Genomic DNA, 102374 nt, shown 5'->3' on the forward strand with positions numbered 1-102374 from the left:
CGAACCTACGCCAAGTTTTTGACCGCGACCAAACGTTTGGGCAAGAAAGCGGGAACGACGTTGTATCAGCCTTCTGCCTCTACCTCTGCTTCAGTGTCTGCTGTGGCGGCGGCCCGTCGAACTTCGTTTGGTTCTGAGGCGCCGGAAGAGGAGGAGGGAGCGAAGGATGCGCCACCTAACAATGACCAGGCGACTGGCGATTCTGCGGATGGCGTCAGACCAGGGGTTCGTGCACTTCGGACGGAGCGAAACGGATTGTGGGGGGAGCAGAATTGGAATTTGTCGGGAGAACATGATTCGTCGAAAGAACGGGATTTGCTAGAAGATCAGAATTCGTCGGAAAACTTGGACCCGGCGGGAGAACAGAATTTGTCGAGAAAACAGGCCCCGGCGAAGAAGCAAGAGTCGATGTCGTCGTCGGAGCCCGGCGCTGCTGGCACTCGGGCTGCGGGGCAGCGATCTGCGGAAAAGAAAACAATGAGACGAATCAATGTTCGGTTGGGAACGGGAAGTTGGACGTTGCTTGGGGCTTTGGCGCAGGCGCACGGGGTTTCTCGTTGTTATTTGTTTAATTATCTGTTGTATTTGGAAGAGGTCGGGGTCGGAGATTCTATCGAAGATACGATGAACGCGGGAGTTCCCACCTTTCACAAGCACTACAGCTATATCCTCCACCTCGATCTCACCTTCAACAGAGCCACAAGGCGACTACAATGTTTCCCCGAGTCCTCCTTTTACGCCTTTGAATACCGAGAATGGCACAAAGAGCCGGATGAATCGGATAATAAGACAAAAGCGTTTTGATCCGCTATTGCCATTTGTTCCATTGCTGATCTTTCATGCCGAAGATCTTTTTTTCGAAATTGGCTCTCTCTCATATACACAAAAGCCGAAAAACGCAAAAGGCCACGATTTTACGCGAAACATTCACGCATCATTTTCAAATAGAACTCAAATTTTTATAATACAAAAAAGAAAAGATCGTCCACGAGATCTCATACACAAAAAGCAAACCAACGACAAAGGAAAAAGAAGCCAAGGATACGGGCTTACGATTTTGAAAAAATAAGAGGAGCTTGTTTTCCACTTTTAGATCAATGAATGAACTAAACCCACACGAGCGAACCCGGCCGCGCCGAAAAACACAAGATTTGCAACCCCATTCCTTCCGAAAGACGAAGCCCTTTTCCCAGCCGACGATTGACGCTATTTAAAAGGAAATCAACTTAGGGAAACGTTCACGTCCAACTTTCCGAATCTGGAGAATAGGCCGATTCCTAACGCAGGTTTTCTCGGAATCTTAAGGGTTTCATTTTTTGAATCGATTATATTTGGAGCAGTAATTTCAATCGATTGACCGGAAGTGGCGAAGATGTTCATCGCGTTTCCGGTCGTCATATTCGCGATTTCCCCCAGGATATCTTTGTATTCGTTCTTGATATCCTGGTCGCTCATGCCAGGCATCAATACTCCGGCGATCTTGTAAGCCGTATCATAATTCAGACCATAAACGACTTCGCCGTTAAAGGTTCCGATTACACCGATGACGATAGAAAGCTCAAGATTTGTTTCGGGACTGTCTTTGATACCGATCTTACCTCGAATCAGTTCGGTCTTCAGCACGTCCCTGAATACGATGGTCGCCGCCTCCAAAAAAGGATTCACCAACTCAGCCCGAATTTGCATTATTCTTCTACCCTTTGGCCGATCCTTCGTTCAATCGGATATTTTTCCTGAAGCGACTGACTGATTTCCATTACGAATCCGTTGATCAGATTCGGATTGTCCCTCAATTCCGGTCCCTGCGAGGTTTTCATTTTAGACGAATTGATTTCCAAGGAAGCAAATTCCACAAAAACATTTTTTTCAGAGTCCTTGTAAGGTCCGCCGACTTTTTTATCGCCGAAACTCACGCCGGTTAGATCCTTTAGAAACTGACTGTTGTTTCCAAGGCGAACGATTTGATTGCCCGCTTTCAATTCCCACAGATTCAAAAGAGGTTGATCCTTAAAATCCTGAACGGGAATACCTAAAAGAACGGAAATTTTCGCAAGACCGTCGGGTTCTTCCTGCAATTTTTTCAGTCTGTTTTTCCAATCCTCTTGGGATTTGGAACGGTTTTCCAAGAGAATTTTACTTTTTAGGAAATTTTTTCTTTCCTCAAAGCTGACTTCCCTTCCTTCCTGATTTTTAGGAAGTTTTCCTTCCTTCTTTTCGGCTTCATACTTAGTTCTAAGGATTTCGTCCGAAATCGGGGCGTCTTTTTCGGCGAGTTTCGAAAGTTGATCGTCGGTGTAAGAGACCAATTTTAGGGAAAAGCGCGCCGATGTGGATTCTTTCTGGACCGCAATTTCTCCGTCCGTTTTTTTAAGATCCGAATTCAAAAGGGAATCATAAAGACCGCTCGCGTTCTTACGATCGATTCTGTACTGCATCGGCGCGGAATTCAAAATCTGCCGATAAATCGCCTCCGGCTTTCGCACGTCTTCGTCCGAATATCCGGCGCCGTTTACTGATTCGCGATAAATCCTTCTCGCCTCGTCCGAAAGTTCCTCTCGAATTCCGCTCTCGGAAACCGAAAATCCGGTCGCAGCGGCGATCTGATTCGTGACTACCAAACTACGAATGGTTTGAAACGCACAGGACTGTAGCGTGGCCGGATCCTCCGCTAAGGAAGGGGCGATGTTTCTGTATTGAAAAAAACAATCCCTTCTTGCCGCTTGAAAGTAATCCATCGGAATGGAAACGTCTCCGATTTTTCCGGCGTTCAGACTGGAACGACCGGAAAGCACGTCGAAAAAGCTCTTTTCCGCGTCTCCCGGAAGAAAGGTGATGATAAGACCGATGACCAATATACTGAGAAAAAATCCGACGACTGCGCGGATGATTTTATCTTTGAGAGTGGCGTTTTCTAATTCCATGATTGTATCTGTTAAACTTGAAAGGGTCTGTGAAGGAATATTTCTGTAAAGGAGAAAAGTGAGAAAAACGCTTCAGAATCCCGCAGAAACGACAGATATAGATTATGATGCTCTTTATTGCGATCGCACTCATTCTGGTAGGACTTCTTTGTTTTATCTACGTCTCCCTGAATCCGAATTCGGGGAACGATCGAACAACTTCCCTTCGCAATCCATCCAAATCCGCGCCTGCGGATTCGGATCTATTTGTCGCCAGACCGAATTCGAAACGAGGAGCCGAAATTCTCGCGAACGTCAAACGGACTCAATCTCCTGACGTTTTGGAAAAACAAAAGAGAATGGAGGACCTTTTTGTGGAAGGCAGAAAAATTCCCAAACAAAATAAACAATCCTCCCCGGCATCGTTCTCCGCCTTCGAATCGGAAACCGGTTTGCAGGAGACCGAGGATGGGATTCGACGAAAAGAAATCGACTCCCTCGGAGTTTTGGATCCGCAAACTCATCCGTCCGGAATTCAAGTTCTGGAAGAATCCGTCTCCGGCATTCAGTTCGAAACTTCTTCTCGGGCGGAAGACATCCGGGAAGTCCGATTCGAAATCGAAGGAATTTTGTATCTGGACGCGAGCCGGGATCTTCCCTACGAAGGTTTGGCCGATCAAAAACGCGATCTTTCTCCGGAACTTCTGAAGGGTTTGAAACGAATCGGCGCGGGAAAACTGCAGGAAAGTAAGGGCGCCGTTTTTTTCGACGCGTTGAACAGCAGTTATCGGTATTCCTTTTCGGAAATAGAAAAAATCCTGTTTTTCGACGAAGGAATCGTTCTGATACCTTCCCAATCCGATTATCCGGTTCCCGTTTTTTTTACGAAGGAAATCGACTCCCTAAAATCGTATCTCGAACATTCTCAAAAGACAATCCTTTCCTAACTTCCCTCGGTTAAGAATTAGATTTTTTGAATGTGATTATCTGCCTTCCACGTGGAGAATTTTCGTGGTTTTCACGAGAATTCTGACAAGGACGTAAAACGCAAGCCCGCCTCCGAAAAGCACGATCTGAGGAAGTCGGATCGCATCGATCAAACGACTGACCGGTTCGTTAAAATAAACCGCCGCCAAATCGAAAACGCTAAAGATCACGAGAATTCCGAACAAGCTGGGATACTCCCGTTTGAGTACGTTGCGGATCGAAAAGGAGAGGGAGGGTTTTTTATATCCGGAAAGTTTCGGTAAAAACGCCGGGACGGTATTCGCCCAAACAAGATACGCGTCTCCGAATTTTTTACGAAGGAATTGTTCCTCAGCAAACATAATTCTTTCGTAATATACCCAAAAGAAGAGAACGAAAATCGAGGCGATCAGAAAATTTTTGAGAAAAAGAACCGCTCCCAAATACATCAGAAAATTTCCGAGATAGAGAGGATGGCGCAAGAGCGAGTAAATCCCCTCTTGATTAACCACGTCGGCAACTTGTTGTTTGGTGTTTCTTCCGGAAGTTCTCGCGGGAGCGTAACCGATCACGAAACTTCTTACGAACAAACCTAATAAGCTGATCGTTAAACAGAAAGACTGATAATAAAGATGATACGTGTAGGAGTTGCCTGGAAATTGATAAAAAGGTAATAAACCGAAACAAAGAACCAGAATGATTCCGGGAATATAAGATCTCCAGCGAAAAAGAAAATTCCCTTGCGATTCGAATTCTTCGATCAAAGCCATACGTTCATCCTAAGTTTTAGAGTTCTTTTGAAATGAAATCGGAAGGCCCGTACCTGTCAATAGAGAATCCTCGTTGGAAACCTCGCTTTCAACGCATACGAAGAAGTCCTCGGTTCAGAACGGAACCGCGTGAGCGGATCGAAAACTGGGTTTTTCGTTTGCGACCGGTTCACGGAATCGATTCAAAAAATCCGGCTCCATCACAAAAAACAACGAGTCGGTTTCGGTTTTAAAAATCGGTTCCTTGTGTTCGGTCTTTCCGATCCATTCGAATTGATAAACGGAACCTGAATCGGTCCCGAACTCGACCGTGATACCTTCGTCGGCGGACAGGGGAATGATTTTTTCCCGGAAGGGTTTTTTGAGAATCCTATTCGCGGAAACGTTCAAGGTTTCTTCGATCCAAGTTTCGCATTCTTTCTTGGCACAAAGATCGTTTCGATTTCCCCGGACTTGCTCCCATTTTTTCGTATGGATCCGTTTCCATTCGTAGACCGATTCCGGTGAGGATGGCGAGAATATTAGAATAGTATGAATTTCGTAAGGATCTAGATTTTCCGGAAACGGGAATTTGGAAAAGAAAAACTCCTCGTCCCCGCGTCCTACGGCGGAAATCAGGTTTTCCTCAACGAGCCAGATCTCTCCCGTTCTTACGTCTCGGACTACGTTTCCTTTTCCGCCCGTCCCTGAAATTCCTATTTCGAACCGCGAACTATCTCCGGAAACGGTTTCCACTTCCAGTCCGAGTTGGTCTCCGGCGAGTCCGTAGTCTTCCCGTTTTCCGGAATCGGTTTCCAACAAGGAGAATTTTTTAAGGTTCAAAATCGTATTCAAAAAATAAGATATTCTTTTTTCGTCGCTTCTTCCGGAAACTCCCCGCACGTTTACGCTCCAGGTTCCGTTCCTTTTTTCCAAAACGGTTTCGTGTCCTTTTCTTCCGATTTGCACCCGTTCCAACGAGGAAGCGGAATACGGAAAAATAGGATCGGAATTCGCGTAGGTTTTTTTAAAAAGATCGAACGGATCGGTGGAAAGCAGGAAAACGCAGAGGCAAAAAACGTTGAACCCGGTCAATAGGAGAGTTTGATCGGTCTTCCAGATCTGGACGATCCGATCGGAATACTTTTTGATACGATTCAGGGTTTTACACTCCCACCGTTTGGATAGGAATTCCGTTTTCTTATCCGATAAAACGCGGCTAAACCCAGTAAAAGAGGAATTCCCAGTAGGTGAAAATAGCTTAGGAATATCCGTTCGGAATCCGTAAACGGTCTTAACGTTTCGATCGAGGATTTTTTTCCGCGAATTTCGATCAGGTCGCGATTTCCCGTTACCAGGTCAACAATATTTAATAAAAATGGAATATTCGATTCCTGAAATATATCCCTGAATTCCGGTAGAACCAAAAGATCCGAAACGAGATACGGGGTTCCAATCGCCAAGATCCGCGAAGTTTTTCCCTCCGGAGTTTCGGCTAAAAACGCCGGGTCCGTCTTCGCCATATTATCTTCGTTTTGAGTGTTCGAATACGCAGATCGAAAATTACCTTCGAGTAAAATCCCTAGGATTTTTTTTTCTCCTTCCGGTTTGGGAGGGTTGGCATGGATCTGTTTTTCGCCTAACGCGACAAAGTCGGCCCGGGATTCCGCCTCTTCGGAAGAAGTGATCAGGATTTCCGTTTTGACTTTCGGTTGTTTTTCCGGATAAAACGTCAAACTAGAAACCCAGGGAAGAAGCAGGCTTTTGAGAGGACCGGTATACGGGCTTTTTTCGTTTAACATTTTATTTCCGGAGCTCGCTACGATCCAGGGGGCATAGGGAAATCTTCCGATCACACCCGGTTCCAACTCCAACAAAGGTCCCATCGGCAGAGAATGACGTAGATCGAAGACGAGATCCGTGTTGATCCGTATTCCGTAATTTTCCAGAACTCGGTTCGTTTCCTCGATTTCCGCGACCGGTCTCGCCATTCCGGCTTTCAGCTCTTCCGTTGTCGCGCCGATCCCGTGTTCCCGTAGGGGAGGTTCGAGACGGAAGTCCATAGATTTCGCGAGTAGAATCAGATTCCCTCCGCGCATCAAAAATTGGTCCAAAAAATATCGGGAACGTTCGGAAAAGAAAGGTGTTCCGACACAAAGGAGAGTGTGTACGGGATCGGGGACGGCCCCGTCTTCCAGGTCGATTTCGGTTAACGTTCCGAATTCTTCCGGAAAAATCTGATGGAATAAGATTCCGATCGAATCTTTTCCGCTCTGAGGTCCGGGAGCCGCCACCGAAAAAGAACCTCGGTTTTTTAGGATCGCGATTCCTGTTTCCCCCGGTTTACGAAATATCTTTTTGACTGCCCTTAGTACGTGGGATTCGATCTGTTCCGCGTAGAATTCCACGGGTAACGTTTCCCGTTTCGCTCCGGATGAAACCGTGAACCCCATAAAAACTTGTTTTACCTGCGCGGAACCCCGTTGCGTTCTTTCCAAAATCTGCGGTTCGATTCCAGCCTCGAGCGCTTTTTTGCGGTCCGTTTCGACCCGATCCGGATCGTAAAAGCGGAGTACGATTTTCGTTCCTCCGACCGAAACAAGAGAGCGTAACGTATCTTTGACGAGATCCAGACGTACCTTGTATTCTGCGGGAACTTGGGAAGAATAATACGCGTCTATGTGCAGATTGGCCGGCAGACTTTCCAAAAGACGTTCCGTGCTTCGTGAAATTTCGAAACGTCCCGAAGAGGAAAGATCCTTTTTACAGGAGATCCTTTCGGCGGCTACGTTCAGCCAAACGAAAATAAGGAACCATTGAAACATAAGAAAACGCGGATTCCCGTTGAGACGGAAAAAAAATTCTCGGATGATTTTCCATTCTTCCTTCATCGTTTCGACCTCAATAGAAGTACGTTTCCGTATAACACGAGTAAGTCGAAACTCAGATAAAAGAATACGTTTCCGAAATCCAAAATTCCCAGACGAAACGTTTCATAACGATACGAAAGAGAAAAAAAAGAGAACCGATCCCCCAGACCGCCCAGAAGCGGTTCGAGAGGTTTGTATCCGAATAGGAAAAACGCGGAACAAAACAAAAACGCGAGCAGATACGCGCTCGATTGTTCCTTCGTAAGCGAGGACGCGAGACTTCCCAAAACTAGATTCGATCCGCCCAATAGAAAGGTTCCGAGATACGACGCGAGTATGATTCCCATGTCCAAATTTCCGAGGTAAAAAACGGAAAGAGGTATCGTTACGGTGCACAACAGTACGAAACCTAAAAACGCCCAAGCCGACAAAAATTTACCGAGGACGATTTCGAAATCGCGCAGAGGGAACGTGAACAATAACTCTATCGTACCGGTGCGTTCCTCTTCGCTCCAAAGTCGCATCGTAAGGGCGGGTATAAAGACGAGATAAAGAATCGGGACGGATTGAAAATACGATTCTAAACTGGCGGTTCTTAGGTCCCAAAACGAGGTTTCGCCTAAACCGAAAAAAAACAAAAAGGAAACGAAGGAAAGAAACAAACAGGCGAATAGGGTCCCGATCGGAGTGCTGGTATAAACGATCGTCTCTTTTCGAAAAATCGCCGTTATACGACTCCAGGATTCGCGTACGGAAAGAAGTATGTTCATTCGGATTCGCTCCGCTTCAACGTTTCGAAAATTGATTCGAGCGAATTTTTCTCCGGATAAAAAGCCCGGACTCGAAACGGAATCATTTTTAGAATCTCGAAAGGATCCGGCGCGGAAGCCGAACGCGGAACCATCTTATATTCCGAGAACGAATCCTCCCGTTTTCCGGTCGTCTCGATTTTATACAACGTGTTTCGGAAAAACGATCGAAGGTCTTCCGGATCCGCCTCCACCCAGAGTAGTACCCTCTTAGAGACGGATGAAAGCTCGTTTACGGGAGAGTCCGCGATCAATGTTCCGTCCGCGATGACGAGAATATGATCGCAGAGTTCCTGTACTTCGCCGAGTATGTGAGAGGACAAAAGAATCGTTTTGGTTTTCGCCAGGGAGCGGATCGTATCCTTGAATTCGGAAATTTGAATCGGATCCAGACCGGATGTGGGTTCGTCCAAAAAGACGTATTCCGGGTCGTGTAAAAGAGTCCCCGCGAGACAAAGCCTTTGTTTATATCCTTTGGACAAAAACGAAATCGGACATTCGAGAACGGTTTCCAAATCGAATCGATACGAAATCGAACGAATCGAAGTTTCGACGCGGGAAGGGGAAACACCGCGCGCTTTTGCGCAAAAGAAAAGATATTCCCGTGCGGTCATCGTAGTATAAACGGGAGCGGACTCGGGAAGATAACCGATTTTTTTTTGGATTCGGAATCTGTTCTGGGAAAAGTCGGAATCGGAAAAAAGAATCTTACCGGAGTTAGGCGACAAGAAACCAGTAAGAAGTCGAAGGACGGTCGTTTTACCGGCGCCGTTCGGACCCAAAAGCCCGGTGATTCTTCCCGCTTGTATTTGAAACGTAAGATCGGAAACGGCCTTTTTGCCCTGATACGATTTGCTGAGATGAGTGACGGAAACGGTTCCCATTGGGGTAATCCCAGGGAAGAAGGATCTTAGGAAGGAAGCAATCGTTTTTCCGAATCAGAGCCCCAACTTTCCGTCCACTTTGAATTTCTTGAATACGTCCAAAAGGTCCGGACTCAGATTTTTGATACGCATCCTTACGCCGTAGTTATCCAGAAGATTTTTCACGGTGAGAAGTTTTGCGATTCCGCTTGAACTGATTTTTTTTACCGTTTCCATCATAAAATCTACTTCGGTAAGGGCGCCGTTGGAGGCCTTTTTGGAAACCTCGTCGAATATTTTATCATAACCGTCGATCACCTGAGTATCGATCAGGACTTTTCCCGATTTTCCTTCCACGTTTAATTTTGACATATGATTTTTTCCTTAACTCGTTTCCGAAGTAGTTTACGGATTCGTTTTGTTGGGGAACTCGGGTTTTGAATCGTACGTTTCCCGTAACAAAGGATCTTTCCTCGAATTCGAAACTTCCTTTCTTTTGTTCACAATCGTAGACGAAAGAAATTGCGATCTTCGGAGAGTGATTTATATCATTCGATTCGTAAATTCATTTCCGAATTCCCGCGATATAATTTATTAACGAAGCGGATTCGTCGAAGGCCCATTTTTTATAATCCGATCCGCGGTCGATCAGTTCCCAGCCCGATTCCAGGAGTGAGGAACGGATCGTATCCTCCGAAAAATATCTGTGTTCGTGGACTTCGGAAAATTCTTGTCCGGTCTTTTTTTCGGAAAAGGTAAGAACGGTTTCTAAAATTTCGGAGTCTTCCCGATAACGGTTTTCCCAACGAATCTTAAATCCTCCGGCGGTTTCAAAAAACGTTCTTCCGTCAAACTGCGATTTGAAGTTGTACAAACTGGAAAGATCGAAAAAAAATAAACCGTTCGGCTGGGCATGATCTCGGACTTTGCGGAACAACGTCCTGAGTTGCGCTTCGGTTTTCAGATAATTGAGAGTATCGTGTGTGGAAACGATCAGGTCGAATTTTCGACCGGGAAGGGAAAAATGTAGAATGTCGGAATGGATCCATTCGCCTGAAAGCGGCTTTTTTCGTGCAATTTTGAGCATTTCCTCGCTTGAGTCAATTCCCACAAACGAAAGAGAGGAAGGAAATTTTTCCCACAATTTGCAGGTTCCGCAACCCAGATCCAAGATCGTTTGCGGAAGAAATCGGGACGCGTGCACCGAATAGGAACTCAGTATGAATTCCGACCAACGATCATATTCCACCTCGCGCATGATCGCGTCATAAACGGTCGAAAAGCCGGTATAGGGCTTTTTTTTAAGCATAATTTAATTTTTTCTTGCTCTTTTTACGATCTTTCCAATAGTCAATCGTAATTTGATGAGACATAATGTTTCCGGAAACAGACTGTCTATGGTAAACAAAATTCAATGGGACTAGAACTACTCCTGCCGTTTATAGCCAGTGTAGGAATTACAATCCTTCTTCGTAGGCTGGATAAATCCAACTATAAACTCAGTCAGATCAAACGATTTACGGGAAAAGTTCAGGAAGAACTGAGCGATATCGCATTGGAAAAAATCCAATCCGTAAAAGACGCGGGAATCGATCTCGAAATCAGTCTCAAACAAACCAGAAAACTCGCAAACGACGTTCACAACCTCAACGACGAATCCAGACAACTTTTAGAATCCATCAAAAACAACCGCGATTTTTTGGATTCCGTAGCGCGCGACCTCAAAGAGGTGGTGCAATTATCGTCCGAGATTCGGGAAGAATCCAACGCAATCCAACAGGGACTGCTTCGTATGGAGTCCGGTAAAAAAGAGATTCAGCTGTTGGATCAGAAAATTTTGGATCTTAGGACCGAAGCCGAAGCGGTTCTCGAGGTTTTTACGGATAAGGTCAATCTTCGTTCGGACGAACTTTTACAATCCCTCGCCGCCAAAATCGTTGAGCTCGAAGAATTATTGGAGATCAAAAACGATAAGATCGATCAAGGTTTGAATTCGATCGCACAGACCTATCGGGAAAACCTGGAATCACATTCTAATTCTCTAATGCGTGATTCCTTGGGAAGGATCGAACAATTGCGTTCGGAAGTTTCCTCCCTTTTCGAAACGATCCGCACTCAGGAAGAGGATTTGGATCTTCGTTCCGAAAAGTTACAAACCGTATTCCTATCCGTTAGTGATAAACTCGAACGACTCGATCTGCGTGTGGAAGAAAAAGCCGAAGCTGCGGATCGGAAACTGGAAGAGATGGCCCGTCTTTCGGAAAAATCGGCGCAGGAAAAATCGGATCGTATCCTCGAGCAAGTGACTCATTCCAAGGAAGCGTTTCTCAACGGAGTCAAACTCGAAGTCGATTCCATCCGTCGCGAGATTGAAGGGATGAGTTTGGAAACGATGACTAGGCGAGACGAAATTCTCAATGAAACGAGACGTCAGGCGGAATCGATCAACGAATCCATACAATTTTTTCAGGAAAAATATCTCGAAGCGGAAAACAAACTGCTTCGTCAAGCGGACGCCCGCAAGTCGGAACTACTGCGTCAGATCGACGGTTTCGAAGAGGAATTCAATCGGATCAGCAGCAATCTTCGTGCGGAAGCGGACGGTTTAAAAAAGGAAATCTCTTTCGGTTTGAAGGAATTCCACAGTGCGCTCGATTCCGCAAGGGAAGAAGCGAAGGAAAAAACCGTTTCCGGAATTTCCTCTCTGAAAGAGGAATTCGATTTGGAACTCTCCAAAGTTCATCAGGAACGCAGCGCTTCGATCCGTCAGGATTTGGAAGCGGTCAAACAATCCATTTCCGCACTCGACAAACAAATAGGCGCTCGGATCAAGGACGTGGATTCCTATTTGGGAGATCTTCAGTCCGCGATGGAATCCAGCGCGGGAGAATTGTTGTCCCAAGTCGAGGATAAGATCGATCAACTTTCCGGCACCGTGGACGAAGAGGTGCGTAAGATCGACCAGAGATTCGAAAATCTGGGTCGTTATTGGGAAGAGGAATTGGGCGGAATCCGTCTGAACACTCAGGATCAGATCGGCAATCTTCAGGAAAAACTCGGCGGGATTCATCTGGAAGGAAAGGGACTCCTTCAGGAATTCCAAAACGAATTCAACATCCAAAAAGAGAAAATCGAAGACTTCGTTTCGCGTTATAAAACCAATTTTCAAAAAGAAGGGGATTCCGTTCAGGAACGTTTGGGCGAATCGCTTCGCAACATCAAAGAGGAAGGCAACGAAATCCTTCAAGGGCTCCGGGAAGAATTTTCCTCCACCATCGATAAGATGGAACAGATCGTAAAAAAGAACGAAAAGGTGCTCGAGATCCACGCGGAAAAAATCCGAAACAACGTGGAAACCAATCTGGAGAACGCAGGCCGAGACGCCGAACGCGTGTTAGATCGTCTTCGCGATTCCGCGGAGGATTTTTTCGAAAAACAAGAGGAAAAAATCAGCCGTTTAAACGGGACGATCGACGCAAAAATTTCGAAACAGCTGACTTCTTTGATGGACAAAGGTCAATTGCAACTAGGTCAGCTCGAAGAAAGAATCAGCAAATACATCCTCGAAGTAAAAAAGAATCTGGAAGAATCCCTCAAGACTTCCCGCAAAGACAGCGACGAACAGATGAAGGGATTCCAAAAACAACTTCAAAATCAGTTGCGCGAAATGGAAGCGGCGTCCGAGGAATTTTTGCGTTCCGGAAAAGAAGAATTCGAAGATTCGATGGAAAGATACAGGGACCTCCAATCCGGTCTCAAACGCGATCTCGACGAGATCGCAGACGCGAAGAAGAATCTCATCGCGGAAATCCGGGAGGAATCCGAAAACCTTCGTTCTTCTGTCGAAGAAATTACGGATAAGATGGAAGAGCTGGCGGAAAAGGCGGAACTTTTCCACAAAGCCAAAGAAGTCGTGGAACGAACCGATTCCTACATCCACACGATGGAGGATCTGCTTTCCAGAGCCGACGGCAAAACTTCTTTGTTAAGCGACATCTCCGAAAAATTGGACGAGTTACAAAATCTGAAACGTTCCTTGGTTTCCGAAACGGAGGACTTAAAACTCAGATTCGATTCCATCGATTCCCTTCGGGATTCTTCGGATCGATTGCGCGCCGAGTTCGAAGAATTACAAACCAAATCCTCGGAATGGGAAGATACGTTTGCGAGACTTCTCGAAGCGGGAGAAAAAGCCCTCTCAATGGAAGACACGTTTACGGACCTCAGCGCGCGTCTGGAAATTTTGGAGTCGGTTCGAGAGGAAGTGAAAGGTCTTTTCGAAGAGACGGACGCTCACAAAGAATCCGCCAAAGGACTTACCAATCAATTGTATTCCCTGCAAAACGACGTTGAAATTTTAGAAGCAAGGGAAAGGGAAATCGCGGAAACGGTACGGAAGACGGACGATCGTATCGAATCCTTGTTCCGCAAAAAAGAGGAAATCCGTTCGGTCGAAGCCAAGTTCGAAAAGATAGAAGATCTCATGGTGGATCTATCCGAACGTCATAAACAAATCTCCACTCTGCAACAAAGAATGGAGGATCTTAAAGCGAACGCGAGCGTCGCCAAGGAAGATCTCGAAAGTCTTTTGAGCGAAGCCGACGACAAGTTCGAAAAGTTGTCCGGATTTTTGGACGCCGTGGGAGCCGTTACGGAGCCGGCAAAGGATTCTGGAAAACGAAAGGATTCCTCCCAGGATCATCTGATCCAAAGAAAAAAAGCCACGGTGTTGAATTTGTATCATAACTTCCAATGGCCGGCGGAAACGATCGCCGAAAAACTGAATCTGGAAACCGGTTTGGTGAATACGATTCTACAAAGTGAGTCCGCGAAGAAGAAATGAAATATTTCTTGACGATCGTTCTTAAGAACCGTATGTCTCATTGGTTTCGGAGTCGTTCGGGAAATACGTTTCCCGCAAATCGAATTCGTCTGCTTTCGGTGAGAATGGTATCATTTTTTTTGAAAACAAAGGTAAGGTCGCAAAGGGAAAGGTTCTAAAAGGTTGTTCTTTTTCCGGGTAACTGAAAAGAATGCAAACAGGAACCGCAAACGGAAGTAAAACAAACCTGGACGGCCGTGAACCGGAGCAATATTGAAGATGGCACAAAAGAAGAAAACTAAGACAGAGAGGAAGAACTCCATGGCTGGAAAGAATGTCGAAAAAGAAACCCTGATCGTAACGAGCAAAGTGAAGGCTTATATTAAGTCCAAAGGCTTTATGACTTCCGGAGACGCGATCGACGGATTGAACGAAAAAATTCATCAACTCATTGATGATGCGGTAAAACGTACGGAATCCAACAAAAGAAGTACCGTTCGCCCGACCGATTTCTGATTCGATTTGATCTTCATCAAAAATAAGAGCGAAATCGAAAAAATGAGAGCGGCCGGGAAACTGGCCGCTAAACTTTTGGATTATATTTCCTCTTACGTGAAGCCGGGCGTTTCGACGTTGGAGATCAACGATCTCTGCGAGGAATTTACCCGAAAACACGGCGCGAAATCGGCTCCTCTCGGTTACAAAGGATTTCCGAAGTCCGTTTGTACATCCGTAAATCAAGTCGTTTGTCACGGGATTCCGAAAGCGACGGAAGTATTGAAGGAAGGAGATATCATCAATGTGGATGTGACTCCTCTTTTGGACGGATACCACGGAGATTCCTCCCGTACGTTTCTCGTCGGTGCGAAAACGGATCCCACGGTGGAAACTTTGGTGCGTGATACGGAACGTGCGATGTACATCGGGATCGAACAGATTCGACCCGGCAATCGAGTGAACGATATTTCCAACGCGATCGATGATTTTCTCACCCCCAAGGGTTACGGTATCGTACGGGATCTGATGGGACACGGAATCGGTAGAGGGTTTCACGAAGATCCGCAAGTTCCTCACTTTCGTCAAAATCGCAAACTCGCTAAATTGGAACCTGGAATGATATTCACCGTCGAACCGATGGTCAACCTAGGAACCTGGCAAGTGAATTTTTCCAAAGAGGATCACTGGACCGTAACTACAAAGGACGGTAAGTGGTCGGCGCAATTCGAACACACGGTTCTTGTCACCGAAAAAGGCTATGAAATTTTGACCATATCGGATTAATCTGGCGGCATGGAAACGATACTCGGTTATCTTAGCTCGCTCGGTAAAGACGCGGTATTTTTTTTAATCAGCTTTCTTCTCTTTTACATCGGTAAAAAAATCAAGGATTGGATCGAACCGGGCGACTTGGATCACGAGATCGTGGTCCGCAACAACACCGCGGTTTCCTCCGGTCTTGCGGGCTATTACTTCGGTTTAACGCTCATCCTTCTCGTGATCCTTTCCTCTCCCGCCGGAGATTTCGTATCCGATTGTTTTCAGGTTTTGTATTACGGAATTTTGGGAATTCTTCTCTTAAACGTTTCCTACTTCATCAACGATAAACTGATCTTCCGCAGTTTGGATCTGAACGAACTCGTCTATATGGGCAAAAATACCGCGGTGGGTGCCTTGGTTTTCGGAAGTAGCGTCGCTTCTTCGATTATCATCGCGGCTTCTCTAAACGGGGACAATTCCGGTCTTTTATTTTCTTTCTGGAAAGAATGGGGTTTGCTCGAACCGGTCCAAAAACTTTTGGACGGAACCGTTCTCGGAATTTTGTTTTTCTGCATAGGACAGTTGGCGCTCATTCTATTTACGATCGTCTATAAAAAAATGATTCCGTATTCCTTGGATCTGGAATTAAAACAAAAGGAAAACTTGGCGGCGGGAATTTCCTACAGTGGGGCCTTGATCGCTTTGGGGATCATCATCGCAAGGGCCTTACACAAGGATCCGATTTCGATGGAACAAACCTTGTTTCATATCGTTTTGGATTTTGTCTTGGGACTCGTTGTCATTCCGGCCGTTCGACTGATCACAGACGCGATCATCCTTCCGGGAAGTACGTTAAAAGAGGAAATTAGTAGGGATCAAAACGTAGGGGTCGGAGTTTTGGAAGCGGTGGTTCTGATCTGTTTCGCGGGGATTTTGTATTTCGCGGTTTGAGGTTTTGTCCGTCAATTTTTAGCGCGTATGACCGGAAAACGTGGGATTCGAGATTCGAAACGTCGGCGCGCACGTCGTAGGTGTTGCGTCCGAAACTTGGAATTCTAAAAAAACGATTCAACGCCGAGACCTTTCGCATCGATGTCGTTTAATAAATTTCTCTGGATGTATAGAGTTTCCACTCGAGATGATAGACTTTTCTGATACCGTATTCGAAGGCTTCTTTTAGGAATCGAATCCTTTCCTCGTAGTTCAAAGACGCGGAAGAAGACGGGATAGGAACTACCTTAAAAATTTCGGAGCTCAATTCCGAAAAAACGATCCTATGATTGGAATGAAACGGTTTTAACTCGCGCTCCTGAAATCCCCGAAGAGCGCCGACGAGAGAAGCGAATACGATCTGTTTGGAGAATTTTTCCCGAGGCATGGATACCAATCGAACGGCGGCGATCGCGTCCGCGTAAGAAATACGTTTCGAGTGTTTAGGAAGAAGCGAATGTTCCGTCTTCGGAAATTTGATTTTTTCAGATAACTCTTTTCGCATACACTTTATATATCAAATTTATGATAGAAAGTAAAGAAATAATTTCCGAACTCGCCGAACCGATTGAAAACTCCGGTTTCGAACTTTACGGAATTTGTAAAGCGTTCGTTCCCGAAGAGGATAAGACGAAAATTCTTTCCTGGGTAAAAAACGGAAACCACGGAAGAATGGATTGGTATCCGAAAAACATGGAACTTCGACTCGAATTCAAAAATATCGGCTTCGAAGCGAGATCGGTCATCGTACTCGGGACGATCTATAACGATCCGGAATATGATAAAATCAGCAAAACGATGTCATTTCGATTTTCAAAGTATGCGATCGGCGAAGACTACCATCGTGTTCTGAAAAAATCGGCGGCTTCCCTTTTGGAAACGTTACAAAAAAAATATCCTCATCACCGATTTCGACAAGGAGTGGATTCTCTTCCGGTTCCGGAAAAAGTGCTCGCGCGAGAAGCCGGTTTGGGTTGGATCGGAAAGAACACGAATCTAATTCATCCGGAGTTCGGTTCCTTTTTTTTTCTTACGGTTCTACTTACGGATCTTCCGATTCATACGGTCGCGGTTTCGGTTCGGGACCGATGCGGAACGTGCACCGCTTGTTTGGACGCTTGTCCTACCGGAGCCTTACGTCCGTACGAAATCGACGCGGGGAAATGTATTTCACATCATACGCTCGAGGATCGTTCGGATGTGATTCCCGATACGTTTGGATGGATCGCGGGGTGTGATATCTGTCAGGACGTTTGTCCCTGGAATCGGGTAAAAGCCGCTAAAAAGGGAGTTCGCACCCGCAGGGAAGAGTTTAAGGCCCGCGCTTTGTTTCGGGAAAATCCGGATTCCATTCTGGGGTTTGACGAAGAGGACTTTCGCGGAAACTTCGGCGATTCGGCGATTTCGAGGATGAGTTTTTCCATGTTCCGCAGAAACGTAGAACTTTGTAAACGGAGTATCGAACGGGAAAAGGAATCCTGATCCGATTTTTACTACTTCGATCGATGGGATGTTTTTCTTTTTTCGATCGCGCTTTTTTTCGAAACGGTGCGGGGTGCGGATTTTGCGGAGGATCTACGTTCGGGGGGGACGGAACCCGTCGTTTCGTAATACTGAACTAACATTTCCTGCGCCATACGAAGAGCCTCCTTTAACGGAACCTCCTCCGGATCCAAATACCATTGTAGATACAGCCCGTCGATGAGCGCCAATAAAAGCGCGGTCTTTAAATTCGTTTCTGCTACATTAGAATTTTTGAATAAAATATTTTCTGCGAGTTTCTTTCGGAAGCCGCGGTACATTTCGAAGACCTTCTTACGCGCCTTCGAGTCGGAGGATTCGTTCAGAATCAACGTGAAAAAGATTCCGTTTGCTTCGGGGGTTCCTATAAAAAAATCGGCGAATTTTTCGAACAAGGGAGGAAGGACGGATTCTCCGGCGGTCAGTCCTTCCCGGACGGAGGTTTCGACTTCCAAAAACAGACGATCCACGAGTTCGATTACGAGACCTTCTCTCGAACCGAAATGCCAGAGGATGCTGCTTTTTGCGGTTCCGGAATATTCGGAAAGTCGATCCAAACTCGTATTCAAAATTCCGTGGATGGAAACGAGATGTTTAAAATCGGAGAGAAGTTTTTCCCTCGTGTTTTTTCCTCTGGAAGTCGGTCCTGAATTAGCCATGTTTTCCCGAACGTTCCAGAATTTTCTCGGCCGCGACCATACTAAAGGCCATAATCGTAAAACTAGGATCCACGGAAGAAGAAGTCGGAAACACGGAGGAATCGCTCACATAAAGATTTTTCGTTCCATGAACTCGATGAGAACTGTCCACAACGCTCGTCTTAGGATCGGAACCCATTCTGCATCCGCCTCCGGGATGAGGCGCGGCCATCATTGCGGTCACCGGTTCCAGCGTAAGTTCGTCGATACGGTTCAGTTCCGACGGAGAACGAATCGTTAAACCCGATGCATTCGGTATCAAGACTTCTTTGGCTCCCGCTTTTAAGTTGAGGAGAGTCTGCTTTTTGTAACTGTCTTTCATCATTTTTTTCGTGATCGGTCCGAAGGAATAATTCACTCGTCTTCGGTTTTTGCTCCAGGTTATGTTTCCCAATTCCGTCTCCACGTCGTCCAGCCAAGCGATGGTTCCCCCCAATCGAGGAAGATTTTTCATATATCTTTCGTGTTGTTCCCCGAATCCGGGAAGTGTGGCGCCTAACGCGCCCGGTTGTAATTGGTTGGGCATCAGCATATAGCCGCCTTCCCGATAGTTTCCGTTTTCGTCGTAACGAGCCAATCGAAATTCTTCCACCCCGTAAGCCGCCGGAATATTTCTCCATTGTATGATTTCCTCGTCGAACAGGGAATGAACGAACACGGTCGGATTGATGGATACGAATTCTCCGAGAGCGGGAAGTTTTTTCTTCCATCCGTTTTTCAACAACAAAGTGGAACTTCCGAAACCTCCCGCTGCTACGACGAATACTTCCGCCTTTACGGAAAGTTCGATTCCGTTTTCCTTTAAGGTTCTTCGATCGATGATTCGAGCGCGTAAGGATTCGATCCTATCGTCCTTTTCTACCAACTCGACGGCCTTACAATCGGCGTAAATGTCCGCCCCCGCCGCGACCGCCATGGGAATTTGTGTTACGAGTTGACTCTGTTTCGCTCCGAACGCGCAACCCTGCATACAGTGACCGGACTTCTGACAATTTTTTCTCGCCTGAGGAACCCTTCTTCCTTCCCAACCTAACGCGTGTGAGGCGGTCTGCACCAGACTGTTCATACGGTTGAAAAATTGGTCTTCGGCGGGATGTACGTTCAATCTTTTTTCGAGGATCGGCCAGAAGGGAGCCAGGTCCGTTTCCGTGTGTCCTTGGATTCCGTATTTTTTTTCCCAGAGGAGAAGTTTGTCGTTCGGTGTCCTATAACTGTCCGCCCAATAGTGAACGGAAGCCCCGCCCACGTTGTTCCCGTATACGATATTGATCGTTCCGTCTTGGGTGGTCGCGAGATTTCTTTCTCCGGAAACCTTTGCGGCCATATTCAACTCGTGATTGTCGAAGGTTCCCGTATGATAGTAACCTCCCTGTTCGATCAGAACGACTTTTTTACCGGCCAGTGCGAGTTGAAGAGCGATCGTGGAACCGCCGCAACCCGTTCCCACCACGCAGACGTCCGCCGTTACTGTCCGATCGGCGTCGATGTGTTTCCATTCATAGATTTTTCCGGACATACGTATCTCCTATTTTTTTCGTATGAGATTTTTATAATATATTCGAGATTCGCTTAACGTTTCCGGAAAGTTTCCGAACGGACCGTCGTAACCGATCGTTTTCCAAGTACTTTTGTGTCCGTAGTAAACCAGAAAGATCGCCATTCGAACGCTGGAAACCACGAGACGTACGAATTCCGATTCGTCTTCCAAGGCGGTTTTCAAAAAGGTTCGAGTTTCCTCCGGGGTAAGACGCGAAAACCGGTTCCAATATCCGAATCGAACGGGAAGATATTCCAAAAGGGAAAGTGCCAACGCGAAATCCCCGGAGATACTTTCCTCCAGAAAAAAAAACTCCTCGTCCAGACGTTCGATCACCTGCGCGGTACGGACGTCCGGGAATCCTTCGGAATCGGGTAGGATTGCCTTCGCGAAAGATCGTAGTACGTCTTCTTCCCGCGGACCGAAAAAAAGTCCCACGGTTTTTTGGAAGGATTTTAGAACCCAGGCGGTCGTCGTGAACAGGAACAGACCGATCAAGGATCCACCGATGAATTTTTTTCGACTGAGTTGGATTGAATTCATAATTGTACCGAATGGTCAGTACAATTATGGACCCGTAAAATCTGTAAATCAAAAAAGGAAAAAATAGGATCCGCTTACGGGAACCCACGGGAATCCGATCCGTTGGTTTTGTTCGACGATCGGCGAAGACTCGTTCGGGAAACGTTCGAATGGGTTGAAAAAGGTTTTTAAAACGCGAAAAATCTGATCTAATTTCCAGCTCTTCGGCTTTTGAGGAAACGATTCGAATCCATGAATTCCAAATCAGAATCCACGGAATACAAACCGCCAATCTTTCATTCGGACCGCTCGGGTAATTATCTTTCCTCGAACGAAGAGTTTCATTCGTTCCTTGAGATCCAAGAAACCGAACAAAGCCTATTTCGATTTACGAAATCGGTTTCCGATCGTATCGTCTCGTTTGCAAAAGACGCATTTCAGGACAAGCTGATCGTTTCGGTCGAATTTACGACCGAGTCTGGTTTTTTCAAAAAACGATCCGTATTCCTGCGTAAAATATTTAAGGACGAAGAGGTTTTCGAAGTGGAAGGAGTTGTTCTTCCCGAAACCGAAACACGACGCCCCGACCACGATGCTCGTTTCGTGGAGATCAATCGTTCGTATTTGAGTTCGAAAGAAATCAACCGATGGATCCTCCGCGCCAAGTCCGTCCTGAAATTGTATGAAGGAGTGTGCAAAATTCTAATAGAGGAGAAGGAGAATTTCGGTTTGGTTTGTTTTGCCACCGTCGAAGCGGGAAAAAATCTCGTTTTCCAAGTCGCGTTCGCGGGGGAAACGATTTCTCTCGCCGATCCGGAAACACAAGCGATGGATTTGGGACCGGGATTGGCGGCGGTAAAAAGCGGAACTCCTGTGATCATCGAGGACATAGAAGAACTTTCAGATTTCGTTTCCTGGAAGAATCTATGTGTTCGCGCGGGACTTTTATCTATGGGGATTTTTCCGATCTTTTTACTCGGAGAACTTACTTCGGTGTTTTGCCTTTTTTCAAAACGGAAAAATTTCTTTTTGGAAGAGGAAACGGACGCTTACATCCGAATATCCGGCGATATTGAATTAGGTTTAAAGAATATTCGAGAAAGTGAACATAGATTTTTGGCGGTAAACGCCATGCGGGAAAGCGACGAACGTTTTCAGGCGATCTTTGAAACGGTCGTGGACGCGATCGTTATGATCACGCCCAAGGGAACGATCATCATGTTCAACTCGGCGGCGGAAAAAATGTTCGGATACAATTTCACCGAGGTAGTCGGCAAAAACGTGAACTTTCTGATGCCGGAGCCGTATCATTCCGAACACGACCAATATCTTTATCGATATCTGGAAACGGGCGAGAAAAAAATCATCGGAATCGGAAGGGAAGTGGCCGCTCGAAAAAAAGACGGAAGCGTTTTTCCGGTCGAGTTGGCCGTTTCCGAATTTTTTCAAAACCAGAACCGTTATTTCGTGGGAGTGATCCGGGACATCACCGCACGAAAAAAATCGGAAACGGAATTGCTGGAAAAAACGGATGCCCTCGAAGAACTGAACCGAAGTCTGGAAGCCAGAGTGGAATCCGAAATCGCGAGCAGAAGGGAACAGGAAAAGACCATGATCGTACGGTCGCGTCTCGCGGATATGGGGGAAATGATCGGTAACATCGCCCATCAATGGAGACAACCTCTGAATGCAATCGGTCTACTCGTACAGGATTTGGACTACGTTTTCGCCGCGGGGGATTTGGACGAAAAATATATTTCCCAAAACACGAAAAAGATCATGGAAATATTGGAGCAGATGTCTTCCACTATCGACGATTTTAGGAATTATTTTCGTCCGAATAAAACGAAGGAGAAGTTTTCCCTTAAAACCGTAATAAACAAGACGGTCTCCCTTATTTCAGGAAGTTTAAAAAATCAAAATATTAAAATATTCTTTAATTCAGAGGAAGATTACGAGGTTTTCGGATTTCCGAACGAATTTTCCCAGGTCATTTTGAACGTCCTCGCGAATTCCAGGGACGCGATTTCGGAGAATAAACCCGACGATCCTGAGATTTGTGTGGAATTAAGAAAGGAAGGCGATCTAAAAGTGGTGTTATTAAGCGACAACGGCGGAGGTATCGCGCCTGAAATACTCGAAAAACTTTTTCAACCCTATTTTACCACCAAGGACCAAGGGCAAGGAACCGGCATCGGCCTTTATATGTCCAAGTCGATCATAGAAAACAACATGGGTGGACGGATCCAGGCGCAAAATCAGGGTAAGGGCGCTTTGATACGGATAGAACTTCCATGAACGCGCCTTCGTTGAAAATCCTTTACGTCGAGGACGAAGAGTTGATTCGTATCATGATGGTACGGTTTTTGGAACGCTTTCAATTTTCCGTATGTTCCGCCGAAAACGGAGAAGTTGCCTGGAATCTATTCCTTGAGTATAATCCGGACGTCGTAATTACCGACATTAAGATGCCCTTACTAGACGGTATAGAGCTTACGCGAAGGATTAGAGAGCAAAATTCTAATATTCCGATTGCAGCGATGACGGCCTTTTCGGAACCTGAGATTATAGAAGAGGCGAAACGCGTCGGCGTAAGCGAAATTTTGTTCAAGCCGGTTAACGTGGAAAGGATCAAGGCGCTTCTTCTTACATACGAAAAATAGAATATTTGTAAACCGAAAATATCATAATAATTGAATCTATTTCGATTAGGAGTTCGGTCGTTTGGCAGAAGCAGAAGAAACGTTAGAGAACGGTATTTCCTCCGGTATTTCGAGGGAACTTTCCCTGGAAATCGACACGAATTATGCGGTCGAAATCGCGGAAGACATCTATTGGACCGGTTTTTACGACGAAAGGGAATCGCTTCATTGTAATCCGTATATGATCAAAAACGGTGACAGCACCATTTTGATCGATCCCGGTTCCATTCCCGACTTTCCCGTGGTGGCTCGGAAAATTTTTTCCTTAGTCGCTCCGGATTCAATCGAAACGATCATTCTACAACACCAGGATCCGGACCTTTGTGCGAACGTTCCTATCTTCGAGGATTTGAGCGGTGATAGTCCCGTGCAGATCGTCGCTGAGACACGGACCGTTTATTTGATCAAACACTACGGGGTTAAGGGGAAAATCATACGAATCGGAGACGGTTTGACCGATTTCGAAACTCCGAGCGGTAGAAAGCTGCAATTCGTCAGCACTCCGTTCGCACATTCCCCGGGCGCCATGATTACGTACGACGTGAAATCCAAGGTACTTTTTACCAGCGACATTTTGGGCGGACTCGGCAAGGAATGGTCGCTCTATCACGACACGAAAGCGCTCGATCATATGAAGGCGTTTATGCAGGCGTATATCCCTTCCAATCTTGCGTTACGTTATGCGCTCTTAAAGATTTCGGATTTTGACGCGGAAGTGATCGCTCCTCAACACGGCCAGATCATCCGTAAGGAACAACTTCCGGCCATCATCGACGAACTCTGGAATCTTCCCTGCGGTCTCGATCTTCTGAAGGACGATTCGATCCAAAAGGCTAGAAGAGGTGAATTACGTTGAACGAGCTGGCCGAATTCGCTAAAAGTATCGCGATCGGTACTCCGGAAGACATCATTCGTAGGGAAGAGGATTATTATCGTGCGTTGAGTCGGATCGTACGTTATCGGAACAAGGAATCGTTAACCCGGGAAATGATGAATCATATCGTCAACAGCGATCGCAATCGCATTCTTGAGGAGAAAAAAAAAGCGGACGTACTGCTTCAGAATATTCTTCCGGAGTACATGATCGAAGAGTTGAAACTACGTGGAAAGGTGAGACCGATTCAGCATGAAAACGCGGTGGTCATTCTCACGGACTTCGTCGGTTTTTCGGATATCAGCCGTTATATGAGTCCCAATGAATTACTGAAGGAACTTTCCATTTACTTCGACGAATTCGAAAAGATATGCGTCCGTCATAGAATCGAAAAAGTGAAAACCATAGGGGATGCTTTCCTCGCGGTCGGCGGTTTGGGCGGTTACAAACGAACCGCTAAATTGGATTCGATTCTCGCGTCTTTGAAAATGATGGAATACACAGAGCGTAAAAAAAGGGAAAAACTCAAACGAGGAGACGACGCTTGGGGACTTCGTATCGCGATCCATTCCGGTACTTTGATCGCCGGCGTGGTCGGACACACTAAGATCGCGTTCGACATCTGGGGACATACCGTGAACCTCGCTTCCCGCATCGAAAACGTAGCCGAACCGGGAAAGATCACGGTTTCGAAATCGATCTACAACGACGTGCGCGACTATTTCGATTGTACGTATATCGGTTTGAAAGAACTCAAAGGTGTGGGAAGTCACGACTTATATACCGTGGATCAGATCAAAAAAAAACTTGCGGAAGCCGGTTCGAAAACGTTGCCCGGCCCCGGTTTCCGACGTTTGTATGATTCGTTGGAAGCGGGAAAACACGTCATGTTTCGGGACGGTAAATACCATATTTCGAATCCGGTTCGTCCCGAAAAAACGACTCGCACTTTGCTGAGGGATTAGAACCTACACAATCCGGTTTTTCCCCCGCATAAAAATGCGTTCCGGATTCAAAACAGGATTTACCTCGCCTTGGCGTGTCGTTCCATGTAAAGAAACCGGCTTTCTTTACGACAGTGAATCCACAATCCATCCGAATCGAATCAGAATCCTTCCCCGAACTGAGAACCTCCCTGTTGCATTGGTTCCGAAAATACAAACGAGACCTACCGTTTCGAATCAACAAGAACGCATATCGTATCTGGGTCAGCGAGATCATGCTTCAACAAACGCGGGTCGCCGCGATGCTTCCGATTTACGAGAAATTCCTCGAACGTTTCCCGACGCCGTACGCACTCAAGGACGCTTCCGAAGAGGAAGTGATGCGGTATTGGAAAGGACTCGGTTATTATTCCCGTGCGAAAAATCTAAAAAAGGGGGCGACTCTGATCGTGGATCGTCACTCGGGAGAATTTCCGAAAACATACGAAGAAGCGCTCGAAATTCCCGGAGTCGGAAGTTATACCGCTTCCGCAGTCCTTTCGATCGCGTATAATAAAATCTACGCGGTGTTAGACGGAAACGTTAAACGCGTTTTATCCCGTTTGTTTTTGGTCGAATCGGACCCTTCCTCCTCCGCGACGGAACGGTTTTTGAAAACGCTCTCACAGGAGTTTGTTAATCCTGATTTCCCCGGAGATCACAACGAAGCCATGATGGAGTTGGGTGCCTTGGTTTGTGTCCCGATTCCCAATTGTTCGGCTTGTCCTTGGCTGGACCGTTGTGGGGCGAAAGCGTCCGGAAAGGAAAAAGAAATTCCCGCGTCCAAGGTCGTTGACAACTGGATCGATTTGGATTTGAACTTTTTGTTTCTTCGGTCCGAAGGAAAACTTTTAGCGGTTAAATATCCTGGCAGAAGATTTTTTAAAACCATATATTCGCTTCCGTTTCGTGTGGAGGGAAAACATCCGTACGAAAACGAACCCTGGCTGGATGAATTTTTTTCCGATCCGGGTTTGTCACAAAATCGATCGAATGCGAGACACTCCATAACCAACCACAAAATCCGTCTTCGGTTTTGCGAATTGGATGCAAAAATCAGAATCGACGTCGAAAAAAAAATCGCCTCCATCCCCGGATTGGAATGGAAGTGGTTTGACGAATCCGCGTTAAACGAGGAATTCCCTTCCTCCATTTCGGGAAAGCTGCTGAAACTTAAAAATAAACTGGATAAACAACGGGAACTCCCGGTAGGAAACGTATGAAACTCAGGTCCACCTCCCAATTCGTAAAAGAATTAGAAAAACATAAAGAACTGTTGGTCATAAACGAGGAAGTGGATCCGGTTCTGGAATTGGCGGAAATTCAAAGGAGGGTGGTGGCCAAACGCGGACCGGCGCTCCTTTTTACGAACGTGAAAGGTTCCAAGTTTTCGGTCGCGACCAATCTTTACGGTTCCGAGAACAGGATACGGATCGCGTTCGGCGAGGATCCCGTTCGGTTCGTGCAGAAGATCGCATTTACCATCAAAAATATCCTTCCCCCGTCTCCTAAAAAAATATGGGAACTCAGACATCTCGCGTTTCAAGCTCTTCGTGTCGGTTTAAAAAAAGTCGGTTCCGCCCCCGTTTTAGAAAATACATTAGAATCTTTGCATGAACTTCCTACAATTCTTTCCTGGCCGAAGGACGGGGGGCGTTTTATTACGTTTCCTCTCGTTTATACCGAAAGTCCGAAAACGGGAAAGGGAAATCTCGGGATGTATAGGGTGCAAATACACGGTCCTTTGGAAACCGGAATGCATATCCAAATCCACCGCGGAGGGGGAAATCACCACTACGAAGCGGAAAAGGAAGGTCGTTCCCTCCCCGTGCACATTTATGCCGGAGGACCACCCGGCTTGACGATCGCTGCGATCGCCCCTCTGCCGGAGGAAATCAGTGAATTGATTCTCGCCTCTTTGTTGTTAGGTGAAAAACTGCGGATTCACAAAAACTCGGATCTGTCTCCGCTTCCGATCGTTGCCGACGCGGATTTTATGATCGCCGGCGTAATTCCCCCGAAGATCCGCAAACCGGAGGGACCGTTCGGGGATCACTACGGTTATTACGCATTAAAACACGAATATCCTGTCGTTCGTGTGAGCGGAATCTTTCATCGCAAAGACGCGGTTTGGCCGGCTACAGTCGTCGGCCGTCCTCCGCAAGAGGATCACTGGATCGCTGAGTATCTTCAGGATCTTTTATCTCCGATGTTTCCCGTCGTCATGCCGGCCGTGGAAGGGATATGGGCGTACGAAGAATCCGGCGTACATTCCCTTGCGGCGGCAATCGTTAAGGAAAGATACAAGGGAGAGGCGTTTACTGGGGCGCTTCGGATTTTGGGGGAAGGGCAGTTATCCCTGACTAAGGTTTTGTTAGTCACGGATCAGAGAGTGGATCTGAAGAACTTTAGAGAAACATTTATTAGAGTATTAGAAAGAATGAATCCTATTACGGATCTTCATATTTTTTCCAACATCTCCCAGGATACTCTGGATTACACCGGACCGGAAGTGAACAAGGGAAGTAAGGCGGTTTTTCTTGGATCCGGCGTCAAAAAAAACGATTTAAAGTCCGGGTATTCCGGTAAATTTTCAGGCGGCTTGTTTAAGAATCCAAAGGTCGCCTATCCGGGTGTATTGGTCGTATCGGGACCGAAATACAAACGAAAGGACGGAATTCCCGCCAAACTTCTCCGGGAAAAAAGTATCCGCGGATTTTTGTTCGTGTTTTTGGTGGATGATTCCGAAGACGTTACTCGTTCCGATCACGATTTTATCTGGTCCGTGTTTACGCGTTTCGAACCTGCGGGAGACATGTACGCGGAAACGGAATGGATCCGCAATCACGCGGGGTTTCGCCCTCCGATCGTGGTGGATTGTCGTCTTAAGGACTGGTATCCCCCGATGACCGTTCCCGATGAAAAAACCGTGCGTAGAGTGGAAGACAGATTTGGTGGACTGATAGACTCTCTCTAGGAAATTGAACCGTATGACGAAAAAAAAATGTATCGTAACCGGTGGAGCCGGATTGATCGGATCCAATCTCGTGGAGGAACTCAATCGACAGGGAATCGATGAAATTCTCGTCGTGGATCATCTGGGCTCCTCTTCCAAATGGAAAAACCTGATTCGCCTCAAATACGCGGATTATATGGAGAAGGAACGTTTTCTCGATCTTGCCTTACGTTCTTCTCTGTTAAAGAATTATGATATACTGTTTCACCTCGGCGCGTGTTCCTCCACCACGGAAACGGACGCCTCGTATCTGATTTCGAATAACTACGAGTATACGAAACTTTTAGCGGAAGAATCGCTCAAAAACGGAATAAGATTCGTCTACGCTTCCTCGGCGGCTACCTACGGAGACGGAGCCTTCGGATACGACGATAAAACTCCGATCCAAGGATTAAAACCTTTGAATATGTACGGATATTCCAAACATATGTTCGATCTTTATGCGCTTAAAAAAGGGTTTTCGGAACGGATTACCGGTATCAAATACTTCAACGTGTTCGGTTTCGGAGAAAGCCATAAAGGCGATATGAGAAGCGTCGTTTTAAAAGGTTACGAACAGATCAAACAAGAAGGAAAGATTCGTCTTTTCAAATCCTATCGACCGGAATACAAGGACGGAGAGCAGAAACGCGATTTTTTATACGCGAAGGATGCGGCCAAAATCACCGCCTATTTGGCGTTTGGCGGTCACGGAGGGATTTATAATTTGGGAAGGGGAGTCGCGGAAACTTGGAACGAACTCGTCGGCTCCATCTTTGATACGTTAAAACTTCCGAAAAACGTGGAATATACGGAAATGCCCGAATACCTCAAGGCTAAGTACCAATATTATACCTGCGCTGATACGCAAAAACTTCTGAAAACGGGCTACTCTGGCGGATTTACCGGATTGAAGGAAGCGGTGGGAGAGTATGTGGCCCTCCTCGAAGAGGAAGAGGGCACATAACATTTTTTGAATACGAAAATCAGCCGTAAATCTTTACGATCGTACGGATCAGATCCTTGTATTTTCCGTCTTTTAGGTAATAGAAGACTTGGTTGGATTCCTTTCTGCTGGAAAGAATCCCGTTGATTTTCATTTTGCTTAAGTGTTGGGAAGCGGCGGATTGACTGATTGTCAGAAGTTCCACGAGTTCTCCCACGCTGTGTTCCTTTTGAGAAAGGAAAAAAAGAATCTGCAAACGGTCGGGATGTGCAATTCCCTTGATACCGCGGATTGCCGATTCTAACTGGTTTTTCTTCAATACTGATTTTTCTTTAGACATTGTTTTACTCTTTTTTAGATTTCTAAAAGGAGATGCTTTTCTCTTTAGACTCACTCATCTACTTTAGTGTATTCAGTTTTAGTAATCCACTAAATTCGATAAATTACGGTCTATTTTATTATAATTTTATTTTAGTGTAAAGTTCTTTTCTTAAAAAATCGATGTCCGATTAAATTTTTACTCCACCTGATATTTCTAATACTACTCCGGACACTAAATCGTTGTTAGCAATGAACTCGGCAGTGAGAGCAATCTCATAAGGTTCTCCTAATCTACCAATCGGGATCAACGCTTCCCATTTTTTTAATGCTTCCGGATTCATATCCTTCATTACCATTTCCGTTTTTATAAATCCGGGCGCTATTCCTGCCACACGTATGCCGTATCTGCTTAATTCTTTTGCCCAGAGTTTCGTCATTGCGGCAACTCCGGCTTTCGCGGCCGAATAATTCGTTTGTCCAGGATTGCCGTGCATCGCAACCGATGCGATCGGAATGATCACACCCTTACTTTTACTTTCGATCATTTGAATCGCAGCTTCTCTTCCCGTTAAAAACACTCCGGTAAGATTTACATCGATGACCGATTGCCAATTGGAAAGAGACATCTTGGAAACAACCTTGCCGGTTTCCTTGTCCGTTTTGACGAGCAAACCGTCCCTTAAGATTCCTGCGTTAAGCACCGCGACGTCCAAACTTCCGAAACGAGCGACCGCGGACTTCATCAGATTTTCTGCATCTTCTTCTTTGGATACGTCCGCCTTTACGCCGATTACTTCGGCCCCCAAATTTTGAATGTCTTTCTCCGCTTCTTTGAGTTTCTCTTCGGAAATATCCGAAAGAACGATTTTGGCGCCTTTTTTCGCGAAATGTTCCGCCATCGCCTTGCCGAGTCCACCGGCGGAACCGGTTACTAATACTGTTTTTCCTTTAATTTCCAAGATGATTTTCCTTTAATTCCTTGCTTCTCATACTTACGTAGTTTTCGTTAAACGGGATCTCCACACGGGCAATCGTTTCGTGTTCCCGGGTCATAACTCGGAATAGGTGCGGATCTATATTCTCACTTTTTAATAGAATCATAATGAGTGCGATCCCGAGTCCTGCGCCTTCTGTGTTGTCCATGTTGTCCATGTAGAATTCGGCGATATCGTTATAACCCATCGCCTTCTTCATTTTTTCGCGCATTCTTTCCTCTTCCTCTTCGATCACGGGAGTGTTATTGCTTACTTCCACGACGAGTCCGTCCATCGTATAAGTAATGTTTAATTTTACAGAAATTCCACGCGCAAGACATCGTTTGCCATATTCGTCCGCCATTCTTTCCGAAAATTTCGCCTTAAACGCGGTCATCCCTTTTTCGTATTCGACTGGATTGCGTATGTCGAGACCTTCATCTTCGAAAAACACACGCTTTTGATTCGCCTTAACGCCGTTAATGGACATTTCCTTTGTGATCGTATATAGCATTTCGATATAACGAGTCTGACCTACTTTGGTTAGGATTTCGGTGATGATGCGAAGAACGTATTTCTCGAGTTTGGAGTTCATCCGAGAGGATTGTACCGTGATCCGGGAGCGGGTTTGAATGAGTTCGCTCAGCTTCTGATCTAAGTCTTGAAAACTTTTTGCCATATTTCTTAAATCCCCGTTTGGTATCCCAGAAGTCGAAATTTCCTCTGTCAGTCTCGATGACAAAGGGATTCGATCAATCAAATTCCAGAATTACTATATTCTAAAAATCGGTTGAAACAGGAAATTTCCAAACTCATTCCTTTTGCTTGCGATTCGTAAAAGCGGAATTTCGTTTTAGCAAAAATCGATCGGACGCTTAACCTTTGTTCGTCGATTTTCTTTGGTTCCTTTCTTTGGATCGTACGGATCGGAATCGGCGGTTATTGGATTTTACAAAGTATTCGTGTTCTAAACTTTTTTTCGGAAAACGGTGCTTCGGGGGTTCGTTTTCTCGATTCGAATTCCTGAATTCCGAATGTAAGGGCACGCGTTAAGAATTCGACAGTATCGAAATATCATAAAATTCGAATTTTGATTCGTTTCCTTTTTTTGCTTTGTTGCAAGTTGTCATTTTTTAAAACGAACAATTCCCTATTTATAAGTTTGAGATAATTTTCGTGCGTATCTTCTTGCTTGAATTCGATTTCAAAAAAAATCGGAAAAAATGATTTTTTGACTTGCAATCATTTGTATAGCAATTAAATGAAGGGTATAATTTGTTTAGTATCCGAGGTGCGACATGTTAAAAACCCTGAATATACGAGACTTCGCCCTGATCGAGGAAGCCTGTATCGATTTTCAAAAAGGAATGACGGTGATCACGGGAGAAACGGGGGCCGGGAAATCCCTGATTTTGGATGCGATCTCATCGTTGTTAGGCGGTAAAAGTAGTCCGATGGAAATCAGAACCGGCGCTCCGAAATACGTTCTAGAAGGAGTATTCGACGTTTCCGGTAACGTTTCCGCCGTGGAATGGCTGAAAGAAAAAGGTTTCCCGAACGAATCCTCCGAGCTGACCTTACATCGGGAATGCGCGCGGGACGGGAAATCTAGGATTCTCATCAATCAATCCCTTGCGTCCTCTTCCACCTTACGAGGGTTAGGCGAACTTTTGGCGGAAGTCCACAATCAAAACGATCAGATTCTTCTTTTGGACCGGGGAGAACAGTTGGACATCATCGACGTTCACGCGGGTTTGATCCCGTTGCGCAATCAGGTTCGGGAATGTTTTCTCACATATCGAAGTTTGAAAAAACGTCTGGAAGAATTGCGTAAGAACGAAGAGGAGAAATCTCGGAGGATCGAGTATCTTGCGTTTCAAATCCGAGAAATCAAGGACGCGGATTTGAAGGACGGAGAGGAAGAAGGTCTGTTTAAGGAAGAACGTCTTTTGGCCCACGGGGAACAGTTGGCGGAGAATTTCGAAATCCTTTCCTCGTTTTTGGCGGATTCGGAATCCGCCATTCTTCCTTCTTTCCCGAGACTTTTGAGCGCGGCGGAGAAGATCAAATCGATTCAACCGGATTTCGGAAAAACCTTAGACTCGTTGCAGGAAACCTATATTCAATTAAAGGAAATCAATTCCTCCGTGTTGGATGAAAAGGATGAGATTTTCTTTTCTCCGGATCGATTGCAGTTCGTTCAATCCCGTTTGGATCTCATCTCCAAACTGAAAAAAAAATACGGCTCGGACTTGGCCGAAATCCTGGATTCGAAACGTAAGGCGGAACAGGAACTCGAGGCGATGGAAAAAAATTCCAAAAATAAGGAAGCGATGGAATCGGAGATCGAAAAAATCACGGCCCGTTTGGGTTCGTTGTCGATTCAGCTTTCGAAAGCCAGACGGGAATCGCTGATTCGTTTCGAATCTTCGTTGAAGGCCGAGTTGGAACAACTGGGAATGCAGGGCGCCGCGGTTCAAGTCGTACTTCGCTGGGAGCCGAGTCCGGAGGGAGAGGTTTCCGCTTCCGGAAAAAGTTACATCGTCAACGAATCCGGCTTGGATCAGTTGGAATTTTATTTCAGTCCGAACCCGGGAGAAAAACCCAGACCGTTGCGCAAGATCGCTTCGGGCGGGGAGGTTTCGCGGGTGATGTTAGCGATTCGTTCGATTTTGGGAGGACAATCCTCCGCCCGCGTTTTGATTTTCGACGAAATCGATTCCGGTTTGGGAGGAGAAATCGGAATGGATGTGGCCCGAAAATTACGGAACTTATCGGCTCGTCACCAGTTGATTTTGATTACCCACTTACAGCAGATCGCGTCCGCGGCAAACGATCATCTCAAAATCAGCAAGTTTGTGGAGGGAGGGCGGACCTTTTCCCGTGCGGAATTCTTGAGTTTGGAAGAACGAACCCTGGAACTTGCTCGGATGATTTCGGGTCAGAGGGTTTCAAAAGGCGCTCTCGAACACGCAAAAGAACTGCTGAAAAAACAGGCGGTTTAACCGTACCTCTTGTTTTGTAACAGGATTCCCGCTAAAAAGGAGGCACGCAGATTAGAAAACTGTTTGGCAGTAACAAGAGAGTTTTAAACTCTACTTCTGGGAGAATTTTACTCAAATGTTTTTAGCCAAATCCGATTCTCTGATTTCTGCGATTCCTCCGGAATCGGTTCCGATCGTAATCGTTTTAGTTTCCATCATCGGTTTCACCATCATCATCGAAAGAATGATTTATTTCTCAAAATGGAAGCCCATCACTCCCGACGATTGGCGCTCGGTAAAGGAATTGTTCCGGCAACAGAATTGGGACACGGCCATCGATTATCTCAAAAATCTGAGCAGTGGTCCTGCCTCCGTAGTTTTGCAAGCGGGAGCGGAATCTTCCCGAAAAAACCTCGGTTCTGCAGAAGAGGAAATGTTATCCGCGGGGTTCGCGCAGATTCTCAAGATGGAACGTTTCTTATCCGGGTTAGGAACCATCGCTACGATTTCTCCCTTGCTCGGAGTTTTGGGAACCGTTTTAGGAATCATCCGTTCTTTTGAGGAAGGTTCCGGCACAAGAGGAGCCGAAGTCGGGATCAGCGAAGCGTTGATCACGACCGCCATGGGACTTGCGATCGCGATTCCCGCATACGTAGCTTACAATTACTTTCAAAAACGTAAGGAAGATACGATCGCCGAAATGGAAAACCTTTCGGGCCAGGCCGTTAAATACTTAAAATAATCATGAAGTTCCGAAAGTTTCGATCCTCTTCCGGCAGATCCGGTCAAATCGAATTGGCTCCTTTGATCGACGTGATCAGTTTTATCGTGATCTACTTTTTGATGAATGCTACCTTGGAAAAATCCACGGTGATGAAGATAGAACTTCCTCGTTCCTCTTCCACGGCTCAGGAGAAGAAAAAGGACGAATTGGTCATCACTCTGAACAAGGAAGGAAAGATTTTTTTGGATAAGGACACCGATCCCGTTCCTCTGGAGAAATTGACGGAAAAGATCAACGTATTTTTAGGTCCCGTAGAAAAGAGGGAACCGGGCAAAAATAGGGTCATCATCCGAGGAGACGGAACCGCGAGTTATCAGACGGTCATTAAGGTGATCGATAAAGTAAACGAAGCCGGTGTGAGTAAATTTAATTTAGCGATGGTTAGGCAGACTGGAACCGGAGAGAAATAAATTTCGGTCCTATACGATTTGAATTTTGTAAACATTTATCTGGTGGCCAAGTTCTTACATTGAAACGCGCATTTTCCCTTATCTTAAAAGGATCCGTACTCGTCATCCTTTTCGGACTTTTGTTCTATTCGGGCGATTTGACCCAATTACTTTCTAAACGCACCGATTTTTTGGGGAAGGTGATCAAAGAAGTCAAATTCAAAGGGAACAAAAACACTCCCGACGGCGACCTCGAATCTATGATCGATATGCGCCCGGGAAAACAGCTCACCAAAAAACTTTTGGATAAGGACTTAAAGACCCTTTTTAACTCCGGCTTTTTTTACTTCGTGGACGTACAAGCGGAGGATTTGGGGGACGGGGTTCGGGTCATCATCGATTTGAAAGAAAGACCGAGGGTGCGAGAGGTGGAATTCGTCGGGGCAGACGAGGTGTTTCCCGCGGATCTCCGCGACAAACTTCCTCTCAAAGACAACGAGGTTATCACTCCGCAAAAAATCACCAAGTCCCGCGATCTGATTCTCCAGAAATATAGGGACGAAGGTTTTTTTCTCGCCTACGTAAAGGTGGAGTTGGGAAAACCGGATCCCAAAACCAACCTAGTACGCGTTCGTTTTATCATAGACGAAGGAGAGGAAATTCCCGTTTCCAAAATCAACGTCTACGGAAACGAGTCCGTAGAAACTTCCGAAATCCTTTCCATTATGGAGATGAAGGAAGAAGGAGTTTTTGAGGGAGGCAATTTTAAGGAATCCTCCTTCGAAAAAGACAAGGATACGATCGTGGCTTATCTCAAAAGCAGAGGGTATCTCGACGCGGAACTCGCGCGGGAAGGAACCAACTGGGAGATCCACTGGGAAAATCCAGAAAAAAAAGATCGTCGGGTCATCATCGTTAACATCAAAATTTCCGAAGGTCAGGTTTATTTTTTCAACGGATATACCATCAATCACGATATGACCTTGGACGGAGAAGGCCGTCCTCTCTTTTTGAATAAGGAGAAAAATCCTCCCGAAACTCCCAAGGAAGAACTCAAACCGCTGTTTCTTACGAAAGACCTCGAACGATCCTTGGATTACAGCGACGGAGACGTGGGTGTTCTCTTCGACGAAAGCCGTTTCATGCGGGATCGCGGAACGATGAACGAACTCTACAGTTCAAGAGGTTATCTTTTCGCACAGGTGATTCCGAGAAGGAAGGTAATTTCCCTCGATCGCGAGAATTTGGAATATTACGAAAATTGTTATAGTCGTAAAACGGAAGACGAACGCAAAATCTGCGAATCGGAATATTCGCAACTCCACGTCAAACGCCTCAGACAACTCTATAACACCAAACCGGAGTTACACGGTAAAAAATTCGTCCACGTGGATTTTAACATTCGCGAAAACAATCTCGCCTATGTGGAAAACGTGATCATCAAAGGAAATAAAAAGACGCAGGATCGTGTCATCCGACGGGAACTTCTTTTTAAACCGGGTGATCTGTTCAATTCCACTCTTGTCAACAGATCGAGGGAACGGATTTTCAACCTCGGGTATTTTAAGGAAGTGAACTTCAACATGCGTCCGGGTTCGGATCAAACCAAGATGAATTTGATCATCGAGGTTTTAGAACAACCCACCGGAACCGTCTCGATGGGAGGAGGATACGGTACCATCACTGGATTCTCGATCTTTACGGAAGTCGGGGAAAACAACCTGAACGGAACCGGTCAAAAAATTTCCGGCCGTTTGGAGTTCGGTCCTTTCCGACGTTTGTTCCAGATCACTTGGACGGAACCCTGGCTCTACAATAAACCCTGGTCCTTGTCGCTTTCCTTGTTTTATTCCTCGAGGATTTACAACGTTGGTGCGGTTTCGATTACGGAAAACAACAACCAACAATCGATCAAGGAACAGGCGATTTATTCCAGAGACGGGGTGGGGTTCACCGTCGGGATCGGACATAGGATTTTTATCAACTGGACGCACTTTCACAGATATTCTCCGAGTATCTACGCTTCCACGAATCCGTCGTCTCTGGTATCCGATCAGGTTTTGGCCGAGGTGAGAAGGGGATGGCAATTCCGTTCTCAGATTTCGAACGGGATCGCCTACGATATCCGGGACAATGTTTTCAATCCGACACAAGGATACGATCTTCTCTTTCAGATGGACAACGTAGGACAGGCGTTAGGCGGACAATCCCACTTCGATCAGTTCCGGGTTCTTGCGGAATACTACCATACTTGGTTCGATTATAGTTTCTTCGGTCTTTTTAGAAACAACGCTCTCCGTCGTTGGAGAGTGGTTCAGGAATTCAGAAGTTCTTCCCTATTCACGTTCCAAAGGGTTCCGTATTACGGAAAACAGGATCCGATCCAAAATCCCTACATCCAGTTGCAAGATCTTCAGTTTTTGGGCGGATACGAATCTCTGCGAGGTTGGTTCTACAACGACGCTAAGTATCCGACCGAATGGAGGGACGGCGCCGCGAGTCGTATGATGTTCGGTTCGGAGTTGCGTTTTCCGATCGAACCTACTCTACTTTGGTTGGTCGTGTTTTTCGACGCGGGGGCCCTCTACGAGGAAGTCAACCGAGCCACCGGAGTGCGCCGCGATCTGTTTACCACCTACGACCAGAGGATTTTGGAATCCCAGCAGAAAGATCCGGTCGCTTACGCGCTCACCAACAATTACAATTTAACCGCGCTTCGCAAAGCCGATTACACTTTCGAAGAGTTGAACAATCCTGGAAATCTCGTTCTCTCCGGAAACAACGTCGCTTTGGATAAATTCCGGTATTCTTGGGGATTGGGACTTCGGATTCAGATTCCAGTACTTCCTCTTCGGATTTACTTCGCGCAGAAGTTGAAATATACGGGAGTGGCCGAACATCCTTTTACGAAATTCGAATCCGACAACGCATTTCAGTTTGTGTTCGGAATCGGAGATTTTAGATTTTAACCGTGGATCCACTTCTCGAAGGATTAAACGAAGAACAGAAAAAAGCCGTTCTTAAGATCGACGGTCCCGTGTTGATTTTGGCGGGAGCGGGTTCCGGTAAAACCAGGGTAATCACACATCGTATCGCCAATCTTTTACTCAATCACGGAATCGATCGAATCTGCGCGGTGACCTTCACCAACAAAGCCGCTGCAGAAATGTTGGAACGAGTGCGGAAGCTCGTTCCCGTAATCCCGACCCACCTTCAGATCAAAACCTTTCATTCCCTTTGTCTGTACATCCTGAGAAGGGAAGCGGGATTTTTCGGATTCGACAGCGGATTCACCGTTTACGACACGACACTTCAGGAGTCTCTTCTCAAACAAGTGATCAAGGATCTTTCCCTCGATTCCAAATTCTACAAACCTTCTATGTTGGGGAATTATATAAGCGGATTGAAGGACAAGATGCTCGGTCCGGAAGCGTTTCTGGAAAAGGAAGGACGCACCGACTTCTCCAAAACGGTCTCCGCGATTTACAAGGAATACGAAAAACGCAAGGACACAAACCGAGCCTTCGATTTCGGAGATCTCATCTGGAAGACGGTTCAGTTGTTTCAAAAATCACCGGACGCGCTTTCCAAATACCGTTCCCGCTGGGAATACGTCATGGTGGACGAGTATCAGGATACGAATAAGGTTCAATACGAACTCGTTCATCTTCTCGCCGGAGAAACCAAAAATCTCTGCGTGGTAGGGGACGACGATCAATCGATTTATTCCTGGAGAGGAGCCGATATCGGAAACATTCTGAACTTCGAAAAAGATTTTCCGAACTCCACCGTGATCAAATTGGAGGAGAATTACAGATCCTCGGCAAACATCATCCTCGCCGCATCCCGCGTTATTTCCAATAACACGCAGAGAAAACAAAAGGAGATCTTCACAAACAACAACTCCGGTTCTCCCGTACGTCTCAACGAGTATCAGAATGAAACCGAGGAGGCGCACGGAATCGTATCGAGGATCCGATCGGCGTATTCGTCGGGAATTGAATATAAGAATATCGCGATATTCTATCGTACCAATTCTCAGTCCAGATATTTCGAAGAGGCGCTTCGAAACGCGGGCATCCCGTATAAAATTTTCGGCGGTTTCCGGTTTTTCGACCGGGCTGAAATCAAGGATTTCATCGCGTATCTGAACGTGATCGCCAATCCAATGGACAGCGTTTCCCTTTTGAGGATCGTAAACTATCCTCCTCGAGGTATCGGAGATTCCGGAATCGAAAAAATGCGCGAATTCTCCTTGGAACGGGGAACTTCGCTTTTGGAGGCTTTGGGAAAGGAGGATCTTCCACTCAAGAAATCGGCCAAGTCCAAAGGCAAAGAGTTGTATAACGTATTCTCCGATCTTATCGAAAAAAACGAACGAGGCGGTTCCCCTTCGGAGATCGCGCTCGAGCTTTTGAATCGCTCGGGCCTCATGTCCCATTTTAAAGAGGAGGCGACCGAGGAATCCGTCGCGCGTCTCGAAAACCTTCAGGAGTTAATCAACTCGATCGAGGAATACGAAAAAAATTCGGATTCTCCTTCTTTGGAGGAATACCTAAATCAGATCAGCCTTCTTACGAGCGAAGAGGACGGAAAGGATCTAACCGACTTCGTAAATCTAATGACGGTGCATAACGCGAAAGGTTTGGAGTTCAAGATCGTCTTTCTTTCCGGATTGGAGGAAGGTACGTTCCCCCATAGCATGAGTTTGGAGGATTCCCATCACGGAGACGAAGAGGAGCGGCGTCTTTTTTACGTGGCCCTCACTCGGGCTCGCGAGGAATTGTTTCTCAGTTTTTGCAGAACCTCCCGGAAATTCGGTAAGATCGAGGATCGGATCGCTTCCCGATTTCTTTCGGAGTTGCCGGAGGAATGTTTCGGGAATCATTCTCCGGGAAGGGAAAGAACCGCGAGAAAGCCGAACGGTCCTCCTTTGGCTTCGAAAATACGGGAAACCGCGGAAGAATTCGACACCGGTTTTTCCGAAGGCCCGTCCCCGGACAATCTGTATCTCAAACCGGGAGATCGAGTAAAACACAAACAATTCGGCATCGGGACGATTCTGGCCGTTTCCGGTAAGGAAAAGAACACCAAGGTTTCGATCCGTTTCGGAAACGTGGAGAAGAACTTTTTTGTTGCCTACACCCCGCTCGAGAAATTATAAGGAAGGGGAAAGTTTGCCGGTATAAAAACCGATATTAATAGCAGAAACAGGAAACCCAGATGAAGAAATTATTCGCGATTTTTCTTTTGATCTTCGCCGCCTTTGTAGGTCTTCAAGCCGGCAAATCCCAAGGTGTGGTGGAAGAGTTCAATAAGGTGGAAGAGTTCAATAAGAACGTAAAACTTTCCGATGCAAGCAAGAAGGCGACCTTGGAGAAAAACCTTCTCTCCGCGGTTAAATATACGCTCCACCATCGTTACCTCGAGTATAAGGAAATCACCAAGGACCTCAACGCGGAAACCCTTCTCTACGAACCGCAAAAAGGAACGTATACGGTTTATGTGAAGTTCAAGAAATATCTTTTCTTTTATAGTTTTAAGATGGATCCCGAAATTTATCTGCAAAGTCCGGAAAACGAGGTATTTTACATTCGTCCGGAAAACTTGGACGATCCTCACAAGGAAACCACCGCCGTTCCGGAAAACAAACCGCCCGGAAAGTGATTTTCCCCGCACGGATCGTTTCCTTTTTTGAATCCGCTTTCGTATTTAAAGCCCGCCGTAGAATCCGTTTTGGAAGCGGGCAAAATCGTATTAGAAATTTATAATTCCGAATTTCAAGTCTACGACAAAGGCGGAAACGATCCCGTAACCGAGGCGGATATACGCGCCGGTAAATGGATCGCGGAACGTTTGTCGGCCACTGGAATTCCCGTCTTGTCCGAGGAAGATTCGGAAAAAAAAGACATCACTCAAAACGAAGCGGCCTGGATTTTGGATCCCATCGACGGAACGAGGGAATTCGTACATAAAAATCCTGAGTTTGCGATCAGCCTCGGTCTATCGATTCGAGGAGAAGCCCGTTTAGGGGTCGTTTATAATCCGGTCACCCGGGAGCTCGTCTACGGAGAAATCGGTTCCGGAATCGTTTACGAAGTATTCGAGGACGCGCCCGAATCATACTCGATTCAAGGGGTTTCGTTTTCCAAATTTCTAAAACGAAATCCGAAACGAAACGAGATTCTGATTTCGAGAACGGAAGAGCGGGAAGGACTGTTTGAAAAAGCTCCTCTACCCGCGGATTGGAACCTCGTTTCCCTCGGTTCGATCGCATACAAGTTGGGACTTGTCGCCGCAGGAAAATCGGCGCTTTCGGTTTCCCTCAAACCAAAAAACGAATGGGATATATGCGCCGGGATCGCACTCATCCGCGCTTCCGGGGGATCCGATTTGGAAATTCGAAGCGGTAAGCCGTATCTGTTCCAAACGGGCTCCGGACTAGGAAAGGGTTTGATTGCGGGACATTCTCCCTCCTTGGAATCCGTCTGGAAATCCTCGGGCACTTACTTTCGATCGGGACTTAAGGATTGGAGTTGAACCGAGATTAGCTCTAAAACATAAAATCATAAAATTAGAATATTATGAAAAAGACGATAACATTGAAGAATCAGCCCAAATCGGACCCTTCGAAGCGGGTCCGTAAAATCCGGATCGGAATGGACGCAAGACCATTTTCCACTCCGGTTTCGGGCGTCGGAAAAATGATCCACAGCGCACTTTTGGATTTGGGTAAGGATCCGAGTTTCGAATTTTATCTCTTTTCGCACAGGGATCTGCATCCCAGCTATTCCGATCTGCTTTCGCTTCCCGGAATCCGATTTATCAAGGGGGAAGGTATTCTTTCGAAAAAGGGAGGATTGTATTTCGCCCTTGCTCTTCCGTTACAACTTCGTAAACTATCTCCGGATATTTTTTGGGGAACACAACAGGTAGTTCCTCCGTTTTTGTCGAAGAACACGGCTACGTTGCTCACCTACAACGATTTGGTCGCGTATCGTTTCCCGGATACGATGCGTACCTTGGCGAGGCTGCAGCAGAAATTCTATCTTTCACGTTCCATTCTCCGCGCGGACCGCCTGCTTCCCATTTCCGAATCCACAAAAAACGAGGTGGCCGATTTTTTTCATATCCCCAAGGAGAAGATGACCGTCGTTTATCCCGGAATAGAACTTTCCGAATTCGGGGATTTGTTGAAAAAAAAACCGGGGGATCGGGTGAAAACCCTGCCGAAAAAATATTTTCTTTCCGTTTCCACGGTGGAACCTAGGAAGAACTATCGCTTTTTGTATCACGTATTTTTGGAATATTCCAAAACCGTAAAGTCAAATGAAAGGTATTCGTGGGTGATCGGGGGAAAGGCCGGTTGGGAAGATCCCGAATTCATCGAAACGCTGAGAAGTAAGGAAAGTCGGGATCTCGGGATCATCTGGATCGAAAGCCCTTCGGAAGTGGAATTGGCCCATATGTATAAGAATTGCTCCCTTTTCTTGTTTGCCTCCCTATACGAAGGTTTCGGAATTCCCCTTTTAGAGGCGCTTAGTCTTCGAAAGCCGGCGATCGTTACCGACCTTTCCGTATTCCGCGAAATCGGAGGAGATAAGATCCGGTATCTTCCGCTCGAGCGGAAACTCTGGGTGGAGGATTTATTACGTTTTTCTCATAAACCGTATCCCGGAAAAAAAGTCGATATCAGGAAATTCTACCGATCGGCGGCGGCCAAAATCATAGCGGAAGAAATCAGAAGAGTGTTTACTGAGAAAAAAATTTCCGCCAGCCTTTGATCCTGTGTAAGGCGCCGGAAAATTCCACGCCGATTTTCGAATCGATCTGTAAATGAATACGCGTTCGATCTAGGGGTTGTAGTCGAAGGGAAAATCCTTCCGCAAAACTGCGATAATAAAAATAATCCGGTAAAAACTCGAATTCAAACGGGGGATTCTTAGTCTTAGAGGACTTCTCCGGTTCGAAATTCGGTCGAAACCGAACGAGAAATTTCTTTCCTTCGTCTTTACCGCGTAACGTTACGAGGATGGTTTCTTCCCGTGGTTCTAATTTTGCGTCGCGGTCGGTTTCGGTAAAATACGGTTCCGTCTGGGAAGGGGTCGAAAACATTCCCGAACCGGAGAACACGTCCTTTTTCCAATACGATAAAAATTCTTCCGGACCTGCGAAGTAGTTGTAAATGGGGGAATTCACGAGTGGATTCCATTCTCGGAAGGATCGGTTTGCGGGAAAGATTTTTTCCTTTTCGATTCCCGAGGATTCTTTTAGCATGATGTTCGATGTCGTTCCGTAAAAAAATTTTCCTGCTTTGTCTTGCGGTTTTGTTTTCCTGCAATCCTTCCTCCGAAGAATCCGAACTTTATAAACTCGCCTTACACGATTTCGAAGGGCGTCCGGTTTCGATGCGAAATTATAAAGGTAAGGTTTTGCTTTTGGACGTTTGGGCTTCGTGGTGTGAACCTTGTAAGGAAGCGGTTCCCGTTTTGGAAAAACTTTCCAAGGACTTGGAAGGTAAGAATGCGGTTCTGCTCGGGATCAACACGGAGCCGGAATCTACGCGAGAAGAACGCAACAAAGCCGCGCGAGACTTCGGGATGACTTATCCGAGTTTGGTGGATCAGGATTTCGCTTTGGTCAATTTATTTCACGTGGAAGGACAACCGGCCTTGCTTGTATTCAGTAAATCCGGAACTCTTTTGAAGACACAATACGGAATTCAGACCAGAGATTACCCCAAACTCCGCGCTTCCTTCGAGAATTGGTTCGCTGCACCATAGTATTGTATAACGAATAGAATAAATAAATCGAAGAAGGGAAGAGCTCAGAAAAAAAGGGTTTCTTTCTGAGCTTCCGTATTTAATTTTGATTACTTGCCGACAACGTCTTGTCGGAATTCCTAAGTTGTGTAACAGAACAAAAGATATCAGGAGTAAATGAATTTCATGGCGGAGAACTTAGCCCAGTTATTTCGTGAATCTGCTGAAAAATTCCGGGACTTTCCGGCGTTTTTCTCGAAGGATTCCAACAAAAATTATCAACCGACTACATACGCTCAATTGTATGAGCAAGGCGTCAATCTCGCCGAAGCGCTGATCGAATTGGGCGTTCAACAGCGTCAAAGAGTGGGACTTCTTGCGGATAACCGTATCGAATGGATGATCGCGGATTACGGCGTCATTCTCGCCGGAGCCGCCGATGTGCCCCGTGGTACCGATATCACGGATTCCGAAATCGTATATATCCTCAATCACTCCGAAGTGGAAGTCGTTTTTATCGAAAACGACAAGATGCTGGAGAAGTTCAATCGGAACAAGTCCCAGTTGAATAACGTCAAGACGATCATTCTTCTTGATCCTGCGAGCAACGCTCCCGGAGTTTTGAAACTGAACGACCTGATCGAAAAGGGAAAAAAACTTAGGAGCGGAGGTTCCAGAAAGGCGGAGGAACGCATCGCGGCCATCGATCCGGAAGATTTGTTCACCCTGATTTATACGTCCGGAACCACGGGACTTCCCAAAGGGGTTATGTTGAAACATTCCAACATGATGCATCAGGTGAACCACGTAAGTCCGATGCTCAATATCAAATCGGACGCACGTCTTCTTTCCATTCTTCCGATTTGGCACGTGTTCGAAAGAGTAGTCGAATACGTTTGTATCGGAATCGGAGCCTCCACGTATTATACGAATGTCCGCGATCTTCGTCAGGATCTAGCAACGGTAAAACCTACGTTTATGGGTTCCGCACCGAGACTTTGGGAAAACATATACAACGGAATTTATACGAGGATCAACGATCCGGCGCAAACCCCCGCTTTCCGCAGAGGTTTGTTCAAACTCGCGTATTTTTTCTCGAACAAAAAGAACCAAGCGGTTCGTTTTCTGAAAGGGATAGAGGTGGATTATACCGGAAGAAATCCGATCGGATCCCTTTTTTACGGGATTTTCATGTTTCTCCAACTTCTTCTCACGGGACCGTTTACGCTTACGATTCTCGCAGGCGCTTTGGGTTCCTACTTTGCCGGGACGAATCTTTACTTCCTGACCTCTCCGCTTTATACGGTAGCCGGTCTTGCGGTGTTGTTTAATAGCTTCACCTTGGATCGAATCGTATTATCGAAGATCCGCTCGGCAACGGGAGGACAGCTCAGAGCTTCCATTTCCGGCGGGGGCGCGCTTCCGAGACACGTGGACGAATTCTTCAACAATATCGGCATCAACGTTTTGGAAGGATACGGTATGACGGAAACCTCTCCCGTGATCTCCGTAAGAACGTTCGAAAAACTGATCATCGGATCCGTGGGTGTGGTCGCTCCGAAAACGAGACTACAGATCCGCAACGACAGCAACGCGGTATTGACCGAAATCGACGAAAACGGAAATATCACACAAGGCAAGCTCGGATTAAAAGGGGTCGTCTTTATCAAAGGGCCGCAAGTGATGAAGGGTTATTTCAAAAACGAAGAAGCCACTTCCAAGGCGATTTCCGACGGTTGGATGAACACCGGCGATATGGGGATGATCAACTTCAAGAAGACTTTGACTCTCACGGGACGTGCGAAAGACACAGTGGTCCTGTTAGGCGGAGAAAACGTGGAGCCGGTTCCGATCGAGAACAAACTCCAGGAATCCTCGTATATCAGCCAGTGTATGGTCATCGGTCAGGATCAGAAGAATTTAGGTGCGATCGTGGTTCCCGACTTCGAAAAACTCCAGGAATGGGCGAAAGAAAACGGAATCAACGAACCGAACAACGAAAAGTTGATCGAAAATCCGAAAGTCTATGATCTTTACAGAAAAGAAATCAAGGCGTTGAACAACACCAAAAACGGGTTTAAATCCTTCGAGCAGGTGACTCCGTTTTTTCTCATCGCAAAACCGTTCGAGGTCGGCGACGAATTGAACAATATGATGAAGATGAAACGTCACGTGATCACGGAAAAATACGCGGATCGTATCAAAAAGATCTATTCTACGAACCAAGACTAAAAAAACGAATTCGAAGAAAGGATGCGGATTCGGATCGGACTAAGACATCGGTTCGAACCAAAACGAGTTTCCTTCTTCGAAAGCGTATCTGCTAAAAGCCGGCGTTTTCGTCGGCTTTTTTATTTCTGCGGGGAATTCGGGATCGTACCGATACAATCCCTATATGGCAGGCACGCAGAAAAAAATCCGGAAATCCTCCCTTTTTGAACCTTCCGGTCACGGCGATTTGTATGCGTTGGACAACTTATATCTTTCTCCTCTGCGAGAAAACGAGGTTTGGAATTTTTCGAAAGTTGCGGAATTTTCCCCGTTCAATCTCGGGTTTTTGTCGATGCGTTCCATTCTCGCCTACAAAACCTCCCCGGAACCGATCGTGGCCGGCGGATTTACTCCCGGTTTCGTCAAAGGTCTTTCCAAGGTCGGAAATTGGGAACGTTTGGATCGGTTGAAGATCGAAGGATTTATTCCGAGAGTTTTGGGATCGGAATTTCCGCTCCGTGTCGATTCCGGAATTCACCCGTTGTTAGAATCGGTGTTGGCATCCTATGAACGCGAACTTTTCGAGGAATGGAATCCTCCCTCGGTTACGATCGAAGGAATTTGGGATAAAAAAAATCTATTGATCGCCGGTGTGGCCCTTCCCGAAAACGAAAAACATACACCTTCACTTTTGAAGGAGCTGATCCGGAGTCTTTCCGGGGTTTCCGGTAAGTTTTATCTTCGTACGGAAAAACATTCTTATCTTTGTCTCAAAAAGGATCCCGATCTGATCGGTCCCGTTTTTTTTCAGGAAAAGGAAACGATCTGGGATCCGTTCGTCTTTTTGATTCTGGAAAAAGACTTTGAACCAACCTAACTCAGGTGTTTGCTGAATAAAAAGGATTCGATATTCTCGTAGTTTTCCTCTTCGGAAAGTTCGATGATTTTTTTTACCAAGGTTCCCGCTTGGTGTAACGAAATGGATCGTATGATCTTTCGGATCGGATTTAAAAAGGGAATCGAAACCGACAACTCGCGGATTCCGATTCCGATGAGAAAGATCGTAAAGTTCGTATCCGACGCCAATTCTCCGCAGATGCTCAGGGGTTTGTCGTAGTCCCTCGAAATTTCCACGATACGGATCAGGGTTCTAAGGAATGATATATGATAGGGATTGTAAAGGGAGGAAACGTGAATGTTGTTTCGGTCCACCGCCATCACATATTGAAGCAGGTCGTTTGTTCCCACCGAAAAAAAATCGGCTTCCCTCGCGATTAGGTCCAAAGCCGAGACGGCGGCGGGCGTTTCGATCATCACACCCACCTTTATCTTTTTATTATATTTTTCTTTTTGAATATTCAGTTTTCGTTTACATTCTTCCAGAAGTTCCCGCGTTTTTACGATTTCCGCCGGACCGGTGATCATGGGAAGTAGGATATTGACGTTTCCGTACGCGGACGCTCGTAAAATCGCCGTTAGTTGTTCCGAGAACCATTCCGGATTGGAAAGGCAATAACGGATTCCCCGGTTTCCCAAAAAAGGATTTTCCTCCGGTTCTCCGGTGGAAAATTTATCGGCTCCGATATCGAAGGTTCGAATCACGACGGGTTTGTCTTCCATTCCTTCCGCGATCGCTTTGTAAGCCCGGAATTGTTCTTCTCCGGAAACGTTACGATCCTGGTATTTGAGAAAGAGAGATTCGCTTCGGAAAAGTCCGACCCCTTCCGCCCCGTATCGAAGCGCTTGTTCGCAGTCCAATTCCGATTCCAGGTTGCATTTGATTTTGACTCGGATTCCGTCTTTGCTGATCGCCCTCGCTTTTTTACTGCCGCTTTCTTCCACGGGGTACGAAGAGGAAAAACCGTAGTATTTTACTTCTTCCAAGGTAGGGAATCGTACCGCGTTTCCGGTTTCCGCGTCCAAAAGGATGAATTCGTTGTCTCGAACGTGTGTGGAAAAATCCTTCAGACCTACGATTGTAGGAATTCCGTAGTTTCTGGCAAGGATCGCCATATGTCCGGTTTTTCCACCTAAATCGGTGGCGATTCCTCGGATTCTGGTTTTGTCCATAAGAATCATCTGGGAAGGTGTGAGTTCCCGCGCGACCAGGATCAGATCCTCCTTCAACCCGGAAAGAACCGAATCTTCCTCCTTTTTCCCCGCGATGAATTCGACCAAACGATTGGAGACGTCTTGGAAATGGTCCACTCGTTCCCGAAAAAACTCGCTTTCCATCGCCTTGAATTTTTCCGAAATTTCGTGCGTGACGTTTTGGACGGCGAGGATCGCGTTTTCACCGGAATCGCGGATTCTCCTTTGGACGGAAGCGGCTAAGGAAGGATCGGAGCAGATCATCGCCTGCGTTTCCAATATTTCCTGAACTTCCTTGTGGTCCGAACCCGAGGCCTCTACGGAAGTGATGAGGATTCGAAGGCTTTCGAGGCTTTCTTCGAGCGCTTTTTGGAATTTCTCCAACTCCGCTTCTTTTTCGGATTCATGGACATAGGTTCCGGTTAGGATCGTATTTCTTTTTTTTCCGGTTTTTAAAACCTTACCGTATAGTTTTCCCGGAAAAGCGGTGATACCGGGAAAAACTGTACGTTTGGAAGGGATCATTAGAGAGTTTGTTTCCAAAGAAACTCGACTACAGATTTCCTCAAAAGAAGAATCTGACAATTCTTTTCTGAAAGATCCGGTTTACCGGAAAGTCGAGTTTTTGACCTTGGTGAGGTTTTTAGTAAAGGAGGATTCGAATTTCTCCCTTAGGAGAAAGCCGAGAAACGACGGACACACAAAACTTCGAGAGGTTCGGATCCTGTCGTTTCGGTCGTTTTTCCCACCATGTGTCGCTTACCCAGGGGAATCCAGAAATGGAGAAAAAACTTTGGTACGGAATTGGGGCGATCCTAAACGACCGCCGCCTTCCGTTTGAACAGAGGAATTCTGCGACTTTTGTATTTGCTGATCTCGTTTCCGGTCACGCTGCTCATCACGAGTTTGGCCATCGAAATATCCAACGCGTGCCCGGCTTTGGAAGCGAGGTAATGTCCGATGATCGGTCTTCCTGCGATGGAAATATCTCCGAAAAGATCCAAAATTTTATGACGAACACATTCGTTTTCAAAACGAAGCTGCTGGTTGAGATATCCGTCTTGGGTAAGAACGATGGCATTGTCCAAGGAACCTCCCATCGCCAGTCCTCTGGCTTGCAGAGCTTCTACGTCTTTTAGAAATCCGAAGGTTCGTGCAGGCAGAATTTCCTGTTTTATCTTTTCCCGATCCAGGGAGATCGTGATGTTTTGTCCTTTGAGAAGGGGATGATTGAAATCGATGGTATATGTGACCTTGAGTTCCTGGCTGGGAAGTAGAACGAGGTATTTATCCCCGTCCACGACCCAGAGAGGGTGTTGCACGTAAATCGGTTCTACGATTTCCGGATATTCTTCGATTCCAGCCGATTCTAAGGCTTGGAGGAAGGGAAGGGAAGAACCGTCCATGATCGGAACTTCGACCGCGTCTATCTCCAAAATCAAATCCGTCAAACCGAGCGCGTAAACCGCGGCGAGCAAATGTTCCACTGTCTGGATTCGGTGTAAACCGTCCCCCAGTGTGGTCGCGTTGCTCGTATCGACTACATTGCTGAGTTCCGCGGAAATGGACGCTTTTTCCTGACCTTTTCTGTATTCGAATACGATTCCGGTGCCGGATGGGGCGGGATGAGCGATCAGATTGACCTCTTTGCCGGAATGTAACCCTATGCCTTTGATTCTAACTGTATCCTTGAGGGATCTTCTATATATGGTTTCTTTCATATTTGAGTGGGTTTTCGATTTCGCAAACCGGCTGCCTATTGGGGAGACGGTTTGATCCAACTCGAAGTTCGCTTTTTTCGTTTTGACCGATCGGATTCTAAACCTTTCGGATTAGAATTTTTTCCGGCTTTCTACTAATAAGCAAACTCCATGCCAAATTCCCGGTCGAAAACGTTTTTTTTGCACTGCCGAATCCCAGGTTTTGGGTCCAATCCGACATAATTAGAAATAAATTTCCAACCAACCGTCTCTTTTTTGCATCAGTGTATCTTCGGGGACACAGGTTATGGTCCCATTGGTTTACCAGGGAAGTTCCTCTCCGTTTTGGTGTAAGAATTTGCCCGAATTGGATCCATTCAACGCCTCGATTCTTTGGATCAAACCGGAAACGCTTTCTTCCGGGGAAATTCCTTTTCCTCCCGTCATCTGAGTGGCGACCATTCCCGGGTGGAAGATTCCCACCGAGATTCCTTTCGGGGCTAAATCCCGCGCCAAACTGACCGCGATTGCGTTTAGGGCCGCCTTGGAAGCGCGATAACCGTAGTAGCCCCCCGAACCGTTGTCGGCAATCGAGCCCATTCTGCTCGTAAGAAAGACCAACTTTGCATCGGGGGAGAGTGTGTGTAGTAGTTCCCGCACCACTTTTAAAGGACCGAGCGCGTTTACGAGAAATTGTGTCGTAACGTTTTCCTCGTCCAAACTTTGCAGATTATCCGGAATTAAAATCCCGGCGTTGTTTATGAGAATGTCCAACTTTGTGTCCAACAAGTTCGCTGAAATTTTCCGGATCGAGTTCGAATCGAGTACGTCCACTCCTTCCAAAATTCGAGTCGGCTTTGCTGCGTTCAGTTCGGGAGAGGACTTTCGACAAAGAGCGAAAACTTTATCCCCCTTTGCTAGAAAACTTTTCGTCAGTTCCAAGCCGATTCCGCGATTCGCACCCGTGATCAATATCGTTCGTGAAGTCATATTCCAATGGTTTGTTTCGGGGGCAAGGTTGGAAACACTTTTCAGTTGACGCTCCGTTCTACGGAATTACAGTGCTGGTTCTATGAATTACGAGATCATTCACAAACCTTCGTATTCTTTTTTAAAAGTCAAATTATCGCCCGGGCAGACGATCAAAGCGGAAGCCGGAGCTATGGTTTATATGAGTCCGGGGATGGACGTGGAAACGAAATTGGGAAGCGGTTTTCTTTCCGCGTTATCCAGAAGATTTTTCGGCGGAGAATCTTTTTTCTTCAACGTATTTAAGGCGCCCGCTGCGGGGGGCGAATTGGGACTCGCACCCGAACTTCCCGGGGACGTGATCGGAATCGATCTGACAGACAACGGACTCCTTGTCGAATCCGGGGCTTATCTTGCTTCGGACGAAAACATTACGATGAAACCCAGATTCGGCGGTCTTCGTTCGTTTTTGGGAGGAGAGGGCGTTTTTCTCCTGGACGTGGTCGGTACGGGAAAACTTTTTTTGAATTCCTACGGAGCGATTCTTCCCATAGACGTACAAGGTTCTTATACGATCGACACGGGACACGTGGTCGCGTTCGACAAAAGTCTTCAATATCGGATCGCAAAGGCCGGGGGAAGTTGGAAATCCACACTTTTCGGGGGGGAAGGACTGGTGATGGAATTTACGGGAACGGGAAAGGTGCTGATCCAATCCAGGGTTCCGTCCGGATTTTTGTCCTGGCTGACAGCACTTCTTCCTCAATAAGAAAAAGGTAATATTATGAATATTGAAATTCTCAGCAAACCGTCCTACAGCTTCGCCAAAATCCTGTTAAACGGAGGCGAATCGGTAAAAGCAGAAGCCGGTTCCATGATGTCGATGAGTTCCGGAATCACCATACAAACTCACAAGGCCCAACAAGGCGGATTCCTCAAAAGTCTAAAAGCCGCCTTTTTAGGCGGAGAATCCTTCTGGATGAATACCTTCACCGCTTCTTCCGGAAATGGAGAGGTGCTTTTGGCGCCCACCCTTCCCGGAGACGTGGATAAGATCGATTTATCCGGTACGGTCTACGTCCAATCCAGTTCCTTTCTGGCGTCTTCGCCTAACATCGAAATGGACACGAAATTCCAAGGACTCAAAGGATTTATCAGCGGTGAATCTTTGTTTTTTCTCAAACTCAGCGGCAACGGCCCCTTGTTGATCTCTAGTTACGGAGGAATCGATATCCTCGAAGTAAACGGAGAATTCATCGTGGACACCGGTCATATCGTCGCCTTCGAAGAGGGATTGAACTACGAGATGACCAAGTTCGGAGGATGGAAGTCCTTCTTTTTGGGCGGGGAAGGATTCGTCGCCAAGTTTAAAGGAAAAGGAAAGATTTGGATCCAATCGAGAAACGTTCCTTCTTTGGGAAGTTGGTTCCGTGATAAACTTCCGCCGATCAAACGTTAAGGAGACCTTACAATGAAACACGAAATATTATTAAAACCCGATTTTCCCATCGTTCAAGTGCAGCTTGAAAACGGAGAATCTATCCGCGCGGAATCGGGCGCTATGGTCGCGATGAGTCCGGCCGTCAAGATGACTACCAAAGCAGAAGGGGGATTGTGGGCTTCCGCCAAACGCGCGTTACTCAGCGGAGAATCCTTTTTCCAGAATACGTTTAAAGCCGAAGGCGGAGGTGGAACCATTTTTTTGACGAGCGCCACACAAGGAGACATCGAATACCGTAAACTCAACGGGGAAGAATTGATCCTCAGTCGCGGAGCGTACGTCGCCGGTTCCGAATCCTTGGTCATCGACAGCAAATGGGGAGGTTTTAAGGGATTTTTCTCCGGAGAAGGACTTTTCTTTTTGAAGGTAAGCGGCGCGGGAGATTTGTTTTTTTCCAGCTTCGGAGCCATTCACACCGTGAACGTGGAAGGTCAATACGTGGTGGATACGGGGCATATCGTAGGTTTCGAAAGTTCTCTCGAATATTCGATTCAGAAAGTAGGCGGACTCAAATCCCTATTCTTGAGCGGGGAGGGACTTGTGGCGGTCTTTTCTGGAAAAGGAAAATTGTATATCCAATCCAGAAACCAGAACGCATTTGCCGGTTGGGCCAACCAATGGAGAAGGGTGGAGAAATCCTCGTCTTCCAGTTGATTCGATTCGGAATGAATCCGGAATTCAGGGTTCATTCCGAAAATTCAAAACCTATTTTATTCTAGAAATAGAATATTCCAAAAATTGAATCTTTGTAGAAATAACCCGTTCGAGCGCCGATTTTTTTTTTCAACGCCCCGAATTCCAAACTACGATTCCGGAAAGGCCCGTACGTCTTTTTGGAAAAAACTTCCGACTCAATATCTTACTTGGAAAATCGGAGGTTGCGCGGAATCTAGGGTGAAAATCCAGGGAAAGGAGTTTCACCCCGATGAAAAGAATTCTACCGTTTGCCGTCGCCATTTTGCTTTTCGCCCAGAGCGTCTTCGCCCTTTCGGAAATCGAGCTGTTGTTGATCCAGGAAGCGACCAATCCGGAATTAAAAAAAATCGCTAAGGAATATCTGAACAAAAAAGCGAAAGATCAAAGAGCTTTAGCGGAAAAATATCAGAGTCTTGCCGATCGAAGCCAGGGCGGTAAGGCCAACAATTCCAATGAAGAACATAAGAAGTATAAAAAGCTGGCCGATCATTGCAACGTCGAAGCGCAACGATACGAGGAAGAAGCCGGTAAACTTTGACTTTAATCGGACGGAAAGTGTTTCGGGTTTCGGATCGATCGCAAAATCTTCTCAAAAGGCGGATCGGTCGTCGGGTCGGTATTTCCGAATCATTTAGGGATTCCCCTCATTTCGGGGTTTCCCCTATGGACAAAGATTAGGATTCGATTACACTGAAACGGATTCTTTTTCCCGTTCTGCTATGTCCGGTCGTAGCGGAGTTTCGGGATCGTATGGAAGGGAGCTTGTATGTTGATCAAAAGCCGATTTGCGATTCGAATCTTGCCGCTGACGATTTCCGTTTTTCTCTTTGGAATCGGTTGTATGACGTATCCGCACCGTTATGACGAGGACTGTACTGCTGCGGGTTCGGACGCGTGCGGAGGATATAGAGGGTATTATTCCCCTTACGGTTTTCAAAACCAATACGGATATCCGAGGTATTACAGACAATACCCCCGCTATTACAATAACGGAGGAGGTTCCCATCACAATCCGTTTCACGTTCCTTCCGGAAGATATCACAACCTGGGACGTCCGAGCAAGTGGAAGCTCTGACGAAGGTAGTAGGAACCATTGGTGTTTCGTATCCTCTACTCTAAGAAATCGTTTTTTCGGCGAAGCTCAAGTCCTACCCGGATAACCGATTACATCCATAAAAGCGGAAACCGAAAACACCGCCTTGCCCGGGCCGGGTTCTCCGTATCCAGGAGGAACGGGTAAATTATACTTTTCGAATGTAGCTTTCCAAACGGTAAGAAGTTCGCAGAAATATTCCAAAGGTGGCCCCGCTTGTGTTCCTAAGGTGGTATACGGTTCGGGGCACCATGCGGTGAACCGGGGCATGATTCCCTTGGACATAAAAAAATCCAGACCTTCTCCCGTGGATTGGATCGCTTCGGCGACGGTCGAAAAGCCGTACGGTTTGGAAAGTTCCACTCCCCCCACGAAATTCGGAATCACGTAGGAAGGACCGAAAACTTCCGCAGAATCCACGACTCTTCGGATCCAGTTGTCCCTTCCTATGTAGGCTTCCTTACCGGGGCAGATTTTTTGGAATAAATTCTTATCCCAGACTTCGTAGTTCGGGTGATAGACTTGGATTCCAGCATCTTTGAACTTTTTACAATCTTCGATTTCCCAGGCTTGAGAAACGATTTTTCCCATCCATCGACCCGGGAATCTGGATTCGATGGCTTGGGCATACTCGAGATAAAAGTCGATTTCGTTTTTTTTCTTGAGCGATGTGATCACACTTCCGCCGGTGATCGTATAGACCTTGGCGATTTGATCCTCCGCGTCGATCCAGGACAAGACTTCGAGAATGTCTTCCACGTCCTTGACTCCCGTATACGGACGTCCTGCGTTTTTCTGCTGACGATAGTTGTGATTGATATCGCAATACGCGCATTCTTCTTCCTTTCCGAAGTATTGGCAGTTTCTAAAAACGGTGAGATAGATGAGATATCCCCATTCGATTACCGGAGCGATTTCCCCCGGTATTTTTCCGTTTTTGGTTTTGTGACGATACCAGGCGGGAAGCGGGGGGAATTCCACGTTTCCCAAGAATGTCTCTCCCAGGTATAAGGAAGGTTTTCCTTCCGGAGATTTTTTAACCTTATACGGTGAGTTCGGATTGTTGCGAGTGGAGATGACCGTGGGGAGGAGCTGGAAATGTCCTCCTGAAATCTTAATTTCTTCGGGAGCTTTGACGTCGGCGCCTTCCCCCAATTCCGAAAGCGGAATATGATCAAAGGAGAATATAAAATAATCCTTGGTTTTGTATTCGCCCGAAACCTCGAAGGCCTCTTTGAGAAAGTGAATTCCTTGTCTGAGGATGTCCTGCTTTACGATCGACTCCATGGGAATCGATTTGTATTTTCTTTCCATTTCCTCTAAGAGGGGAATCGTGGAACTTTGGCGGATTGAGTCGGTGGCTTCCATTTCTAATTAGACAAACTCTCCGGGGGAACCGAAATTACGATCCCTTTTTCCGGGGAATGGAATCGAAATCTCGAACCGGTCGGTTTCGTTGTTTGTCTGTTTCGTCGAGCGATCCGTTTTAGAATTCGGTTTGACCCTTGTCTCGGAGCGGATAGGAAAGACGCATGTTTTTTATCCGTTTCGGGAATGTTCCCGTTTATGCCGTGTTTTCAAATACGTTCCATCGTTCGTTTTCGTTTTTCATTTTGGCCTGGGTGTTTGTTTGGACCGGAATTTTTTTCCAGGCGGATTCCAGGCCTAACCTCGGAAAAACGACAGCTGCTTCAAAACAGAAACGGGAAACCGTCGTAATTCCCACCTATAAAAAAGTGGTCGAGGGTTTGCACGAGCCGACGGACATACAATTTTTCCCCGGCTCCTCGACGCGGATGCTGGTTTTGGAAAAACGGGGAAGGATCGTGGAAGTAGAATGGAAGGGGAAAGATCCGTCCTCGTCTGAAGCCGTCCAAACCGTTCGGGCCGATTTCACCGGTCAGGTAGAAACCCGCTCCGAAGAAGGGTTACTCGGACTTGCATTTTCTCCCGATTTCGGAAAAGATTCCCGGGTTTATGTGCACGTCATCGTAAAGGAAAACGGAAAGGATTATTCCAAAATTTTAGAATTCGAATGGAAGCCAGAGACTTCCCTCCGTCTGGAGGACGCCAAGAGGACCTTGGTGAAATTAGAACAACCGTATTCCAATCACAACGGAGGACAGATCGCCTTTGGACCGGATCGAAAGTTATACATAGGATTCGGAGACGGAGGAGGAAGGGACGATCCGTTCCGAAACGGACAAAACCCGGGCACGTTGTTGGGAAAACTTCTCCGAATCGAACCGAATTCAAAATCGGGAGGCGTATCTTATAAAATTCCGTCGGACAATCCCTTTGTAAATCGACCCGGTTTTTTGCCGGAAATTTGGGCTTACGGACTTCGAAATCCTTGGAGATTTTCCTTCGACTCTTGGAATGGGGATTTGTATTTGGCCGATGTGGGTCAGGACGAATACGAAGAAATCGATCTGATTCGGAAAGGCGGGAACTACGGCTGGAATATCAAAGAAGGATTTCACTGTTTTCGGAACCATTCGGATTGTAAAAATTCCGAAATTATAAATCCGGTGTATGAATATACCCATCGAGAAGGTCAGTCGATCACGGGCGGTTTCGTCTACCGGGGAAAACGTTTGCCGGTCCTTTTTGGCTCCTATTTGTATGCTGATTTTGTGACCGGAAAGATCTGGTCCTTGCGTTTGGAAGGGGGAAAGAAGGTTTCCCATAGTCTCCTATTTCGGGTCCCTTTCCAAATCAGCACATTTGGTCAGGATGCGTCCGGAGAAGTGTATTTCGCCGACTTTGGTGGTGGAAATATCTTTCAAATCATAAAAAAAAATTGAAAGATTTGGAAAAACCGATTCCATTGTCTGTTGTGTGAACAATAGATAGAGGCTGCCACCACCGCAGTCCTGTTATCAATTCAATCATAAGGAATATGGGTATGAAGAAGCTATTAACCGTTTCCTCAATCGCCTTGACCGCCGGTATTCTGGTGTTCAGCGCTTGTAAGAAACCCAACGAAACTTCCCAGGCAGCCACTGGAAAAGAAAACAGCCCTTCTGCGGTTGTAGTGTTCAGCGTAGGGGAAGCTAAAATCCTGCACGCGGACTTAACCGAAGAAAAAGCTACCTTAGGCGCAAGTCTAAAAACCGGCGACAAGGTTACGACGAAAGACAAGGCCAAAGTTGACATTCAATTTGCCGACGGATCCGCGATTCGTATCTCGGAAAATTCCGTGATCGATTTCGACGGACTTTCCATCAACTCCAAAGGAAATACCGATACAAGACTGGCTCTCGTTTCCGGAAAGGTTTTCGCGAAAGTCAATAAGGCTTCCAAAGAAGATCAGTTCTCCGTCGTTACACCGACCGCGATCGCTGGTGTGCGTGGAACTTCCTTCATCGTTGACAGATCCAAATCCGACAAAGCGGTCGTAAAAGTTTTGGACGGTGCGGTTGCAGTCGCTCCTCGTGTTGCGGCTCTGGAAGGACTGAGCGACGAAGAAATCGCTAAAAACGAAGATCTGAAAAAAATCCAACAATCCATAGCTTCTTCCGAAATCGTTCTTGAGAAAAACCAAGCATCCGTCGTAAAAGCCGATGATAAAGCTCTGGACGTCAAGGACGCTTCTAAACTCAGCGAAAAGAATATTTCCGGTGTGGTTAAAAAACTGGATAGCTCGGCGATTTCCAAAAAAGAAGAAGAAGAGATCAGAACGATCGTTACCGTAGATAAGGAAACCACCGAAAAGATGGTTCGTATCAACGAAGAATCTTCCGGAAAAGTGGATGAACAAAAAGCGGCCGCTCTCGAATCCGAAAGAAAGAAGTTGGAAACGGAAGTTTCCGCTCGCCAGGAAGACGAAGCGAAGAAATTCAAACAGATCCTGATTTCCACTCCGAAAGAACTGAAATCCAGCAAGGATATCGTAAACTACTACGAAAGAATCGAAAAGATCATCATGACCGACGGGTCTTCTTTGATCGGTGCGATCGTAGATCAGCAAGGATCCACGATGATCGTTCATACCGAACAAGGTATCAAGAAGATCAATCAGGCGGATGTTCAAGAAGTGATTTACGACTTCCAAACGAAAGCTAAATTCTGATAACAGAGACTGTACCTGAAATCAGGTGGAAAAAACCCGGGCTTTAAAACCCCGGGTTTTTCTCTGTACGGATTTCGATTCGTAATACGGGACTCTATACGGATCGATTCGTATTCGCGGGTCCGGCTTTTTTTTGAATTCTTTTTCGGAGTTTCGTTTCGCCGGATTCTCCGGTTTTTTATGGCTCGCTTCCGATTGACGTAGAGTTGGATGGATTTTTTACGTTCGTAATTGAGATCGTTTCGTTTTTAATCCGCGGTGATCGGAAATGGTTCGGATCGGTTCGGTTCGGATCGGATCGGATCGGATCGGATCGGATCGGATCGGGCGTAAGTAAAGTTCGTTTTTTGAATATTCGAAAAATTGAATTCAGTTTCCTACAAAACTCTGTTTTTTCCTTTTAACGTTCGAAATTTTGATTCCACAATCCGTGGACTGAATCCAGAACCTCCCCCATATCCAAAAGCATAACGCGTTCCCTCCAGTATAGGATCATCTTATTCTTGCCGAATCGATTGATTTCCGCCCAATGCGCGCTGAGTTCCGGTATGAGATTGATCGATTTTTCCAAAAGATCCTTGAGCTCGGACTTGCTGATCGGACCTTGTTTGGAGGATAAAAAACGCACGATGGAATGATAGAGAATCCGTTTGATTTCTTCGGGAGGCGGTTGCGGAGGAGTCCCGCTCAACGATTCCATTCTACTTGTTCGTCCGCGTGATAGGAACTGCGTACTAAAGGACCGGAAAAAACCCCTTTGAAGCCGATGGACTTTCCGTATATTCGTAATTCCTGAAATACTTCCGGAAGCACGTATTCCTTCACGGGTAAATGTGTGGACGTCGGTTGCAAATATTGACCCAAGGTCAAAAGGGAAACCCCGGTCGATACAAGGTCGCGCATACATTCTTTTACTTCCTCAAACGATTCTCCCATACCTAAGATCAAACCGCTTTTCGTTAAAAAGCCGCGATCGGAAGCGATCTTTAAAACTTCCAAAGAACGTTCGTATTTTTTCTGAGGAGCGACTTCCGGAAAAAGCCGTCGTACCGTTTCCAGATTGTGATTGAATACGTCGGGTCTACTTCTGAATACGATTTCCAAAGACTCCGGTTTTGCCTTAAAGTCGGGAACCAAAAGTTCGATCTTACATTCGGGTAATCCCTTTCGGATTTTTAAAACTGTTTCCTCAAAATGGGAAGCTCCTCCGTCCTCTAAGTCGTCCCGATTGACCGCGGTGATCACTACGTGTTTGAGGCCGAGTGCGATTGCGGATTCCGCGACCCGTCCTGGTTCTCCCGAATCCAAGGGGAGAGGTTTTCCGGAGGCTACGTCGCAATAGGAACAACGGCGAGTGCAGATATCTCCGCCCAACATATACGTCGCCGTTTTTCGCGACCAACAATGATTGAGGTTGGGACAGGAGGCACTTTCGCAAACGGTATGCAGTTTTTTTTCTTCCAGGGAATCGCGGACGAGCGCGACCGAATCGTTTTGCGGATCGGGAAAGCGGAGTTTCACCTTCAGCCAATCCGGTTTTTTCGGGGCTTCGATTTGGGAACGAGTACGCGGCTTTTTTTTGAGAGGGTTCATAGTTTACGGAACGGGGACGTTTTTCATCCGCCCTCTATCCTGAACGAAGGAAGGATCCGGTCAACGAAAGTTTTCGGTAGAAGAATTTTTGAATCTTTTTGAAATGGAAGAATCCATGTCGGCCCCGGATGAATTCAAAGAGAAGGAAGGAATTCGAATCAATCGTTTTCTGGCGGATTGTGGATTAGGTTCCAGAAGAAAAACGGAGGAATTGGTTCTTAGCGGAGGAATTACGATCAACGGAAAAATCGTGACTTCACTGGCGACGCGGGTTCGTCCCGGCGTGGACCGAGTGACTTACAAAGGGGAAACGATTCTTCCTCTTTCGGAATCTCCCAAACTTCTGATTCTCAACAAACCCGCCGGTTATCTTTGTTCGCACCGAGATCGGTTTCACGAAAAAACCGTTTTCTCCCTTTTGCCGGAATCGTATCGTCATTATAAAATCGCCGGACGTTTGGATCTGAATTCCAGAGGGCTTTTGCTTCTTACCAACGACGGGGATTTGGCTCAAAAAATTTCGCATCCTTCCCAGGGTTCCGAAAAGGAATATCTGGTTTGGCTTCGGGATGATCCGGGAGAAAAGAACATCCGGCTCGAGTTTCAAAAAGGGATTTTGGATGCCGGGGAAATTCTGCGTGCAAAGATGGTTAAACTTCTTCCCGGGTCTTCGTGTGTATATCGTGTGGTTCTCGGAGAAGGTAAAAAAAGACAAATCCGAAGAATGTTTCAAACGTCCGGGACAAGGGTTTTGGATTTGCAGAGGATTCGAGTCGGTTCGATCGAGTTGGAAAAACTGAATCTCAAAGAAGGGGAATTCCTTCTCAGAGACGCAGACGAGGTTTGGGAATGAATTTTATCAGTATTGAGTTTCTTTTATTTTTTCTAATCTTTTATCTGATTTATTGGAATATTCCGGAAAAAAGTAGAAAGTATCTTTTGATCGGCGGGTCCGCCGTTTTTTATTCCTTCTTCAGCTTCAATTTTCTGATTCATTTGATCGCGGTTGTAGTCGCCAACTGGGCGTTATACGCTTACTTCCGCGAAAAAAGCTGGTACGTAAAATCCGCGGTCGTTCTGAATCTGTTCAACCTCGGTTTATTCAAATATTTTTATTTACTCATGCAGTTTGTCGGATTCGCGTTTTCCATACCGGCCCTCCAACAAAAAACTGCACTGGACGCAAAGTTGTCCTCTCTGTTCGGAGTGGCCGGGTTCGAAGTGCTTCTTCCAGCGACGATCAGCTATTACACGTTTCAATTGATCTCTTTGGCGGTGGATTCCAAACGTTCCGACTTCTCCAGAGAAATCACTTTGTCCGGGATTTTCTCGTTCGTGTTCTTTTTTCCGGTGATGATCGCCGGTCCGATCCTTCGTTACGAACAGGTTTGCGATCAGTGGGAGCGCCCGTACCTGACTCCTTCCAAGCTGACGGAAGGTCTTTGGCTATTTTTGCGGGGTCTCGTCAAAAAGGGACTTTTGTCCGCGGCGGTTCTTCCTTTGATCGCTCCGATTTTTCTTTCACCGGGAGAATATTCCGGAACGGCGCTTCTATTGACTTGTTTTCTTTTCGCGCTCAATCTGTACTTCGATTTTTCCGGTCTGACGGACATGGCGCGCGGTTTGGGAAAATTGATGGGGTTCGATCTTCCGGAAAATTTTAAGGCTCCGTTTTTTTTCCAGAGTTTCGGAGATTTATGGAGGAGATGGCATCTAACGTTTTCCTATTGGATCCGAGACTACATCTACATTCCTTTGGGAGGTTCTCGTAAGGGAGAATGGAGGACGGCGATCAACTTTTTAATCACGTTTATGCTCGGCGGACTTTGGCACGGGGCAAGTCTGAACTTTCTTTTTTGGGGATTATTGACGGGAACGTATTTATCGTTGGAGCGTTTGTTCGAGGTTCAAAAATGGAAAGTTCTACCGGAGATTCCGTATCTCAAACCGGGGATCCGTTATCTTTTCGTTCTACTCGTGTATTCGATTTCCTGGACTTTCTTTTTCACTCCCGATTTTAATTCCGCGGTTTCTTCGGTCGCGCGAATTCTTTCCTTTCAGGGAGGAAGATCCCTGAGCGGATTGGAAACCGGTTTTTATATGCTTTTATTCGTGATCGCTTTTCACGTCTCGGAGGAATGGCCGGAACGTTTTTCCGTGCCCGAAAAATGGAGGATCCGTCTTTTGCCCGTTTTGGGGATTTTGATTTTGTTCGTAATGGTCGGAATGAGCGCGGGTAACGCGGACTTTTTCTATTCAAGGTTTTAAGAATATTATGAAACGATTGTATATTTATTACCCCGTTATTTTCCTTCTTTTCGTGTTTTGTCTGGATAAGATCTTTACGCTGGAATATTTCCGTAAAAACTTCATCCAGTCGGGAAACGGCGTCTATTATACACAAAGAAGAACCCTTTTCGAGCGGATGAAAAAGGATAAGGAACTCGAAAATCGTTCCTTGGCGCTCGCTTTCGGGGATTCCAGGGCTTATCCGTATTCCGTGATCGGTTTCGAAAAGAAATTCCAAAAAGACTGGATCTTGTATAATTTTTCAGGACCTCAGGCGGTTCCCGCATACGGGTATTATTGGTTTGAAAAAATTATCGGAGAAGGTTTTAAACCGAAGATGGTCTTTTACGTGATCAGTCCCGAGGCTTTCGACGATACGAAGGGTGTTTTTTACGATCCTTTTTTGAAATACGGGGCCGACGACGAGTTTTTGATGAAACATCTGGATCGTATCTCCTTTGACGATCGAAAAAAACTTTTCTTGGACCGCCTATTCGCCGTTCGTCGAGTGAATCCCGATTTGAAGTTATTCGCAAAACGTCTTCAGGAAGGAAAACTCAGGGAATACGATTCCGCCCTAAATACCGATTTTATGGTGCTCAATCTTCACCGGGGAGAGCAGTTCGCCTACACTAGTTTTTTGAACGATCCGGAACGATTGGAAAAAGACGCACTTCGAATCCGGAATATTTATCTTTCCTCTTTCGAACTAGGATCTACACAGTTTTATTTCGTGGAGGAATTTCTCAAATTAGCGAAAGCGAACGACGTCAAAGTGTATCTGATCTGGCCGAAGGTTTACGAAACCTATCGCAAACGATACGACGAACTCGGATTCGACAAAATTTGGTGGCCTAAGGTGAAGGATTTGGCGCGCAGTTATTCTGCGATTCCGGTGGATCTTAATTCCCAAACAGAATGCAAACTTTTTTACGACGCATCTCATCAGTCGATTATGTGCTTTTTGGAATCGATGAAATTGATGACGGACGATTATTACGGTACGAAAAAAATCGAAGTCCGGTAAAAATCGGCGCAAGCCGCCACCGAGGGCCGCCGGACAAAACTTGATTTACGTAGGAGTGAGAAAAAACTCCGCGGGATTTGGAAAACGAGATTTATTTCGTTTGCGAGAAACGGAAGTTGTCTCGGTTTTCGGATATTTGATCCGAGACAACGGATTGATTCGAAACGAACGTATAGAAAGCGAAACCAAAGAAGGAAAACGGTTTATCCGATTACCACTTTAGCTTTTTTGCATCTTCTAAAAACTTCTCCAAACCGATGTCCGTGAGAGGATGTTTGAAAAGTTGTTGGAATGCGGAGTAGGGCATGGTCGCACAATCCGCGCCGCGCAAAGCGGATTCCTTTAGGTGAATCGGTCCGCGGATGGACGCCGCAAGTATTCTCGTATCGTATCCGTAGTTATCGTAGATTTCCCGAATTTCGGAAATCAACTCCATCCCATCCCAGCTCGTGTCGTCCACTCGTCCGATAAACGGAGAAATAAACGTGGCTCCGGCTTTTGCAGCAAGAAGGGCTTGTGGGGCGGAAAAACAAAGGGTTACGTTCGTGGGAATATTGCGTTTCGTAAGTTCGACGACCGTTTTTAATCCTTCCGGAATCAGAGGCACTTTTACGACTACGTTTTCCGCGATTTCGACGAGTTCCAAGGCTTCCTTCATCATCCCTTCGTGGTTCGTGGAAAGAACTTCCGCGCTTACGGGACCGGGAACGATCGAACAGATTTCTTTGATGACTTCCTTAAAACTTCTTCCGGACTTTGCGATGATGGAAGGATTGGTGGTCACTCCGTCTACGAGTCCGTAGGAAGCGATTTCTTTGATTTCGTCTATATTTGCCGTATCGAGGTATAATTCCACAGACATGCTCCGTATATGAATTGCTTAGAGCATCTCCGAAAAGCGAGGTTAGGGTCAATTGAATTTTAGGCGGAACGTTTCCCTTTTGAGACGACCCCTTTCGTTTTAACGACTGCGTTTTTATTTTTTACGGGAACGATCGACCATCCTCACGAAAAAAAGAAACGGTTCGCTTGAGCGCGTTTTGCCAAAGGAGCTTTTTTCATCGTAAAAATTATGGAATCAGATCTCGTAAGGTTTTGATCTCTTCCGCGCTGAAAAATTCCTTGTATTCTTTTTCGATTTGGAATTTCACCGAGGAGCTGAAATAGTCCACTCTTCTTGTGAACGGCATTTTTTTGTAGGCTTCCTTCCATTGAACGATAAATCCGCCTCGGGGAGGGGATTGTTTTTCGTCCGTCTTCTCCCAAAGAACCGCACCTCCGATTTTGTTTTCGGCCACGGCTTCCTTTTTGGGTTTTCCGTATTTTTGTTCCAGCTTTTGTTGAACGTCCTTGCCGGGTAGATAACGAAAGACAACTCCCACCGAAAACAATATTCCCGGCGCGGAATGTCCTTCCTCTTCCAACTCGGATTTGTTTTCCGCCGTCGGGTTTTGAGTTTGTCCTTTGGGTCTGGAATCGAGGACGAGTTTCGGAGTGGAATAAAAACGATACGAATAAAGGATTCCGTTTCTTCGGATCAAAAGGGTTTTTTCCTTGTCTTCGAATACGATTTCCACCTTTTCGTCGTTTTGCGGATTGGTGGAAAGGGAAAGAAATTTCTCCCTGAGATTCGTATAACTTTCTCCCCAAGAGGATTCCGCAAATCCCTCCAGAAGATTCAGCGCCTGTTGTTGGTTGTTGGTCGGTTGTCTGCGATTCGGACCTTCGTCCGGCAATTGGGAGAATACCGCACTGGGCGCCAGAAACAAAACGAGAAGGAGGAGGAGAATTCTCATAAACAAAATATCGGCAGTTTTTTTAGGAAAATCACTCAGATTCTTCCGTGTCCTGTCTGTTTTTCGAACCCGAAAACTGCACCCCGCCGATCCTTACTTTTCCGTTCCAACGCAGTATCAAAAGAATCCCGATGATCGTCACGTTCGGCAGAACGAATAAAAACGGAATTTCGTGGAAGAGCCCGTAGACTGCAAGATTCGATGCGATGACGGAAACGGAACAACCGCTCAAAACCGGAATTTCCTGTTCGAAAAAACGCACCAGAAAATGATCCGGACTCGTGGTAGGAAGATCCTTGAGAATCGTATCCACCAGAACTCCGTACGTAGTAAGCAATGTGATCGGAAGCAAAAAGGAAAGAAAGAAATAATTTCCGAATGCGTCCGCGTAGTGAGGCGCGCCGATCATTCCCCCGAGTAAGGTCCAAAGATACGAAACGAACGCGGAAATAAAAAAAGCGATCCCTCCGTACTGAAGACTTCCGTTCGATTCCAGAAGTTTAAGAAGTTCCTCCGGAAGAATCCGGATCCAATCCACGAGTTCCGATCGTTCGAAAGAATCCCTCTGTGATAGGAAGAGAAGTTTGAAGTAATAGTTCACAAGAACGAGTACTCCGGAAACGAATCCGAAAAAAATGAGATAGAGTAGGAATTCCATAATCAGTGTCTGAAGTGCCTCATTCCCGTGAAGACCATGATCAATCCGTGTTCGTCGGCGGCTTGGATCACTTCCGGATCGCGCACCGATCCTCCGGGTTGTATGATCGCTTTGGCTCCCGCTTTCGCGAGCGCATCGATTCCGTCTCGAAAAGGAAAAAAGGCGTCGCTTGCGACATACGATCCTACTACGGAAAGCCCCACGTTGAGTGCCTTGTTGGCTCCGAGTTGTACGGAATCGACGCGGGACATTTGTCCGGCTCCGATTCCCAGGGTCGCGTTTTCTTCCGTATAAACGATCGCGTTCGATTTGATAAAACGTACGCAGGACCAAGCGAACATGAGTCCTCGAATATCTTCGGCGGAGGGTTGTTTTTTGGTGACTACTTTTATATCCGCTTCCGTGATCGTTGTGTAGTCGCGATCTTGCATTAGCAATCCGTGATGGATCGGTCTTAGATCCAATTCGTCCAGTGCTTCCTTAAAATCCTCGATTTCGATCAATCGGATATTCGGCTTTTTGGAAAACACTTCCAAAGCGTCCGGAGTGAATTTCTGGGCGATCACACCTTCCACGAAATTTTCCGTGATCACGTTCGCCAATTCACCGTTAACGATTCCTTTGATACCGATCACTCCGCCGAACGCGGAAATAGGATCCGTTCTCCTCGCGAGTCGAAAGGCTTCCAGAGTATCGTCCGCATACGCGATTCCGCATGGATTGAGATGTTTGATGATACAGACGGTGTTTTCCGGAAGAAGACTGGATATATGAAAGGCGGCGTCGAAGTCCAACATATTGTTAAACGACAATTCTTTTCCTTGCAAAGGAGAAAAGTCGCTTTTGGCGAACAACGGTTCGTAGAACGCAGCGGCTTGGTGCGGATTTTCCCCGTATCTGAGTTTTTGTTTTTTTAAAAAGGAAAGATTGAGAACGTCGGGAAATACGTCTCCGGCTTGTTTGTTGAACCAGGAGGAAATCGCGGTGTCATACATCGCGGTATGAGAAAAGGCCTTTCTCATATAGCCGGAGGCCACTTCCTCGGAAACTCCGCCGGCTGCGATCAGAGTTTGCACTTCCGGATAATCGTTCGGATCGGTGAGCACTAACGTGTGTTTGTAATTTTTAGCCGCGCTTCGAATCATGGATGGTCCGCCGATGTCTATGTTTTCGATCGCTTCTTCGAGTTTGACGCCGGGCCGGGATACCGTTTTGAGAAACGGATATAAGTTGACTACGACGAGATCAATTTTCGGAATTCCGAGCTCGTCCATTTTCTGTTTATGGGCGGGATTAGAGATCACTCCCAAAAGTCCGCCGTGGACTTTCGGGTGGAGGGTTTTGACGCGTCCATCCAGGATTTCCGGAAACCCTGTGTAATCGTCTATGGGGATCGCTTTGATCCCGTTGTCTTTGAGAAGTTTTAAGGTTCCGCCGGTGGAGATGATTTCCACTCCGTTCTTATCCAAAAACTGAGCGAATTCCACAAGACCGGATTTATCGCTGACCGAAATGAGAGCTCTTTTGATTTGAATCATGTTTATCGAATGTTGACCTTTCCGTTTTCGATGAAAAGCCGGTCCTCGCAAAAATACCGTATTGCGAGCGGCAGGATTTTATGTTCCTCTTTGAGAATCTCCAGAGTCAAATCTCTTTCCGACATTCCTTCCTTGATTTTCACCGCAGCTTGCAGAATGATCGGACCGGAATCCACTCCCTCATCCACGAAATGCGCCGTACAACCGGCAATTTTCACTCCCGCGTTCCAGGCCTGTTTTTGCGCTGCCAATCCAGGAAAGGCCGGCAACAGAGAAGGATGGATATTGATGATTCGATTCGGAAACGCTCGGATAACTTCCGGTTTGAGAATTTTCATATACCCGGCGGTTACGATCAGCTCTGGGGAAAATTCCAAAAGGAGTTCGAGAAGTTTTCTGTGATATTCACTTTTTTCGAGGAAGGAGCGAAAGTCCAAAACGCGGGTCGGCACTTGGAATTCCGCGGCGATTTCCAGAGCCTTTGCCTCCGGGTTGTCCGTAACGAGCGCGATTCCTTGTCCCGGGATTTTGCCGTTTCGGAGGGTTTGCAGAACCGCTTTGAGATTGGAACCCCGACCGGATGCCAAAAATAGGATCTTTTTTTTTCGTTTTGTAAACAGGCTTGCCAAGAAACTAAAATCCGGATAAAATCAGAACGTCCTCGTACGGTTTTTGTAAGCCGGTTTCGAGTTTCGTACAGGCTCCTTTGGAATCGAGGCGGCGTTCGGAAAGGAAAGGGCGAACTTTACCCGGACAGGGAAAAAATCCGCATATCGGCCCGATTACCGTCTCTCAAAAGATGCGAAAGTTTTAAGAGAAACCGCAAGAATGTTCCGGCCCAGCATTAAGGAGGCTTGCGTTTTTGTCGAAGAGTATTTCAGGAGAGATACATGTCACTTGCCAGAAAATCCACAGCGACCGTTGAACAATATAAATCCAACGAAATCTCGACTGTCAGCCAGGGAAAACTGATCGTTATGCTCTACGACGGGGCGATCCGTTTTCTGAATATCGCTCTGGAGAACAACACTCCCCGGAAATACGATGTGGTGAACAATCATATCCTCAAAGCGGGAGAAATCGTTACGGAACTGATGCTCGCACTCAACCTGGAACAGGGTGGGGAAGTGGCCAACAACCTTTTGGGAATTTATGTTTATATCAAAAAACGTCTTCTCGAAGCGAATATGAAAAAGGATTCCGAAATTCTTCAGGAAATCATCAAGTATCTGGAAGATTTGAAATCCGCTTGGGAAGAAATCGAAAAAAAAGAGAAGTCCAACGTAGTTTCCGCTCCGTTTCAAAACAACCGAGGAAGCGGACTTTCCATCCAAGGCTGATCGTTTCGGAACAAAATATGAACCACGATTCGAACCGAAATCTTATCGCCCTGTACGAGGAAAAAATTTCGCTTCTTGACCAATTGATTTCCAACCAAAGGCGTCAAATGGAAGTTTTCGGTTTCGGAGACGGAGAAGGCGCCGCGAAAATCGAAGACGCAAATTTGAAACTCGTGGATCATTTGTGTTCCGTGGATCGTAAGATCGAAAAACTTTCCGAAGGTGTTCCCCAAACCTTAGAACTCATAGAAATCGCGGAACGTCTCTTTCAAAAATTGGAGGAATCCAGAACGCTCCATTCGCAAGTGGAGGAACGTATGCGGAAAATCCTCAAGGAATACCAAAAAGAACTCAATCAGGTTCAAGTGGGAATCCAACTCAAACGTCATCTTCATCTTAGACAAGACTTTTGGAAGACGGGGACCTGCTGATCTCCGCCCTCGAGTTTCTGGGTTTGGAACCGGGGTTTACTTCCGAAGAATTAAAACGGCGATTTTACCTTCTTTCCAAAAAGTATCATCCCGATACGGGAGAATTTTCCAACGATTCGTTGTTCAAAAAATTGATCGAATTTCGGGACGTTCTCGAAAACCATCTCGCGGAAACTATATTCCAAAAAAAGAATCTAGTTTCTGAACCGCAAAACGAAACAACGATCCCGAACGAAGACTATGGATTTTACAAACAAGGTCGGGAAATCTACGACGCGGCGCTCCACGAATACTTCAAATTCACCGAAGGAAACCCGATTTTTTTAAAAGGAGAGGAGAACCCGGCCCTTCGTAAGCTGAGAAGTTCTTTGGAAATTTCCAAAAATCGTTTCGAAGAATTGATCCGGTCCTTTCCGAAAAGTATTTGGGTCGGCGACGCCAAAGATACGCTTCAAAAAATTGCGGTTTGGTTTAAGGAACCCTAAGGGAATTGGAAGGCATGGAAAAGACGAAACCCGATGTGGATCCCCCGGTGATGCTGATCACCAAAACTTGAGACCGAAGCGTGAGGTATTGACCGCTTGCGAGGGTGACGTTCATTTTACAGATTCGATTCGCGTTTTCTCCCGTTCCTACTGCCGCTAAAGGGCCGTTGTTCGGCGATAACTCGATGGAATATTCCAGTGGTTGATTGGGGATCAGGTTGAGAACGCCGTTTACACATTCGATTCCGGAATTGGGATCAGCCGGATTTCGGGAATCGTTTTCATTCCCCGCCACGTACAATCGATATCCGGTGAACAACAATTCCGGATTCCCCGCTCGTAGCCTCAGTTCGTATCCGCTCGCGATCGGAGAGATGCTGATCAGGGTGGGCGGCGTGGAAATCAATCTCGTCGTGGAGTAATGGGGACATCCCCAACAAAAAAATATCCAAGGAAGTAGAAATAGAATCGAAAACCGTTTCAAAAAGAAATATACTCCCGCCAGCCGAACTTTTCCGCCTGCTGATCCGATATTGAGAAGAGTGGAAAGCGTAGTTTGGGTGTCACCCGATTTTCTTCGGGAAGATTCCACTTCAATTCCGCAAGAAGTTTGTTTCCTTTACGCGTATTGCAGGTCTTACAAGCGGCGACCAGATTCTCCCATGAGTTGAATTCCTTAGGTCTTTCTTTTTTGGGGACGTCGTCCCAACGACTTCGGGGAATGACGTGATCCAGGGTGAGCTTCGAACTTGGAAATTTTTTTCCACAATAAACGCAGTGGTAATTGTCGCGCTGAAATATATTCTCGCGGGAAACGCGATCCTTTCTCGGAGGAACCTTATAGTAATCCCGAAGTAGGATGATTCGAGGCGCTGTGAATTTGAGTTTTTCGGAACGAATGACGAAGTTTTCGTCGTCTTTGACGAGTTGGGCCTTTTCCAGAAGGATCAAAAAGAGAGCGTCCTTGACCGACCGGATCCCGATAGGGACGTAACCGGCATTCAGCACAAGCACCGGCTGCGCAAGAATGTCCATAACTGGTCATACAATACCCCAGGTTCGGAAGCTGTAAAGAAATTCTCAAGAGGCGGAACGTTTCTTCCGGATGAAATAAAAAACCGCGAAACCAAGAATCGCAATTCCCAAAATTATAAAAACCGTTAGTTGACCTTGGTGGACCCAAGTCATCAGAGTTTCGAAATTATGCGCTCCGAAATAACCCAGATAAACCCAGACCGGGACGGAAATGATGGCGGCCAAAAAATCCAGAGCGACAAATCGATAAAAGGAAATTCGATCCGAAGTGCCCGCCGTCAAATAGATCGGCATCCGAAGCCCCGGCATAAAACGGGCCATAAACGTCACCCAGTTTCCGTATTTGGAAATTTTGTCTTGGACCTTGGAAAAACGTTCCGGCGTTACGATCTTCGCGAAAAAAGGGATTCGTAAAACTCGGACCCCGTAAACTCTTCCGATCAAAAACACGGCTGCGTCCCCCAAAAGTACACCCGCCATTCCCACGAGAAACATGAGGTGCGGATCCGCCTTTCCCAAACCGGCGATCACACCTCCCGAAACCAGTGAAATGTCTTCCGGAACGGGTAGGCCGAAACCGCAAAGAAGCAACACTAGGAAAACGGCGAGGTATCCGTATTCCGAAAATATATGAACCAGTAAATTTAAGAATTCCATTTCCGATACAACCGGCCTGTCGGATCTCGAACCAGTAAAAAACTACTCCGTTAAAATAGCAGTAAACAAAACGAAAAAGTGGGAAGACTTTTGGGAAAAGTTTTCGAATTTTGTGAAACGTGCACTTTTCCAGAGACGAACTGATTCAAAAAGAAGAATCCGGCCTTGCCCCGTATGCGGTTTCCAGCGCGAGATATGGTGGTCGAATCTACGAAGAAGAGGAACATTCGTATCGTCTTCCGTTTCAAAGGGATCGGGATCGAATCCTTCATTCGAGCGCGTTCAAACGACTCCAATACAAAACCCAGGTTTTTATTTTTTCCGTAGGAGAAAATTATAGAAATCGTATGACGCATACGTTAGAGGTCGCCGGTCTTTCCAGGACGATGGCTTCGGCTTTGGGGCTCAATTCGCATCTTTCGGAATCGATCGCGCTCGCACACGATCTCGGTCATACTCCGTTTGGACACGCGGGTCAGGACGTACTTTCCGGTTTGATGAAGGAACATGGTGGCTTCGAACACAACAAACAATCCTTACGCATCGTCACTTCGCTCGAAAAAAAATATCCTGATTTTCCGGGACTCAATTTGTGTAAGGAAACCTTAAAGGGTTTGATGAAACACGGAGCGGAATACGAACCTTCCGAATTTTCCTGGGAACGAAACGAGGACGGACCGTCTCTGGAAGGAATGATCGCCGATCGCGCGGACGAGATAGCGTATACGAGCCACGACATCGAAGACGGTTGGGAAATGGGATATCTTCATTTGGGTGATCTTTCCCGAAATCCTTTTTGGAAAAACGTCTACGAGGAATGCAGACGCAAACATCCTTCCGCGGGGGAAAAAATCCTGATACGGACAAGCATTCGAACGTTGATGAATTCCCTCGTTTCCGATTTGATTTCCTCCATCTCCGAGAATTTGGAAAAAAACGGGGTTCGTTCCCAAGAGGATCTGAAATCGGTTTGGAGGAAGGGAGTTCGAATCGCTTCGTATTCGGAGGAAACGGATTCCTATTTCCGGGAATTGAAAAATTTTCTGTACGAAACGTTGTATCGACACGAGGATCTGGTGAGAATGAGCGATTACGGAAAAAAAGTCATAGAATCCCTGTTCGATCATTTTCTAAGACATCCGGAAAAAATTCCCGAAACATACAAGGAACGAATCGCAGAAGAATCCCTGCATCGGGTCGTGAGCGACTACGTGGCGGGAATGACGGATCGATACGCGGAGAAGGTTTATCGGTCTCTTCCGTAATATTCAATAAAAAGAATATTCGGTTTTCGTTTTCAACCGATCCAATCTTACCGGGTCGTCGTTGTCTGGGCGGGTTTTATTTCCGGTTTTTCCTCGGACGTTTCCTGTTTGGGGCAATAATTGATTCCGATCATAATCGGGAACGGGCCGTTGGAACAGAAGTTCAGGATTCCGATCTGGAAATTTGAGCTTTCTCCTATGTTGATCGCGCCTACGCTCAAACCGACTCCCATATTTACGATTCCTACGTTTACACCGGCTCCATAATTGAATCCCGCCACGTTGAACCCGATGTTTTCCCGATTGATCAAACCGATCGTGATTCCGTTCGTTCCGGAGTTATAAATTCCTCCGTTGATATACACTCCTTCGTTGGAGCCTCGGTTGTAACCGCCGAGCTGGATTCCGGCTCCTCCGTTTTTTACACGATTGATTCCTCCGAGTTGGATCGAAAATCCGCCTTTCTCCGCGGAATTGTAGACCGCGATTTGAGCACCGTAGGTCTTTCCTTCCGAAAGATTGGCGAGACCGATTTGCGCCCCGGCCAATCGTTCCGATACGAGATTGATGGAACCGAGATTCACTCCGTAAAGATTACGAACCTCTCCGTAGAGTAGATTGAATCGGATCATTTCCGTCTGCGTTTGTACGGGGACCCGTACGAAGGATTTTTCCCCTCTCAATCCGCCCACTCCGCAATTCAGTAGCGAAGCCGCAGCCAAAAAAACGAGCGCCGATCTAAACAAGAATATTGTAATATTAGAATGATTGAATAGTTTGTTCATTTGCAGTAATTGAATCCTATCATCACCGGAAATCTACCTTTTCCGCAAAAGTTCAAAAGCCCGAACTGCATCGTAGGCTGTTCCGATTCGTCCTCACCGGCGGCGTTGATCAAACCGATGTGAATTCCCGTTCCTCCGTTTAAGATTCCTACGTTGATTCCGGTACTTTGAAGGTTGATCGCGCCTAAGTTGAAACCGCTCGAGTTTTCGTTCCAACCGCCCACGTTTACTCCGTGCGAGGAAAGATTGAAGGCGCCTAACACAAAGCCGGTGGTTTTGTAATTTCCGGCTCCGATCGTGAGGTCATACCCTTTTTTGTTTTCGCCTATGTTGATAACACCCGCTTGGATTCCGTTGGAATTACCGGCGGCGTAGTTGACCAATCCGGCCTGGATTCCTAAACCTTTGTTTTTGGCGGCGTTGACGACGGCCAATTGTAATCCGTAACTTTTTCCGTCCGCGAAATTTACGATCGCGATTTGTCCTCCGTATGAATCGTGTTCCGCTAAGTTCACGATTCCGATCTGTCCTCCGTACGAATCGTTTAACACCGAGTTTACGACTCCTACGTTCAGCCCGGCGAGAGTTTGAACCTCTCCGTACAAAAGGTTGAAGCGGAACACTTCCGTTTCGGCCTTGGGAGGAATTTTAGTCGTGATTTTTGGCGTCAACGCGAAACCGCAGTCGATGACAAACATACAACTCAGTAGAATAAAAGCGTAAAACGGAGATTTTGTATCGTATAACATGGGTTTGTTCTAAGGCCAGGGTGAGGCTATCGCGGAAGAATACTTTGTCAACAAAGTTTTGACAAGGAGAATCTTCCTTGAAATTTTAGAAAACTCTTCGAAAGAAACGTATGAGCTCGTTGAATCGAAGTGTGATTCTCGTTTTTTAGATCTTTCTTTTTTATGAATCCGACTTCAATCCGAAAGCGCGCGGATCACTTCGGAAATTTTCTCGCAAAGTTCTTCCACTTCCTCTTCGGTCGTAAACCAACCGGTTGAGATTCGAATCGCGCGTAACGCTTCTTCCTGCGAATACCCCATGGATAAAAGGGAAGCCGCCGGTTCCCTGGATCTGGATTTGCAAGAGGATCCGGTCGAGACTACGAATCCCGCTTCCTCCATTCCCATCATAAAAAAATCCACGTCGTCCGTGGGAAGGATACAAAAAGAAGTATTGGGAACCCGCGTGGCATGTCTGCCAACGATTTCGCAACCAGAGTTTTCCAAAACGGATTCGATGCGATTTTGATACGTACGTAACGTTTCGTTTTTTTCGGATTGTTGCGTTTGGCGGAAACGGAGGACTTCCGCGATCGCCAGAATGGACGGAGAATTTTCGGTTCCAGCGCGATGATTGTTCTCCTGGTTTCCACCGCGAAAGATGGAAAATTCCTTGTCGTTGGTAAGATCGGCCCGGATCCAAGTTCCGGAGCTTCCCATACCCGCACCGATTTTATGACCGGAGAAAGTGAATCCGTCCAAAATCGCATAAGGAATTTCTAATTTACCAAAAGACTGCATCAGATCCGAAAATAAAGGGACTTCGAACTCCCTACACAAGGAGGCGATTTCTTCCAGAGGTTGAACGACTCCCGATTCGTTGGCTACGTGAAGGACGAACACTGGTGCGGGCATTTCGTTTAACAAAATCCGCAGGTGGTCCGTATCGATCGTTCCGGCGCGAAGAGATCGTATCTTTCGATAGGAAAATCCGGAGAACTCAAGCGCGGAATACAGGGAAGGATGTTCCAAAGAGGACACGATCGCGCTTTCGCCGAAACGTCTTCGGATCCCGTAGGCGAGCAGGTGATTGGCTTCGGTTCCCGTGGAGGAGAACACGAATTCCTTCGCGGGTTTTCCAGTGTATTCCTCCAATACCTTACGCGCCGATTCTATCTTACCTTGTCGCGCCAAGGAGAATCGGGTCGCCCCCGACGGATTGTAAAAATCTTCGAAATAGTCCTTTTGTAGGGAGAGTAGGATTTCCGCGAAAGGAGGATGGGTCGCGTTGTAATCAAAATAACGGATCTTCTTCGACATACAATTCGTCCGCTTCCTCGTATCTTCCCTTTTTTCTGAGAACGTATTTCAGAAGTTTTTTTCTGTCTTCCACGAGATCGTTTCTTCCGGTTCCCGTAACTCGGTACGCCTTGTCGATCGTATACAATTCCGTTTCCAGGCTTTGGAGTTCCAAAAGGGCTTCGTCGAATTTTTGTTTTCGAATCAACGCACGAACGATCATCAGTTTGGATTCGAACGCGGAACCTCGATCGAGATATTTGGACTGGGACGTTTCCCGAAAGTAGAACGTCGCCTTGTCCAAAAACGAAGGGTCTCGTTTCCCGAGTTGATAATTGAGCATTCCCCGTTTGAAAAGGAGTTCGTCGTATTCGACCGTGTCCGGATCGGAAAAGAAAAGCAATTTTTCCAGAACCCCGTCCGCTTCCAAAGGTGAGGTGGAACCAAGTCCCGTCCTATAAATTCCGAAAGCCAAAAGATGAAGCGCCTTTTTGAAATCGTTCGCTTGGACTCGAACGTTTCGATCCCGGTCGATCAGAAACGAATTCGATTTGATCTGAGACCAAACGCGCATCTGATTCTGTTTTTCCGTAAAAATATCCGCGGTTTCCTGCGATTGGCAGGAGAAAAAAGGGCGGTTCGGTTTTTGCGAGTCCATCACCGTACGAACCGCTTCCTCCGTGTTACGTACGTAATCCGCGTAGGCCAACAAAACCTCTTCCGGACGACAAACGGCTAACGCCGATTTTTCGATCCGCTTCGGAACCGCAAAGTCCGGACCAGAAAAATTCAAAGCTCGTTTGTAATAATCCAACGCTTCCAGTACGGAAGGAGCAGCGGACTTCCAATATTCTCCCGGATGAAGCGTGCCCGTGATCGGGCTTCTGTTCCTGGTTTTGGAAGAAAGTTTTTTTTCGGACGTTTCCGAATCGATTCCCGATTCGCGGAACCTCCAGACGGACATGGAATCGGTCCAGGAAGGTTTGTATAGAATCGTGTCTCTTCCACTCAGGGAAGCGTAATACAAACAGGCTTGTCGCATCAGTTCCAAGTCGGGAATCCGTTCTCCCTGATCCTGATACGGAATTTCTCGTCGCAGAATTCCGTCCCCTTTTTCGACGAACTCCTCCGCCGTTTTCGGATGATATCCGGGAGGTTGAATGAACAATGCCAAACGGCTCAGCAGATGATAACGATTCGGAAGAATCCAAATCGCTCCGAGCGTCCAAGCGATTCCTAAAAAGAAAACGAATTTCTTATTTTCCCGAACGTAGGTCAGCAAAGTCGCGCGCTCCGAATCGGTGGAAAATTGGATCGACTTAGGAACGGATCGCTTACAAAATGAAATTCCGGACCTGTTGACGGGATGGTTCCAGATTGCGGGAACATTCTTTTCATATCTGTCCCGTTACCTGAATGAATCAAGCAAATAAAAAAAACGGACTTGTTCCGTTCTACGTTTCTCCGGTATTGTTTTGGCTCGTATCTTTTTTCGTTTTTCCGAACGGTTTGTTTTCCCAAAACGAATGCGAAACCGTCGATGCGAAGGCCGTTCCACCGTCTTTTTTTCTTTCCTTAGCTTTGGAAAAACAGACAGAAGCCACACGCGTTTCTCCTTTGGAAAAAACCAAAACCGCGAACGAAGAGGCGATTTCCTTTTTCGAAAGATATTTCCATTGTTCCCAAATTCTCCGACAACCCGTTTCTCCGGTCTCCAGAGTCGCGAAAGGCGAAGTACATTTTCGATTGAATCAATTCGAAGCGGCGGAGAGCGAAGCAGACGCGGCCATGGCGATCGAAACGAATTTTAGGGACGCTTATCTTTTAAAGGCGAGGATTTTTATTCGAACCGGAGAATTCCAAAAGGCGAGCGATTATTTGGAATCGAATCTGAGTCGATTTCCGGACGATTCAGAATTTCTGTTTCTTTTGGGTTCTCTCAATCAGGAATTGAAAAACGCACCGAGGGCCATTCTCTATCTGACATCCTTGAGCGATTCGATCCGGAATCGGGAAGGAAATCAGAAATACAGATCCTTTGTGGATAAGTCGCTGGGGGAATTGTATTTCGCCGGGGGTCAGGCAAAAAAGGCATTGTATTACGTAAATTCCTATCTCGCTCAAAATCCGGGCGACATTTCCCTTCGTTTGACCTTGGCCCGTATTTGGAACCAACTCGGTAAGTTCGCTTCGGCGAGAAAGGAATTGAACAAAATCCTAAAGGTCAAAAAAAATCTTTCTTCGGTGGAACATCTTCTTGCGGAGATGTATTTCATCGAAAGCCGGTCTTCCGCATTCGAATATTTTAATGTTCTAAACCAACAGGCTAAGATACCCCGGGGGAGCGTGGTGGAAGGATTATACTTCGTACTTTTGGGAAAATACGCGGACGCAAAACGGATTCTGTTTCCGGTGAAGGAAAAGTTTCCGGCCCGTCTCGCGGTTCGTTTGGCGATGTTGGACGTGTATGAGAGGGAAAAAGATTCCGCGCTTTACAGAAAGGAACTGCGCGAAGCCGCGGAACTCGCCTACGGAATGCAACAGTACGAATTGGCGGAACGTACCGCACAACGAGCGCTTTTGATTCCGCCGCAAAACGAGATTTGGTCCGTTCCTGAAATTTACGATTTCCTCGCTTCCTGCAACGAACAAAACGGCTCCTTGTACCGCGCGATTTTGATGTCCCGTAAGGCGGTGGAAATCTCCGAAAAGGACGAAACGCGTTTGAAATTCCAATTGCATCTTGCGTATCTTTTGCGCGGGGATCCGCCGGGGAAAAAGGAGGAAGCAGAGGCGATCATCCGATCCGTTTTGGACGTTCAGCCGAAGATGTCGTATGCCCGTTATCTTTTGGGAATCGTACTCGCTTCCAAGGATCGTTTTTCGGAGGCTTTGCTGGAATTCGACGCCGCGATTGAAACCGATCCGCAGAACGGCACGTATTATTTCTATCGGGCTTCGGTGTTCGAAAAGTTGGAACGGCAGGAAGAAATGGAAACCGATCTGAAACGGGCCATCTCCCTCGATCCGGGAAATCCTAACGCGTACAATTATCTCGGTTATTATCTTTCCGAAAAAGGGGTTCGTCTGGAAGAATCTCTGGTTCTGGTTCAGAAAGCAGTGGAACTCGCTCCGGACAACGAGGCGTATCAGGACAGCCTGGGTTGGATCTTTTTTAAACTGGGAAATCACGAAGAGGCGCTTTTGCATCTACAACTTGCGTTTCAGATTCTCAAGGACAAAGGAGAGGAGGATCCGGTCATTTTGGAACATATAGGCGACGTATATAAGGAAAAGAACGAATTCGGAAACGCGACCGCGTATTGGGAGAAAAGTCTGAAACTTTTCAAAAAAAAGGAAGATCTGGTCCGGATTCAAAAAAAAATTCTGACTGCGGCCCAACCTCTTTCCAACCGGAATTTAAAATAAAAACAAACGATCGAAAACGGACATGAAGCAGAAAATCTATTTTATTCTTTTTGTATATTCTATTTTTATAATATATTGTACGAGCCCTCAGATCGAGGAGGTTTCTTTTCCGGATAAGGGAAACTTGAAATTTCTCCCGGCAAAAAACGCACAGGCGGCGCAGATTCTGAAAGCGATACGGGATTTGGAGGATAAAAACACTTCGTATTCCGGGGAGTTTTCGATGAGGATCGAAAACTTCGTACCCAAAAAGGAATCCTTTTCCGCGGATGGAAAAATTCTCTACGACAAACCGAGCGGAAAGATGTATATCGAATTGGCCGATCCGTTTTTTGGAATGATCGTCTCCCGCGTTTTTACGGACGGAATTTCGATTCATATCAAAACCGCGAACGCACAAACACAAACGCTTCCTATGGGAGATATCGTTTTCAAGGATCCGAGCGGAAAAAAACAATCCACGATTCCGTTTCCGATTTTATATTCCCTTCTTTCCAATAACAGCACGGGGCTTGCGGGATCGGATCCCACGTATGTGAATTTGTCGGAAAGGGCGATTTTGGTGAAAAAACCGGGGGAAGACGTAACGTTTTGGACGACGGAAACGGGAATTTCTTCCGTAGAACTTCTTTCGAAAAAAAGCAATTTGAAAGCGATCACCAAGGTCAAGGGAACGATTTCGTTTCCTCCGAAAACGACCGTCACTCGGATCGTGGAACCGGGTTCCAACGCGGATCAGAACCGAATCGAAATTACGATGAAGCGTATTTCGCTTTCGGATACGATTCCCGCGTCCAAATTTCAGTTTTAAAACTCGGGAAACGGGGTTTACAACTTTCTTTCCGGTTTCACCCTGGAAGAATTGTAAACGACGCTTTCGATCGACGTTCGTTCGGCGAGTAGGTGTTGAACAATTTTAAACTCAAGGAGCGAAGATGCTTTCCGAAATCAGAAACAATCATGTCCTCGAACTTTATATCGAAACCAATGAAGTGAATTCTCTCAACGGAGATTTTTTCAGAACTATTTCCGCCAAACTGGACGAGGTTTCCAAAGACAACTCGATCAAGGCGTTGATCCTAACTTCCAAAAACGAGAAATTTTTTTCCAACGGTTTTAATCCGGATATATTCGTTGGAAAAACCCTCGAACAAATCCGGGAAGTATTGACCTTGGCCTTGGACACGGCTTCCAAGTATCTATTTTTGGAACGCCCCGTGATTTGCGCGATGAACGGTCATTCCATGGGTTTGGGCGCGGTTTTGGCGATCTTTTCAGATTATCGTTTGATGGTGGAAAAAAAAGGACGTCTCGGTTTTCCAGAATCACAAATCGGAATCAATTTTCCTTCGGTTGCGGGTTTTATGCTGAAGGAAACCGTAGGAATTACGAAAGCGAGAGATCTTTTGTATTCCGGAAAAGGACTCAAAGCGGAGGAGGCTATGGAAATCGGTTTGATCGACGAAGTCGCTTCTTCACAAGAGGATTTGATGTTACGAGCGCGTAAATACTGCGATTCGTTTAAGGATATGGCTATCGAATCTGTAAAAGGAATCAAAATTTCCCTACGGGATCCAGTGCGACAATTTGCGGTCGCCAACGCGGAACGGGATGTTCAGCTTTTATCCGAAGCGGTATTTTCTAGAAACGGCCAAGAGGGAATGCGGTCCATTCTCGAAAGAAGAAGGCCGGTATTTCAGTAAATTCTAAATTAAAAAAATAGAATGTATGAAGGCCGGAATGCTTCGGTCTTCGTTGCGGCTTTTACAAGGGCGTCGCGGTTCGTTCGGCGCAAGTTCCGTTCTTCGTTTGGATTTGAATCGTTGGAAAACGCGTGTATCGAAGTGAACAGTGTCTGTCGAAGTGAACAGTGTCTGTCGAAGTGAACAGTGTCTGTCGAAGTGAACAGTGTCTGTCGAAGTGCACGGTGTCTGTCGAAGTGAACGGTGTCTGTCGAAGTGCGCAGTGTAGTCGGAGGAAAGTAGAATTTTACAAAAACATAAAATTCGCTTTCGATGACTATACCATTGTGTGTCCTAAGCAGTATGTCCGGAGCGGGACGGGTAGGAATCGATCGAAACGAAAAAGCGAACGTTTCCCTTCCGCCCCAAAACTCTCAATGAAACAACTTTCCGGGATTCAAAATTTCCTTTTTATCGATTTCTTTTTTGAACGCCCGCAAACCGAATAACGCAGGTTGGGACGTTGCCTTTACATACCAGGGTTTGTGATCGAACCCCACCCCGTGGTGGTGGGAAATCGGCGCCCCGTTTTGATAAAAGGTTTCCGAAACGGTGCGTTTCATCTTAAACCATTGTTCCGCCGGTTTTTTTTCATCCATCGGAAATAGGATCGTGTAGTAAAGACAAGCTCCTTCGTGATAACTGTGCGAGATATGACACATGGCTATCGATCCGGGAATCGATTTTTCCAGAGAAGCGATCCCTTCCTTGTGGAGGGTGAGAACACGATCATACGTCGTGGAGGTTTCCATCGTATCCACTCCGATTCCGTTCTCCATTACGTGATTGCGTAGGAAGGGCATGTTGTAACGGGAATGAATCCATTGTTCTCCCAGGTGTGTTCCCGCATAGAGGCCTTTGTGCGAGGATATGATTCGTTTGATTTTGGAAAAATTGGCGGAGACGTCCTCTTTACTTCCGTCCAAACCGAGGAGGATCACACATTTGTCCTCGCCGATGGACTTCCAGTTCAATACCATATCCTGGATTTTGTTTTTGAGCCAGCGTATCGGAGTATTCTTTTTTCCTAATGTTCCAAGCGTCTGATACAACCTGGTTTCGCTTTTGTCCGAAAGCCGGATCATCGAGGTGGGAATCTCGCGATGATTGACTTCGCGGATAAAGTCCACTCCCGAGGAAAAATCCGGAAAGACGATCCCGAAGTATTTTCTCGTCTCGGGGAGTTTATGAATTTTGATCGTCGCTTCGGATATGACTCCGAGGAGACCTTCACTTCCGGCAAAAATTTGGTTCAGATCGGGTCCGGTGGAGGAGGCGGGGTCACGCAATGTTTCCACGGTTCCCGCGGGAGTTACTACCTTTAGACTGGTCAGTATTTCCTCGATTTTTCCGTACCGATTCGATTGTTGTCCCGCGCTTCTTGCGGCGATCCAACCGCCTAACGTGGAATATTCGAAAGATTGGGGAAAATGTCCGAGTGTGAATCCTTGGTCGTTCAGGGTTTTTTCCAATTTCGGTCCGTAGATTCCCGCTTGGAACGTGGCAAGATGACTTTCCCGATCCAAACGGATAAGGTTCGAAAGACGGGTCGTGTCCAAGGACAGGACGACCTTTTGGCCTTTTCCTTTTACCACTTCCAAACCGCCCACGACCGAGGAACCGCCTCCGAAGGGAATCACGGTGATATTGTTTTTGGAACAGTATTCCAGAATTTTGGCAAGTTCCGAATCCTTGCCCGGATAAACGACTCCGTCCACGAAATGTTTGAGAGTGTCGAAGGAAAGCCGTAGAACGTCGTAATAACTTTTCCCCGCGGAATGGAATACCCGTTCTCTCCGCTCGGTCGAGACGTGTTTGGATCCGCAAATTTTACCGAGTTCGCGGATTTGAGCGGGGCTTAGGTTCGATTTCGGAAGTGTAATTTCTTCCAATGCGACCGGCGGGGTTTTCCGGATTTCGGTGATTTTAAATTCATCCGCCAGAAAACCGAGAATGTCCTGCATTTGTCCCACTCTGAAAAAATCCTGACCGTAGGCACCCCAGGCGTTCCAACGTAGGTTGTCTCTGGAATAGTCGATCTGGGAATTGAGTTCCGTATAAAACATGTTTGTAACCGTCTCCGAATTATGATTTCTAAACGTTCCGAAGCACAAGGATTCGGAGATGATCCGATTCCGCAACAGAATTCCGAGGCGCTCGTTAGGACAAAAGTCTCCGGAGTTCCGCAATCCGATCGTTTTTGGGATCCAATTCCGTCGCTTTTTCCAGTAAATACAAGGACCGATTCCGATTTCCCTGGAGTCTGTACAAGTCGGCTAAGTGGATCAGATTTTTTACGTGATCCGGAAAACGAAGTCTGAATTTCTCGCTCAACTCTTCTCCGCGTTTGAGAAGAGAAACATCTTTGGTTTTCGAGTAAATTCGTTTTGTCAAAAGCGATAGATACAAAAGAAGTTCGTGATCTCCCGGGTCGGAGTTCAGGGCGTTGTATGCGGAACGAAGAGCCGCCTCCGCATCCCCGAGTTTATCCTGCAATCGCGCGATCAATTTCCAATCCTCGGGAGAATTGGATTGCGCGTGTTTTGTCTCCTCGTAAATTCGTAGAGCCTGATCGAAGTTTTTTGATAAGGCCGCCTCTTTCGCTTTGGAGAAACGTTCCGAATCGAAAACGATTTTTTCCTTTTTGTCGTATTCGATGGAAAGAAGGCTGTAGTCGTCGGAAAAACGACCGACGGACAAAAGTTTTTTTTCGATGTCGGCCAATTCGCCCGAGGCTTCCTCCACCCTTCGTAAAAATTCGTTTTCGTCTTCGTTGATCGTACGTTTTCCCGTCGAATGTTCCTCCAATACTAGGTCGTCTTTTCCGTCGGATCCGCAGAAAATTTTATCCCCCGGTCGCATGGAAAACACCCGCACGTAGATCGCTCCGCCGACACCGCTTACTCCCAATTTGTAAAAATGGGTTTCCGGATCGATAAAGGACGCGACCCCGTCGCGATATAATACGAGCCAAGGATGTTCTATATTCAAATAATATAATGTACCCGTCTCCTCTTCCACGAGCCCGAGTACGGCGGAAACCAACATACTACCGTCGAAGGTTTCGAAAACTTTTTGAAGATCCGTAAAACAATCCTTGAGCCAACGTTCGGGCGATCGATCCGAAGAATCCGGATCCATTTTGGATCGAATTACGACGGAGTTATAAACCGCACCTAAAACGAGCGCTCCTCCGGCGCCTTGGATCGATTTTCCCATCGCGTCCCCGTTGATGAACGCCTTGAATTTTTTTCCCTGGAGAATCAGGTCATAAGCGCTGAGATAATCTCCGCCCAATTCGTATTCCTTGTCGCGAAACATGAATTTCTTGTATTGATTCAATGCGAATTCGATTCGCACCGGACCGTCCTCGGTTTTCGTTGCGATCAGGGGGTTTAATAGGAGCGAGGTCAAAAAATAATCTCCGTCCTGTTTTTCCTTTAAACTTTGGATCTGTTGCATCGTTTCCGAAATTTCACGATTCTTTTCAAGGATCTTATAATGGCTCAAAAAATTGGAAAATCGATATCGCTCCACGATAAAACCGCTAAAAAAAGCGACGACGTAACTGATCGCAAGATTCTGCATCGAATACGAGGCTTGACCGGTCGAAAGATTCGGTTTGTAGATCAGAACCGAAGTTAGAAAAAAGAAAATGGAAAGCAAATACAGACTGAAAAGTGCCCTCCGTGGAAACGGCATAAACACCATGGACATCACCACGATTTGTAGACCGGAAACGTAGTTCGGGTCGTCCGCAATTCGTCCCGTAAAAAAAGCCGTTGCATTGAGTAGATACAAAAATAGGACATACGCCCACTCCAAACCTTTTCCGCGGAATTTCGTTCCTCGTATACGATCGATCAATAAGAGCGATAAAAAAAAGACGCAGAACAGACTCAATCCTATCCGGAAATAAAAAAGTTCGGGAAACTCCGGATGAAGTTTGCGATCCGTGTCGAATGCGAAACCCAGCCAAACAAAGATACCTAAAATCGATCCCGGATAATGTAGAAAACGAGACTGTCTGTGTAGGTCGTCCAAATACTCTTTCGAATATCGAATTCTATCTTCTTGAATGTCGAAAATAAGACGGAGATATCTTCGGATCGAGGTAGAAAAATTCATCGTCGTTCGATTCCTTCAGGACTATTTATTTTTTCAATCAATGTTTCGAATCGTAAACAAATCGTTTCTTTTTATAAATTCATAGAAATTGGTATTTGCCGTTGAAAAGCTGTTTGACCCCCTTCCTTTTGAATGAATTTTGTTTGCTATGGCAGTCACCGGAAAGAAAGCAGTTCCTCTACAAACGAAAAAAAATCAAGGATCCAAATCCACACCGACAATCTACGATTTACTGATCGTGGGGGGAGGAATTACCGGCGCGAATATTCTCTGGGATTCTACGCTTCGCGGAATGAAATCTCTTCTTTTGGAAAAGAACGATTATGCTTCGGGTACGAGCCAAGCTACTTCCAAAATGATCCACGGTGGTTTGCGTTATCTCAAAAATTTTGAATTGAGTTTGGTCCGAGAATCCCTACGGGAGCGGGCGACCCTGGCTAGAATCACTCCGAATGCGGTTCAAACGATGGGATTTTTGACTCCGATCTATTCTTGGGCGGAAAAATTCGTGTTGAAGGTCGGCATGGAAATGTACAATGCGCTTTCCTACGATCGAAATCGGAATATCTGCGAAGACCGTCTGATTCCGAAATACAGTTATCTTTCCCGGGAGCAGATGATTTTGGAAGCCCCGACACTTTCGCGGAAACATCTGAAAGGCGCGTATCTCTACTACGACTACCTCAACCTAAATCCGGAACGGCATACCTGCGAATTTATATTTTCGGCCCGGGAAAAAGGCGGCGAATCCAAAAATTATACCGAAGTAACTTCGATTCAACGAGGAGCAGACGGGGTTTATCGTGTTGTCGCTCGAGACAAAATTTCCGGAAAAGAAACCGAATACAAAACCAAATCGATCGTCAACGCGGCCGGTCCTTGGGCCGATTTCGTCGAATCGTTAGCGGGAGTTCCCGCGGATAAACATCTCGTGCGATCCAAGGGAATTCATGTGATTACCCGAAAGATTTGCGGAGATAAAACCGTAGTTTCCAAAAAAAGGGACGGGACGCATATCTTCATCATTCCTTGGAGAAACAAGACGATCATAGGAACCACCGATACGGAATATCCGGATAGCCCCGATCGATTCCGGGTCACAAAACGGGATATAGAAGAATTGTTAAACGAAATCAATTCCTCGTTCGGATATACCGATCTGACTCTGGACGACGTGGATTTTTATTACGGAGGATTGCGTCCTTTGGTGGAAGATCCCGGCCAAACCAATTCCACTTCCACTTACAACGCTTCCCGGAAGACCGAAATTTTCGACCACAAGGACGGAGGATTCCCGGGATTTTTTACGGCCATGGGAGGGAAATATACGACGAGTCGCGCAGTCGCGGAGGAGGTCGTGGACAAGGTCGCCGGGTTTCTTCCGGGAAATTATCGCGTCTGCGAAACGCATCTGGTACCGACTTCCACGGGGGATTATTCGGATTTAGGTTCTCTCGTTCAGGATTTGTCGAGACGATATCCGAAAATCGAAGGAGCCAAACTCGAACTACTTGCCGAGAGATACGGTTCTCAGGCGTTCTCCGTTTTGGAACATTCTTCCGCGAAAGAAGAGACGTTTCGTCTGCAAAACGGAGAAACGTTTTACGAGTGTGAACTCAGTTTCATCGCCCAACGGGAAGACATACGATTTTCTACCGATTTTTTCTTCCGTAGATCCGGAGTGGGAGTTCCCGGAATGCCGGAGGAAAAAGAGACATATAAGATCGTGACCTCTCTGGGAAAACGACTCGGTTGGAATTCTGCATCCGTCAAAAAAGAGATACAATCCGTGAAAGAGAGGTATAGAATATTCTAATATTCTAAAACGTAAACGAGTTGGAAAGCGCCAAAGACAAGAAGTCCTTGATGGTTTCCGACGTGTCCGCGAGGCTAATCGAGTCTCCGTCCACGATCCTTTGTACCACGGTTCCCAAAATCACGCTGATTAGGATACGATTGAGGGTGGGATTGCTTACGCCGAGGTGTTTCGTGATTATGTTCACGTATTCCTTCATCGCGTCGGCTATCAGCGTCTTTTCCTCCTCGTGATTTTTGAGTCTGGAGACGTCACAGATGATATAAAGAAGATTTTGGAAGTAGGATTCTCTGGCTTGGATCATCTGAAACAAGGATTCCACACGGAGTTCCAGGGATTGAGTCTGGGCAGGCGTTCCTTTGGAATAGAGTTGAAGTTCCTCGATGTCCTTGTTGAGAACGAATTTCACGAGTTCCTTAAAGATGTCCTCTTTCGTCGCGAAATAATGGTATAAGGTTCCCGTGGATACGTCCAATTCGGTCGCAATCTCTCTCATGGAAACCGCCGAATATCCTCTCCTTGCGAGAATGTCCACACACTTCGAAAGGATTTCTAATTTGTATTTCTCGTGATTGACTATCTTCGGCATAAGGATTCCTCTCTGTTTCTTTTTTTAGTTTATGGGATGGGAATTTTGACGCCGGTCGAGGGCCAACACGAACCGAACCTTCCCGCTTCCTTTCCGTTTTAGTAGGAAATTTTCAACTTTTGATAAACGAAGCCCAACAACCAAATCGGACCGATCATCAGGAATTGTAGATCCTGAAAGAAGGAAGGCTTTTTTCCTTCGATTTTATGACCGATAAATTGTCCGATCCATGCCAAAACGAAAATCGTGATCGAGAGATCCGAAATTCCATACGAATACGATCCGATCGGGATCGGAAGAATCAAAGTTTGTAATACGACGATAAGAACCATCATGAGGGAGCTGAGAATCAACATTCCCAATGCGAGCGCCGGAGAAAGACGGATGTAAAATCCTAAAGCCAGAACGAGGGCGATCGTAGCGAAATTCAGATAAGGAACCGACGCGAAAACGGAAGGGACCGGAATGGACCAAAACAAACCAATGACGGTAAAGTATATCAAAGGGACGCAGATCCAATGAATGTTCTTGTTGATCGGATTCCGATGACTTTCTGCGTATTCGTCAAACCAGGTGGATACGGATTTCATGAAAGTTTCCTCGTTCTAAAAATTTTAAACGTTCGAAATATAATCGCAAGTGTTTTTTATCGAACCGACGACGTAAAATCCAAAAACGAAACGGAGATTCAGGATTCCTGCGGAGGGTTTTCCTTCGTTTCGAGTTCGGCTCCCGTTTCGTTTTTCATCCGATCGTTTTCCGATTCCAAAGGTCTTGTGATCCGTTCGATCGGAAGTTTTTTTACGTGGTTGGCCATTTCTTTCAGAATCGCCTCGGTGATCTGTTTCATGATGTCGCCCGTGACCTCGTTTTCCAATACGTCGATGATCATCGAACTGATATCCTCTCCGAGGCGTCTGGAAATTTCTCCCATAAACGGAATCCTGGAAAGTTCGCCTAACAAGAATTTGGTTTGTAACGATTCGTTCACCTTTGTGTTGAACGTGGTTTGATGTTTTTCGAACGCCTTCTTGGCGAGTTTACTGTAATCCAGTCGAAGCATCACTTCTTCCACTCGTTCCAACGAATGTAGAAAAACCGCGTCCGCGATCGTATCGACGATGATGTCCCGAAAACGGAACGTGATTTCCCGAGTTACGATGTCGCTTATGTTTTGACCGGATTGACCGAGTTTGTAAAAGGCGATCAGAATTTTGATTCCCCGTAAAAAAAGAAACGGACGTAGAAAATAAAACGGAATCACTCCGACCACTTCATACCAGTTCCTGGAAAAATACTCGGCGGGATCTTTGCTCTTACGGAATTTGGTGATCAATTCGACGCCCCAGATAGCGAGCACCAAAAAGTCGAATCCGATGACATACGCATACGTATCTTTGGTAAGAAATTCCTTGTAGGAATTGTAGATCAAAAGCAGGAGCACATCCAAGGCCGCGAATACGAGAAGAAACAAATCTCTTCCCGAACCTGGCAAGGCGCGGAACCAAAGATAAAAATGTCGGACGTTAAATTTGTTGACCCGTACCGGTAAACGTTCGGAATCAGCCATTTTACTCGTAATCCCCCTGGAAAGGTTGGTTTACAGCATTTATGAGAATGGGATTCTGGTCACTACAATTCCATGTCCTCACTCGTGGCGATCGACGGTTTCAACCTGATCTACAAGTTTCCCGATTTGGAAGATCGTATGTATCGGAACGAGTTGAAACGCGCGCGGCAAGGTCTGTTGGAGTTGATGGATTCTTATTCCGAAAAAAAGAAAAAACAGGACTTTCACGTTTTTTTCGACGGAAAAAAAGAGAAGGGAAGCGAAGTGCTCCAGGAGACGTTCGGTAGGTTGAACGTATATTTCAGCCGAGATCGTAAAGCGGATGAATTGATCAAAGAGTTCGTTCGCACTCGGATCCGTCCTTCGGACGTTCAAGTGGTCAGCTCGGATAAAGAGATTTTTTTTCACGCAAAAAAATGGGGAGCACATCCGATCGCTTCCGAAGATTTCGCGGCTTTGGTGACCAAAGAACTCGCGCCTTCGAATCCTGAAAACGATGAAGAAGATCGCAAGGATCGAAAACTCAGTTCCGGCGAATTGGAATATTGGAAAAATCTTTTTAAAAAAGGCAGATAACAAACAGTGCTGTTCAATTCAGTTACGTTCGCGATCTTTTTTGCAGTCGTTTATATCGTTTATTGGAATATTCCGAAACGGAATCGACCCGATTTTCTCATTCTCTCCAGTGCGTTTTTTTACGTTTGGTTCTCCTGGATCTTTTTTCTTCATTTTATCGGGATCGTTCTCCTTAATTTCTTTTTATACCGCAAAATCAAAACTGCTTCGGAAACGTCCGGAAAGTGGATGGTCGTCGCGGTTCTTTTGAACTGCGTCAACCTCGGTTTTTTTAAATACTTTTACTTCTTCTCCCGCGTTCTCGCCGATTTGACAGGTTATCCTTTTTTCCAAGAAATCCAGGGAATGATCAAAATCGTACTTCCGCTTGCGATCAGTTTCTACAGTTTTCAGATGATCGCCGCCGCGGTGGACGCGAAACGGAATCCGCAAGGGGAAACGATCTCTTTAAAGAATTATTTTTTGTTCGTACTCTTTTTTCCGGTGCTCATCGCCGGGCCGATCATGAGGACGGGGGATTTTTTTCCGAATCTGAAGGATTTGGAACCGGATCGCGATAAAATCTATAACGGCTGTTATTTGATGATCAGCGGTCTTATCAAAAAGATACTCGTCGCCGATCCTATTTCCGGTTTGATCTCTCCGATTTTTTCCAATCCGGAAGTTTACGATTCCACTTCCCTAGCGTTAGCCGGCATCGGATACGCAGTCCAGGTGTTCTGCGATTTTTCCGGTTTGACCGATATGGCTCGCGGAGTCGGCGCTTTGCTTGGTTTTTATCTGCCGGAAAATTTTAAGGCTCCTTTCTTTTCCTTAAGCGGAAGGGAGTTGTGGCAGCGGTGGCACATAACGTTATCCTTTTGGCTCCGGGATTATATCTATTTTTCCCTCGGAGGAAGCCGCGCCGCCGCTTGGAGAACGCATTTAAACCTGATTTTAACGATGACTATCGGCGGATTTTGGCACGGAGCAGATTATACGTTTATCGCTTGGGGATTTTATTGGGGGGTTCTGCTCGCAGGAGAAAGGTATCTGGAAACTTCCTTAGGCTGGAAGTTGACTCCGGAAAAAAATATCCCGTTGAAGATCGGCAAGGCGATCATCGTCTTTCTACTTTTTTCCTTCAGCGCGGTCCTATTTCGAGCGGATAACGCGACGACGATGGTGCAACATATTCGGGGACTTTTGTTCAATTCGTCGCAGAGGATAGAGGGGGAATTGGCGTCAGGTCAGTTTCTTTGGTTGTCGGAAGCGGGCGGTTTATTGGACGGTTCCGGTTTGTTTCGTCTCAAGGAAATGGAAAACCTGGAGAAGTTTTTTTATCTATTTCTTGCGATCGTATTTTTCAACTGGGCGCAGTATGTACCCGATTTTTGGAAACGTTTTCGGAAATACGATCCTTGGCTTTTGACCGTAGTCGGAGTCGTTACGGTGTTTTTACTGGCGCTTTTTTCCGAGGATTCGGGTGCGTTTATCTATTATAAGTTTTAGGAAATTGTAATGTTTCGAAACAGATTTCTCCTCGTTCCTTTCGTGATTTTTATTCTCGCGTTTTGTATCGATAAAATAATCAGCTCCGAAACGTTCGAGCCGTATTATTCGCTTACTCTTTCCGATTTGAATTTCCGTCATAAGGAATCCTTGTTCGTAGAACTTAAGGATTATCTAAAGTTACCGGAAAGAAAAAAGGTGATCGTTTATTTCGGAAACTCGCGTGCCCTGTTGTTCCGAAACGATTATATAGAAAAAAAATATCCTGCTTGGATATTGTATAATTTTTCCGTTCCGGGAGGTTCCCCGGACTATTATCTTTATTGGCTGGAACGATTCCGAAACGAAGGAGTAAAACCGGACTTTATACTGATGGACGAATCGATCGAAATTTTCAATTCCTCCTCGGTTTTAACCTTGGACGAAGTCCTTTTCTACGGACTGAGCCCCTGGTTCGTTTTGCGTCACGCAAACAGGTATTCTTCTTCGGATCTGACCGGGTTTATCGGAAAAAAATTATTTCATACTCTTAAAAACAGACCGCGCCTCAACGTTATCCGGGCTCGCGCCAAAGACGGAGGTTTTTTGGCGAAGGGTTACAGCAGGCTTCGATCGGAAATCGGGGAAAACCTTCGAAAACAAAGAGGGAGCGCGACATCGGACGCTAGTCCGCGTATCGTTTTGGCTTCCGAGTTGTTGAAAAAAAGATCGAACACGGATTTTAAGTCCTATCTTACTCCTTTTACCTTCAATCCTAAAATGCTCGCCAACGAAGAGGACGCGATCCGAATCATTCGGGAAATCGGAGTTCCGTATGCCACGATTTGGGTGCGGGTTGCGAGGCCGTATTTCGAGTTGTACAAAACCAAAAAGGTGATGACCGAAGAAAAGCGGGAAAAAACTCCGTATGAAATTATGATTCCTATATTAGAAAAACTGCATCAATCAACGAACACTACTTTCTGGAACATGAACGAGGATCCGAACTACGATTGCGACGATTTCAGCGATCCGGGACACATGTCTCCGAGTTGTTTCAACGATTATGCGGATTTCATTTTCACCCGTTTGCCGAAATAACGAACCGACGCCGCGATAGGATTCTTTTTCTTCCTGTTACCTCTTTGGATCTTCGACGAAACCCGCAACCGTGGTCTTTTGAGCTAAGATTTCGAAATTTATTTAAAGCGGTGAAAGAAAGAGTTTTGAACATCCTTTCTTTCACAGGATTTTTTTTCATAGGGTTTTTTATTCGATAACGGTGATCCAGTCCTTGTTCTCGAGAGCGATTTCGGAAACGGTGGATTGTGAAGAGCCGTTTTGTTTTATTTTTAAAAGAGTTTCCTCGTCGATTCCGTATAATAGAAGAAAGTAGAGTTTTCCGTTTTCGGTTTCGATCGGGGGCAATTCAGGGTCGTTCGCCAAAAGGATCCCGGTCAGTCGAGTGGTTTGGTTTTCGTCGATCGCCCTTCCGAAATTCAGGCTGTGGCCGGGACCGAGATGCGCTCCTTCCATCCCGTAATACGCGATGTCGTTCATGAGCACCATAGGCCATACGGGAGGATTTTTCGCGCTCTTTTTGGAAAGACGAAAGGTTAGCTCGTATCCTAGTCCGCTTACGTTGGGATCGGACCATTCCTTTTCGAAAAGTTCCGAACAACCGTAACTAACGTATAACCATTGAGTCGGTAGATCGAATACGGACGCCTGATATAACACGTGTTTGCCGGTCGCGTCATGATTCGGATAAATTTTAGGGCTGATCGCTGACGGTAATCGTAAGGAAGGATAAATTTTGTCCGTGATTTCGTCGATGGCGGACCAGCCCCGATCCGCAACTTCCTCCAAAGTATGTTGTTCTTGCGGTCGTTCCGCCCCGAAAATTTTCGAAAAAAGTCCCATCTTTTTAAATTCCTTATCGCAGATTGAAGTCGGAAATCATGTTCCCGAGAACGGGAAATAATTTTTAGAATCGAAATCGGAGATAAGAAAAAAAAGCTGCGCCGTAAATTTCTTTTTTATTATAACCATTTCGAAGTTATAATACCGAAGTAATTGGTGCGAAGATGAGGAATTTTAGAAAAACGTTTCGTTTTTCCGAACACAATTACTTCGTAAGTTCTTTAACGAGCTCCGGTAAAATTTCGCCCGATTGGCCGCATAAAAAAAGATCGACCGACGAAGAGAATGCGGTTCGTTCCGGATTCACTTCCACAAGTAGCGCACCCGCGTTACGCGCCATTTGTGCGAGGGCTACCGGCATCGTTACGGACCCGGAGGTGCCGACTATCAAAAGTAAATCGGTTTCGTTCATACGTCTAAAACAAACGTCTATTTCCGTTTCGTCGTAGGATTCGCCGAACCAGACCACGCCGGGACGGAGTAGGGAGGAACAACTCGGACAAACGGGAGGAAGTTCCTCCGGGGAATAGTTCCGTTCGCTGGCGGTTTTACGACAAACGTTACAGACGTTTCGAAAGATATTCCCGTGAATTTCGATGAGATTTCGAGAGCCGGCCTTCCTATGAAACCCGTCCACGTTTTGTGTGATCAAAAGAAAATCCGGATGAATTTTTTCGAGCGTTACAAAAGCGTTATGGCCCGGGTTGATCCGTTTCGTAACGATCAGATTTCTTCTCCAGAGATACCATTCCCAAACCAATTTCGGATTTTTACGAAACGCTTCCTGTGTCGCCAAATCCTCCGCCCGGAAATTATTCCAAAGTCCGTCCTCGCCTCGAAACGTCGGAATTCCGCTTTCCGCCGAAATTCCCGCTCCCGTAATCGCGGTGATTTTACGGAATTTGTGTTTGTTGGCGGATAGAAAGGTCTTCACAAAGGAAGTTGCAGCGCCGATTGAACTCGTTCTGCGGTTTTTTGATCCGTCAAAATCCGAATCAATTCCAAAGAAAATTCGAAAGCGGAACCGGGGCCGATACTCGTTACGATTTTGTCGGAAATTTCCAATCGTGAACCTGTGTAACCGGGTGCGTCCGATACAACTCCCGGAAACGCCGTGAACTTCTGTTCGTGGGAAAGAATATTCTGATGTACTAATATACTAGGCGCAGCGCAGATAGCCGCGATCCAACGTCCTTCCCGTTTACTGTTACGCAGTAGTTCGGAGATCCTTCGGTCGGAGGCGAGGGATTTCGTTCCCGCGTTTCCTCCCGGTAAAACGATCATGTCGAAGTCGTCCGAGTTGATTTCGTCCAAGGTTTTGTCCGCGAGAAGTTTTACCCCACGGGAAGCGGTGACCGGGCCTTCCTTTAAGGAAGCGCTTACTACTTCGATGCCGGCTCTACGAAGCGTGTCCACGACGATCACCGCTTCCATTTCCTCCATTCCGTCCGCGAACGGGACCAAAACTTTCGGCATAGGTTTCTCCGGTTTAGTCCCTGGAACCCTTCCAGGTGACGTTCAAATTCAGAAAATAATTCGTGATCATCGCGGCGGAAATCGCGAGTAGATCGCAGATCAATTTGATCAGAATTCCGGAAGAATTCAATTCCGAAAGAAAAATTTTATGATATAAAAATTGAAACACGCTCACTTGAATCGTTAAACCCAGAAGACTGACGAGATGAAATAGGATCAATCCTTGCGATAACTTAAAGCCCGAATAACGTTTTTCGTAAAACGTGAGATAGTTGTTGCATAGAAAATTCGAAAGAATGGAGATTTCTATTCCGAAAAGTACCGAAGTAGGAAACGGGTTTAAAAAACGAAACGGCATTTCCAATTCCGGAAATTCTAAAAATTCTCCGATCAATAACCCAGTCAAATTCACCAAAACTCCGAATGATCCTACGAGTGAATACAGTAAAAACGTGGGAGAAATTCGTTTGCCGAAACGGAGGTCCAACACGGCCACGAGATAGTTTCGGATCACGGAACCGTCCAATTTCGTTTGTCCGTAACGTCTGTTTTGAAACGCGAACGGTATCTCCGAAACCCTAGGTGGACGGGTGGGGCGACTTAGAAATTCGAGGAAAATCTTAAATCCGCGCGGATGAATTTTTTCTACCGTATTTTCGAAATGATTACGGGAAATCGCGAAAAAGCCGCTCATCGGATCCGAGACGGGTAAAGGAAGAAGGGACTTCGCGAGTCGCGTCGCGATTACGCTGAAGAAACGGCGGGTCTTTGACCAATTCGAAGTGGAACTTCCGTCGGAATATCGGGTCCCTACGGAAAGATCCGCTCGACCCGAAACGATCTCGTCGATCAATCGAGGTAAAATTCGCTCGTCGTGCTGGAGATCCGCATCCATGACCACGAAAACCTGTCCCTTCGCGAAACCCATCCCTGCGATCACCGCGGAAGAAAGACCCTGAGCGTCCATTCTACGGAGAACTTTTAGACCCGGATGTTTTTCTTTCAAGCCTTCCGCAATTTCCCAGGTGCGATCCGGACTATTGTCGTCCACAACGATGATTTCAAACGAATGTCCTTGCAGCGAGGATTCGATTCTCGGAAGCAGAATGGGCAAATTCTCTTTCTCGTTATACGTCGGTACGATGATAGAAATTAAGGGTAAGGAGGAGGTCATTGATTCTCAAACGTATGAAACGCGATTTCTCTGTAAATTCATTCGATGTACACTTATTTATTGAAATTGGTTTCTTCCGAAAGAACAGGATCCCGGAACGCTTTTCTCAAAAATTACAAATTCCTGACATTTTCCATTTTGATTCGAAAAAGTTGAATGCAAAAATACGGTCCGTTTGCAAAAAACTTTTTTCGTAAATTTCAACCGATTGCGTTATGGGATCTGTGATGGTATTCAAACGCAGAATCCATACGCGGACCGTTTCTCGATGGGTCGGATTTTTTGCCTTAATCGTTTTCAGCCAGATTTCCACCGGTCTGTTGTTACGAAACGAATTTCGAACCGGTCCGATTTCTCCCTTTTCGGGGAATAGGATCCGTTCTCCGTACTCGGATACGAATTTGAAATGGTTGAAGACGGCCATACATCTCCATTCGGACAGGGACGGTTTTTCTCCCTTTCGCAGTCCGCCCGAAGAGATTCAAAACCGATATTCCGAAAAAGGATACGATCTGATCGGAATCACGGATTACTTAAAAATCAGCGGCGTCGATTCCGGATCAAAAACTTTTTTACCGGGTTATGAGTGGGGAAGGGATTTTAATAAAAAACATATTCTTGCGATCGGCGCGGATACGGTAACACCGGATTTTTTTCCGATGTATGCGGCACCCGGAAACATACAATGGACCGTCGATCGGATGCAGAAGTCGGGTGCGTTCGTAGTGGTCGCACATCCCGCTTTGGAAGGATCGGTTCCGGAACACACGATCGAGAGGTTACGCGGAATCGACGCGATCGAAGTTTTTTCTCCGTATGGAATTTTTTTCGCCGAATGGATCCGTCTTCTGGATCGGGGGATTGCGGTGAACGCATTTTCCGGCGATGACCTTCATTATTTTCCAGGCGAATCGATCCGAGCGATGAAGCTGCCTTTGTACAAACGTATCTTTCACGAATTGACCTTTTCCGATCAAAACGAAGGTGAACCGTTCACGAGATATATTCTCCTCAATTCGGATTCTTTGGGAACGAAGGACGTTGTGCGAAATCTCAAACAAGGAAATTACGTTTCCGTAATCAAGACGGCCGATTATCTCGAGGATCCGGGCGTGAACGAATTACGTTTGGACGGCGATCGAATCATTGCACGTTTTCCCGAGAAATTTTTAAAGCTGGAATTCATCGGTTCCCAAGGACGGATCCTCGCTTCGGAAACGGAATCTAAGTCGGCGTATTATCGGTTTACAAGAGAGGATTCTTTTGTGATCGTCAAAGTAATTTTTGCTTCTGGTTTGTTGTATTCCAACGCCTTTTTTAGAAAGGAATCGTAACTTGTAACCGAAATCGATCCGTCGTTTTCGTGTGAGGAAATTTCGGTGTGTTGTTTTTCCCGATCGTATTCGATTTGTTTGTGGGGCGTTTTTTCGGTAGGAATTTCAATTCCGTCTTATTTTTGAAAAATATGGTGTATATACAACTTCCGATAATACATATTATGTCGCATTAAGGCGAAGAAAGTTGTAAACGTACCCATACATCCTTTACACATCGTACTCAATACAAGCCTTACACATCGCTCAATACATCCTTTACAAAAAGAAACGTAAACATGTATCCCACGTTCAATGAATTGGCATGTGATTCTTATCTTGCAACGTACGACACTTTTCCGGTGAAAGAAATCTTTGATTTGTGTAGTTTCTATCTTATTGCTTACGCAACAGTAAACTCAGTTTGCTCGTAAACGAACTTCCCGTGAAATAAACGAAGATTACCGGAGGAAGGATCGTTCCGCTATTTCTTTCCTTAACAAAAGAAAAAAAGCTCCGCTGAAAATACTGAAAAATAAAGACGTTGCGTGTGTTTTCCATAATTCCAACGGAAAACACGCGTTCTTAGAACCCCACTTTGATTCTAAACCGTTATCGGGAGCACCGGAAAGAAACGAATTCAGGAATCAGTAAAATAGGATTTCTGGAAAGGTTCTGGCGACGCTCCTTCCAGAATAAAAATCTAGGTAAGTAATCTTTTCCTTTCAGGGAAGTTTCTTAGAGGGTGTGGACTGGGAAAAAGGAATTTTTTTCTATCGCCGAATGAGGGATCCGGTTTAGAAGAAAAGGACGCGAGACTTGCGAAAAAGGCCCCGGATTTTTTTCGGAGCCTTTCCCATTTTGTTATCGATCGAATCCTTTAGTAATATTGACCTAAAGTGATCGTTACGATGGTTTTGTTGTTATCTTTTTTGTTGATACATTCGCATTTGATCCTTGCGGATTGACTGTAATATCCTTGGTGCGCCGAAAATCCGGGCGCCGCCTTACAGCTCTTATACAGTCCTTCATTCACCAAACGCCCGCAAGCCTCTTGAATCGCGGCTTCTGCGTCGCTCATTTGTGAAAAAACTTTCCCAGGGGTCAATAGTCCCGCCAGAATCAAGGTGAAAAATGCTGCGGTCTGAAACCATTTTTGAATCACGGAATTTCCTCTCTTTGAACTGAAAATAGATAAATCACTCGTCTAAAAATTCAAGTTATAATTCAATGAAATCGTCGAATGGATGGCAAATTTCGACGAAAATTCCCGATCAACGATAGGATCCAAACAATGAATCTGCAAAAAATCTCCGTTTCGGTTTTATTTCTTTGTATTATGATTCGTATGTCTCCGATTTTTGCCCAGGCAACGGAAGATAAAACCTTAGAGGAATACAGGGTGAAAAAAAACGATTCTTTGACGAAGATCGCCAAAGAAGTATTAAACGACCCTGGAAAGTGGAAAGAGTTTTTAAAATACAATCGGATTCAGAATCCTTCCTTGATCAAGGAAGGAATGGTTCTCAAAGTGCCGGTTCATCTTCGTAAAATCGTGGAATCGGAGACTCCTCCTTTGGCGGCTTTAGAATTATACCACGGCGTCGTTGAATATTCTAAACGAGTTTCAAACGGAAATTCTCCCGTTTGGAACTCCGTTAACCGAAATCAGCTTCTCCGCGAAGGAGAACGTTTAAAAACGGGGCCTAAATCAAGCGCGTCCCTGTATTTCTTAGAAAACGAAGCGAGGATCAAACTTTTTGAAACGTCCAGCTTTCGAGTTTCGAAAAAGGAATCCCCGGAGCTTTTTTTGGAAGAAGGACAAATCCAGGCGAATGTAAAACCGGGAATTCTGAAAAACGCGAAAAAGGCCGTTTCTAAATTAGTCATTCAAACCCCGGTTGCGGTCGTAGGAGTTCGGGGAACTCAATTTTACGTAAACAACACCTTCGATCAAAGAACCGACGTAGGTTGTTTTGAAGGAACCGTAAACGTCTCCGCTTCCGGCAAGGAAGTGGACGTAAAGGCCGGCTTCGGCACTTACGTGGAAAAGGGCAAACCCCCGGTGGAGCCCTTTCCGATTCCTGGAAAAATTCAAATCGATCAGGAAGGCATCGCTCCGTGAAATCGAATTTGTTCTTCGTATTTTTGGCGGGATTTCTTTTTTTCCTTTCTCGAACTTCCTTCTCTCAAGAACCGAAAGAGTTGCGGTTGAATTGGAAAGCGGATTCCGCTTCGGAATCGTATCGTGTTGAACTTTCGGATCGTTCGGATTTCAGGGAAGTGCTTCGTACGTTTACGGTTCGGGAGCATACGGTCCGATTTTTTCCGGAAAAAAACGAACGATTTATACGGATCATCGGAATCGGAAAACAGAATTCCAGAGGAGAACCGTCGGAGCCGATCTCTTTGGATTTTCTAAAACCGTTTGTTCGTCCGGAACGAAAATCCGCTTCCAACGATACCGCCATCATCCTTTCCCCGGCAAAAAAAGAACGGATCGTGTTAGACAATCCCAGTGTCGGACAAAACGGAATCCGCGTTTTTTTTCGAGTGAATGAAGGGGAATGGAGGGAATACCGAGATACGATCTACGGACTGCAAGAGGGAAAAAACAAAGTCGAGTTCTATTCCGAAACCGCGTCGGGCGTAAAAGAAACCGTACGTTTTATGGAAGTCGTGCAGGACACGATGCGACCCCAAATCCGAGCGCGCATCGGAAAAGGCATCCGTTTGGAATCGGTTCCGATCACTCGTAAGGATCAATTTCTGATCCTCGAAATTTCCGATCCCGTATCCGGAGTTTTAGAAACCGAATTTTATTTTTTGCAGAACGGCAAAAAGATTCCGATTCAACCTTCCTTCCGCGAGAAGGACGAATATCAATTTTCGATTCCCGATTTTTTAGAAGACGGAAGTTTTGCGATTCAAGTCTGGGCAAAGGACCAAGCGGGCAACTTCGGAGAGGAGACGTTTTTCGGAATTTTGGATTCTTCTGCTCCGCTTTGTCGAATCACACCTCGACCGGAAAAGGAACGTCTTTTGCCGCTTCATTCCGAGGTGCGAATTCAGTGTGAAGATTCCATTTCCGGAATCAAATCTATAGACGTTCGTCGAAACGGGGAAGAATTCCGTCCTTACGCGGAAGGTTTGATTTTGGAACCGGGAAACCATCGGTTGGAATTTAGAGTCACGGACGTCGTCGGAAATGTTTCGTCGTTTTCCGCCGAGTTCAACGTGCTCCTTCCTACTTTGGAATCTAAGATACGGGTTCGTCCTTAGTTTTTGAGTCGATCGATTCTACGCTGAGAATTCGGAGCTCGGAAGCCTGGGTTTTGATTTTTGTGATTTCCTCTTGGAGTTTGCCGGATTCGTCGCTGATCGCGTTGATTTCGGATCCGAGATGTCCCATCGTTTGAACCATCTCTTGTTGGCCGAACATCTGCTCTTTCGTGGAGCCTAAAATTTCTCCCGAAACGGTTTTGATTCGATCCACTTCGGATACGAATTTTTGAACGATCGTCATCTGTTCCAGATAAAAACGGTTCATCGTGTCAATCCTTTGGACCGTCTCCAGAATTTTGAGTTTTTGATTTTCGGTCAAATCCCCCGTTTCCGTGGAAGCGATTCGCGCCTCCTCAATAAATTTGCGCGATTGATTTACGATGTCCGAAATCGACTTTGCGTTTCCGGAAGTAAATTCCGCGAGTTTACTCACCTCGTTGGCGACGACCGCAAACCCCCTCCCCGCCGCTCCCGCTCGAGCCGCTTCGATAGAAGCGTTGAGCGCCAGAAGATTGGTTTTATCCGCGATCTCGCTCATAATCCGGTTGATTTCGTCCACTCGGTTGAACGAATTTTGTATATCTACTAAATATGATTTCGTTTTTTCGGCCGCGATCGTAACGTTTTCCATATCTTCTTTATTTTCTTTTGCAAAAACGGCCAGCGCTTCGCTCAAGGAAGAACTGTTGTGCAGAATTTCCCCGAGTTGATCCGAACTTTCGGCCAATTGTAAGAGACTGGCGTTTTGTGTTTCGATCGAATGCGCCGTGTTGGAGGAAGACGCGGAAAGTTCTTCCAGAACCGCGTTGACTTCCTCCAAAGCGGCTGCTTGCGATTCCATCTTTTGTCCGATTCGATCGATGTATTCCGCAAATTTACGGATCGAGCTTTCCAATTTTTCGGCCGAATCCCCTAAACTTCTTCTGTCCTCCGTCAACTTATGAAGAAGCGTCTGGGAGTCTTCGTAGAGTCGGGTGCCTTCCGCGGAAAGTTTATCAAACAAAGTCATCAATTGAAAAATGATCACGCTCGCCGTAAAAACGAACATAACCTTGATCACTTGAACCGAAAAAATCAGGTGACCCGGAACCTTTCCCAACTCCGGATCCTCCGTCAAAACCATTCCGCCTTTCCAGGCTACGAAGATGGCCGCGATGACGCCTAACGCAGCCAAAACGCCTACCCAGAGTACGAACCGTCTTTCACCCAAAAACGAGGAATAAATCATGATGTAAAAATAAATCGAGAAGATCAGTACGTTGGCGAGAATTGCGGAGGAAACTTTCGGCTCGATCGAACAATCCGCCATCAAAGTAAACGATAGGATATTGATGTCCAAAAGAATCAGCGTTTTTTGAAATCGTACCCCTACTTTTCCGGTGCGATGAAGTATGAATTCCAAAAGACAATAAGAAGCCATCAGCGCCGTCCCGACGACGTGCGCGATCACCTGAGTCGGGTGATTGGTTTTAGAAACGCTCAAAAGCGTCAAGGAGAAGAGGATCACCAATCCCAAACGGATCCGATTGATAACGACGGCCCCGTCCTTCCAAATTTGATAGATCGAAGATTTTTGGGTTTGCGAGGTGTTCCCCATAGGATTCTCCTTGAGAGGTTCATTTTAGGAGCGGATCGTAAAAAGAAAAGCAAAAACTTCGAAAGGAGAAACGGAACACAAAGCGATCTCCCGAACTGATCAAATTATAAGGATGTAATATTCGTAGAAACGTAAAAACCGCGTAACGTTCGTTTTTACGTCGGCTCTGTCGTAGCTCGTAATGCAAGACGTTCTTCTTCGCACGTCCCGTTTTGAGATTTTGTCGGAGTTCTGGGTTCGGATGCGCGACTTCTCCGAAGGAGAACTCCTGATTCCCGGAAATTTTATAGGGAGAATTTCGTCTTTCGATTCCCCGGTCGGAGAAAGTTCGCCGAAACTTACGGAAATACGAGCCCGGAAATCAATCGATGGAACTCCTCTTTTTCCTGTTCGAATTTGTTCTCCAGGGTGTAGGTGGTGAATTGGATCGAACCTTTGGAGCCGCTGGTTACAAAACTATAAAAGATGAATTTCATTCCGCTGAAAAGAGCGGTGTAGGTTACCAATTTTCCGGATTTGCCGTTTACTTTGCAATCAGCGGTTTCTAGAAGACTTGCGTTCGGATCGACTTGACGGGCGTTGACGACTAGAAGTTCCGCGAAGGATTCCATCGGAATTTCCAGGCCTTCGTAGATTATCATCGAGTATCCGGTTCTTTTTTTATTTTCGAACTCGAATTCCGCGACCTTATTTGCCGGTTTTGGGGCTCGGTTCCATTTTTTGGAATCGAACCATACGCTGAACTCGCCGGATTCGCTCTTTAGCTCGGTATCCTGTTCTTGGGATTTGGTCAACACGACGGTCGCCGTTTTTGCGGATTTGGTTTCGGACGATTCCGGAACGTATTTCCACGTGAAGTCCGGATTTAGGATTACTTTTTTACCGCTTTTAGTGGTTGCTTCTTCCGGGTTGGCTGATTGGAGGATACACAAAAATGAGGCTATATAGAGAAATCTTTTCATAAAAAAACTCCAGATGCGTCTAAGTTTCCCGTTACGAATTGCATCGGGTGATTCGCTTAGGTTGAAAAAGGATAGAATTCTGAATATCTAAATTAGGGATCTGTTGGTTCTTCTTTTTTATTTTTCAGAAAAGAATATTTTCGAAACCGTCTCCTTTTTTCGACTGAAAACGAAATCGGTTTTTTTCGGAATGAAAACGGCGAAGATCGTTTTTGTGTTGCGGACGTTTTTATTTCTGAACGGTCGAATCGATTCTCTCAAACGATTCGACCGGTGTGACCGCGTCTATAGATACTCCCGAGAAAAAAGTGTTCCTCTGCTTTGATATGTGGGAAGACGGAGTCGTGAATTAGAAATTGGGCGAATAATGGTATATATAGATTTCGTCTGGGAAAGGATTTTTCCGAGTTTGCGGGAACTCACATAGGAAAGAGATCGCACGGGTACAAGTAAGATGAGTGATATCGGTGAGGGATATTAATCTTGCTTTCAATTTCAAGTTTTCGTAAAGAATGAGGCCTCTTTTTCTGAGATTCATGAGGATGTCGGGAGAATAGGCTTTTTGTTAAAGTTAAGAGTTGTAGATAGGCAGAGTGATTTCTCTCTTTAAGTAAGATTTCGTGTGAGTTCCCACAGAAGTTTTACCGACAAAGGAGAGGCTCGTGTTTGGGAGAAGTGGCTTACTATTTACTCAGGCCGCAAACGGAGCGTAGGAAGAGCGCACGTGACACGAGCAAGAGGATGATTGTCGGCAATAAAAAAGCCCGGCGAAACCGGGCCTTAGAAGGGATATTGTTGAAAACAGAAAAAGTAGCGTGACCTAACACCCCGGATCCTTCCTTGC

At 46.1% G+C, this 102374-nt stretch carries 95 protein-coding genes and 2 pseudogenes; 49 read left to right on the forward strand and 48 right to left on the reverse strand.

The window, feature by feature from the left end:
* The first annotated feature begins 408 nt into the window (after positions 1–408).
* Positions 409–804 (forward strand): DUF1564 family protein, encoded by a 396-nt coding sequence (locus tag EHQ17_RS00700; protein WP_135736118.1) that lies wholly within the window; start codon positions 409–411, stop codon positions 802–804.
* A gap of 417 nt (positions 805–1221) precedes the next feature.
* On the opposite strand, the gene EHQ17_RS00705 is transcribed toward EHQ17_RS00700, so the two are convergent.
* On the reverse strand, positions 1222–1686 hold the full coding sequence (locus EHQ17_RS00705) for a chemotaxis protein CheX (RefSeq protein WP_135592665.1): 465 nt from the start codon (positions 1684–1686) through the stop codon (positions 1222–1224).
* Positions 1686–2921 carry a hypothetical protein gene (locus EHQ17_RS00710; RefSeq protein ID WP_135592667.1) on the reverse strand — a complete coding sequence of 412 codons (1236 nt, stop codon included), beginning with the start codon at positions 2919–2921 and terminating at the stop codon, positions 1686–1688. The genes EHQ17_RS00705 and EHQ17_RS00710 overlap by 1 nt, the downstream gene beginning before the upstream one ends.
* Before the next feature lie 104 nt (positions 2922–3025).
* On the opposite strand from EHQ17_RS00710, the gene EHQ17_RS00715 reads away from it, so the two are divergent.
* Positions 3026–3847 (forward strand): LIC_11490 family protein, encoded by an 822-nt coding sequence (locus EHQ17_RS00715; RefSeq protein ID WP_135592669.1) that lies wholly within the window; start codon positions 3026–3028, stop codon positions 3845–3847.
* A 36-nt stretch (positions 3848–3883) separates the two neighbouring features.
* Here the strand turns inward: EHQ17_RS00715 and lmtA are convergent, their stop codons facing one another.
* The 7 genes from lmtA to EHQ17_RS00750 all read right to left on the reverse strand — a co-directional run bounded on the left by lmtA (position 3884) and on the right by EHQ17_RS00750 (position 10466).
* Positions 3884–4636 carry a lipid A Kdo2 1-phosphate O-methyltransferase gene (gene lmtA, locus EHQ17_RS00720; RefSeq protein ID WP_135592671.1) on the reverse strand — a complete coding sequence of 251 codons (753 nt, stop codon included), beginning with the start codon at positions 4634–4636 and terminating at the stop codon, positions 3884–3886.
* A gap of 114 nt (positions 4637–4750) precedes the next feature.
* Positions 4751–5710, reverse strand: coding sequence for a hypothetical protein (locus EHQ17_RS00725; protein WP_135592673.1), 960 nt, complete (start codon positions 5708–5710; stop codon positions 4751–4753).
* 62 nt (positions 5711–5772) lie between these two features.
* Positions 5773–7506, reverse strand: a complete 1734-nt coding sequence (locus EHQ17_RS00730; RefSeq protein ID WP_135592675.1) for a GldG family protein — start codon at positions 7504–7506, stop codon at positions 5773–5775.
* Entirely contained in the window at positions 7503–8255 is a 753-nt protein-coding gene (locus EHQ17_RS00735; protein ID WP_135592677.1) for an ABC transporter permease subunit, read from the reverse strand. Before EHQ17_RS00735 ends, EHQ17_RS00730 begins: the two co-directional genes overlap by 4 nt.
* Positions 8252–9178, reverse strand: coding sequence for an ABC transporter ATP-binding protein (locus EHQ17_RS00740; RefSeq protein ID WP_135592679.1), 927 nt, complete (start codon positions 9176–9178; stop codon positions 8252–8254). The genes EHQ17_RS00735 and EHQ17_RS00740 overlap by 4 nt, the downstream gene beginning before the upstream one ends.
* A gap of 54 nt (positions 9179–9232) precedes the next feature.
* Positions 9233–9529, reverse strand: a complete 297-nt coding sequence (locus EHQ17_RS00745; protein ID WP_135592681.1) for an STAS domain-containing protein — start codon at positions 9527–9529, stop codon at positions 9233–9235.
* Positions 9530–9722: 193 nt separating this feature from the next.
* A complete protein-coding gene (locus EHQ17_RS00750; RefSeq protein WP_135592683.1) occupies positions 9723–10466 on the reverse strand; it encodes a class I SAM-dependent DNA methyltransferase in 744 nt (247 codons plus the stop codon).
* Between the two features lie 105 nt (positions 10467–10571).
* Here EHQ17_RS00750 and EHQ17_RS00755 point away from each other — a divergent pair, with 105 nt between their 5' ends.
* From EHQ17_RS00755 to EHQ17_RS00770, 4 genes are all read left to right on the forward strand, one after another.
* Positions 10572–14000 carry a SpiroCoCo family coiled-coil protein gene (locus EHQ17_RS00755; protein WP_135592685.1) on the forward strand — a complete coding sequence of 1143 codons (3429 nt, stop codon included), beginning with the start codon at positions 10572–10574 and terminating at the stop codon, positions 13998–14000.
* 300 nt (positions 14001–14300) lie between these two features.
* Positions 14301–14495, forward strand: a complete 195-nt coding sequence (locus EHQ17_RS00760; protein ID WP_003008197.1) for a hypothetical protein — start codon at positions 14301–14303, stop codon at positions 14493–14495.
* Positions 14496–14501: 6 nt separating this feature from the next.
* Entirely contained in the window at positions 14502–15260 is a 759-nt protein-coding gene (map, locus tag EHQ17_RS00765; protein ID WP_135592687.1) for a type I methionyl aminopeptidase, read from the forward strand.
* 9 nt (positions 15261–15269) lie between these two features.
* Positions 15270–16187 (forward strand): DUF350 domain-containing protein, encoded by a 918-nt coding sequence (locus EHQ17_RS00770; RefSeq protein WP_135592689.1) that lies wholly within the window; start codon positions 15270–15272, stop codon positions 16185–16187.
* A gap of 148 nt (positions 16188–16335) precedes the next feature.
* Here the strand turns inward: EHQ17_RS00770 and EHQ17_RS00775 are convergent, their stop codons facing one another.
* On the reverse strand, positions 16336–16731 hold the full coding sequence (locus EHQ17_RS00775; RefSeq protein WP_135592691.1) for an LIC_11502 family protein: 396 nt from the start codon (positions 16729–16731) through the stop codon (positions 16336–16338).
* Between the two features lie 20 nt (positions 16732–16751).
* Between EHQ17_RS00775 and queG the strand changes: the two genes are divergently transcribed.
* A complete protein-coding gene (gene queG / locus EHQ17_RS00780) occupies positions 16752–17708 on the forward strand; it encodes a tRNA epoxyqueuosine(34) reductase QueG (RefSeq protein WP_135592693.1) in 957 nt (318 codons plus the stop codon).
* A gap of 143 nt (positions 17709–17851) precedes the next feature.
* Here the strand turns inward: queG and EHQ17_RS20340 are convergent.
* From EHQ17_RS20340 to EHQ17_RS00795, 4 genes and pseudogenes are all read right to left on the reverse strand, one after another.
* A pseudogene (locus EHQ17_RS20340) lies at positions 17852–18028 on the reverse strand (TetR family transcriptional regulator C-terminal domain-containing protein); the annotation flags it as partial.
* A gap of 201 nt (positions 18029–18229) precedes the next feature.
* Positions 18230–18406: pseudogene (locus EHQ17_RS20345) on the reverse strand (TetR/AcrR family transcriptional regulator); the annotation flags it as partial.
* The gene (locus EHQ17_RS00790) at positions 18399–19961 is read right to left on the reverse strand and encodes an FAD-dependent oxidoreductase (RefSeq protein WP_135592697.1); all 1563 of its coding nucleotides are present in this window, start codon (positions 19959–19961) and stop codon (positions 18399–18401) included. The pseudogene EHQ17_RS20345 and the gene EHQ17_RS00790, both read right to left, overlap by 8 nt.
* Before the next feature lie 9 nt (positions 19962–19970).
* Entirely contained in the window at positions 19971–20525 is a 555-nt protein-coding gene (locus EHQ17_RS00795) for a hypothetical protein (RefSeq protein WP_135592699.1), read from the reverse strand.
* A gap of 231 nt (positions 20526–20756) precedes the next feature.
* On the opposite strand from EHQ17_RS00795, the gene EHQ17_RS00800 reads away from it, so the two are divergent.
* From EHQ17_RS00800 to rfaD, 7 genes are all read left to right on the forward strand, one after another.
* Positions 20757–22802, forward strand: coding sequence for a GAF domain-containing sensor histidine kinase (locus EHQ17_RS00800; protein ID WP_135592701.1), 2046 nt, complete (start codon positions 20757–20759; stop codon positions 22800–22802).
* Positions 22799–23167: a response regulator gene (locus tag EHQ17_RS00805; protein ID WP_135592703.1), complete on the forward strand. Its 369-nt coding sequence runs from the start codon at positions 22799–22801 to the stop codon at positions 23165–23167. The genes EHQ17_RS00800 and EHQ17_RS00805 overlap by 4 nt, the downstream gene beginning before the upstream one ends.
* 61 nt (positions 23168–23228) lie before the next feature.
* Positions 23229–24062, forward strand: a complete 834-nt coding sequence (locus tag EHQ17_RS00810; protein WP_135592705.1) for an oxygen-binding di-iron domain-containing protein — start codon at positions 23229–23231, stop codon at positions 24060–24062.
* Positions 24059–25045: an adenylate/guanylate cyclase domain-containing protein gene (locus EHQ17_RS00815; RefSeq protein ID WP_135592707.1), complete on the forward strand. Its 987-nt coding sequence runs from the start codon at positions 24059–24061 to the stop codon at positions 25043–25045. Before EHQ17_RS00810 ends, EHQ17_RS00815 begins: the two co-directional genes overlap by 4 nt.
* A gap of 113 nt (positions 25046–25158) precedes the next feature.
* Complete coding sequence (gene mutY / locus EHQ17_RS00820; protein WP_246057298.1) at positions 25159–26286, forward strand: A/G-specific adenine glycosylase; 1128 nt, start codon at positions 25159–25161, stop codon at positions 26284–26286.
* Positions 26283–28040, forward strand: coding sequence for a UbiD family decarboxylase (locus tag EHQ17_RS00825; protein WP_135592709.1), 1758 nt, complete (start codon positions 26283–26285; stop codon positions 28038–28040). The genes mutY and EHQ17_RS00825 overlap by 4 nt, the downstream gene beginning before the upstream one ends.
* A 13-nt stretch (positions 28041–28053) precedes the next feature.
* Positions 28054–29025 (forward strand): ADP-glyceromanno-heptose 6-epimerase, encoded by a 972-nt coding sequence (rfaD, locus tag EHQ17_RS00830; RefSeq protein ID WP_135592711.1) that lies wholly within the window; start codon positions 28054–28056, stop codon positions 29023–29025.
* Positions 29026–29044: 19 nt separating this feature from the next.
* Here rfaD and EHQ17_RS00835 read toward each other — a convergent pair whose 3' ends face one another.
* From EHQ17_RS00835 to EHQ17_RS00845, 3 genes are all read right to left on the reverse strand, one after another.
* A complete protein-coding gene (locus EHQ17_RS00835) occupies positions 29045–29344 on the reverse strand; it encodes an ArsR/SmtB family transcription factor (RefSeq protein ID WP_135592713.1) in 300 nt (99 codons plus the stop codon).
* Between the two features lie 169 nt (positions 29345–29513).
* Entirely contained in the window at positions 29514–30284 is a 771-nt protein-coding gene (locus EHQ17_RS00840; RefSeq protein WP_135592715.1) for an SDR family oxidoreductase, read from the reverse strand.
* Positions 30274–30978, reverse strand: coding sequence for a histidine kinase (locus tag EHQ17_RS00845; RefSeq protein ID WP_135592717.1), 705 nt, complete (start codon positions 30976–30978; stop codon positions 30274–30276). Before EHQ17_RS00845 ends, EHQ17_RS00840 begins: the two co-directional genes overlap by 11 nt.
* Positions 30979–31597: 619 nt before the next feature.
* Here EHQ17_RS00845 and recN point away from each other — a divergent pair.
* The 8 genes from recN to EHQ17_RS00885 all read left to right on the forward strand — a co-directional run bounded on the left by recN (position 31598) and on the right by EHQ17_RS00885 (position 42240).
* Positions 31598–33304 (forward strand): DNA repair protein RecN, encoded by a 1707-nt coding sequence (gene recN / locus EHQ17_RS00850; protein WP_135592719.1) that lies wholly within the window; start codon positions 31598–31600, stop codon positions 33302–33304.
* 115 nt (positions 33305–33419) lie between these two features.
* Positions 33420–34025, forward strand: a complete 606-nt coding sequence (locus EHQ17_RS00855) for a MotA/TolQ/ExbB proton channel family protein (RefSeq protein ID WP_135592721.1) — start codon at positions 33420–33422, stop codon at positions 34023–34025.
* Positions 34026–34027: 2 nt separating this feature from the next.
* Positions 34028–34477 carry an ExbD/TolR family protein gene (locus tag EHQ17_RS00860; protein ID WP_135592723.1) on the forward strand — a complete coding sequence of 150 codons (450 nt, stop codon included), beginning with the start codon at positions 34028–34030 and terminating at the stop codon, positions 34475–34477.
* A 59-nt stretch (positions 34478–34536) separates the two neighbouring features.
* A complete protein-coding gene (locus tag EHQ17_RS00865; protein WP_167881112.1) occupies positions 34537–37425 on the forward strand; it encodes a BamA/OMP85 family outer membrane protein in 2889 nt (962 codons plus the stop codon).
* Positions 37426–37427: 2 nt separating this feature from the next.
* Complete coding sequence (locus EHQ17_RS00870) at positions 37428–39620, forward strand: ATP-dependent helicase (RefSeq protein WP_135592727.1); 2193 nt, start codon at positions 37428–37430, stop codon at positions 39618–39620.
* A gap of 59 nt (positions 39621–39679) precedes the next feature.
* A complete protein-coding gene (locus tag EHQ17_RS00875) occupies positions 39680–40123 on the forward strand; it encodes an LIC11625 family surface-exposed protein (RefSeq protein WP_135592729.1) in 444 nt (147 codons plus the stop codon).
* Positions 40124–40150: 27 nt separating this feature from the next.
* Positions 40151–40996, forward strand: coding sequence for a 3'(2'),5'-bisphosphate nucleotidase CysQ (locus EHQ17_RS00880; protein WP_135592731.1), 846 nt, complete (start codon positions 40151–40153; stop codon positions 40994–40996).
* A 44-nt stretch (positions 40997–41040) separates the two neighbouring features.
* Positions 41041–42240 (forward strand): glycosyltransferase family 4 protein, encoded by a 1200-nt coding sequence (locus tag EHQ17_RS00885; RefSeq protein ID WP_135592745.1) that lies wholly within the window; start codon positions 41041–41043, stop codon positions 42238–42240.
* Here EHQ17_RS00885 and EHQ17_RS00890 read toward each other — a convergent pair.
* Positions 42209–42655 (reverse strand): hypothetical protein, encoded by a 447-nt coding sequence (locus tag EHQ17_RS00890; RefSeq protein WP_135592883.1) that lies wholly within the window; start codon positions 42653–42655, stop codon positions 42209–42211. The two genes, EHQ17_RS00885 and EHQ17_RS00890, sit on opposite strands and share 32 nt — an antisense overlap.
* An 86-nt stretch (positions 42656–42741) precedes the next feature.
* Here EHQ17_RS00890 and EHQ17_RS00895 point away from each other — a divergent pair, with 86 nt between their 5' ends.
* From EHQ17_RS00895 to EHQ17_RS00905, 3 genes are all read left to right on the forward strand, one after another.
* Positions 42742–43239, forward strand: coding sequence for a TlpA disulfide reductase family protein (locus EHQ17_RS00895; protein ID WP_135592747.1), 498 nt, complete (start codon positions 42742–42744; stop codon positions 43237–43239).
* A 165-nt stretch (positions 43240–43404) separates the two neighbouring features.
* Entirely contained in the window at positions 43405–45450 is a 2046-nt protein-coding gene (locus EHQ17_RS00900; RefSeq protein WP_135592749.1) for an AMP-dependent synthetase/ligase, read from the forward strand.
* Positions 45451–45613: 163 nt separating this feature from the next.
* A complete protein-coding gene (locus EHQ17_RS00905; protein WP_135592751.1) occupies positions 45614–46306 on the forward strand; it encodes an LIC11631 family protein in 693 nt (230 codons plus the stop codon).
* Here EHQ17_RS00905 and ptsP read toward each other — a convergent pair.
* The 3 genes from ptsP to EHQ17_RS00920 all read right to left on the reverse strand — a co-directional run bounded on the left by ptsP (position 46303) and on the right by EHQ17_RS00920 (position 50210).
* Entirely contained in the window at positions 46303–48045 is a 1743-nt protein-coding gene (gene ptsP, locus EHQ17_RS00910; RefSeq protein ID WP_135592753.1) for a phosphoenolpyruvate--protein phosphotransferase, read from the reverse strand. The two genes, EHQ17_RS00905 and ptsP, sit on opposite strands and share 4 nt — an antisense overlap.
* A gap of 290 nt (positions 48046–48335) precedes the next feature.
* Positions 48336–49241 (reverse strand): UDP-3-O-acyl-N-acetylglucosamine deacetylase, encoded by a 906-nt coding sequence (lpxC, locus tag EHQ17_RS00915; protein WP_135592755.1) that lies wholly within the window; start codon positions 49239–49241, stop codon positions 48336–48338.
* Positions 49242–49541: 300 nt separating this feature from the next.
* On the reverse strand, positions 49542–50210 hold the full coding sequence (locus EHQ17_RS00920) for an SDR family oxidoreductase (protein ID WP_135592757.1): 669 nt from the start codon (positions 50208–50210) through the stop codon (positions 49542–49544).
* 82 nt (positions 50211–50292) lie between these two features.
* Here EHQ17_RS00920 and EHQ17_RS00925 point away from each other — a divergent pair, with 82 nt between their 5' ends.
* From EHQ17_RS00925 to EHQ17_RS00945, 5 genes are all read left to right on the forward strand, one after another.
* A complete protein-coding gene (locus tag EHQ17_RS00925) occupies positions 50293–50958 on the forward strand; it encodes a TIGR00266 family protein (RefSeq protein WP_135592760.1) in 666 nt (221 codons plus the stop codon).
* A gap of 15 nt (positions 50959–50973) precedes the next feature.
* The gene (locus tag EHQ17_RS00930) at positions 50974–51648 is read left to right on the forward strand and encodes a TIGR00266 family protein (RefSeq protein ID WP_135592762.1); all 675 of its coding nucleotides are present in this window, start codon (positions 50974–50976) and stop codon (positions 51646–51648) included.
* A gap of 12 nt (positions 51649–51660) precedes the next feature.
* On the forward strand, positions 51661–52344 hold the full coding sequence (locus tag EHQ17_RS00935; protein WP_135592764.1) for a TIGR00266 family protein: 684 nt from the start codon (positions 51661–51663) through the stop codon (positions 52342–52344).
* A gap of 271 nt (positions 52345–52615) precedes the next feature.
* The gene (locus EHQ17_RS00940) at positions 52616–52924 is read left to right on the forward strand and encodes an LIC_10421 family protein (protein WP_135592766.1); all 309 of its coding nucleotides are present in this window, start codon (positions 52616–52618) and stop codon (positions 52922–52924) included.
* 228 nt (positions 52925–53152) lie between these two features.
* A complete protein-coding gene (locus EHQ17_RS00945; protein ID WP_135592768.1) occupies positions 53153–53461 on the forward strand; it encodes a hypothetical protein in 309 nt (102 codons plus the stop codon).
* 66 nt (positions 53462–53527) lie between these two features.
* Here EHQ17_RS00945 and EHQ17_RS00950 read toward each other — a convergent pair whose 3' ends face one another.
* Entirely contained in the window at positions 53528–54847 is a 1320-nt protein-coding gene (locus tag EHQ17_RS00950) for a radical SAM protein (protein ID WP_135592770.1), read from the reverse strand.
* Positions 54848–55011: 164 nt separating this feature from the next.
* Between EHQ17_RS00950 and EHQ17_RS00955 the strand changes: the two genes are divergently transcribed.
* Together EHQ17_RS00955 and EHQ17_RS00960 are read left to right on the forward strand one after the other, a co-directional pair.
* Positions 55012–56286, forward strand: a complete 1275-nt coding sequence (locus EHQ17_RS00955) for a PQQ-dependent sugar dehydrogenase (RefSeq protein WP_135592771.1) — start codon at positions 55012–55014, stop codon at positions 56284–56286.
* A gap of 101 nt (positions 56287–56387) precedes the next feature.
* Positions 56388–57554: a lipoprotein LipL45 gene (locus EHQ17_RS00960; protein WP_135592774.1), complete on the forward strand. Its 1167-nt coding sequence runs from the start codon at positions 56388–56390 to the stop codon at positions 57552–57554.
* Between the two features lie 400 nt (positions 57555–57954).
* Here EHQ17_RS00960 and EHQ17_RS00965 read toward each other — a convergent pair whose 3' ends face one another.
* Both EHQ17_RS00965 and lipA read right to left on the reverse strand, forming a co-directional pair.
* On the reverse strand, positions 57955–58254 hold the full coding sequence (locus tag EHQ17_RS00965) for a hypothetical protein (RefSeq protein WP_135592776.1): 300 nt from the start codon (positions 58252–58254) through the stop codon (positions 57955–57957).
* Positions 58242–59147, reverse strand: a complete 906-nt coding sequence (gene lipA, locus EHQ17_RS00970) for a lipoyl synthase (protein ID WP_135592778.1) — start codon at positions 59145–59147, stop codon at positions 58242–58244. The genes EHQ17_RS00965 and lipA overlap by 13 nt, the downstream gene beginning before the upstream one ends.
* Before the next feature lie 88 nt (positions 59148–59235).
* Between lipA and EHQ17_RS00975 the strand changes: the two genes are divergently transcribed.
* Genes EHQ17_RS00975 through EHQ17_RS00985 form a run of 3 tightly spaced genes read left to right on the forward strand, consistent with a single transcriptional unit; the run spans position 59236 to position 62463 of the window.
* Positions 59236–60000, forward strand: a complete 765-nt coding sequence (locus EHQ17_RS00975) for a pseudouridine synthase (RefSeq protein WP_425460663.1) — start codon at positions 59236–59238, stop codon at positions 59998–60000.
* Positions 59997–61415, forward strand: a complete 1419-nt coding sequence (locus tag EHQ17_RS00980; RefSeq protein WP_135592780.1) for an MBOAT family O-acyltransferase — start codon at positions 59997–59999, stop codon at positions 61413–61415. The genes EHQ17_RS00975 and EHQ17_RS00980 overlap by 4 nt, the downstream gene beginning before the upstream one ends.
* 7 nt (positions 61416–61422) lie before the next feature.
* Positions 61423–62463, forward strand: coding sequence for a DUF1574 domain-containing protein (locus EHQ17_RS00985; RefSeq protein ID WP_135592782.1), 1041 nt, complete (start codon positions 61423–61425; stop codon positions 62461–62463).
* Positions 62464–62674: 211 nt separating this feature from the next.
* Here the strand turns inward: EHQ17_RS00985 and fsa are convergent, their stop codons facing one another.
* From fsa to purN, 5 genes are all read right to left on the reverse strand, one after another.
* Positions 62675–63319, reverse strand: coding sequence for a fructose-6-phosphate aldolase (gene fsa, locus EHQ17_RS00990; RefSeq protein WP_135592784.1), 645 nt, complete (start codon positions 63317–63319; stop codon positions 62675–62677).
* Positions 63320–63533: 214 nt separating this feature from the next.
* Positions 63534–64259: a hypothetical protein gene (locus EHQ17_RS00995; RefSeq protein WP_135592786.1), complete on the reverse strand. Its 726-nt coding sequence runs from the start codon at positions 64257–64259 to the stop codon at positions 63534–63536.
* Between the two features lie 31 nt (positions 64260–64290).
* Positions 64291–64917, reverse strand: a complete 627-nt coding sequence (locus tag EHQ17_RS01000) for a hypothetical protein (protein WP_135592788.1) — start codon at positions 64915–64917, stop codon at positions 64291–64293.
* 2 nt (positions 64918–64919) lie between these two features.
* On the reverse strand, positions 64920–66455 hold the full coding sequence (purH, locus tag EHQ17_RS01005) for a bifunctional phosphoribosylaminoimidazolecarboxamide formyltransferase/IMP cyclohydrolase (protein ID WP_135592790.1): 1536 nt from the start codon (positions 66453–66455) through the stop codon (positions 64920–64922).
* A gap of 2 nt (positions 66456–66457) precedes the next feature.
* Positions 66458–67084: a phosphoribosylglycinamide formyltransferase gene (purN, locus tag EHQ17_RS01010; RefSeq protein WP_135592792.1), complete on the reverse strand. Its 627-nt coding sequence runs from the start codon at positions 67082–67084 to the stop codon at positions 66458–66460.
* Between the two features lie 261 nt (positions 67085–67345).
* On the opposite strand from purN, the gene fliS reads away from it, so the two are divergent.
* Genes fliS through EHQ17_RS01025 form a run of 3 tightly spaced genes read left to right on the forward strand, consistent with a single transcriptional unit; the run spans position 67346 to position 68711 of the window.
* Positions 67346–67795 (forward strand): flagellar export chaperone FliS, encoded by a 450-nt coding sequence (fliS, locus tag EHQ17_RS01015; protein WP_100748123.1) that lies wholly within the window; start codon positions 67346–67348, stop codon positions 67793–67795.
* Positions 67796–67812: 17 nt separating this feature from the next.
* Positions 67813–68226 (forward strand): hypothetical protein, encoded by a 414-nt coding sequence (locus tag EHQ17_RS01020; protein WP_135592795.1) that lies wholly within the window; start codon positions 67813–67815, stop codon positions 68224–68226.
* Positions 68220–68711, forward strand: coding sequence for a J domain-containing protein (locus tag EHQ17_RS01025; RefSeq protein WP_135592887.1), 492 nt, complete (start codon positions 68220–68222; stop codon positions 68709–68711). Before EHQ17_RS01020 ends, EHQ17_RS01025 begins: the two co-directional genes overlap by 7 nt.
* On the opposite strand, the gene EHQ17_RS01030 is transcribed toward EHQ17_RS01025, so the two are convergent.
* The 3 genes from EHQ17_RS01030 to EHQ17_RS01040 are packed head-to-tail and all read right to left on the reverse strand — an operon-like array spanning position 68698 to position 70403.
* On the reverse strand, positions 68698–69195 hold the full coding sequence (locus tag EHQ17_RS01030; RefSeq protein WP_135592797.1) for an LIC11661 family lipoprotein: 498 nt from the start codon (positions 69193–69195) through the stop codon (positions 68698–68700). The two genes, EHQ17_RS01025 and EHQ17_RS01030, sit on opposite strands and share 14 nt — an antisense overlap.
* Positions 69192–69746, reverse strand: a complete 555-nt coding sequence (locus EHQ17_RS01035; protein WP_135592800.1) for an HNH endonuclease — start codon at positions 69744–69746, stop codon at positions 69192–69194. The genes EHQ17_RS01030 and EHQ17_RS01035 overlap by 4 nt, the downstream gene beginning before the upstream one ends.
* 45 nt (positions 69747–69791) lie before the next feature.
* A complete protein-coding gene (locus EHQ17_RS01040; RefSeq protein WP_135592802.1) occupies positions 69792–70403 on the reverse strand; it encodes a DedA family protein in 612 nt (203 codons plus the stop codon).
* Positions 70404–70522: 119 nt separating this feature from the next.
* On the opposite strand from EHQ17_RS01040, the gene EHQ17_RS01045 reads away from it, so the two are divergent.
* Positions 70523–71668, forward strand: coding sequence for a deoxyguanosinetriphosphate triphosphohydrolase (locus EHQ17_RS01045; RefSeq protein WP_167881113.1), 1146 nt, complete (start codon positions 70523–70525; stop codon positions 71666–71668).
* A gap of 47 nt (positions 71669–71715) precedes the next feature.
* Here the strand turns inward: EHQ17_RS01045 and EHQ17_RS01050 are convergent, their stop codons facing one another.
* The 4 genes from EHQ17_RS01050 to EHQ17_RS01065 all read right to left on the reverse strand — a co-directional run bounded on the left by EHQ17_RS01050 (position 71716) and on the right by EHQ17_RS01065 (position 75762).
* Positions 71716–72453 carry an LA_2272/LA_2273 family lipoprotein gene (locus tag EHQ17_RS01050; protein ID WP_246057300.1) on the reverse strand — a complete coding sequence of 246 codons (738 nt, stop codon included), beginning with the start codon at positions 72451–72453 and terminating at the stop codon, positions 71716–71718.
* Positions 72450–73202, reverse strand: coding sequence for an LA_2272/LA_2273 family lipoprotein (locus EHQ17_RS01055; RefSeq protein WP_425460664.1), 753 nt, complete (start codon positions 73200–73202; stop codon positions 72450–72452). Before EHQ17_RS01055 ends, EHQ17_RS01050 begins: the two co-directional genes overlap by 4 nt.
* Before the next feature lie 174 nt (positions 73203–73376).
* Positions 73377–74501 (reverse strand): cysteine desulfurase family protein, encoded by a 1125-nt coding sequence (locus EHQ17_RS01060; RefSeq protein ID WP_135592804.1) that lies wholly within the window; start codon positions 74499–74501, stop codon positions 73377–73379.
* A complete protein-coding gene (locus tag EHQ17_RS01065; protein WP_135592806.1) occupies positions 74476–75762 on the reverse strand; it encodes a hypothetical protein in 1287 nt (428 codons plus the stop codon). Before EHQ17_RS01065 ends, EHQ17_RS01060 begins: the two co-directional genes overlap by 26 nt.
* Positions 75763–75896: 134 nt before the next feature.
* Between EHQ17_RS01065 and EHQ17_RS01070 the strand changes: the two genes are divergently transcribed.
* The 3 genes from EHQ17_RS01070 to EHQ17_RS01080 all read left to right on the forward strand — a co-directional run bounded on the left by EHQ17_RS01070 (position 75897) and on the right by EHQ17_RS01080 (position 79612).
* Positions 75897–77909, forward strand: a complete 2013-nt coding sequence (locus EHQ17_RS01070; RefSeq protein ID WP_135592808.1) for a tetratricopeptide repeat protein — start codon at positions 75897–75899, stop codon at positions 77907–77909.
* 22 nt (positions 77910–77931) lie between these two features.
* Positions 77932–78720 (forward strand): LolA family protein, encoded by a 789-nt coding sequence (locus EHQ17_RS01075; protein WP_135736117.1) that lies wholly within the window; start codon positions 77932–77934, stop codon positions 78718–78720.
* A gap of 124 nt (positions 78721–78844) precedes the next feature.
* On the forward strand, positions 78845–79612 hold the full coding sequence (locus EHQ17_RS01080; protein ID WP_135592812.1) for an enoyl-CoA hydratase/isomerase family protein: 768 nt from the start codon (positions 78845–78847) through the stop codon (positions 79610–79612).
* A gap of 413 nt (positions 79613–80025) precedes the next feature.
* Here EHQ17_RS01080 and EHQ17_RS01085 read toward each other — a convergent pair whose 3' ends face one another.
* A complete protein-coding gene (locus tag EHQ17_RS01085) occupies positions 80026–81717 on the reverse strand; it encodes an FAD-binding oxidoreductase (RefSeq protein ID WP_135592814.1) in 1692 nt (563 codons plus the stop codon).
* Positions 81718–81811: 94 nt separating this feature from the next.
* Positions 81812–83779, reverse strand: coding sequence for a PP2C family protein-serine/threonine phosphatase (locus EHQ17_RS01090; RefSeq protein ID WP_135592817.1), 1968 nt, complete (start codon positions 83777–83779; stop codon positions 81812–81814).
* Positions 83780–83927: 148 nt separating this feature from the next.
* On the opposite strand from EHQ17_RS01090, the gene EHQ17_RS01095 reads away from it, so the two are divergent.
* The gene (locus EHQ17_RS01095) at positions 83928–85595 is read left to right on the forward strand and encodes a glycerol-3-phosphate dehydrogenase/oxidase (protein WP_135592819.1); all 1668 of its coding nucleotides are present in this window, start codon (positions 83928–83930) and stop codon (positions 85593–85595) included.
* Between the two features lie 4 nt (positions 85596–85599).
* Here EHQ17_RS01095 and EHQ17_RS01100 read toward each other — a convergent pair whose 3' ends face one another.
* The 3 genes from EHQ17_RS01100 to EHQ17_RS01110 form a co-directional block, all read right to left on the reverse strand.
* Positions 85600–86184 (reverse strand): TetR/AcrR family transcriptional regulator, encoded by a 585-nt coding sequence (locus EHQ17_RS01100; RefSeq protein WP_135592821.1) that lies wholly within the window; start codon positions 86182–86184, stop codon positions 85600–85602.
* A 98-nt stretch (positions 86185–86282) separates the two neighbouring features.
* Positions 86283–86774, reverse strand: coding sequence for an Mpo1 family 2-hydroxy fatty acid dioxygenase (locus tag EHQ17_RS01105; RefSeq protein ID WP_135592823.1), 492 nt, complete (start codon positions 86772–86774; stop codon positions 86283–86285).
* Positions 86775–86872: 98 nt separating this feature from the next.
* A complete protein-coding gene (locus EHQ17_RS01110) occupies positions 86873–87754 on the reverse strand; it encodes a hypothetical protein (protein WP_135592825.1) in 882 nt (293 codons plus the stop codon).
* A 72-nt stretch (positions 87755–87826) separates the two neighbouring features.
* Between EHQ17_RS01110 and EHQ17_RS01115 the strand changes: the two genes are divergently transcribed.
* The 3 genes from EHQ17_RS01115 to EHQ17_RS01125 are packed head-to-tail and all read left to right on the forward strand — an operon-like array spanning position 87827 to position 90901.
* The gene (locus EHQ17_RS01115) at positions 87827–88330 is read left to right on the forward strand and encodes an NYN domain-containing protein (RefSeq protein ID WP_135592827.1); all 504 of its coding nucleotides are present in this window, start codon (positions 87827–87829) and stop codon (positions 88328–88330) included.
* Between the two features lie 6 nt (positions 88331–88336).
* Positions 88337–89821 (forward strand): MBOAT family O-acyltransferase, encoded by a 1485-nt coding sequence (locus tag EHQ17_RS01120; protein ID WP_135592829.1) that lies wholly within the window; start codon positions 88337–88339, stop codon positions 89819–89821.
* Positions 89822–89830: 9 nt separating this feature from the next.
* On the forward strand, positions 89831–90901 hold the full coding sequence (locus tag EHQ17_RS01125; RefSeq protein WP_135592832.1) for a DUF1574 domain-containing protein: 1071 nt from the start codon (positions 89831–89833) through the stop codon (positions 90899–90901).
* Positions 90902–91069: 168 nt separating this feature from the next.
* Here EHQ17_RS01125 and EHQ17_RS01130 read toward each other — a convergent pair whose 3' ends face one another.
* The 4 genes from EHQ17_RS01130 to EHQ17_RS01145 form a co-directional block, all read right to left on the reverse strand.
* Entirely contained in the window at positions 91070–91723 is a 654-nt protein-coding gene (locus EHQ17_RS01130) for a suppressor of fused domain protein (protein WP_135592834.1), read from the reverse strand.
* 205 nt (positions 91724–91928) lie between these two features.
* A complete protein-coding gene (locus tag EHQ17_RS01135; RefSeq protein WP_135592836.1) occupies positions 91929–92657 on the reverse strand; it encodes an SIR2 family NAD-dependent protein deacylase in 729 nt (242 codons plus the stop codon).
* Positions 92654–93199, reverse strand: a complete 546-nt coding sequence (locus EHQ17_RS01140; protein ID WP_135592838.1) for a DJ-1 family glyoxalase III — start codon at positions 93197–93199, stop codon at positions 92654–92656. Before EHQ17_RS01140 ends, EHQ17_RS01135 begins: the two co-directional genes overlap by 4 nt.
* A 13-nt stretch (positions 93200–93212) precedes the next feature.
* Positions 93213–94373 carry a glycosyltransferase gene (locus EHQ17_RS01145; RefSeq protein WP_135592840.1) on the reverse strand — a complete coding sequence of 387 codons (1161 nt, stop codon included), beginning with the start codon at positions 94371–94373 and terminating at the stop codon, positions 93213–93215.
* A gap of 227 nt (positions 94374–94600) precedes the next feature.
* Here EHQ17_RS01145 and EHQ17_RS01150 point away from each other — a divergent pair, with 227 nt between their 5' ends.
* Complete coding sequence (locus EHQ17_RS01150) at positions 94601–95707, forward strand: CehA/McbA family metallohydrolase domain-containing protein (protein WP_135592895.1); 1107 nt, start codon at positions 94601–94603, stop codon at positions 95705–95707.
* An 859-nt stretch (positions 95708–96566) separates the two neighbouring features.
* On the opposite strand, the gene EHQ17_RS01155 is transcribed toward EHQ17_RS01150, so the two are convergent.
* The gene (locus EHQ17_RS01155; protein ID WP_135592842.1) at positions 96567–96851 is read right to left on the reverse strand and encodes a hypothetical protein; all 285 of its coding nucleotides are present in this window, start codon (positions 96849–96851) and stop codon (positions 96567–96569) included.
* A 129-nt stretch (positions 96852–96980) separates the two neighbouring features.
* Between EHQ17_RS01155 and EHQ17_RS01160 the strand changes: the two genes are divergently transcribed.
* Both EHQ17_RS01160 and EHQ17_RS01165 read left to right on the forward strand, forming a co-directional pair.
* Positions 96981–97811: a FecR family protein gene (locus tag EHQ17_RS01160; protein WP_167882469.1), complete on the forward strand. Its 831-nt coding sequence runs from the start codon at positions 96981–96983 to the stop codon at positions 97809–97811.
* A complete protein-coding gene (locus EHQ17_RS01165) occupies positions 97808–98968 on the forward strand; it encodes a hypothetical protein (RefSeq protein WP_135592846.1) in 1161 nt (386 codons plus the stop codon). The genes EHQ17_RS01160 and EHQ17_RS01165 overlap by 4 nt, the downstream gene beginning before the upstream one ends.
* Here the strand turns inward: EHQ17_RS01165 and EHQ17_RS01170 are convergent.
* On the reverse strand, positions 98946–100568 hold the full coding sequence (locus EHQ17_RS01170; RefSeq protein ID WP_135592849.1) for a methyl-accepting chemotaxis protein: 1623 nt from the start codon (positions 100566–100568) through the stop codon (positions 98946–98948). The two genes, EHQ17_RS01165 and EHQ17_RS01170, sit on opposite strands and share 23 nt — an antisense overlap.
* A gap of 338 nt (positions 100569–100906) precedes the next feature.
* A complete protein-coding gene (locus tag EHQ17_RS01175; RefSeq protein WP_135592851.1) occupies positions 100907–101530 on the reverse strand; it encodes a DUF3157 family protein in 624 nt (207 codons plus the stop codon).
* Between the last annotated feature and the right edge of the window lie 844 nt (positions 101531–102374).

Source organism: Leptospira gomenensis (genome assembly GCF_004770155.1).
Taxonomy (GTDB): Bacteria; Spirochaetota; Leptospiria; order Leptospirales; family Leptospiraceae; genus Leptospira; species Leptospira gomenensis.

Excerpts from the sequence above, each read along its gene's own strand:
- EHQ17_RS01170 (WP_135592849.1), bottom strand. The coding sequence starts at position 100,568 with ATGGGGAACACCTCGCAAACCCAAAAATCTTCGATCTATCAAATTTGG.
- EHQ17_RS00855 (WP_135592721.1), top strand. The coding sequence starts at position 33,420 with ATGTTTTTAGCCAAATCCGATTCTCTGATTTCTGCGATTCCTCCGGAA.
- fliS (WP_100748123.1), top strand. The coding sequence starts at position 67,346 with ATGTCACTTGCCAGAAAATCCACAGCGACCGTTGAACAATATAAATCC.
- EHQ17_RS00755 (WP_135592685.1), top strand. The coding sequence starts at position 10,572 with ATGGGACTAGAACTACTCCTGCCGTTTATAGCCAGTGTAGGAATTACA.
- EHQ17_RS00770 (WP_135592689.1), top strand. The coding sequence starts at position 15,270 with ATGGAAACGATACTCGGTTATCTTAGCTCGCTCGGTAAAGACGCGGTA.
- EHQ17_RS00745 (WP_135592681.1), bottom strand. The coding sequence starts at position 9,529 with ATGTCAAAATTAAACGTGGAAGGAAAATCGGGAAAAGTCCTGATCGAT.
- EHQ17_RS00715 (WP_135592669.1), top strand. The coding sequence starts at position 3,026 with ATGATGCTCTTTATTGCGATCGCACTCATTCTGGTAGGACTTCTTTGT.
- EHQ17_RS01050 (WP_246057300.1), bottom strand. The coding sequence starts at position 72,453 with ATGAACAAACTATTCAATCATTCTAATATTACAATATTCTTGTTTAGA.
- EHQ17_RS00885 (WP_135592745.1), top strand. The coding sequence starts at position 41,041 with ATGAAAAAGACGATAACATTGAAGAATCAGCCCAAATCGGACCCTTCG.
- EHQ17_RS00935 (WP_135592764.1), top strand. The coding sequence starts at position 51,661 with ATGAAACACGAAATATTATTAAAACCCGATTTTCCCATCGTTCAAGTG.
- EHQ17_RS01055 (WP_425460664.1), bottom strand. The coding sequence starts at position 73,202 with ATGTTATACGATACAAAATCTCCGTTTTACGCTTTTATTCTACTGAGT.
- EHQ17_RS01035 (WP_135592800.1), bottom strand. The coding sequence starts at position 69,746 with ATGGACATTCTTGCGCAGCCGGTGCTTGTGCTGAATGCCGGTTACGTC.
- lipA (WP_135592778.1), bottom strand. The coding sequence starts at position 59,147 with ATGAACCCTCTCAAAAAAAAGCCGCGTACTCGTTCCCAAATCGAAGCC.
- EHQ17_RS01105 (WP_135592823.1), bottom strand. The coding sequence starts at position 86,774 with ATGAAATCCGTATCCACCTGGTTTGACGAATACGCAGAAAGTCATCGG.
- EHQ17_RS00860 (WP_135592723.1), top strand. The coding sequence starts at position 34,028 with ATGAAGTTCCGAAAGTTTCGATCCTCTTCCGGCAGATCCGGTCAAATC.
- EHQ17_RS00920 (WP_135592757.1), bottom strand. The coding sequence starts at position 50,210 with ATGACTTCACGAACGATATTGATCACGGGTGCGAATCGCGGAATCGGC.
- EHQ17_RS00945 (WP_135592768.1), top strand. The coding sequence starts at position 53,153 with ATGTTGATCAAAAGCCGATTTGCGATTCGAATCTTGCCGCTGACGATT.
- EHQ17_RS00845 (WP_135592717.1), bottom strand. The coding sequence starts at position 30,978 with ATGGCAAAAAGTTTTCAAGACTTAGATCAGAAGCTGAGCGAACTCATT.
- EHQ17_RS01125 (WP_135592832.1), top strand. The coding sequence starts at position 89,831 with ATGTTTCGAAACAGATTTCTCCTCGTTCCTTTCGTGATTTTTATTCTC.
- EHQ17_RS00875 (WP_135592729.1), top strand. The coding sequence starts at position 39,680 with ATGAAGAAATTATTCGCGATTTTTCTTTTGATCTTCGCCGCCTTTGTA.
- EHQ17_RS00760 (WP_003008197.1), top strand. The coding sequence starts at position 14,301 with ATGGCTGGAAAGAATGTCGAAAAAGAAACCCTGATCGTAACGAGCAAA.
- EHQ17_RS00710 (WP_135592667.1), bottom strand. The coding sequence starts at position 2,921 with ATGGAATTAGAAAACGCCACTCTCAAAGATAAAATCATCCGCGCAGTC.
- EHQ17_RS01110 (WP_135592825.1), bottom strand. The coding sequence starts at position 87,754 with ATGGCTGATTCCGAACGTTTACCGGTACGGGTCAACAAATTTAACGTC.
- EHQ17_RS01070 (WP_135592808.1), top strand. The coding sequence starts at position 75,897 with ATGAATCAAGCAAATAAAAAAAACGGACTTGTTCCGTTCTACGTTTCT.
- EHQ17_RS00790 (WP_135592697.1), bottom strand. The coding sequence starts at position 19,961 with ATGTCCGGAAAAATCTATGAATGGAAACACATCGACGCCGATCGGACA.
- EHQ17_RS01000 (WP_135592788.1), bottom strand. The coding sequence starts at position 64,917 with ATGGAATTCCTACTCTATCTCATTTTTTTCGGATTCGTTTCCGGAGTA.
- EHQ17_RS00705 (WP_135592665.1), bottom strand. The coding sequence starts at position 1,686 with ATGCAAATTCGGGCTGAGTTGGTGAATCCTTTTTTGGAGGCGGCGACC.
- EHQ17_RS00805 (WP_135592703.1), top strand. The coding sequence starts at position 22,799 with ATGAACGCGCCTTCGTTGAAAATCCTTTACGTCGAGGACGAAGAGTTG.
- EHQ17_RS01150 (WP_135592895.1), top strand. The coding sequence starts at position 94,601 with ATGGTATTCAAACGCAGAATCCATACGCGGACCGTTTCTCGATGGGTC.
- EHQ17_RS00980 (WP_135592780.1), top strand. The coding sequence starts at position 59,997 with ATGAATTTTATCAGTATTGAGTTTCTTTTATTTTTTCTAATCTTTTAT.
- EHQ17_RS01160 (WP_167882469.1), top strand. The coding sequence starts at position 96,981 with ATGAATCTGCAAAAAATCTCCGTTTCGGTTTTATTTCTTTGTATTATG.
- EHQ17_RS01060 (WP_135592804.1), bottom strand. The coding sequence starts at position 74,501 with ATGTCGAAGAAGATCCGTTATTTTGATTACAACGCGACCCATCCTCCT.
- EHQ17_RS00825 (WP_135592709.1), top strand. The coding sequence starts at position 26,283 with ATGAAACTCAGGTCCACCTCCCAATTCGTAAAAGAATTAGAAAAACAT.
- rfaD (WP_135592711.1), top strand. The coding sequence starts at position 28,054 with ATGACGAAAAAAAAATGTATCGTAACCGGTGGAGCCGGATTGATCGGA.
- recN (WP_135592719.1), top strand. The coding sequence starts at position 31,598 with ATGTTAAAAACCCTGAATATACGAGACTTCGCCCTGATCGAGGAAGCC.
- EHQ17_RS01080 (WP_135592812.1), top strand. The coding sequence starts at position 78,845 with ATGCTTTCCGAAATCAGAAACAATCATGTCCTCGAACTTTATATCGAA.
- EHQ17_RS00930 (WP_135592762.1), top strand. The coding sequence starts at position 50,974 with ATGAATATTGAAATTCTCAGCAAACCGTCCTACAGCTTCGCCAAAATC.
- EHQ17_RS00950 (WP_135592770.1), bottom strand. The coding sequence starts at position 54,847 with ATGGAAGCCACCGACTCAATCCGCCAAAGTTCCACGATTCCCCTCTTA.
- EHQ17_RS00700 (WP_135736118.1), top strand. The coding sequence starts at position 409 with ATGTCGTCGTCGGAGCCCGGCGCTGCTGGCACTCGGGCTGCGGGGCAG.
- ptsP (WP_135592753.1), bottom strand. The coding sequence starts at position 48,045 with ATGATCCCTTCCAAACGTACAGTTTTTCCCGGTATCACCGCTTTTCCG.
- EHQ17_RS00730 (WP_135592675.1), bottom strand. The coding sequence starts at position 7,506 with ATGAAGGAAGAATGGAAAATCATCCGAGAATTTTTTTTCCGTCTCAAC.
- EHQ17_RS00995 (WP_135592786.1), bottom strand. The coding sequence starts at position 64,259 with ATGAGAATTCTCCTCCTCCTTCTCGTTTTGTTTCTGGCGCCCAGTGCG.
- queG (WP_135592693.1), top strand. The coding sequence starts at position 16,752 with ATGATAGAAAGTAAAGAAATAATTTCCGAACTCGCCGAACCGATTGAA.
- lpxC (WP_135592755.1), bottom strand. The coding sequence starts at position 49,241 with ATGAAAGAAACCATATATAGAAGATCCCTCAAGGATACAGTTAGAATC.
- EHQ17_RS00960 (WP_135592774.1), top strand. The coding sequence starts at position 56,388 with ATGAAGAAGCTATTAACCGTTTCCTCAATCGCCTTGACCGCCGGTATT.
- EHQ17_RS00895 (WP_135592747.1), top strand. The coding sequence starts at position 42,742 with ATGTCGTTCCGTAAAAAAATTTTCCTGCTTTGTCTTGCGGTTTTGTTT.
- EHQ17_RS01115 (WP_135592827.1), top strand. The coding sequence starts at position 87,827 with ATGTCCTCACTCGTGGCGATCGACGGTTTCAACCTGATCTACAAGTTT.
- EHQ17_RS01090 (WP_135592817.1), bottom strand. The coding sequence starts at position 83,779 with ATGAATTTTTCTACCTCGATCCGAAGATATCTCCGTCTTATTTTCGAC.
- EHQ17_RS00740 (WP_135592679.1), bottom strand. The coding sequence starts at position 9,178 with ATGGGAACCGTTTCCGTCACTCATCTCAGCAAATCGTATCAGGGCAAA.
- EHQ17_RS00965 (WP_135592776.1), bottom strand. The coding sequence starts at position 58,254 with ATGGAATCGTTGAGCGGGACTCCTCCGCAACCGCCTCCCGAAGAAATC.
- EHQ17_RS00835 (WP_135592713.1), bottom strand. The coding sequence starts at position 29,344 with ATGTCTAAAGAAAAATCAGTATTGAAGAAAAACCAGTTAGAATCGGCA.
- EHQ17_RS01040 (WP_135592802.1), bottom strand. The coding sequence starts at position 70,403 with ATGGAATTCTTAAATTTACTGGTTCATATATTTTCGGAATACGGATAC.
- EHQ17_RS00905 (WP_135592751.1), top strand. The coding sequence starts at position 45,614 with ATGGCAGGCACGCAGAAAAAAATCCGGAAATCCTCCCTTTTTGAACCT.
- EHQ17_RS01095 (WP_135592819.1), top strand. The coding sequence starts at position 83,928 with ATGGCAGTCACCGGAAAGAAAGCAGTTCCTCTACAAACGAAAAAAAAT.
- EHQ17_RS00735 (WP_135592677.1), bottom strand. The coding sequence starts at position 8,255 with ATGAACATACTTCTTTCCGTACGCGAATCCTGGAGTCGTATAACGGCG.
- EHQ17_RS00955 (WP_135592771.1), top strand. The coding sequence starts at position 55,012 with ATGTTTTTTATCCGTTTCGGGAATGTTCCCGTTTATGCCGTGTTTTCA.
- EHQ17_RS01175 (WP_135592851.1), bottom strand. The coding sequence starts at position 101,530 with ATGAAAAGATTTCTCTATATAGCCTCATTTTTGTGTATCCTCCAATCA.
- EHQ17_RS00800 (WP_135592701.1), top strand. The coding sequence starts at position 20,757 with ATGAATTCCAAATCAGAATCCACGGAATACAAACCGCCAATCTTTCAT.
- EHQ17_RS01145 (WP_135592840.1), bottom strand. The coding sequence starts at position 94,373 with ATGACCTCCTCCTTACCCTTAATTTCTATCATCGTACCGACGTATAAC.
- EHQ17_RS00900 (WP_135592749.1), top strand. The coding sequence starts at position 43,405 with ATGGCGGAGAACTTAGCCCAGTTATTTCGTGAATCTGCTGAAAAATTC.
- EHQ17_RS01075 (WP_135736117.1), top strand. The coding sequence starts at position 77,932 with ATGAAGCAGAAAATCTATTTTATTCTTTTTGTATATTCTATTTTTATA.
- lmtA (WP_135592671.1), bottom strand. The coding sequence starts at position 4,636 with ATGGCTTTGATCGAAGAATTCGAATCGCAAGGGAATTTTCTTTTTCGC.
- EHQ17_RS00750 (WP_135592683.1), bottom strand. The coding sequence starts at position 10,466 with ATGCTTAAAAAAAAGCCCTATACCGGCTTTTCGACCGTTTATGACGCG.
- EHQ17_RS01100 (WP_135592821.1), bottom strand. The coding sequence starts at position 86,184 with ATGCCGAAGATAGTCAATCACGAGAAATACAAATTAGAAATCCTTTCG.
- EHQ17_RS01140 (WP_135592838.1), bottom strand. The coding sequence starts at position 93,199 with ATGCCGAAAGTTTTGGTCCCGTTCGCGGACGGAATGGAGGAAATGGAA.
- EHQ17_RS00795 (WP_135592699.1), bottom strand. The coding sequence starts at position 20,525 with ATGAATTCAATCCAACTCAGTCGAAAAAAATTCATCGGTGGATCCTTG.
- EHQ17_RS01085 (WP_135592814.1), bottom strand. The coding sequence starts at position 81,717 with ATGTTTTATACGGAACTCAATTCCCAGATCGACTATTCCAGAGACAAC.
- EHQ17_RS00775 (WP_135592691.1), bottom strand. The coding sequence starts at position 16,731 with ATGCGAAAAGAGTTATCTGAAAAAATCAAATTTCCGAAGACGGAACAT.
- EHQ17_RS01020 (WP_135592795.1), top strand. The coding sequence starts at position 67,813 with ATGAACCACGATTCGAACCGAAATCTTATCGCCCTGTACGAGGAAAAA.
- purH (WP_135592790.1), bottom strand. The coding sequence starts at position 66,455 with ATGATTCAAATCAAAAGAGCTCTCATTTCGGTCAGCGATAAATCCGGT.
- EHQ17_RS00940 (WP_135592766.1), top strand. The coding sequence starts at position 52,616 with ATGAAAAGAATTCTACCGTTTGCCGTCGCCATTTTGCTTTTCGCCCAG.
- EHQ17_RS00985 (WP_135592782.1), top strand. The coding sequence starts at position 61,423 with ATGAAACGATTGTATATTTATTACCCCGTTATTTTCCTTCTTTTCGTG.
- EHQ17_RS00925 (WP_135592760.1), top strand. The coding sequence starts at position 50,293 with ATGAATTACGAGATCATTCACAAACCTTCGTATTCTTTTTTAAAAGTC.
- EHQ17_RS01130 (WP_135592834.1), bottom strand. The coding sequence starts at position 91,723 with ATGGGACTTTTTTCGAAAATTTTCGGGGCGGAACGACCGCAAGAACAA.